85 protein-coding genes, 2 tRNA genes and 2 riboswitches are annotated in these 81,912 nt (G+C 74.7%); of the genes, 44 read left to right on the forward strand and 43 right to left on the reverse strand.

The window, feature by feature from the left end; genetic code table 11:
- Positions 1-159: 159 nt before the first annotated feature.
- From ACI793_RS16395 to ACI793_RS16405, 3 genes are read right to left on the reverse strand one after another with little or no spacing between them, the layout of a single operon-like run.
- Entirely contained in the window at positions 160-1,434 is a 1,275-nt protein-coding gene (locus tag ACI793_RS16395) for a cytochrome P450 (protein ID WP_456607438.1), read from the reverse strand.
- Positions 1,431-1,643 (reverse strand): ferredoxin, encoded by a 213-nt coding sequence (locus ACI793_RS16400; protein WP_456607439.1) that lies wholly within the window; start codon positions 1,641-1,643, stop codon positions 1,431-1,433. Before ACI793_RS16400 ends, ACI793_RS16395 begins: the two co-directional genes overlap by 4 nt.
- Positions 1,640-2,272: a TetR family transcriptional regulator gene (locus ACI793_RS16405; RefSeq protein WP_456607440.1), complete on the reverse strand. Its 633-nt coding sequence runs from the start codon at positions 2,270-2,272 to the stop codon at positions 1,640-1,642. Before ACI793_RS16405 ends, ACI793_RS16400 begins: the two co-directional genes overlap by 4 nt.
- Positions 2,273-2,461: 189 nt before the next feature.
- Between ACI793_RS16405 and ACI793_RS16410 the strand changes: the two genes are divergently transcribed.
- Positions 2,462-3,475: an alanine racemase gene (locus tag ACI793_RS16410; protein WP_456607441.1), complete on the forward strand. Its 1,014-nt coding sequence runs from the start codon at positions 2,462-2,464 to the stop codon at positions 3,473-3,475.
- 40 nt (positions 3,476-3,515) lie between these two features.
- On the opposite strand, the gene ACI793_RS16415 is transcribed toward ACI793_RS16410, so the two are convergent.
- A complete protein-coding gene (locus ACI793_RS16415) occupies positions 3,516-4,790 on the reverse strand; it encodes a cytochrome P450 (RefSeq protein ID WP_456607442.1) in 1,275 nt (424 codons plus the stop codon).
- A gap of 221 nt (positions 4,791-5,011) precedes the next feature.
- On the opposite strand from ACI793_RS16415, the gene ACI793_RS16420 reads away from it, so the two are divergent.
- Positions 5,012-6,178: an alpha-hydroxy-acid oxidizing protein gene (locus ACI793_RS16420; protein WP_456607443.1), complete on the forward strand. Its 1,167-nt coding sequence runs from the start codon at positions 5,012-5,014 to the stop codon at positions 6,176-6,178.
- Between the two features lie 58 nt (positions 6,179-6,236).
- Here the strand turns inward: ACI793_RS16420 and ACI793_RS16425 are convergent, their stop codons facing one another.
- Both ACI793_RS16425 and cobN read right to left on the reverse strand, forming a co-directional pair.
- Positions 6,237-8,309: an acyltransferase family protein gene (locus ACI793_RS16425; protein WP_456607444.1), complete on the reverse strand. Its 2,073-nt coding sequence runs from the start codon at positions 8,307-8,309 to the stop codon at positions 6,237-6,239.
- 252 nt (positions 8,310-8,561) lie between these two features.
- Entirely contained in the window at positions 8,562-12,188 is a 3,627-nt protein-coding gene (gene cobN / locus ACI793_RS16430; protein ID WP_456607445.1) for a cobaltochelatase subunit CobN, read from the reverse strand.
- Between the two features lie 52 nt (positions 12,189-12,240).
- Positions 12,241-12,310, reverse strand: a riboswitch (cobalamin riboswitch).
- A gap of 82 nt (positions 12,311-12,392) precedes the next feature.
- On the opposite strand from cobN, the gene cobG reads away from it, so the two are divergent.
- Positions 12,393-13,544: a precorrin-3B synthase gene (gene cobG / locus ACI793_RS16435; RefSeq protein WP_456607446.1), complete on the forward strand. Its 1,152-nt coding sequence runs from the start codon at positions 12,393-12,395 to the stop codon at positions 13,542-13,544.
- A 4-nt stretch (positions 13,545-13,548) separates the two neighbouring features.
- Here cobG and ACI793_RS16440 read toward each other — a convergent pair whose 3' ends face one another.
- Positions 13,549-14,193, reverse strand: a complete 645-nt coding sequence (locus tag ACI793_RS16440; RefSeq protein ID WP_456607447.1) for a dihydrofolate reductase family protein — start codon at positions 14,191-14,193, stop codon at positions 13,549-13,551.
- 186 nt (positions 14,194-14,379) lie between these two features.
- Between ACI793_RS16440 and ACI793_RS16445 the strand changes: the two genes are divergently transcribed.
- From ACI793_RS16445 to ACI793_RS16455, 3 genes are all read left to right on the forward strand, one after another.
- Entirely contained in the window at positions 14,380-15,621 is a 1,242-nt protein-coding gene (locus ACI793_RS16445) for a DUF222 domain-containing protein (RefSeq protein WP_456607448.1), read from the forward strand.
- Positions 15,622-15,782: 161 nt separating this feature from the next.
- Positions 15,783-16,421, forward strand: a complete 639-nt coding sequence (locus ACI793_RS16450) for a precorrin-8X methylmutase (protein ID WP_456607449.1) — start codon at positions 15,783-15,785, stop codon at positions 16,419-16,421.
- Positions 16,418-17,956: a precorrin-2 C(20)-methyltransferase gene (locus ACI793_RS16455; protein WP_456607450.1), complete on the forward strand. Its 1,539-nt coding sequence runs from the start codon at positions 16,418-16,420 to the stop codon at positions 17,954-17,956. Before ACI793_RS16450 ends, ACI793_RS16455 begins: the two co-directional genes overlap by 4 nt.
- 6 nt (positions 17,957-17,962) lie before the next feature.
- On the opposite strand, the gene ACI793_RS16460 is transcribed toward ACI793_RS16455, so the two are convergent.
- The gene (locus ACI793_RS16460) at positions 17,963-18,364 is read right to left on the reverse strand and encodes a hypothetical protein (protein ID WP_456607451.1); all 402 of its coding nucleotides are present in this window, start codon (positions 18,362-18,364) and stop codon (positions 17,963-17,965) included.
- A gap of 28 nt (positions 18,365-18,392) precedes the next feature.
- Positions 18,393-19,157 carry a cobalt-precorrin-6A reductase gene (locus tag ACI793_RS16465; RefSeq protein WP_456607452.1) on the reverse strand — a complete coding sequence of 255 codons (765 nt, stop codon included), beginning with the start codon at positions 19,155-19,157 and terminating at the stop codon, positions 18,393-18,395.
- Between the two features lie 17 nt (positions 19,158-19,174).
- Here ACI793_RS16465 and ACI793_RS16470 point away from each other — a divergent pair, with 17 nt between their 5' ends.
- Positions 19,175-20,266, forward strand: a complete 1,092-nt coding sequence (locus ACI793_RS16470) for a cobalt-precorrin-5B (C(1))-methyltransferase (RefSeq protein WP_456607453.1) — start codon at positions 19,175-19,177, stop codon at positions 20,264-20,266.
- Here the strand turns inward: ACI793_RS16470 and cobM are convergent.
- The 4 genes from cobM to ACI793_RS16490 all read right to left on the reverse strand — a co-directional run bounded on the left by cobM (position 20,263) and on the right by ACI793_RS16490 (position 23,765).
- On the reverse strand, positions 20,263-21,006 hold the full coding sequence (gene cobM, locus ACI793_RS16475) for a precorrin-4 C(11)-methyltransferase (RefSeq protein WP_456607454.1): 744 nt from the start codon (positions 21,004-21,006) through the stop codon (positions 20,263-20,265). The two genes, ACI793_RS16470 and cobM, sit on opposite strands and share 4 nt — an antisense overlap.
- Entirely contained in the window at positions 21,003-22,235 is a 1,233-nt protein-coding gene (gene cbiE, locus ACI793_RS16480; RefSeq protein ID WP_456607455.1) for a precorrin-6y C5,15-methyltransferase (decarboxylating) subunit CbiE, read from the reverse strand. The genes cobM and cbiE overlap by 4 nt, the downstream gene beginning before the upstream one ends.
- A gap of 113 nt (positions 22,236-22,348) precedes the next feature.
- Positions 22,349-23,104 (reverse strand): maleylpyruvate isomerase family mycothiol-dependent enzyme, encoded by a 756-nt coding sequence (locus ACI793_RS16485; RefSeq protein ID WP_456607456.1) that lies wholly within the window; start codon positions 23,102-23,104, stop codon positions 22,349-22,351.
- Positions 23,105-23,120: 16 nt separating this feature from the next.
- The gene (locus ACI793_RS16490; RefSeq protein WP_456607457.1) at positions 23,121-23,765 is read right to left on the reverse strand and encodes a TetR/AcrR family transcriptional regulator; all 645 of its coding nucleotides are present in this window, start codon (positions 23,763-23,765) and stop codon (positions 23,121-23,123) included.
- A gap of 131 nt (positions 23,766-23,896) precedes the next feature.
- A riboswitch (cobalamin riboswitch) is annotated at positions 23,897-23,969 on the forward strand.
- A gap of 76 nt (positions 23,970-24,045) precedes the next feature.
- On the opposite strand from ACI793_RS16490, the gene ACI793_RS16495 reads away from it, so the two are divergent.
- From ACI793_RS16495 to cobA, 10 genes are all read left to right on the forward strand, one after another.
- Positions 24,046-26,145 (forward strand): putative cobaltochelatase, encoded by a 2,100-nt coding sequence (locus tag ACI793_RS16495; protein ID WP_456607458.1) that lies wholly within the window; start codon positions 24,046-24,048, stop codon positions 26,143-26,145.
- A 16-nt stretch (positions 26,146-26,161) separates the two neighbouring features.
- Positions 26,162-26,761, forward strand: coding sequence for a cob(I)yrinic acid a,c-diamide adenosyltransferase (cobO, locus tag ACI793_RS16500; protein WP_456607459.1), 600 nt, complete (start codon positions 26,162-26,164; stop codon positions 26,759-26,761).
- A 100-nt stretch (positions 26,762-26,861) separates the two neighbouring features.
- Positions 26,862-28,250: a cobyrinate a,c-diamide synthase gene (locus ACI793_RS16505; protein ID WP_456607460.1), complete on the forward strand. Its 1,389-nt coding sequence runs from the start codon at positions 26,862-26,864 to the stop codon at positions 28,248-28,250.
- The gene (locus ACI793_RS16510) at positions 28,237-28,932 is read left to right on the forward strand and encodes an energy-coupling factor ABC transporter permease (protein ID WP_456607461.1); all 696 of its coding nucleotides are present in this window, start codon (positions 28,237-28,239) and stop codon (positions 28,930-28,932) included. Before ACI793_RS16505 ends, ACI793_RS16510 begins: the two co-directional genes overlap by 14 nt.
- Positions 28,929-29,237, forward strand: coding sequence for an energy-coupling factor ABC transporter substrate-binding protein (locus tag ACI793_RS16515; RefSeq protein ID WP_456607462.1), 309 nt, complete (start codon positions 28,929-28,931; stop codon positions 29,235-29,237). Before ACI793_RS16510 ends, ACI793_RS16515 begins: the two co-directional genes overlap by 4 nt.
- Complete coding sequence (gene cbiQ, locus ACI793_RS16520; protein ID WP_456607463.1) at positions 29,234-29,971, forward strand: cobalt ECF transporter T component CbiQ; 738 nt, start codon at positions 29,234-29,236, stop codon at positions 29,969-29,971. Before ACI793_RS16515 ends, cbiQ begins: the two co-directional genes overlap by 4 nt.
- Positions 29,968-30,813 carry an energy-coupling factor ABC transporter ATP-binding protein gene (locus ACI793_RS16525; RefSeq protein WP_456607464.1) on the forward strand — a complete coding sequence of 282 codons (846 nt, stop codon included), beginning with the start codon at positions 29,968-29,970 and terminating at the stop codon, positions 30,811-30,813. The genes cbiQ and ACI793_RS16525 overlap by 4 nt, the downstream gene beginning before the upstream one ends.
- A gap of 29 nt (positions 30,814-30,842) precedes the next feature.
- Complete coding sequence (locus ACI793_RS16530) at positions 30,843-31,169, forward strand: cobalamin biosynthesis protein (protein ID WP_456607465.1); 327 nt, start codon at positions 30,843-30,845, stop codon at positions 31,167-31,169.
- Positions 31,166-32,209 carry an Rv2231c family pyridoxal phosphate-dependent protein CobC gene (gene cobC / locus ACI793_RS16535; protein WP_456607466.1) on the forward strand — a complete coding sequence of 348 codons (1,044 nt, stop codon included), beginning with the start codon at positions 31,166-31,168 and terminating at the stop codon, positions 32,207-32,209. The genes ACI793_RS16530 and cobC overlap by 4 nt, the downstream gene beginning before the upstream one ends.
- Positions 32,206-33,441, forward strand: a complete 1,236-nt coding sequence (cobA, locus tag ACI793_RS16540; RefSeq protein WP_456607467.1) for a uroporphyrinogen-III C-methyltransferase — start codon at positions 32,206-32,208, stop codon at positions 33,439-33,441. The genes cobC and cobA overlap by 4 nt, the downstream gene beginning before the upstream one ends.
- On the opposite strand, the gene ACI793_RS16545 is transcribed toward cobA, so the two are convergent.
- Both ACI793_RS16545 and ACI793_RS16550 read right to left on the reverse strand, forming a co-directional pair.
- Positions 33,357-33,851: an FKBP-type peptidyl-prolyl cis-trans isomerase gene (locus ACI793_RS16545; protein ID WP_456607468.1), complete on the reverse strand. Its 495-nt coding sequence runs from the start codon at positions 33,849-33,851 to the stop codon at positions 33,357-33,359. The two genes, cobA and ACI793_RS16545, sit on opposite strands and share 85 nt — an antisense overlap.
- A gap of 218 nt (positions 33,852-34,069) precedes the next feature.
- Complete coding sequence (locus ACI793_RS16550; RefSeq protein ID WP_456607520.1) at positions 34,070-35,212, reverse strand: pectin acetylesterase-family hydrolase; 1,143 nt, start codon at positions 35,210-35,212, stop codon at positions 34,070-34,072.
- A 119-nt stretch (positions 35,213-35,331) separates the two neighbouring features.
- Here ACI793_RS16550 and ACI793_RS16555 point away from each other — a divergent pair, with 119 nt between their 5' ends.
- Complete coding sequence (locus tag ACI793_RS16555; RefSeq protein WP_456607469.1) at positions 35,332-35,553, forward strand: hypothetical protein; 222 nt, start codon at positions 35,332-35,334, stop codon at positions 35,551-35,553.
- Here the strand turns inward: ACI793_RS16555 and ACI793_RS16560 are convergent.
- The 9 genes from ACI793_RS16560 to ACI793_RS16600 all read right to left on the reverse strand — a co-directional run bounded on the left by ACI793_RS16560 (position 35,550) and on the right by ACI793_RS16600 (position 46,042).
- Positions 35,550-36,176 carry an ABC transporter ATP-binding protein gene (locus ACI793_RS16560; protein ID WP_456607470.1) on the reverse strand — a complete coding sequence of 209 codons (627 nt, stop codon included), beginning with the start codon at positions 36,174-36,176 and terminating at the stop codon, positions 35,550-35,552. The two genes, ACI793_RS16555 and ACI793_RS16560, sit on opposite strands and share 4 nt — an antisense overlap.
- Positions 36,176-36,979: an ATP-binding cassette domain-containing protein gene (locus tag ACI793_RS16565; protein WP_456607471.1), complete on the reverse strand. Its 804-nt coding sequence runs from the start codon at positions 36,977-36,979 to the stop codon at positions 36,176-36,178. The genes ACI793_RS16560 and ACI793_RS16565 overlap by 1 nt, the downstream gene beginning before the upstream one ends.
- Positions 36,976-37,827: an ABC transporter permease gene (locus tag ACI793_RS16570; protein WP_456607472.1), complete on the reverse strand. Its 852-nt coding sequence runs from the start codon at positions 37,825-37,827 to the stop codon at positions 36,976-36,978. The genes ACI793_RS16565 and ACI793_RS16570 overlap by 4 nt, the downstream gene beginning before the upstream one ends.
- Positions 37,824-38,927 (reverse strand): ABC transporter permease, encoded by a 1,104-nt coding sequence (locus ACI793_RS16575; protein ID WP_456607473.1) that lies wholly within the window; start codon positions 38,925-38,927, stop codon positions 37,824-37,826. Before ACI793_RS16575 ends, ACI793_RS16570 begins: the two co-directional genes overlap by 4 nt.
- Positions 38,909-40,519, reverse strand: a complete 1,611-nt coding sequence (locus ACI793_RS16580) for an ABC transporter substrate-binding protein (protein ID WP_456607474.1) — start codon at positions 40,517-40,519, stop codon at positions 38,909-38,911. The genes ACI793_RS16575 and ACI793_RS16580 overlap by 19 nt, the downstream gene beginning before the upstream one ends.
- Positions 40,520-40,641: 122 nt before the next feature.
- Complete coding sequence (locus ACI793_RS16585; RefSeq protein ID WP_456607475.1) at positions 40,642-42,231, reverse strand: GTPase; 1,590 nt, start codon at positions 42,229-42,231, stop codon at positions 40,642-40,644.
- On the reverse strand, positions 42,228-43,931 hold the full coding sequence (locus ACI793_RS16590) for an ABC transporter (RefSeq protein ID WP_456607476.1): 1,704 nt from the start codon (positions 43,929-43,931) through the stop codon (positions 42,228-42,230). The genes ACI793_RS16585 and ACI793_RS16590 overlap by 4 nt, the downstream gene beginning before the upstream one ends.
- A gap of 109 nt (positions 43,932-44,040) precedes the next feature.
- Positions 44,041-44,844: a crotonase/enoyl-CoA hydratase family protein gene (locus ACI793_RS16595; RefSeq protein ID WP_456607477.1), complete on the reverse strand. Its 804-nt coding sequence runs from the start codon at positions 44,842-44,844 to the stop codon at positions 44,041-44,043.
- Positions 44,845-44,899: 55 nt separating this feature from the next.
- Positions 44,900-46,042, reverse strand: a complete 1,143-nt coding sequence (locus ACI793_RS16600; protein WP_456607478.1) for an acyl-CoA dehydrogenase family protein — start codon at positions 46,040-46,042, stop codon at positions 44,900-44,902.
- Positions 46,043-46,211: 169 nt separating this feature from the next.
- On the opposite strand from ACI793_RS16600, the gene dapA reads away from it, so the two are divergent.
- A complete protein-coding gene (dapA, locus tag ACI793_RS16605) occupies positions 46,212-47,111 on the forward strand; it encodes a 4-hydroxy-tetrahydrodipicolinate synthase (protein ID WP_456607479.1) in 900 nt (299 codons plus the stop codon).
- Positions 47,112-47,239: 128 nt separating this feature from the next.
- Positions 47,240-47,482 carry a hypothetical protein gene (locus ACI793_RS16610; protein WP_311345206.1) on the forward strand — a complete coding sequence of 81 codons (243 nt, stop codon included), beginning with the start codon at positions 47,240-47,242 and terminating at the stop codon, positions 47,480-47,482.
- A gap of 7 nt (positions 47,483-47,489) precedes the next feature.
- Here the strand turns inward: ACI793_RS16610 and ACI793_RS16615 are convergent, their stop codons facing one another.
- From ACI793_RS16615 to ACI793_RS16630, 4 genes are all read right to left on the reverse strand, one after another.
- On the reverse strand, positions 47,490-47,771 hold the full coding sequence (locus tag ACI793_RS16615; protein ID WP_456607480.1) for a ubiquitin-like small modifier protein 1: 282 nt from the start codon (positions 47,769-47,771) through the stop codon (positions 47,490-47,492).
- 10 nt (positions 47,772-47,781) lie between these two features.
- On the reverse strand, positions 47,782-48,864 hold the full coding sequence (locus ACI793_RS16620; protein WP_456607481.1) for an exo-alpha-sialidase: 1,083 nt from the start codon (positions 48,862-48,864) through the stop codon (positions 47,782-47,784).
- A gap of 56 nt (positions 48,865-48,920) precedes the next feature.
- Positions 48,921-49,382, reverse strand: coding sequence for a hypothetical protein (locus ACI793_RS16625; protein WP_456607482.1), 462 nt, complete (start codon positions 49,380-49,382; stop codon positions 48,921-48,923).
- Positions 49,383-49,461: 79 nt separating this feature from the next.
- Complete coding sequence (locus tag ACI793_RS16630) at positions 49,462-50,643, reverse strand: L,D-transpeptidase (protein WP_456607483.1); 1,182 nt, start codon at positions 50,641-50,643, stop codon at positions 49,462-49,464.
- A gap of 208 nt (positions 50,644-50,851) precedes the next feature.
- Here ACI793_RS16630 and ACI793_RS16635 point away from each other — a divergent pair.
- A tRNA-Lys gene (locus ACI793_RS16635) sits at positions 50,852-50,924 on the forward strand.
- Between the two features lie 244 nt (positions 50,925-51,168).
- Positions 51,169-51,708 carry a GNAT family N-acetyltransferase gene (locus ACI793_RS16640; protein WP_456607484.1) on the forward strand — a complete coding sequence of 180 codons (540 nt, stop codon included), beginning with the start codon at positions 51,169-51,171 and terminating at the stop codon, positions 51,706-51,708.
- Between the two features lie 58 nt (positions 51,709-51,766).
- On the opposite strand, the gene ACI793_RS16645 is transcribed toward ACI793_RS16640, so the two are convergent.
- Complete coding sequence (locus ACI793_RS16645; protein ID WP_456607485.1) at positions 51,767-51,976, reverse strand: hypothetical protein; 210 nt, start codon at positions 51,974-51,976, stop codon at positions 51,767-51,769.
- A gap of 126 nt (positions 51,977-52,102) precedes the next feature.
- On the opposite strand from ACI793_RS16645, the gene ACI793_RS16650 reads away from it, so the two are divergent.
- The 5 genes from ACI793_RS16650 (at position 52,103) to ACI793_RS16670 (ending at position 57,229) form a co-directional block, all read left to right on the forward strand.
- Entirely contained in the window at positions 52,103-53,191 is a 1,089-nt protein-coding gene (locus ACI793_RS16650; RefSeq protein ID WP_456607486.1) for an NAD(P)-binding domain-containing protein, read from the forward strand.
- 138 nt (positions 53,192-53,329) lie between these two features.
- Positions 53,330-54,904 carry a polysaccharide deacetylase family protein gene (locus tag ACI793_RS16655; protein ID WP_456607487.1) on the forward strand — a complete coding sequence of 525 codons (1,575 nt, stop codon included), beginning with the start codon at positions 53,330-53,332 and terminating at the stop codon, positions 54,902-54,904.
- Between the two features lie 153 nt (positions 54,905-55,057).
- Positions 55,058-55,984 (forward strand): ABC transporter ATP-binding protein, encoded by a 927-nt coding sequence (locus ACI793_RS16660; RefSeq protein WP_456607488.1) that lies wholly within the window; start codon positions 55,058-55,060, stop codon positions 55,982-55,984.
- The gene (locus tag ACI793_RS16665; RefSeq protein ID WP_456607489.1) at positions 55,981-56,811 is read left to right on the forward strand and encodes an ABC transporter permease subunit; all 831 of its coding nucleotides are present in this window, start codon (positions 55,981-55,983) and stop codon (positions 56,809-56,811) included. The genes ACI793_RS16660 and ACI793_RS16665 overlap by 4 nt, the downstream gene beginning before the upstream one ends.
- 70 nt (positions 56,812-56,881) lie before the next feature.
- Positions 56,882-57,229, forward strand: coding sequence for a hypothetical protein (locus ACI793_RS16670; RefSeq protein WP_456607490.1), 348 nt, complete (start codon positions 56,882-56,884; stop codon positions 57,227-57,229).
- On the opposite strand, the gene ACI793_RS16675 is transcribed toward ACI793_RS16670, so the two are convergent.
- Entirely contained in the window at positions 57,217-58,398 is a 1,182-nt protein-coding gene (locus tag ACI793_RS16675; RefSeq protein WP_456607491.1) for an MFS transporter, read from the reverse strand. The two genes, ACI793_RS16670 and ACI793_RS16675, sit on opposite strands and share 13 nt — an antisense overlap.
- Positions 58,399-58,451: 53 nt before the next feature.
- Between ACI793_RS16675 and ACI793_RS16680 the strand changes: the two genes are divergently transcribed.
- From ACI793_RS16680 to ACI793_RS16690, 3 genes are all read left to right on the forward strand, one after another.
- Complete coding sequence (locus tag ACI793_RS16680) at positions 58,452-58,985, forward strand: DUF488 domain-containing protein (RefSeq protein ID WP_456607492.1); 534 nt, start codon at positions 58,452-58,454, stop codon at positions 58,983-58,985.
- 69 nt (positions 58,986-59,054) lie between these two features.
- Entirely contained in the window at positions 59,055-59,687 is a 633-nt protein-coding gene (locus tag ACI793_RS16685; protein ID WP_456607493.1) for a biliverdin-producing heme oxygenase, read from the forward strand.
- On the forward strand, positions 59,684-62,032 hold the full coding sequence (locus ACI793_RS16690; RefSeq protein ID WP_456607494.1) for a SpoIIE family protein phosphatase: 2,349 nt from the start codon (positions 59,684-59,686) through the stop codon (positions 62,030-62,032). The genes ACI793_RS16685 and ACI793_RS16690 overlap by 4 nt, the downstream gene beginning before the upstream one ends.
- 3 nt (positions 62,033-62,035) lie before the next feature.
- Here the strand turns inward: ACI793_RS16690 and ACI793_RS16695 are convergent, their stop codons facing one another.
- The 3 genes from ACI793_RS16695 to idi form a co-directional block, all read right to left on the reverse strand.
- Positions 62,036-62,296, reverse strand: coding sequence for a hypothetical protein (locus tag ACI793_RS16695; protein WP_456607521.1), 261 nt, complete (start codon positions 62,294-62,296; stop codon positions 62,036-62,038).
- Positions 62,297-62,322: 26 nt separating this feature from the next.
- On the reverse strand, positions 62,323-63,096 hold the full coding sequence (locus ACI793_RS16700; protein ID WP_456607495.1) for an SDR family NAD(P)-dependent oxidoreductase: 774 nt from the start codon (positions 63,094-63,096) through the stop codon (positions 62,323-62,325).
- Between the two features lie 157 nt (positions 63,097-63,253).
- Positions 63,254-63,796 (reverse strand): isopentenyl-diphosphate Delta-isomerase, encoded by a 543-nt coding sequence (gene idi, locus ACI793_RS16705; protein ID WP_456607496.1) that lies wholly within the window; start codon positions 63,794-63,796, stop codon positions 63,254-63,256.
- Between the two features lie 97 nt (positions 63,797-63,893).
- On the opposite strand from idi, the gene ACI793_RS16710 reads away from it, so the two are divergent.
- The 6 genes from ACI793_RS16710 to ACI793_RS16735 all read left to right on the forward strand — a co-directional run bounded on the left by ACI793_RS16710 (position 63,894) and on the right by ACI793_RS16735 (position 69,874).
- Positions 63,894-64,730 carry an alpha/beta fold hydrolase gene (locus tag ACI793_RS16710; RefSeq protein WP_456607497.1) on the forward strand — a complete coding sequence of 279 codons (837 nt, stop codon included), beginning with the start codon at positions 63,894-63,896 and terminating at the stop codon, positions 64,728-64,730.
- Between the two features lie 43 nt (positions 64,731-64,773).
- The gene (locus ACI793_RS16715; RefSeq protein ID WP_456607498.1) at positions 64,774-66,135 is read left to right on the forward strand and encodes an MFS transporter; all 1,362 of its coding nucleotides are present in this window, start codon (positions 64,774-64,776) and stop codon (positions 66,133-66,135) included.
- Positions 66,136-66,343: 208 nt separating this feature from the next.
- On the forward strand, positions 66,344-66,928 hold the full coding sequence (locus tag ACI793_RS16720) for a helix-turn-helix domain-containing protein (protein ID WP_456607499.1): 585 nt from the start codon (positions 66,344-66,346) through the stop codon (positions 66,926-66,928).
- Complete coding sequence (locus ACI793_RS16725; protein WP_456607500.1) at positions 66,925-68,217, forward strand: MFS transporter; 1,293 nt, start codon at positions 66,925-66,927, stop codon at positions 68,215-68,217. Before ACI793_RS16720 ends, ACI793_RS16725 begins: the two co-directional genes overlap by 4 nt.
- On the forward strand, positions 68,210-69,328 hold the full coding sequence (locus tag ACI793_RS16730; protein ID WP_456607501.1) for an NAD-dependent epimerase/dehydratase family protein: 1,119 nt from the start codon (positions 68,210-68,212) through the stop codon (positions 69,326-69,328). The genes ACI793_RS16725 and ACI793_RS16730 overlap by 8 nt, the downstream gene beginning before the upstream one ends.
- A gap of 87 nt (positions 69,329-69,415) precedes the next feature.
- Positions 69,416-69,874 (forward strand): hypothetical protein, encoded by a 459-nt coding sequence (locus tag ACI793_RS16735; RefSeq protein ID WP_456607502.1) that lies wholly within the window; start codon positions 69,416-69,418, stop codon positions 69,872-69,874.
- 7 nt (positions 69,875-69,881) lie between these two features.
- On the opposite strand, the gene ACI793_RS16740 is transcribed toward ACI793_RS16735, so the two are convergent.
- The 3 genes from ACI793_RS16740 to ACI793_RS16750 all read right to left on the reverse strand — a co-directional run bounded on the left by ACI793_RS16740 (position 69,882) and on the right by ACI793_RS16750 (position 72,815).
- A complete protein-coding gene (locus ACI793_RS16740) occupies positions 69,882-70,568 on the reverse strand; it encodes a PaaI family thioesterase (protein WP_456607503.1) in 687 nt (228 codons plus the stop codon).
- A complete protein-coding gene (locus tag ACI793_RS16745) occupies positions 70,561-71,715 on the reverse strand; it encodes an acyl-CoA dehydrogenase family protein (RefSeq protein WP_456607504.1) in 1,155 nt (384 codons plus the stop codon). Before ACI793_RS16745 ends, ACI793_RS16740 begins: the two co-directional genes overlap by 8 nt.
- Positions 71,716-71,960: 245 nt before the next feature.
- A complete protein-coding gene (locus tag ACI793_RS16750) occupies positions 71,961-72,815 on the reverse strand; it encodes an aldo/keto reductase (RefSeq protein WP_456607505.1) in 855 nt (284 codons plus the stop codon).
- A 61-nt stretch (positions 72,816-72,876) separates the two neighbouring features.
- Between ACI793_RS16750 and ACI793_RS16755 the strand changes: the two genes are divergently transcribed.
- On the forward strand, positions 72,877-73,476 hold the full coding sequence (locus ACI793_RS16755) for a histidine phosphatase family protein (RefSeq protein WP_456607506.1): 600 nt from the start codon (positions 72,877-72,879) through the stop codon (positions 73,474-73,476).
- Here the strand turns inward: ACI793_RS16755 and ACI793_RS16760 are convergent.
- Positions 73,454-74,602, reverse strand: coding sequence for an EAL domain-containing protein (locus ACI793_RS16760; RefSeq protein WP_456607507.1), 1,149 nt, complete (start codon positions 74,600-74,602; stop codon positions 73,454-73,456). The two genes, ACI793_RS16755 and ACI793_RS16760, sit on opposite strands and share 23 nt — an antisense overlap.
- 135 nt (positions 74,603-74,737) lie before the next feature.
- On the opposite strand from ACI793_RS16760, the gene ACI793_RS16765 reads away from it, so the two are divergent.
- Entirely contained in the window at positions 74,738-75,358 is a 621-nt protein-coding gene (locus ACI793_RS16765; protein ID WP_456607508.1) for a TetR/AcrR family transcriptional regulator, read from the forward strand.
- Between the two features lie 6 nt (positions 75,359-75,364).
- Here ACI793_RS16765 and ACI793_RS16770 read toward each other — a convergent pair whose 3' ends face one another.
- Together ACI793_RS16770 and ACI793_RS16775 are read right to left on the reverse strand one after the other, a co-directional pair.
- Positions 75,365-75,859 carry a DUF427 domain-containing protein gene (locus ACI793_RS16770; protein ID WP_456607509.1) on the reverse strand — a complete coding sequence of 165 codons (495 nt, stop codon included), beginning with the start codon at positions 75,857-75,859 and terminating at the stop codon, positions 75,365-75,367.
- A gap of 4 nt (positions 75,860-75,863) precedes the next feature.
- Complete coding sequence (locus tag ACI793_RS16775) at positions 75,864-76,148, reverse strand: DUF3618 domain-containing protein (protein WP_456607510.1); 285 nt, start codon at positions 76,146-76,148, stop codon at positions 75,864-75,866.
- Between the two features lie 87 nt (positions 76,149-76,235).
- On the opposite strand from ACI793_RS16775, the gene ACI793_RS16780 reads away from it, so the two are divergent.
- Together ACI793_RS16780 and ACI793_RS16785 are read left to right on the forward strand one after the other, a co-directional pair.
- Positions 76,236-76,316 (forward strand) — tRNA-Leu (locus tag ACI793_RS16780).
- A 94-nt stretch (positions 76,317-76,410) separates the two neighbouring features.
- Positions 76,411-76,932, forward strand: a complete 522-nt coding sequence (locus ACI793_RS16785) for a VanZ family protein (RefSeq protein WP_456607511.1) — start codon at positions 76,411-76,413, stop codon at positions 76,930-76,932.
- Here the strand turns inward: ACI793_RS16785 and ACI793_RS16790 are convergent.
- Entirely contained in the window at positions 76,915-77,832 is a 918-nt protein-coding gene (locus ACI793_RS16790) for a DUF6910 family protein (protein WP_456607512.1), read from the reverse strand. The genes ACI793_RS16785 and ACI793_RS16790 overlap by 18 nt on opposite strands.
- A 106-nt stretch (positions 77,833-77,938) precedes the next feature.
- Between ACI793_RS16790 and ACI793_RS16795 the strand changes: the two genes are divergently transcribed.
- Positions 77,939-78,127 carry a hypothetical protein gene (locus ACI793_RS16795; RefSeq protein WP_456607513.1) on the forward strand — a complete coding sequence of 63 codons (189 nt, stop codon included), beginning with the start codon at positions 77,939-77,941 and terminating at the stop codon, positions 78,125-78,127.
- A 3-nt stretch (positions 78,128-78,130) separates the two neighbouring features.
- On the opposite strand, the gene rdgB is transcribed toward ACI793_RS16795, so the two are convergent.
- Both rdgB and rph read right to left on the reverse strand, forming a co-directional pair.
- The gene (gene rdgB, locus ACI793_RS16800) at positions 78,131-78,742 is read right to left on the reverse strand and encodes an RdgB/HAM1 family non-canonical purine NTP pyrophosphatase (protein ID WP_456607514.1); all 612 of its coding nucleotides are present in this window, start codon (positions 78,740-78,742) and stop codon (positions 78,131-78,133) included.
- The gene (rph, locus tag ACI793_RS16805) at positions 78,739-79,479 is read right to left on the reverse strand and encodes a ribonuclease PH (RefSeq protein WP_456607515.1); all 741 of its coding nucleotides are present in this window, start codon (positions 79,477-79,479) and stop codon (positions 78,739-78,741) included. The genes rdgB and rph overlap by 4 nt, the downstream gene beginning before the upstream one ends.
- A gap of 99 nt (positions 79,480-79,578) precedes the next feature.
- Here rph and ACI793_RS16810 point away from each other — a divergent pair, with 99 nt between their 5' ends.
- From ACI793_RS16810 to ACI793_RS16820, 3 genes are read left to right on the forward strand one after another with little or no spacing between them, the layout of a single operon-like run.
- On the forward strand, positions 79,579-79,983 hold the full coding sequence (locus tag ACI793_RS16810) for a secondary thiamine-phosphate synthase enzyme YjbQ (RefSeq protein ID WP_456607516.1): 405 nt from the start codon (positions 79,579-79,581) through the stop codon (positions 79,981-79,983).
- 45 nt (positions 79,984-80,028) lie between these two features.
- Positions 80,029-80,523 (forward strand): thioredoxin-dependent thiol peroxidase, encoded by a 495-nt coding sequence (gene bcp, locus ACI793_RS16815; protein WP_456607517.1) that lies wholly within the window; start codon positions 80,029-80,031, stop codon positions 80,521-80,523.
- A gap of 22 nt (positions 80,524-80,545) precedes the next feature.
- Positions 80,546-81,094, forward strand: coding sequence for a GNAT family N-acetyltransferase (locus tag ACI793_RS16820; RefSeq protein WP_456607518.1), 549 nt, complete (start codon positions 80,546-80,548; stop codon positions 81,092-81,094).
- 108 nt (positions 81,095-81,202) lie between these two features.
- On the opposite strand, the gene ACI793_RS16825 is transcribed toward ACI793_RS16820, so the two are convergent.
- Positions 81,203-81,793 carry a QsdR family transcriptional regulator gene (locus ACI793_RS16825; RefSeq protein WP_456607519.1) on the reverse strand — a complete coding sequence of 197 codons (591 nt, stop codon included), beginning with the start codon at positions 81,791-81,793 and terminating at the stop codon, positions 81,203-81,205.
- Positions 81,794-81,912: the final 119 nt, after the last annotated feature.

The raw sequence follows: 81,912 nt of genomic DNA on the forward strand, positions 1-81,912 counted from the left end.
GGGTTGGTGTCTTTGATCTGGGCATTGGCCCAGCCCTGGCGTTTTGTATTAAGGTGCGAATAGGTGCCGCCGGGGGCCCCCCCCCCACGACCCGGAACACGGGGGCCCGAGGCGCGGTGGCGCGGTGACGCGGTGGCGCCACCGCGCCGGTGACCGGGGTCAGCCGATGCGCAGCGGCAGTGCCCGAGGCCCGCGGATCTGGCCGGCCGACCACCGGACGGCGTCCGGGTCCGCGAGCGAGAACTCGGGGATGCGGTCCAGCCAGACGTCGAGGGCCACGGTCAGCTCCATGCGCGCCAGGTGGGAGCCGACGCAGCGGTGGATGCCCAGCCCGAAGGCGGCGTGCCGGTTCACCTCGCGGTCGATGATCACCTTGTCGGCGTCCTCGAAGCGCTCCGGGTCGCGGTTGGCGGCCGGGAAGGGCAGCAGGACCCAGTCCTCCTTCTTCATCTCGACGCCGCCGAGCTCCACGTCCTCCTTGACCAGCCGGGCCATGGTGACCGGCGCATAGGCGCGCAGGAACTCCTCGACCGCCTTCGGGCGCAGGGAGGGGTCCTCCACCAGACGCTTGCGGTCCTCGGGGTGCTGCGCCAGGTGCCACAGCGAGGAGCCGATCGCGCTCCAGGTGGTGTCGATGCCGGCGATGAGCAGCAGCGTCATGGTGCCCACCACGTGCTGCGGGGACAGCTTCTGCCCGTACAGCTCGGCGTTGATGAGGTAGCTCGTGAGGTCGTCGCGTGGGTTGTCCAGGTGGTCGCGGACCTGCTCGAACAGGTAGTCCGACAGCGCCATCCCCCTCGCCTGGCGCTCCTCGATCGGCCCGTTGACCCCCTCGAGCGCGTTCTCCACGAAGTGCGCGAACTTCTCGCTGTCCTCCTGCGGGAAGCCAAGCATGTCGGCGATGACCCGCATGGGGATGTACATGCCGTAGTCGGTCGCGGCGTCCACGACGTCCCGGCCGGCGAAGCCGTCGATCAGCGAGTGGCAGAACGCCTCGGTCGTCACCGCCTGCTTGGCGACGTTGGTCTTGGTGAACGCCGGCAGCAGGAGCTTGCGGGCGTCGTGGTGGAACGGCGGGTCCGAGGAGATCGGCGGAGCCAGCCCCACCGGGGCCACGTCGAGCGGCGGCCGGACGTTGCTCACGATGATCGCCCGGGACGTGAAGTGCTCGGTGTCGTAGGCGATCGCCGCGACGTCCTCGTACCGCGTGGGCAGCCACGCGCCGCCGAAGCGCTCGGTGCGCGCGACGGGGCAGCGGCCCCGGAGGTCGTCCCAGACCTCGATGGCGTTCTCCGCGTACTCCGGCTCCATGTGCGAGAAGTCGGTGGTCCAGTCGGACACCGGCCCGGCCACGACCTCGTTGAACGTGCCGAGCTGGGCCTGCGCGATGCGCTGCTGCCTGGCCTCCTCGGTGAACCTGTCGTCGACGGTCATCGTTCCTCCTCCTGGACGAGCACGGCGGACTCGGGGCAGTTGGCTGCAGCGAGGCGGATGTCACCCTCGCGACCCTCCGGCACGGTGCCGTCGGCCGTGAGCGCGGTGAGGGTGGCGTAGCCCTCCTCGTCCTCGCCGAACAGATCGGGGGCGAGGTCGTAGCAGCGGCCGTGGCCCTGGCACGTCTCGGCGTTGATGGCGACTCTCATACGGATGTCCCGATCTGTTCGGCGGCAGGGTCTTCGGCGGCGGAGACGGGTTGGAGGCTGGCGACGACGCGGACCAGCAGGTCGGCCCACTCCGCGTCGTCGACGTCGTGGAGGTCCGGGCTGACGAGGGTGGTGCCGGCGGCCAGCGCCAGGCAGAAGTGCGCGACCGCCCGGGGCGGGAGCGCGGGGTCGAGGTCGCCACGCTCCTGGCCCTCGCGGACCAGGGCCGCGAGCCAGTCGGCCCGCTCACCGATGTAGTCGCGCAGCGCTCCGGCCACCTCGCCGTGGTGCCGGGCGGCGATCAGCGCCTCGACGGCCAGGAAACCCTCGGGGTCCGGCCGACGTCGCAGTGCCGTGCCCGTCTGCAGGAGCAGGTCTGCCACCGAACGGGTGGGGAACCGCGCCACCAGGTCGGCGAGCGGTCGCCGTCCGTGCGCACGGAGGGCGGCGACCAGCAGGTCGGCCCGCGAGGTGAAGTAGGCGTACAGCGCGCCGTTGCTGAGGCCCGCCGCGCTCGCGATGTCGGACACCCGGGTGCCGTCGTAGCCGCGCGCGGCGAACACGTCGGCCGCGGCGCGCACGAGGCGTCGACGCGTGGCCTCCGCGGTGGCTCCGACCGTTCGCCCCATGACCGGAAATGAAATGTGATTCAGTTCACTTCGTCAAGAGCTGGCGGCGTGGCGCCGCGCATTCGTCATGGGGCGGCCGCCGACCACGTCGCCGGAAGGCGGGAACGGTCCGGCGAGGACTGGCCGCGCCCCGCGCGCGTCGGCCACACTCGCGGCCATGGCCATGATCACGCCCGTGTCGAGCACGCCGTGACGCGGCTCGGCGAGCTGCCCACACCCGCCCTTGTCGTCGACCGGGGAGCCCTGGAGCGCAACCTGGACACCATGGCCGGCGCCTGGCCGGCGCGCCGGCTCCGGCCGCACGTGAAGGCGCACAAGACCAGCGGCCTGGCCCGTCTGCAGGCGGACCGGGGGCACGTCGGCTTCACCTGCGCCACGATCCGCGAGGTCGAGGTGATGGCGGCGGCGGGGCTCGGCGAGGACCTGCTGCTGGCCAACGAGGTCCTCGACATGCACCGGCTCGGGGCCGTCGTGTCCGCGGGCGCCCGGGTGACGGTCGCCGTCGACTCCGACGCCGTGCTGCACGCCGCCGTCGCCGGAGGCGTCCGGGAGGTGCTGATCGACGTCAACGTGGGGCTCCCCCGCTGCGGCTGCCCGCCGGAGGACGCCGGCCGGCTGGCCGACACCGCACGCACCGCCGGCCTGGAGGTCCGGGGCGTCATGGGCTACGAGGGCCACCTGATGCTCGTGGCCGACCCCGGCGAGCGCCTGCGGAAGACGGCGGAGGCCATGGACCTGCTGCTCCAGGCCGCCGCCGACGTCGGCGGCGACATCCTCTCCGGCGGCGGGACCGGTACCTGGCGGACGAACACCGCCGTGACCGAGCTGCAGGCCGGCTCCTACGCGCTCATGGACACCGCGTACGCCGGGCAGGACGACGTCCCGTTCGAGCAGGCGCTGACCGTCCTCGCGACCGTGGTCTCGGTCAGCAGCGGCCAGGGCTACGCCGTCGCGGACGCCGGGCTCAAGGCCTTCGGCATGGACCACGGCAACCCGACCCTGCCGGGCTCGTCGGTCTGGTACTGCTCGGACGAGCACACCGTCTTCTCGCCGAAGGACGGCGCACCGCTGCCCGCGGTCGGGGACCGCGTGCGGCTGGTCCCCGCCCACATCGACCCGACCTGCGCGCTGCACGAGCGCATGTGGGTGGTCGAGGGCGACGAGGTCGTCGACTGCTGGCCGGTCGACATGCGCGGCTGGTAGCTCCCGCACGACCGGCCCCCGGGGCCGGTGAGGGCCGGCCTCAGCCGATGCGCAGCGGCAGTGCCCGGGGCCCGCGGATCTGCCCGGTGGACCAGCGCACGCCCTCGGGATCGGCCAGCGAGAACTCCGGGACGCGGTCCAGCCAGACGTCGAGCGCCACGCGCAGCTCCATCCGCGCGAGGTGCGAGCCGACGCAGCGGTGGATGCCCAGCCCGAAGGCGGCGTGCCGGTTGACCTCGCGGTCGATGATCACCTTGTCGGCGTCCTCGAACCGCTCCGGGTCCCGGTTGGCGGCCGGGAAGGGCAGCAGCACCCAGTCCTCGGCCTTCATCTCCACGCCGCCGAAGCTGATGTCCTCCTTGACCAGCCGCGCCATGGTGACCGGCGCGTAGGCACGGAGGAACTCCTCGACCGCCGTCCCGCGCAGGGACGGGTCCTCGACCAGGCGACGACGGTCCTCCGGGTTCTTCGCCAGGTGCCACAGCGAGGCGCCGATCGCGCTCCAGGTGGTGTCGATGCCGGCGATGAGCAGCAGCGCCATCGTCCCGGCCACGTGCTGCGGCTCCAGCTTCTGGCCGTACAGCTCGGCGTTGATCAGGTGGGTGGTCAGGTCGTCCCGGGGGTTCGCCGCATGGTCGCGGATCTGCGCCAGGAGGTAGTCGAAGAGCTCGTTGCCGCGCTCCTCGCGCTCCTCCATCGGGTCGTTGATCCCCTCCAGCGCGTTCTCCACGAACACCTTGAACTGCGGGCCGTCCTCGGCGGGGAAGCCCAGCATGTCGGCGATCACGCGGATGGGGATGTGCATGCCGTACTCGGTCGCCGCGTCCACGACGTCCCGGCCGGCGAAGCCGTCGATCAGCGAGTGGCAGAACGCCTCGGTCGTCACCGCCTGCTTCGCGACGTTCGCCTTGGTGAACGCCGGCAGCAGCAGCTTGCGGGCGTCGTGGTGGAACGGCGGGTCCGACGAGATGGGCGGCTCACCGCCGACCGGCGCCAGGTCCAGCGGGGGGCGGTAGTTGTTCACGATGATCGCCCGCGAGCTGAAGTGCTCGGTGTCGTAGGCGATCGCCTGCACGTCCTCGTACCGGGTGGGCAGCCAGGCGCCGCCGAACCGCTCGGTGTGGGCGATCGGGCACCGCTCCCGCAGGTCCGCCCAGATCTCCGGGGCGTTCGCGGCGTACTGCTCGTCGATGTGGGAGAAGTCGGTGGCCCAGTCCGACACCGGCCCGGTCACCGGCTCGCTCCACGTCCCGAGCATCTCCTCGGCGGGCTCCCGCCGGTGGAAGTCCTCGGTGAACCTGTCGTCGACGGTCATCGTCGCTCCTTCTGCAGCGGATCCCGGATCTCGCGATGGGGGCGGCTCGGTGGCCTGGCCGAACCCGTCAATTGAAATGTGATTCAGTTCACCGGTCAAGGCCTTCGGTCCTGGGCGGACCCTCTCGGGGGCCGCACCCTCAGCGGGGGCCGGTGGGTGCCTACGATCCGCGCACGGTCGGCTCCCCCGGCCCGCGCCGACGAGAACGACGAGGAGTGCACGTGGCCAACCACGGCGAGTGGCAGTTCGGGATCTACTTCAACGGGCTGGTCGGCGAGAAGCCGACGCTGCCGATGGACTACGCCTCCCTCGAGCGGGCCGCCGAGGCCACCATGTCCGAGGAGGTCTGGTCCTACGTGGCCGGTGGCGCCGGGAACGAGCACACCCAGCGCGCCAACGTGACCGCCTTCGAGCGCTGGGGGCTCATGCCCCGCATGCTGGCCGGGGCCGCGCAGCGCGACCTCGGCGTCGAGATCTTCGGCCAGCAGCTGCCGACGCCGCTGATGATGGCGCCGGTCGGTGTCATCGGCATCTGCGAGCCCGAGGGCCACGGCGACCTCACCACCGCGCGCGCCGCGGCGGCGACCGGCGTCCCGATGATCGCCTCGACGCTCATGCAGGACCCGCTGGAGGACGTCGCCGCCGCCCTCGGGGACACCCCGGGCTGGTTCCAGCTCTACCCGCCGAACGACCGCGAGCTGACCGAGAGCCTGGTCCGGCGGGCCGAGGCAGCGGGGTACCGGGCGATCGTCATCACCCTGGACACGCTGACCCTGGGCTGGCGGCCCCGCGACCTGAGCATCGCCAGCTTCCCGCAGCTCACCGGCCTGTGCCTGGCCAACTACACCTCCGACCCGGTGTTCCGCTCCCGGCTGGACGCCCCGCCGGAGGAGGACCCGCAGGCCGCCACCGGCCTCTGGGCCAGGATCTTCGGCAACCAGAGCCTGAGCTGGGACGACCTCGGCTGGCTGCGCTCGCTCACCACGCTGCCGATCCTGCTCAAGGGCATCTGCTCGCCGGACGACGCACGGCGTGCCGTCGACGCCGGCATCGACGGCATCTACTGCTCCAACCACGGGGGGCGGCAGGCCAACGGCGGCCTGCCGGCCCTGGACTGCCTCGCCGACGTCGTCGACGCCGCCGGGGAGGCCCCGGTGATCTTCGACAGCGGCGTCCGCGGTGGGCCCGACGTCGTGAAGGCCCTCGCCATGGGCGCCCGGGCCGTCGCGGTCGGCCGGCCGTACGCCTACGGGCTCGCCGTCGGCGGCCAGGCCGGCATCGAGCACGTGCTGCGCTCGCTGCTCGCCGAGACCGACCTGACCATGGCCGTCGACGGCTATCCGACGATCGCGTCGCTGACGCGCGACGCGCTGCGCCCCGTCGGCTGAGACCGGCGGCGTCCCCGGGACACCCCGGGGATGCCGCCGTCGGGCGCGCCGATCGCCGTCAGCCGCCGAGGATCGCCGGCACCATGGCCGGCGCGATCCTTTGGGCGTACTTCGCCGTCAGATGGTTGTAGTGGGCGTAGACCGGGGTCGTGCCCACGACCGACGGGCAGAGGTCCTGCACGCAGAACCACGCCTCGCTGTCCACGAACCGCGCGCCCGCCGCCGCGGCGGCGCGCTGCTCGAGCGGCCGGAAGACGTCGTAGATCGGGTGCGGCGCGTTGTTGCAGCTGCTGGGGCTGCTGCCCGGGCCGAGGCACGTGTCGAAGGAGTGCGAAGCCGGCGGTGGCGCGACCACCACCAGCTCGGACCCGGAGGGCGCGAGGGTCCGGAGGAACTCGGTCGCGGCGGCCTCGTAGAACGGGCGCAGTTCCGACTTGCGGTAGCCGTTGCTCGCGATCACCAGGTCCGGCCGGTTGTCGAGGATCCACTGCGACGCCCACTCGCGGTGCGCCACGCACCCGCGCGACGAGTCGTCTTCGGGTGTCCCCGGGGCGAGGTTGGGGCACGCCTCGTAGGTCAGGACCTGGATGGACCAGCCGGCGGGCTCGAGTTCCTGCCGGAGGCCGGGCAGCCAGCTCATGGCGATGGAGTCGCCCAGCAGGACGGCCCGCCGGGGAGCGTCCCGGTCCCCGAACCGGCAGTCGTCGACGTTCTCCGCCGTGACGTTGAGGCAGCCGCCCTCGATCCACTCGGGGGCGACGGCGTCGGTGAGGTCGTCGAGCGCGGGATCGAGCTCCCCCCATGCGGGCGTGGTGAGGGACACCCGGATCTCCTCGGCCAGCACCTCCGCGGGGGTGGGCGGCGCAGCGACGTCGGCGGTCGACGGCCGAGGCGCCGCGGCGGCGGCCGCCTGCGCGGCGTCCTGTGCCGCCCGCTCCGCCTGCCCGGTGGGCGCCAGCACGGTGAAGGCCGGCACGGAGACCGCCACCGCGGCGACTGCCGTCACGGTGACCACCTTCGCCCGGCGGAAGACCTGACTCGCCTCGGCCGACCGTCGCCGGGTCGGCGCGCCGAGCAGCCATCGCGAGTGCAGCACCGGCTGCTCGACGGCGTAGAAGCTCACCGTGGCCAGGAGCAGGGACAACGCCGTTGCCGTGGCGTAGAAGACGACGGTGTCGCCGGCCATCACGGTGGCCAGCAGCACGATGACCGGCCAGTGCCAGAGGTACAGCGAGTACGAGATCCGACCGACGTAGCGAGCGGGGACGCTGCCGAGAGCCCAGGCGGCCCGCGGCCCGCCGGGTGCGGCGCCGAAGGCCACCAGCAGGACCGCGGAGAGGATCGGGAGCAGCGCCGCCGACCCCGGGAAGGGGGTCTGCGGCGAGATGACGAAGGCCGAGAGCAGTACGCCGGCCAGACCCGCCCAGGCGAGGACGGCGCGGAGCGGGCCGGGGATCCGGGCCAGCTGCGCCGCTGCCACGGCGACGAGCGCACCCGCCCCGAGCTCCCACGCACGCGCGAAGGTGGAGAAGTAGGCGGTGTCCGGGGAGACGGCCGTCGCGTGGACCGACCACGCCAGCGAGGCGGCGGACACCGCCAGGAGCACCGCGCCCGTCAGCGGTCCCCGGAGACGGCCACGCGCCAGGGGCACGGCGAAGATCGCCAGGATCAGGACCGGCCAGACCAGGTAGAACTGCTCCTCCACCGCCAGCGACCAGAAGTGCTGCACGGGCGAGGGCGGCAGGCCCTCCTGGAAGTAGTCCGTCGACTGCCGCGCGAAGGTGATGTTCGCGCCGAAGAACGCTGCCCAGAGGACGTCGCTCACGGTCTGCGTGAAGCGCCCGCCCAGGAACAGGAACCACGAGGCCAGCACCGTGACGGTCAGCGTGGCCGCCGCTGCCGGGAGGATCCGGCGGGCGCGGCGGACGTAGAAGCCGCGGAAGGAGATCCGCCCGGTCCGGGCGCGTTCGCGCAGGAGCAGCCCGGTGATGAGGAAGCCGGAGATCACGAAGAAGACGTCGACGCCGATGAAGCCGCCCGCGGGCCAGCCGGCGACGTGGGCCAGCAGCACGAGCCCGACCGCCACCGCGCGGAGACCCTCGATGTCCGCGCGGAAGTGGCCCTGGTCCACGGTCGCGGCAGGACCGCCGCGCGGCGCTCTGTGGCGGCCCCTCCTGCCCGTGGCTGGAGCGTGCGTCATCGTGCTGGCCCCCTCGGGCAACTCTCGCCTCACGAAGTGGCTAGCGTCACTCCAGAAAAGCACAGAAACCGCAGGCCACGCCACCGCCACCCCCCTCCGGGGGACGCCGCCCGCCGCGCGGCCACGTCGGGGCCGGGGGATCCGCGAACGCCCCCGCGCCGCCGTACCGCTCGACAGCTGGGATCAGCGGCCGACCTGGGCCGGGGACTCCCCGCCCTCCAGGTCACCCTCGGTGTCCAGGTAGGCCTGCTGCAGCTCGGCCAGCAGCGCCGGATCCGGCTCGGCCCACATCTTCCGGTCGACCGCCTCGAGCAGCCGCTCGGCGATGCCGTGCAGCGCCCACGGGTTCGACTGCTCCATGAACTCGCGGTTCTCCGGGTCGAGCACGTAGGTCTGCGCCAGACCCTCGTACATCCAGTCCGCGACGACGCCGGTGGTGGCGTCGTAGCCGAACAGGTAGTCGACGGTCGCGGCCATCTCGAAGGCGCCCTTGTAGCCGTGCCGCCGCATCGCAGCCAGCCACTTCGGGTTGACCACCCGGGCGCGGAACACCCGGGAGGTCTCCTCGACCAGCGACCGGGTGCGCACGTGCTCAGGCCGGGTGGAGTCGCCGATGTAGGCCTTGGGCGAGGAGCCGGTCAGCGCGCGCACCGTGGCGACCATCCCGCCGTGGTACTGGAAGTAGTCGTCGGAGTCGGCGATGTCGTGCTCGCGGGTGTCGATGTTCTTGGCCGCGACCGCGATCCGCCGGTACGAGGTCTCCATGTCCGACCGGGCCGCGACGCCGTCGAGGTCCCGGCCGTAGGCGTAACCGCCCCACACCGCGTAGACCTCGGCGAGGTCCGCGTCGGTGCGCCAGTTGCGGCTGTCGATCAGCGACAGCAGCCCGGCCCCGTAGGCGCCGGGCTTGGACCCGAACACCCGGGTGGTCGCCCGGCGGCGGTCCCCGTGCTCGGCGACGTCGGCGTCCACGTGGGCGCGCACGAAGTTCTGCTCCGGCGTCTCGTCCAGCCCCGCAGCGAGCGTGACGGCGTCGTCGAGCATGGTCACCACGTGCGGGAAGGCGTCCCGGAAGAACCCGGAGATCCGCACGGTGACGTCGATCCGCGGGCGCCCCAGCTCCGCCAGCGGGATCGGCTCCAGCGCGGTGACCCGGCGGGACGCCTCGTCCCACACCGGCCGGATGCCGAGCAACGCCAGCACCTGGGCGACGTCGTCACCGGAGGTCCGCATCGCCGAGGTACCCCACACCGACAGCCCGACCGAGCGCGGGTGCGCCCCGGTCTCGGCGACGTACCGCTCGACGAGCGACTCGGCCAGGCCCTGCCCGGTCTCCCAGGCCAGCCGGGACGGCACCGCGCGGGGGTCCACGGAGTAAAAGTTCCGGCCGGTCGGCAGCACGTTGACCAGCCCGCGCAGCGGCGAGCCCGACGGGCCGGCCGGCACGTACCCGCCGTCCAGCGCGTGCAGGGCCATGTCGATCTCGTCGGTGGTGCGCGCCAGTCGGGGCACGACCTCCGCGACGGCGAAGTGCAGCACCCGCTCGACCTCGGCGTGCGACTCCCCCAGTACGTCGGCGACGGTGGGGGCGACGGCCTCGGGCGTCCAGCCGGCGGCCTCCATGCCGGAGACCAGCGCCAGTGCGCGCGCCTCGACCTCGTCGGTCTCGTGCAGCCCGGCCGACCCGTCCTCGACCAGGCCCAGCGCCTCGCGCAGACCGGGCATCGCGACCGCGCCGCCCCAGATCTGCCGGGCGCGCAGCATCGCCAGCACCAGGCCGACGCGGTCGTCGCCCTCCGGCGGGGAGCCGAAGACGTGCAGCCCGTCGCGGATCTGGCTGTCCTTGATGGCGCACAGCCAGCCGTCGACGTGCAGGATCATCTCGTCGAACTCGGCGTCGTGCGGCCGGTCGTCCAGGCCCAGGTCGTGGTCGAGCTTGGCGGCCTGGATCAGCGTCCAGATCTGCTGCCGGACGGCGGGCAGCTTGGGCGGGTCCATCGCGGCGATGTTGGCGTGCTCGTCGAGCAGCTGCTCGAGCCGGGCGATGTCGCCGTAGGTGTCCGCGCGGGCCATCGGCGGCACCATGTGGTCGATCAGCACCGCGTGGGCGCGGCGCTTGGCCTGGCTGCCCTCGCCCGGGTCGTTGACCAGGAACGGGTAGACCATCGGCAGGTCACCGAGCGCGGCGTCGGGGGCGCACGCCGCCGACAGCCCGACGGTCTTGCCGGGCATCCACTCCAGGTTGCCGTGCTTGCCGACGTGCACGACCGCGTGCGCGCCGAACGACGAGCGCAGCCAGTGGTAGGCGGCCAGGTAGTGGTGGCTGGGCGGCAGGTCGGGGTCGTGGTAGATCGCGATCGGGTTCTCGCCGAAGCCGCGCGGCGGCTGCACCATCACCACGACGTTGCCGGCGCGCAGGGCGGCGAACACGATGCAGTCGTCGGCCGGGTCGACGAACAGCTCACCGGGCGGCGGGCCCCAGTGCTCGACCATCCGGTCGGTGAGCTCGGCGGGCAGCGTGTCGAAGAACCGGCGGTACTCCGCGGCCGGGATGCGGACGGGGTTGCCGGACAGCTGCTCGGCGGTGAGCCAGTCGGGGTCCTGGCCGCCGGCCTCGATCAGGGCGTGCACCAGCCGGTCGCCATCCAGGTCCGCGACGCCGGGCAGCGAGCCCTCGCCGTCGAACGGGCCGATGTCGTACCCCTGCCCGGCCATCGCGGCCAGCAGCCGGACCACCGAGGCGGGGGTGTCCAGGCCCACCGCGTTGCCGATCCGTGCGTGCTTGGTCGGGTAGGCCGACAGCATCACCACGATCTTCCGGTCGGCGGGGGGCGTGTGCCGGAGCCGGGCGTGCGCGACGGCGGTGCCGGCCACCCGCGCGGCCCGCTCGGGGTCCGGCACGTAGGAGGTCAGCCCCTCGTCGTCGACCTCCTTGAAGGAGAACGGGACGCTGATGATCCGGCCGTCGAACTCCGGGATGGCCACCTGGTTGCCGACGTCCAGCGGGGACAGCCCGTCGTCGTTGGCCGCCCACGTCTCCCGCGGGGTGCCCAGCACCAGGCCCTGGATCACCGGGACGTCCAGCCGGGCCAGCTCGCCGACGTCCCAGGCGCCGTCGTCCCCACCGGCCTGGGCGGTGGCCGGCTTGGAACCGCCGGCCGCCAGCACCGTGACGACCATGGCGTCGACCGTGCGCAGCACGTCGAGCATCGCCGGGTCGACCGACCGCAGCGACGCCGTGTAGATCGGCACCGGTACGCCGCCGGCGGTCTCGATCGCCTCGCACAGCGTGTGCACGAACGCGGTGTTCCCGGCCAGGTGGTGTGCCCGGTAGTAGAGGACGGCGACGCGCGGGCCGGTCGCGTCGCTCGGGCGGTCCAGCAGGCCCCAGTCCGGTGCGACGGCGGGTGCCTCGAAGCCCTCGCCGTCCAGCAGCACGGTGTCGGCGAGGAAGCGGTGCAGCTGCACCACGTTGTCCGGTCCGCCCTGGGCCAGGTAGGCGTGCGCCTCGGTGGCCACGCCCATCGGCACGGTGGACAGCTCCATGAGCTCGGCGTCGGGCAGCTGCTCCCCGCCGAGCACGACGACCGGCACGCCGAGGTCCAGCAGCGGCCGGAGCATGTCCTCGTACTTCCGCCGGACGCCGAGGATCCGGACGACGACGAGGTCGGTACCGGTCGCCAGCTCGACGATGCCGGCCGAGCCGAGCCGGACCGGGTTGCCCAGCCGCCACGAGGAGTCGCTGGATCGCGCCGACAGCAGGTCGGTGTCGGACGTGGACAGCAGCGTGAACGTGCGCCGTGAGGTCATGGGAGAGCCTTCCCTCGGGGTCCGCGCCCCGGGTCGTCGGGCACGGCAGCCGGAGTATCTGGCTCCCCTGGTCGCCCAGGGTCACAGTGGCGGGACCGCACCGGAGTCGCACCGGTTTCCTCACGCACTGCCGTGATGGAGGGACCGTACCCGGTGCCCGGTCCCGCTCCGCACCGCGGCGGCCGACGTAACCTCGCTCCCGCCATGACCGCTCCCCGCCCCCTCCGCGACCGGGCGGACGCCTGTCCCGGCGCGCTCCAGACGCACGCCGCCGCCGACGGCGCCCTGGCGCGGGTCCGTGTCCCGGGCGGCGCGCTGACCCCGGTGCAGCTCCTCGTCCTGAGCGCGGCCGCCCGCGAGCTCGGGGACGGGGCCCTGGAGCTGACCAGCCGCGGCAACGTTCAGCTCCGCGGCCTGCGATCCGGGGCCGAGACCGAGCTCGGTGACCGGCTGGCGGCGGCCGGGCTGCTGCCCAGCGCCACCCACGAGACGGCGCGGAACATCCTGGCCAGCGTGCTGAGCGGCCGGGCCGGTGGGCTGCTCGACGTGCGGGCCTGGGTGCCGGCCTTCGACGCGGCGCTCTGCGCCGATCCGGCGCTGGCGGAGCTGCCGGGCCGGTTCCTCGCCGCCTTCGACGACGGCCGTGGCGACGTCGCCGGGCTGGGCGCCGACATCGGGCTGCTCGCGCTGGGATCCGGCGACGTCGCCCTGCTCCTGGCCGGCACCGACACCGGGCTGCGCTGCTCGCCCGCCGACGCCGTTCCCGTGGCCCTGGCCGCGACCCGCGCCTTCGTCGACGAGCGCGCCGCCCAGGGCGGCACCGCGTGGCGGGTGAAGGAGCTCGCCGACGGCGCCGGACGGATCGCGGCCTCCCTCGGGGGGCCACGGGTGCGGCCGGTGACAGTGCCGCCGGCGTCCACGTCCGGGCCGGGCGGGGCCGTGGCTCAGGACGACGGCCGCACCGCGCTGGTCGCCGTCGTCCCCCTGGGCCGGCTGACGGCTGCCCAGGCGGAGCTGCTCGCGCAGGTCTCGGACGCCGACCTCCAGCTCACGCCGTGGCGTAGCGTCGTCGTCCCGGACCTGGCCGACGCGGGAGCGGCTGCCGTCCTCGCCGCGGCGGGGCTCGAGCTCGATCCCCGCAGCCCGTGGCTGCGGGTGACCGCCTGCGCCGGGCGGCCGGGATGCGCGAAGTCGCTGGCCGACGTCCGCGGTGACGTCGTCCGGGCGGTCGCCGCGGGCACCCTTCCGGCCGACGGCGCCCGGCAGCACTGGGTCGGGTGCGAGCGGCGCTGCGGCCGACCCTCCGGCGAGGTCCTGGACGTCGTGGCGACCGGCGAGGGCTACCGCGTCGGCTGAGCGGTCACCTGCGCCAGAACAGGTGGTGGGTCACGCCGCTCGGGCTCGGGACGACGTCGCAGTGGAAGCGGTCGCGCAGCTCGTCGGGTGACGTCCACAGCCGGGTCCCGGCACCGAGCTCGACCGGCGCCACCGCGACGTGCAGCGTGTCGACGAGGTCGGCGTCCAGGAACTCCCGGATCACGGTCGCGCCTCCCCCGAGCCGGACGTCCTTGCCGTCGGCCGCCTGCCGCGCCTGCTCCAGCACCTCGGCCGGTTCGCCGTCGACGAAGTGGAACGTGGTGTCCGACAGCGTGAACGAGGGCCGGAGGTGGTGGGTCAGCACGAACACCGGGGTGTGGAACGGGGGCTCGTCGCCCCACCAGCCCTGCCACGCGTGGTCCTCCCACGGACCGCGCTGGGGGCCGAACTTGTTGCGGCCCATGATCTCCGCGCCGACGTTGTTGCCGAAGTCGCGGGTGAAGTAGTCGTCGAGCCCGCGGCTGCCGCCGGGCCCGGTGCGGTTGGGGAAACCCGCCGTCGCGAGGGCCCAGGCCATCAGCTCACCGGGGTTCGCGTGCCCGAACGGCCGCTCCAGGCTCTGGCCCTCGCCGGCACCGAAGCCGTCGCTGGAGACGGTGAAGTTCTGGACCCTGAGCAGCTGTGCCACGGATTCCTCCTGAGTGGGCGACGACTGTTCGACCCCCGCCGTCGGCGGAACTAATCGGCTTCGCTCCCCCGTGCCGCCGCCCGGCACGCCGCCGCTTCGTCAAGGCTGCCCCGACATCTGTGCACGCGGTCCTGACCTGGGGATTCACGATGCGGTAGCAACCTTCGAGCGGTATGATTCGAACAGATGATCGAATCACTGGGAGGTGTCGTGGACGAGCTCACCGAGGCTCTGGACGGGCTCGCCGGTGAGCGGATCGACGGCCTGTTCGGGCCGGCGCTACTGGAGCGGCTCGGGCCGCTGCTGACCGCGGCGAACCGGCTGGCCGCGGAGATCGCGCGAACGGTGCGGCAGTGCGAGGTGGCCGGGGCGGCGGAGCACGACGGCAAGGCGTCGATGGCCTCCTGGCTGCGCGGGCACCACCGGCTCACGCAGGGCGAGGCAAGCCGGCTGGTGCGCAACGGTCGGGCTTTGGAGCAATTGCCCGCGCTAGCCTCCGCTGCCGCGGCGGGTGCGGTGACGGCAGAGGCGGTCAACGCGATCGCGCCGGTCGCCTCGGCCGAGAACCTGGCTGCCGCCGAGGCGCAGGACGTCGACGTCGCCGCAATCGACGCCGCACTGGCCGAGGTGGCGATGACCCGGCCGCACACCGAGCTGCGGCAGGTCGTGGGGCACTACCTGGCCCGGCTGGACCCCGACGGCACCGAACCCGACCCCACCGAGCAGCGCAGCTTCGTCACCGCCCGGGACAGCAAGGGCATGGTCACCGGCCGGTTCGTCCTCGACGCGATCGGCGGGGAGAAGGTGCTGGCCGCGGTCGAGTCGATCCTGCAGGCCTCCCGCCCGGCCGGCGACACCCGCACCCGCTCCCAGCAGCAGGCCGACGCCCTCGTGCAGCTCACCGACAACGCCCTGGCCTCCGGGGCCCTGCCGACCCTGCGCACCGTCAAGCCGCACGTCGCCGTCGTCATCGACCTCGACGACCTCGTCGACCCCCACCCCGGCGCCGGTGCGGGCCGGACCGGGTTCGGCGCCCTGATCTCGGCGGCCCGCGCCCGCTGGCTCGCGTGCGACAGCGTCGTCAGCCGCGTGGTGATGGGCCCCGACGGGCAGCTGCTGGACCTGGGCCGCACCCACCGTGTCGTGCCTCCACACCTCCGCCGCGCGGTGGAGATCCGCGACCGCACCTGCGTGTTCACCGGGTGTGACGCCCCCAGCCACTGGTGCGACGTCCACCACGTGCTCGAGTGGCTCGCCCACGACGGGGAGACCTCGCTGGAGAACTCAGCGCTGCTGTGCGAACGGCACCACACCAAGGTCCACCACGGGTTCCGGGTGGAACGACAACCCGACGGCCGATGGCGCACGTGGCGCCCCGACGGCACCGAGATCGTCGTCCTCCCCGAACCGTTCCTCGCCTCCGCCTGACATGCGCAACGTGTGTCCGTCGTGCGGCAGTGTCAGCACGCCGCGACGCCCGGACGCGCCGGCTGCCCGACCGCCGGCCGGGGCGACCGCGGCGGGCGCGGCGCGGTCGGGGACGTAGCCTCGCCCCCGCACGGCGCTCGCCCGCGCCGGCACCGAGTGCGATGGAGACCCCGCAGCGCATGTACGAGTACGAGAAGGACGGCGCCGAGATCTACCGGCAGTCGTTCGCGACCATCCGCGCCGAGGCCGATCTCGCCGGCATGCCCGAGGACGTCGCCCGGGTGGCGGTACGCATGATTCACGCCTGCGGGCAGGTGGACCTGGTCGAGGACGTGGCGTACTCCCCCGCCGTGGTCGAACGCGCCCAGGCGGCCCTCGACGCCGGGGCACCGGTGCTCTGCGACGTCCAGATGGTCGCCTCCGGCGTCACCCGGCGCCGGCTGCCGAAGGACAACGACGTCGTCTGCACGCTCAACGACCCACGCACGCCCGCGCTCGCCGCGGACCTGGGCACCACCCGCACCGCCGCCGCGCTCGAACTGTGGCGCGACCGGCTCGACGGTGCCGTGGTCGCCATCGGCAACGCGCCCACCGCGCTGTTCCACCTGCTCGAGATGGTCGCCGCCGGAGGACCACGGCCGGCCGCCGTCCTCGGCATCCCGGTCGGCTTCATCGGCGCGGCCGAGTCCAAGGACGCGCTCGCCGCCTCCGACCTGGACTTCCTCGTCGTCCGTGGCCGGCGCGGTGGCAGCGCGATCACCGCCGCCGCGGTCAACGCGATCGCGAGCGACGTCGAATGAGCCTCGAGCAGGGCCAGCATGGCCACGAGCAGACGCGCACGAGCGGCCGCCTGTACGGGGTCGGGCTCGGGCCCGGCGACCCGGAGCTGCTCACCGTCAAGGCCGCCCGGCTGATCGGCGCGGCCGACGTCGTCGCCTTCCACGCCGCACGGCACGGCCGGTCGGTGGCCCGCGGGATCGCCGCCCCCTACCTGCGGGACGGCCAGATCGAGGAGCTGCTCGTCTACCCGGTCACCACCGAGACCACCGACCACCCCGGCGGCTACCAGGGCGCGATCGACGAGTTCTACGAAGCCGCGGCCGCCCGGCTGGCCGCGCACCTGGAGGCCGGTCGCGACGTCGTCGTGCTCGCCGAGGGCGACCCGTTCTTCTACGGCTCGTACATGCACATGCACAAGCGGCTCGCGCACCGGTTCCCGACCGAGGTCGTCCCCGGCGTCACCAGCGTGAGCGGCGCGGCCGCGGCCGTCGGACGGCCCCTGGTCGAGCGGGACGAGGTGCTCACCGTCCTGCCCGGCACGCTGCCCGCCGAGGAGCTGGCCGAGTGGCTGTCGACCACCGACTCGGCCGCGGTGATGAAGCTCGGCCGCACCTTCCCGCAGGTCCGCGAGGCCTTCGACCGCGCCGGCGTCCTCGACCGCGCCCTCTACGTCGAGCGCGCCACGACCGACGGACAGCGCACGATGCCGCTGGCCGACGTCGACCCGGCCAGCGTCCCGTACTTCTCGCTCGCCCTGCTGCCCAGTCCGCTCACCGGTGAGCTGCCCGTGGAGGAGCGGACCGCGCACGAGGACGCCACCGCCGGCGAGGTCGTGGTGGTCGGGCTGGGCCCCGGCGCCCGATACTGGACGACGCCCGAGGCCGCCGACGCGCTCGCCGGCGCGGACGTGCTGATCGGCTACGGCCCGTACCTGGACCGGGTGCCGGCCAACCCCCGCCAGGAGAGGTACCCGAGCGACAACCGGGTGGAGGCCGAGCGCGCCGCGCACGCCCTCGAGCTGGCCCGCTCGGGACGACGGGTCGCGGTCGTCTCCAGCGGCGACCCGGGCGTCTTCGCCATGGCCGCCGCCGTGCTCGAGGTGGCCGGCCGCCCCGAGTTCGCCGACGTGCCGGTGCGCGTCGTCCCCGGGCTCACCGCGGCCCAGGCGGTCGCCTCGAAGGTCGGCGCCCCGCTCGGCCACGACTTCTGCGTGATGTCGCTGTCCGACGTCCTCAAGCCGTGGGACGTCGTCGTCGACCGGCTCCGGCACGCGGCCGCCGCCGACCTGGTGATCGCCCTCTACAACCCCCGCTCGAAGCACCGCCCGCACCAGCTCGGCGAAGCGCAGAAGGTACTGCTGGAGAACCGCTCGCCCGACACCGTGGTGGTCGTCGGCCGGGACGTCGGCGGGCCCGAGGAGCAGCTGACCGTGACCACGCTGGGCGAGCTGGACCCGGAGACCGTCGACATGCGGTGCCTGCTGATCATCGGCTCCTCGCAGACCCGGGTGGGGCCGTCCGGCCAGGTCTGGACGTCGCGGACCTACCCCGGCTGAGGACGGTCAGGGCAGGACGGTGAAGGACGCGCCGACCAGGCCGCCGACCGAGATCCTGGCGGGGCCCGGCTCGGCGTGCTCCGGCACGACGACGACCACGGTTCCGTCGTAGGTCGTCCCGCTCGCGGTGACGTCGTCGACCGCCTCGGGGAAGCCGTCCCCCTGGAAGAAGTGGACACCGACGTCGCCCAGCGGGCGCTCCGGCTCCGGACCGGTCGGGTCGCCGTCCCGGCACTCGAAGGGGCCGGTGACGGACAGCGTCAGCTCGTCGCCGGCCCGCACCTCGGCGGGCGCCCCCGGGGCGACTGGCTCCGCGCATCCGGCAGTGCTCCTGCCCTCGTCCGCACCACCGCAGCCGGCCACGACGGCGACGACGGCGACACCGAGCAGCGCCGTCCGGAGTCGCATGCGGCCGACCGTCCTCGTGGTGCGGAACTCAGTCAACGGATGTGGCCGGATCGAGACTGCCGCGCACCCAGGCCAGCGCCTCCTCGACCGTCGCGACCACCGGCACCCCCTCAGGCAGGGCCGGACGGCGCACCAGCACGACCGGCAGCCCGAGCTCGCGGGCGGCGGTCAGCTTGGCCGCCGTCATGGCGCCGCCGCTGTCCTTGGTGACGACGACCTCGACGGCGTGCTCGCGCAGCAGGGCCAGCTCGTCGTCGAGGCTGAACGGGCCGCGCTCGAGGATCACGGTGGTGCGCGCGGGCAGCGGCGGGTCGGGCGGGTCGACGGACCGCACCAGGCAGTGCGCCGCCAGCCCGGCGAAGGCGCCCAGCCCCTGCCGGCCGGTGGTGAGGAAGACGCGGTCGAACCCGGCGACGGCTGCCGCGGCCTCCTCCAGCGAGTCGACCCAGCGCCAGTCGTCGCCCGGCTGCGCGGTCCAGCCCGGCCGCTGCAGCCGCAGCAGGGGCACGCGCGCCACCTCGGCGGCGGCCGCGGCCGACGCGGTCATCGTGGTGGCGAAGGGATGCGTCGCGTCCACCACGGCGTCCACCGGGTTCGCCTGCAGCCAGGCGGCCAGGCCGGCGGCCCCGCCGAAGCCGCCGATGCGCACCTCTCCCGGCGGCAGCTGCGGATCGGCCACCCGCCCGGCCAGCGAGCTGAGCACGTCGACGCCCTCGGCGACCAGCGCCGTCGCCAGCCGGCGGGCCTCGCCCGTGCCGCCGAGCACGAGCACCCGGCCGGTGCCGCTCACCACCCGTGCATCCTGATCACGTGACCACCGCGGGCAGGGAGGGCAGCAGCGGGCTGCGCTACGGCTGGACGACAGGCGCCTGCGCGACCGCCGCGACCACCGCCGCCTACACCGCGCTGCTCACCGGCGAGTTCCCCGACCCGGTGACCATCGACCTCCCGAAGGACAACCACCCGTCCTTCGCGCTGGCCAGGGAGCTGCTCGGGGACGGCGTCGCCACGGTGGGCGTCGTCAAGGACGCCGGCGACGACCCCGACGTCACGCACGGAGCCCTGGTGAGCGCCCGGGTCACGCACGGCGAGCCCGGCAGCGGGGTGACGTTCCGGGCCGGGCCCGGAGTCGGCACGGTGACCAAGCCGGGGCTCCCGCTGCCGGTGGGCGAGCCGGCGATCAACCCGATGCCCCGGCAGTTCGTGCGGGAGCACGTCGCCGCGGTGGCCTCGCGTCACGGCGGCACCGGCGACGTCGTCGTCGAGATCTCGGTGGAGCACGGCGAGGAGCTCGCCCGGAAGACCTGGAACCCCCGTCTGGGCATCCTCGGCGGGCTGTCGATCCTCGGCACGACCGGCGTCGTCGTCCCCTACTCGTGCTCGGCGTGGATCGACTCGATCCGCCGCGGCATCGACGTCGCCCGGGCCGCCGGCCACCAGCACGTCGCCGGGTGCACCGGCTCCACCAGCGAGCGGGTGGCCGCCGAGCTGCACGGCCTGCCCGAGGATGCGCTGCTGGACATGGGCGACTTCGCCGGCGCCGTCCTGAAGTACCTGCGCCGCCATCCGGTGCCCCGGCTGACCGTCGCCGGTGGGATCGGGAAGCTGGCCAAGCTCGCCGACGGTCACCTCGACCTGCACTCCGGCCGCTCGCAGGTGTCGACGGAGTCGCTGGCCGCCCGGGTCCGCGAGGCCGGCGGTCCGCCGGAGCTGGTCGCCGGTGTGCGCGCCGCCAACACCGCGCTCGACGCGCTGCAGCAGTGCTCGGCCGCCGGCGTCCCGCTCGGCGACCTCGTCGCGGCCGGCGCCCGCGACACCGCGCTCGGGGTCCTGCACGGCGCGCCGGTCGAGGTGGACGTCGTCGTCATCGACCGCGGCGGCACGATCGTCGGCCGCGCCTAGGAGCGGCATCTCGTCGTCGAGTAGAGGTGGCTGTCGGGGAACTCCCCGGCGGTCAGCACCGCTCCGACGATGACCACCGCCGTGCGCTTCACCCCGGCGGTCCCGACCTGCTCCGCGATGTCGGCGAGCGTGCCGCGCAGGATCAGCTCGTCGTCCCGGCTGGCCCGGGCCACGACCGCCACCGGGCAGTCCGCGCCGTAGTGCGGGACCAGCTCGGGCACCAGCTCGGCGATCCGCTGCACGGCCAGGTGCAGCACCAGGGTCGCCCGCGAGGCGCCGAGCGTGGCGAGGTCCTCTCCCTCCGGCATCGCGGTGGAGCGGGCCGAGGTGCGGGTCAGGATCACCGTCTGGCCGACGCCGGGGACGGTCAGCTCCCGCTTGAGCGACGCGGCCGCGGCGGCGAACGCCGGCACGCCCGGGACGACGTCGTAGGGCACGCCGGCCGCGTCGAGGCGGCGCATCTGCTCGGCCATGGCGCTGTAGACCGACGGATCGCCGGAGTGCAGCCGGGCGACGTCGTGGCCCGCCTCGTGGGCGGCGACCAGCTCCCCGGTGATCTGGTCGAGGTCCAGGTCGGCGGTGTCGACCAGCCGGGCACCGGGCGGGGCGGTGTCGAGCAGCTCGCGCGGCACCAGGGCGCCCGCGTAGAGGCAGACCGGCGCCGCCGCGATGATCCGCGCCGCGCGCAGCGTGATCAGGTCGGCCGCGCCGGGGCCCGCTCCGATGAAGTGCACCGTCATGGCTTGACTCCCGACCAGATCGTCACGGGCATGGCCGGCTTCCAGCCGCTGAATCCGCCCACCGGCACCGCGTGCGCCACGGCGAGCCGCACCAGCTCGCCGCCCCAGCGGGCGTGCCGGTCGGCCAGCACGGCCTCGCTCTCCAGCGTGACCGCGTTGACGACCATGCGGCCACCGGCGGGCAGCGCGGCCCAGCAGGCGTCGAGGACTCCCGGCACGGTGGCCCCGCCTCCCACGAAGACGGCGTCCGGGATGGGCAACCCGGCCAGGGCCTCGGGCGCCCGGCCCTCCACCACCTGCAGGTCGGGCACGCCGAGCCGGCCGGCGTTGCGGACGATGCGCGCGGCACGGTCCCGGGAGCTCTCCACGGCGACCGCCCGGCAGGAGGGGTGGGTCCGCATCCACTCGATGCCGATCGACCCCGACCCCGCGCCGACGTCCCACAGCAGCTGACCGGGCAGCGGCGCCACCCGGGCCAGCGTCACGGCCCGGACGTCGCGCTTGGTCAGCTGGCCGTCGTGCTCGTACGCGTCGTCGGGCAGTCCCGGAGTGGTCGGCAGCGGCACGGTGCCCGGGTCGGCGACCACCTCGACGGCGGTGACGACCAGCGGGTCGGTCTCGGCGTGCGGCCAGTCCGCCGCGGTGCCGGTGAACCGCCGCTCGCGGGGGCCGCCCAGCTGGGCCAGCGCGGTCATCCGGCTGGCGCCGTAGCCCCACGCCGTGACGCGGTCCGCCACCGCCGCGGGTGACGCGGTGTCCGAGCCGAGCACCAGCAGCCTCCGGCCCGGCGTGACGTGCGGGGCCAGCAGCTCGACCGGCCGGCCGACCACCGCGACGACGGTGGTCTCCTCCACCGACCAGCCCATCCGCGCACAGGCCAGCGTCACCGACGAGGGGTGCGGGACGACCTCGACGGCCTCGGGCCCGAGCACGCGCACGAGCGAGGTGCCGATCCCGGAGAACATGGGGTCGCCGCTGGCCAGGACGACCACGCGTCGGCCGGGGTGGGCGTCGCGGAGGCCGGGGAGCGCCGGGCCCAGCGGGCGGGGCCACGGCACCCGTTCCGCGGCCACCGACGGAGGCACCAGGGCGAGCTGGCGGTCGCTGCCGCGCAGCACGTCGGCCCCCTCGATCGCGCGCCGGGCGGTCGGCGACAGGCCGGCCCACCCGTCGGCGCCGATGCCCACGACGGTGACCGGCGCTGCTCCGTCCCGCTCGTCAGCACGCACGACCGGCGATCCTAGGCACGGGCCCCCGAGCCCGGTCGACACGATGCGCGGCGACGGACACCCCGATCGCGAGCGGCCCGGCCCCACTCGGCCGGAGCCGGGAGCGGGCGAGGTCAGAAGGGCACCTGCTGTCCGAGCAGACCGGCCCCGCTCCCCCGTCCCGACAGCACCCGGCAGAACTCGACCGCGTCGAGCTCCAGCTCCTCACCGCCCGTTCCCGACGACCACTGGCCCCCGGCCGGGCCGGTCAGGACCAGCCGGTAGGGCCGGCCGTGCCGCTCGGCCCACTCGGCGACGACGTCGGCGACCAGGACCCCGTCGTGCCCGGGGGTGAGCTCCAGCTCGTGGCTGGTCGCGCGGCACACGTCGACGCGGTGCATCCAGACGTCGCGGGTCAGGACCACGTCGAGCAGGAAGCCGATCCGCCAGTACTCGCGGACGTCCCCCATGACCTGCTCCTCGGGCAGCTTCGCGCGGCCCACGATCCGGGACATCCGGCGCCGGCCCCGCAGGGCGCGGGGCGTGGTGGCCTCGAGGGCGGCCACGATCGCCGGGCCGTCCAGACCGGCGTGCGTGCGCACCTGCACGTCGGTCAGCGCGTCGATGCCGCCGCCGGCCTTGCCGGCCAGCCGCTGCTGGCGGGCCATCTCGCGCACCGAGGCGGCCATCTCCGCCATCCCGAGCACGTGCGCGGCCATGGCCTGCACGTCCCAGCCGGGGCAGTCGGTGGGCCGATTCCAGTCGTCGGCCGCCAGGTCCCGGAGGACGGCGTGGATGCGCGCGTACTCGGTGGCGGCGAGCCGGTAGGCGGTGTCCCGGTCCAGGGCGGCGGTCCGCGGGCGGGGACGGGCAGGAGCGGGAGCGGTCACGACGGACCTCCTCGGATCAGCAGGCGGGTGGGTTCTCTCGGTGATGGCGCAGCCACATGTCCATGACGTCGGGCAGGACGCTGGTGAAGGCGCCGGTCTCGAACGGTTCGCCCGGCGCGTTGGACAGCTGCTGGGAGATGACCCCGCCGACCAGCGCCGTCCAGGTGCGGTAGGCGCGGTCGATGTCCACGTCCGCGGCGAGGTGCCCGGCGTCGCGCAGCCGGACCAGTAGCGCGCGGGACTCGACGTCCAGTTCGACGGCCGGCGCGTAGGCGCGCGCCGAGGGCGCGAAGCCGGGCACCGGACGCCAGAACATGAGCGCCGAGTGGGCCGGGTGCTCGACGGCCCAGCGGACCAGGACGGTCGTGCCTGCACGCAGGGCGGCGAGCGGATCGGCGTCCTCCCCGGTCGCCCCGGCCTCGTGCATCGTCTCGCGCAGGGCACGCCACCCGCGTTCGAACAGGGCGTCGTAGAGAGCGTGCTTGCCGTCGAAGTACCCGTAGAGGGACGGCGGGCGGACGCCCATCCGGCGGGCCACCTCGCCGAGCGTCAGGCCGGCGGCGCCCTGCTCCGCCATCACCTCGACGGCGACGTCGAGCACCTGCTCGATCGTCTCCTGGCGACGCCGCTGCCGACGGTCCAGGGGTACCGCTCCGGTCACGACGCCGACTCTTCTCCTAATGTCATTAGGAAGTCAACAGGGTCTTAGGTAACTGTCGGGCGGACCGAGCCCGGTCGTTGCCGCCGCCGGCGCCTCGTGGTCTCATTGCGCCGCCACACGCGACGGCAGTGGAGGAAGCCCGGTGAGATTCCGGCGCGGTCCCGCCACTGTGAGCCGGCCTCCGGGCCGGTGAGTCAGGAACTCCCGCCGTCGCGCTCCTGCCACCTCCGGGCGTGGACACCCGGGGAGAGGACGCGTGTTCCGTGCGCCGTGTTCGCGCATGACCTACCCCTTCAGCGCCGTCGTCGGCATGGACGACATGCGGCTGGCCCTGCTGCTCAACGCCGTCTCCCCCGCCGTCGGCGGCGTGCTGGTGCGCGGCGAGAAGGGCACGGCGAAGTCGACGACGGTCCGTGCGCTGGCCGCGGTGCTGCCGCCGGTCGCCGTGGTGCCCGGCTGCCGCTTCGCCTGCGACCCCGCCGCTCCTGACCCGGCCTGCCCCGACGGGCCGCACGAACCGACCGCCGGTGGTCCGGTGCGTCCCGCGCGGCTGGTCGAGCTGCCCGTGGGTGCGTCCGAGGACCGGGTCGTCGGTTCGCTCGACCTCGAGCGCGCGCTCACCGAGGGCGTGAAGGCGTTCGAGCCCGGCCTGCTGGCCGCGGCGCACCGGGGCGTGCTCTACGTCGACGAGGTCAACCTGCTGCACGACCACCTCGTCGACCTGCTGCTGGACGCCGCGGCCATGGGCACCGCCTACGTCGAGCGCGAAGGCGTCTCCGTCCGGCACGCCGCCCGATTCCTGCTCGTCGGGACGATGAACCCGGAGGAGGGCGAGCTGCGGCCGCAGCTGCTCGACCGCTTCGGCCTCACCGTCGAGGTGGCCGCGCCCCGCGACCCCGCCGAGCGCGCCGAGGTGGTGCGCCGCCGGTTCGCCTCCGACGCCGACCCCGCCGGGTTCGCGGCCGCCTGGTCGACCGAGGAGTCGGGGCTGGCCGCCCGCATCGCCGACGCCCGCGCCCGCCTCCCGCGCGTCGTCCTCTCCGACGCCGCCCTGCAGCAGGTGACCGCGGTGTGCGCCGCCTTCGACGTCGACGGGTTGCGCGCCGACCTGGTCACCGCCCGCGCCGCGATCGCGCACGCCGCCTGGTGCGGCCGCGACGAGGTGACCGAGGACGACGTCCGGGTCGCCGCCCGCCTGGCGCTGCCGCACCGCCGCCGTCGCAACCCCTTCGACGCACCGGGGCTCGACGAGGAGACGCTGGAGCAGGCGCTGTCCGACAGCCGCCCCGACTCCCCGCCCGACTCCCCGCCCGACGACGACCCCACCCCGCCGGAGGGCACCGACCCCACCGACGGCGGCCCCGACGGCGACAGCCCGCCACCGGCCGACGGCTCCCCCGGCGACCACGCCGGCCGGCACGGCCGCGACGAGGGCCCGGGTGACGGCGCGGAGCCGGGCCAGGACGGCCGACCCGGCCCCGAGGGCGGCGAGCCGACGACGGCGCCGCGGGGCGAGGACGGTGGGCACACCGACGCCTCCCCCGCGCCCGACCGGGCCGCGGTCGCGCCGTCCGAACCGTTCCGCGCACGGCGGCTGGAGGTGCCCGGCATCGGCGCCGGCGCGCCCGGACGGCGGTCGCGTGCCCGCTCGGAGCGGGGCCGGGTCGTCGGGTCGAGCCACCCGAGCGGCAGCGTCACGAAGCTGCACCTGACCGCCACCGTGCTGGCCGCCGCACCGCACCAGCGGGCCCGTGGCCGCAGCGGCCCGGGGCTGCGGATCGCCCGCGAGGACCTCCGCCAGGCCACCGTCGAGGGCCGCGAGGGCAACCTCGTCCTCTTCGTGGTCGACGCCAGCGGGTCGATGGGCTCGCGGGCCCGGATGGCCGCGGTCAAGGGGGCGGTGCTGTCGCTCCTCCTGGACGCCTACCAGCGTCGCGACAAGGTCGGCATGGTCACCTTCCGCGGTGCCACGGCCGAGCTCGCGCTCCCGCCCACGTGGTCGGTCGAGGCGGCGGCCGCGCGACTGACCGACCTGCCCACCGGCGGCCGGACCCCGCTGGCCGCGGGGCTGCTGGAGGCGCACCGCGTCCTCCGGCTGGAGCGGATCCGCGATCCCCGGCGCCGCCCCCTGCTCGTCGTCGTCACCGACGGGCGGGCCACCGGTGCGCGGGGCAGTGGATCGCTGGCCGAGGCCCAGGCGGCCGCGACGCTGCTGGCGGCGGCCGGAACCGCGGCGGTCGTGGTCGACTGCGAGTCCGGTCCCGTCCGCCTGGGCCTGGCCGGCGCCCTGGGGACGGCGCTCGGCGCGGAGACCCTGCGGCTGGAGGAGCTGGGCGCCGACGCGCTCGCCGCCACGGTCCGCAGCGCCCGGGCGGCCTGACGTGCCGCAGGGACAGGTGCCGGTCGTCCCGCAGGACGGGCTGAGCACCCGGCAGCGACGCAACCGGCCGCTGCTCGTGGTGCACACCGGCGAGATGAAGGGCAAGTCCACCGCCGCGTTCGGCATGGCCATGCGCGCCTGGAACCAGGGCTGGTCGATCGCGGTCTACCAGTTCGTCAAGAGCGCGAAGTGGAAGGTGGGCGAGGAGAACGCGCTCACCGCCCTGGGCCGGCTGCACGAGCAGACCGGCGAGGGCGGCCCGGTCGTCTGGCACAAGATGGGCTCGGGCTGGAGCTGGTCGCGCCGCGCCGGCACCGAGACCGACCACGCCGCCGACGCCGCGGAGGGCTGGGCGCAGATCAAGCGCGACCTCGCCGCGGAGGCGCACCGCTTCTACGTGCTCGACGAGTTCACCTATCCCATGAAGTGGGGCTGGGTGGACGTCGACGACGTCGTCGCGACGCTGCGGGACCGGTCCGGCACGCAGCACGTGGTCATCACCGGGCGGGACGCCCACCCCGCACTCGTGGAGGCCGCGGACCTCGTCGTCGAGATGACCAAGGTCAAGCACCCGATGGACGCCGGGCAGAAGGGCCAGCGGGGGATCGAATGGTGAGCCTCCGCCCGCCTTCCCGCGAACATCGGGTTGTCGCCAGCCGATCCGGCGTGCCGTCGCGTGTCGGCGGGCACAAGTCGATGATCGCGGGCATCGAGTGGTGACCGTTCCGCGGCTGGTGGTCGCCGCGCCGTCGTCGAACGCCGGCAAGACGTCGGTGGCCACCGGGCTCATCGCCGCCCTCACCGCCCGTGGCCTCGCCGTCTCCCCGCACAAGGTCGGCCCGGACTACATCGACCCCGGCTACGCCGGCCTGGCCGCCGGCCGCCCGGGCCGCAACCTGGACCCCTGGATGGTCGGCGAGGAGCGGATCGCCCCGCTGTTCCTGCGCGGAGCGCTGCACCCGCGCCCGGCCGACCTCGCCGTCGTCGAGGGCGTGATGGGGCTGTTCGACGGCGCCAGCCACCCCTCGGTCGAGCCGGGCTTCGCGTCCACCGCGCACGTCGCGCGGTTGCTGGAGGCCCCCGTCGTGCTCGTCGTGGACGGGTCCTCGCAGGCGCGGTCGGTGGCGGCGCTCGTGCACGGGTTCGCCACCTTCGACCCCGGCGTCCGGCTCGGCGGCGTCGTCCTCAACCGGGTCGGCAGCGACCGGCACGAGGCGATCCTCCGCGAGGCCCTGGCCACCGCCGGGGTGCCGGTGCTCGGGGCGGTCCGCCGGATGGAGCAGCTGCACACGCCCTCCCGGCACCTCGGGCTGATCCCGGCGGCCGAGCGGTCCGACGCGGCGCTGGCGACGGTCCGCGGGCTCGGCGAGGTCGTGGCCGCGGCCGTGGACCTGGACGCGGTGCTGGCTCTCGCTCGGTCCGCTCCCCCGCTGGACGCCGCGCCCTGGGACCCGGCCGCGGAGGTCGCCCCCGCTCCGGGCCGCCCCCGGATCGCCGTCGCGGGCGGCCCCGCCTTCACCTTCGGGTACGCGGAGAACACCGAGCTGCTCGAGGCCGCCGGCGCCGAGGTCGTCGTCGTCGACCCGCTGCGCGACGAGACGCTGCCGCCGGGCACCGCCGGGCTGGTCGTCGGCGGCGGCTTCCCCGAGGTGCACGCCGCGGAGCTGTCGGCCAACGCGTCGCTGCGCGCCGACGTCGCGGCGCTCGCCGCCGGCGGCGCACCCGTGGCCGCCGAGTGCGCCGGGCTGCTCTACCTGGCCCGCGAGCTGGAGGGCCTGCCGATGTGCGGCGTCCTGGACGTGGCGACGGCGATGTCGCCCCGGCTCACGCTGGGCTACCGGGCCGCGGTCGCCGTCACCGACTCGGTGCTCGCGCCGGCCGGCACCCGCGTGCGCGGCCACGAGTTCCACCGCACGCACGCCGACCCACCGGCCGGTCCCGCCGGCGCGTGGGAGTGGTCGGAGACCGGCCCCGAGGGCTTCGTCTCCGGCAGCGTGCACGCCTCCTACCTGCACCTCCACTGGGCCGGCAGCCCGCAGCTGGCCGCCCGCTTCGTCACCTCGTGCGCCACCGCCCGATCGGAGAACGTCCGTGCACATCGCTGAAGGTTTCCTCCCCGCCGGGCACGCGGTCGGCTGGACGGTCGCCGCCGCCCCGTTCGTGGTGCACGGCGCGCGTGCCGTGGTGAAGGAGGTGCGGGAGAACCCGGAGTCGACGCTGCTGCTGGGCGCGGCCGGGGCGTTCACCTTCGTGCTCAGCGCCATCAAGCTGCCGAGCGTCACCGGCAGCTCCAGCCATCCGACCGGCACCGGCCCCGGCGCGATCCTGTTCCGGCCACCGGTGATGGCGCTGCTCGGCACCGTCGTCCTGCTGTTCCAGGCACTCCTGCTCGCCCACGGCGGGCTCACCACGCTGGGCGCCAACGCCTTCGCCTTCGCCGTCGTCGGGCCGTGGGCCGGCTACGCCGCCTACCGGCTGACCCGTGCCGCCGGGGGCGGCCTGCTGCCGGCCGTCTTCGTCGGCGTCGCGCTCGCCGACCTGGCCACCTACGTCACGACGTCGGTCCAGCTGGCGCTGGCCTTCCCCGATGCCGAGAGCGGGCTCGTCGGCGCCCTGCTCAAGTTCCTCGGCGTCTTCGCCGTCACCCAGATCCCGCTGGCCATCGGCGAGGGCCTGCTCGGCGTGCTGCTGTTCCGCGTGCTCACCGTCAACGCCCGGCCCGAGCTCGAGCGGCTCGGCGTGCTGAAGCCTGCCCCCGTCCTGGCGACCTCCGGAGGTGCCGCGTGAACCGCCGCCTGCTCGTCACCGTCCTGCTCGTCCTCGCCGTGGTGGCGCTGTTCGCCGTGCCGTTGCTGCTCGACGGCGGGACGTCGGAGTTCGGCGGCACGGACGCCGCCGTCACCGAGGAGCTCGAGGCCGACGGCTACACGCCGTGGTTCGACTCGCTGTTCAGCCCGGCCGGCGAGGTCGAGTCCGGACTGTTCGCCCTGCAGGCCGCACTCGGCGCCGGCGTGCTCGGCTACGTGCTCGGCCGGCTGCGCGGCCGCCGGACGGCGACCCCGGCGGCCGCCGCGGGAGCCGGCGAGCAGTGACCGGCCTGGCCGTCGACGACGCGGCGTGGGCCAGCGCCTGGCGCCGGCGCGCGCCCGGCGACAAGGTGCTGCTCTGCGGCGGCCTGGTCCTCACCGCCCTCGTGCTGCCGGCGTGGCCCGGCAGCGCGCTGGTCGCCGTCGTCGCCGTCGCGCTCGCCCTCGGGCCGGCCCGGGTGCCCGCCCGCACCTTCGGCCGGGCGGTGCGCTGGCCGCTGGCGTTCGTCGCGGTCGGTGCGGTCACCGCCGTGGTCGAGGTCGGCAGCGGCGGGCCCGGCTGGGCGCCGGACGCCGCGGCCCGTGCGGGGTCCCTGGTCGGGCACGCGCTGGCCGGCAGCGCCGCCGTGCTGCTGCTCGCCACCACGACGCCGATGTCGGACCTGCTGCCCGCGCTCCGGCGGGCCCGGGTGCCCGCCGCCGTCGTGGAGGTCGCCTCGGTCACGTACCGGATGCTGTTCGTGCTGCTCGACAGCCTCCGCACCATCCGCGAGGCGCAGGCAGCGCGGATGGGCCACTCGTCGCTGCGCCGCTCCTACCGCTCCTCGGGGCTGCTCGCCGCCGCGGTGCTCACCCGCTCCTGGGACCGCGCCCGCCGGATGCAGGAGGGGCTGACCGGTCGAGGCATGGAGGGCTCGCTGCGGGTGCTGCCCGAGGTGCTGCCCTCGTCCCGGCTCTTCCTGGCGGCGAGCGCCACCGGGCTGGCCGCCATCGTCACCACCTCGGTGCTGCTGGCATGAGCCACCGGACCCTGGTCGCCGCCGGCCTGGTCGCCGGCTACGAGCGCGGCCGCCCCGTGCTCGACGGCGCGTCGCTCACCGTGCCGGCCGGCCGCCGGCTGGCGGTGCTCGGCGCCAACGGCTCGGGCAAGACCACGCTGCTGCGCTGCCTCTCGGGCGCCCTGATGCCCGCGGCCGGGGAGGTGACGGTCGACGGCACCCGTCTCACCTACGGCCGCCGGGCGCTGCGGGCGCACCGCCAGGAGGTGCAGCTGGTGCTGCAGGACCCCGACGACCAGCTGTTCAGCGCGTCGGTGGCCCAGGACGTCTCCTTCGGGCCGCTCAACCTCGGCCTGCCCGAGGACGAGGTGCGCGCCCGGGTGGCCGAGGCGCTGCAGCTCCTGGCCGTCCACGGCCTGGCCGCCCGGCCGACCCACCAGCTCTCCTACGGGGAGCGGAAGCGGGTGGCGATCGCCGGAGCGGTGGCCATGCGCCCGTGCGTGCTGCTGCTCGACGAGCCGACCGCCGGCCTGGACCCGTCGGCCGTCGCGGAGACGCTGGCCGCGTTGCACCGGCTGCAGGAACACGACGCCACGGTGGTGATGAGCACCCACGACGTCGACCTGGCGCTGCGCTGGGCCGACGAGGTGGCGGTGGTGGTCGACCGCCGGGTGGTCCAGGGCTCCCCCGAGGACCTGCTGGGCGACGACGACCTGCTCGCCCGCGCCCGGCTCGACCGACCGTGGGCGCTGACCGTCGGCACCCGGCTCCGCGCCCTCGGCCTGCTGCCCGAGGGCCCGCTCCCCCGCGATGCCGCCGGGCTGCTCGCCGTGCTCCCCGACCGCCCCGGAGTGCCGACGTGATGACGGTCGGCATCGGGGCGAGGTCCGGCGTGAGCGCCGAGGAGGTGCTCGCCGCGGTCGACGCCGTGCTGCCCACGGGAGCGGGCGCCGTGCGGGTGGCCACGCTCGAGGCGCGCGCGCAGGAGCCGGGCCTGCGGGAGGCGGCCACCGCACGCGGCTGGTCGCTGGTCGGCCACCCGGCGACGGCGCTCGCCCGGGTCCGGACCCCGACGGCGTCGGCCCGCGTGACGGCCGCCGTCGGGACCGGGTCGGTGGCCGAGGCCGCGGCCCTGCTGCACGGCGGCTCCCTCGTGGTGCCGAGGACGGTCTGCGGCCGGGTGACCGTCGCGGTGGCCTCCGGGGAGCCGGCCCCGTGACCGACCTCTCCCACCACGGCGACGCCGAGCTCGCGGACGGGCTGGTCGACCTCGCCGTCAACGTCCGCGCCGACACACCGCCGCCCTGGCTGCGCGCCGTCCTGCACGCGTCGCTCGACGCCGCCGCGTCCTACCCGGACCCGGCTCCCGCCCGCGCCGCGGTCGCCACCGCGCACGGCCGACCCGAGGACGAAGTGCTGCTCGCCGCCGGTGCGGCCGAGGTCTTCGTCCTCCTCGCCCGGGCGCTGCGCCCCCGGCTCGCCGCGGTCGTCCACCCCTCGTTCACCGAGCCGGAGGTGGCGCTGCGGGCAGCCGGGCACCCGGTCACCCGGGTGCAGCTGTGCGGGGACGACGGCTGGCGGCTGGACCCGGCCGCCGTGCCGGAGGACGCCGACCTAGTGGTGCTCGGCAACCCGACGAACCCGACGTCGGTGCTGCACCCCGCCGACACCGTCGCCGCCCTGGCGCGGCCGGGCCGGGTGCTGGTCGTCGACGAGGCGTTCGCCGACACGGTGCCGGGCGAGCCGGAGTCCCTGGCCGGCCGGCGCGATATGCCCGGGTTGCTGGTGGTGCGCAGCCTGACCAAGACCTGGGGGCTCGCCGGGCTTCGCGTCGGCTACGCGCTGGGCCCCGCGCCCCTGATCGCGCGCCTGGCCGAGCAGCAGCCGCAGTGGCCGGTCTCCACCCCCGCGCTCGCCGCCCTGGCCGCCTGCAGCACGCCGGCTGCCCGCGCCGAGGCCGAGGCCGCCGCGCACGACCTGGCGACCTGGCGCGCGACGCTGCTGGCCGGCCTGCCGCCGTCGGTCGTGGTCGAGGGCAGTCCCCGTTCCTCGTTCGTGCTGCTGCGCGTCCCCGACGGGCTCCGGGTGCGCGAGGAGCTCCGGCGCCGCGGCTGGGCGGTGCGCCGCGGGGACACCTTCCCCGGGCTGACCGGCGACCACCTGCGGGTCGCGGTGCGCCGCCCGGAGGTCTCGCACCCCTTCGCCGCCGCTCTCGCCGACGTCCTCCGCACCGCTCCGACCCCCGAGGAGGTGCCGTGAGCACCCCGCCGCTCCCCCACCCGTCCGCGCCCCTGTACCCGGTGGGCCTGCACCTGCGCGGCCGGCGGGTGGTCGTCGTCGGGGGCGGCTCTACCGCGTACCGGGCCGCGGTCGGCCTGCTGGACGCCGGCGCGGAGGTGACCGTCGTCAGCCCCGCCGTCGTGCCCGCGCTGGAGTCGCTCGCCGGGTCCGGCACGCTGGCGTGGCTGCCCCGGCCCTACGCGCCCGGCGACCTGGATGCCGCCTGGTACGCCGTCGCCGCGACCGGGGACCCGGCGGTGGACGGGTCCGTGGCGGCCGAGGCCGACCGCCACCGCATCTTCTGCACCCGCACCGGCGCCCCGGAGGAGTCCTCCGCCTGTCCCGTGCCGGCGGACGTCGAGGAGGGGACGCCGGCCGGCGAGGCCGGGCGGGTCGTGCTCGTGGGCGGCGGTCCGGGCGATCCGGGGCTGATCACCGTCCGGGGCCGGCAGGCGCTGTCGGACGCCGACGTCGTCGTCGTCGACAACCTGGGCCCCCGCTCGCTGCTGGCAGGGCTGCGGCCCGACGTCGAGATCGTGGACGCGTCGAAGCTGCCCCGGGGCAGGGCCATGCCGCAGGAGGAGATCAACGCCGTGCTGGTCTCCCGCGCCCTGGCCGGCAGACGGGTGGTGCGACTCAAGGGCGGGGACCCGTTCGTCTTCGGCCGCGGCATGGAGGAGGTGCTGGCCTGCACGGCCGCCGGCGTCCCGGTCGACGTGGTGCCCGGCGTCACCAGCGCGGTCGGCGTCCCGGGCATCGCCGGCATCCCGGTGACCCACCGCGGGCTCACGCACGAGTTCGTCGTCGTCTCGGGGCATCTGCCCCCGGGACACCCGGAGTCGCTGGTCGACTGGTCGGCGATCGGACGGCTCCGGGGCACGGTCGTCGTGCTCATGGGCGTGGAGACCGCACCCGACATCGCCGCGGCACTCGTCGCCGCCGGCCGCGCCCCGGACACCCCGGTCGCCGTGGTGGTCGAGGGCACGACGGGCCGCGAGCGCACCCTCCGGACGACGCTGGCCGACCTCGGGACCACGCTCGTCGAGCACTCCGTGCGACCGCCCGCGGTGTGGGTCGTCGGCGCCGTCGTCGGACTGGCCGACGGCGCCGGCTCAGCCGCCCCGCGTCAGGGGGTGACCTCGACCAGGTCCATGACGAAGACGAGGGTGGCGCCGCCGGGGATGAGCGGCGCCCGCCCCTCCGGCCCGTAGCCGAGGTCGCTCGGGATGGTGATCATGCGGCGGCCCCCGACCTGCATGCCCTCGATGCCCTGCTCGAAGCCGGGGACGACCAGGCCTGCGCCGAGGGGGACCTCGATCGTCTCGTCCGGCCCGCCGCTCCAGGAGGAGTCGAACTCCTCGCCGGACTCGTAGAAGGCGCCCACGTACTTGACCGCGGCGGTCGAGCCCTCGACCGCCTCGGCACCGTCACCCTCCACGATGTCGTCGATGACGAGCTCGTCGGGCGCGGGCTCGTCCGACGCGGGCACCTCGGGCTTCTCGGACAGGTCCGTCGAGATCTCCGCCGCGGCGCCGGTGCTGTCGTCCGATCCGCCGCAGGCCGCCAGGGAAGCGGACAGGACGACGGCGAGCAGCGCTCGGGAGGCGGTACGGCGGAACATCGGTTCACTCCTGGCGAGCAGTGCTCGGATCGGGCTCGGAGGCGAGCCGGCGTGGTGCGGCCGAACGGGGGCCGTCCGCCCATCGTCCCAGAGCGCTCGGACCCCCGTCGGCACCCCGCCATGATCAGGGACCCTGATCATGGAGCGTCCTCCCTCACCGCCCACCGTGAGGGAGGACGCGCTGGGATCAGGTTCCCTGATCCCAGCGCAGAGAGCGATCAGGCGCAGTCCGGGCAGCGGACGTCGTCGACGTCCTCCCCGGCGAGGAAGTCGCCGATCCAGTCGACCAGCTCCGTCCCCTCGACCTCGCTGCCGTAGAGGACGTCGTTCCCGGCGGTGCTGACGTGCTGGTCGCCCGGGCCCACCCAGGAGCTGAGCTCGACGCCGTTGCCCTCGATGTACTCGTGGTTGCCCGTGATGAGCTCGAGCAGGGGCGTGTCGCCGAACCCGATCATCTCGGTGAAGTCGCGCTGCACCTCGTCCTCGGCGGTGTCGATCGTCGCCAGGCCGATGCCGGGCACGTGCCGGCCGGCCTGCACGAACAGGCCGGGCAGCGACCACGCCGACTGCGGCTCATCGGCGCTCTCGGGCCACTGGGGAAGGTTGCCGAAGATGCCCCAGAGGCCACCGATGGCCCCGGTGATGAGCTCGTCCCCCGGATAGGCGCTCGACCCGTCCGAGATCACCTTGATGTCGGCGTCCGGCAGCAGGTCGTGGGCCAGCCCGCCGTAGAGCGGAGCACCGGCCGAACCGGCGCTGAAGCCCAGGACGACGACCTCCTCCGCGTCGGGGAACGACGCGGCCATGCCCTCCAGGGCGGTCGTGGCGTTCACCCGGCCCTTGTGCTCGATGACGACGCCGTCGCCGTAGTCCTGGGTGTTGTCGCCGAGGTGTAGGTCGCCTGTGCAGTACGGCACGAACACGACGCTGTAGCCGAACAGCGGGTTGGCGGGGTCGCCGACGTCGACCAGGCCCCGGGTGGCCGGCGTCGGCGTCCCGTTGCTGTAGACGTAGCCGGGCTCGTCGGCCAGGTCGGTCGCGAGGTTGGGCTTCGACGTCCCGTCGGCGGAGCCGCAGGTCTCCGCGCTGAAGCACGCACCGCCGCCCTCGAGGACGAACAGGACCTTGGCCGGGTCTCCCTCGTGCTGCCAGTAGTGGAACTCCGATCCGTCGCTGCACCGGCACTCGTCGGGGGTGGCCACCTTCTCCCACGCGACTTCCTGGACCTCCCCGGCCGGCCGGTCCGCGGACGTGCCCGGGGCCGCGGCGGTGTCCGTGTCGGCGGGCGACGAGTCGTCGGAGCAGGCGGCGAGACCGGAGAAGGCCAGGACGGCGGCGAGCGGGGGCACGAGGCGGCGCATCACGGCGGGGAGCGTAGTCCGCAACACATCTCGCGTTCACCGCCGACCTACCCGGCGGTAACCAGAACTTTGCTGGTCAGCACTGCATCCGGAGAGGCGCTCCGCGGCGAACACCTGCCGTGGACCCGCGACAGTGGATCCTGCAGCCCCTCGTGGATGCCGGACTGCCTCCCCAGACGATCACCGATCTGTTGTTCCGCCTGAGCTTCGAGACCCTCGCGCAGGACGGCACCGCCGACGACGGCGCCCGTGCCGTCGTGGACGGGCAGCCGGCCGCGGTGCAGGCCGCGTGGGTCGAGACGCTCAGCCGCATGATCGCCGCCGGCGAGCTCACTTCCTAGCCGTCCTGGTCGGAGGCGGACGGGACGACCGTCCAGTCCAGGACCCGGTGGGCCACGGTCTCCAGCAGCGGCCGGTCGTGGGAGACGGCCAGGACACCGATGCCGGACTCCCGGCAGTGCTCGAGCAGCAGGGTCCAGATGCGCGCCTGCGTCACGGCGTCGAGGCTGGCGCTGATCTCGTCGGCGACCAGGTAGCGCGGCCGGGTCAGGAGCGCCCGGGCCACGTTCACCCGCTGCAGCTCACCGCCGCTGATCTCGTGCGGATAGCGGTCCAGCCACCTCGGATGGACGAGCCGCTCGTCCACGTCGGCCGGCTGCGCTCCGGTGGCGGCCAGCGCCTGCCGCACCGTCCAGCGCGGGTCGACGGCACGCTCGGGCTGCTGCAGCACCAGCTGCACGGGATGCGGCGCCCGGCGGCCGCGCGGTGCCGCGCCGTCGACCGTGACCAGCCCACGGTCGGGCCGCAGGTGACCGGCGAGCACCCGGCCCAGCGTGCTCTTCCCGCCCCCGCTCGGTCCGCAGAGCCCGACCACCTCACCCGGGGCGATCCGGAGGTCCACCCCGTCGAGCACCCACGGGCGGTCGCGCGCGTAGCGGAACCAGATCCCCTCGCCCCGCAGCATCAGACGCCCTCCGCCACGCGGAACCCGTTCCCCGGCAGCGCCTGCCACAGCGCCCGGGTGTACGGGTGGGCGAGCGCGTCGCCGTCGCCGGTGAAGGCGGCCGGGTCGGCGACGTCGACCGTGCGCCCGTCACGGCAGATGACGACGCGGTCGGCCACCTCCACCGCAGCCCGGAGCTCGTGGGTGATGAGCACGATCGCGCAGCCGTCGTCGGCCATGGTGCGCAGCTCACCCAGCGTCCGCCGGACGTCGGCGGGGGGCAGACCCGTCGTCGGCTCGTCGGCGAGCAGCACGCGCGGATCGCTCAGCGTGGCCATGGCGACCAGCACCCGCCGGGCCATGCCCCCCGACAGCTCGTGCGGGTACCGGCCCAGCACCTCCGGGCCCAGTCCACGGCGCTCGAGTGCGTCGGCCGCCGCACGCCGGGGGTCGTCGGAGCCGGCCAGCCGCGCCGAGCGGCGCACCTGGCGGCCCACCGGGCTGAGCGGATCGAGGAAGCTCGCGGCCTGCGGGAGCAGGGTCATGCCCCTGCCCGCGTGCCGACGGCGGGCAGCCGCGTCCAGCCGCTCGCCGTCGAGGACGACGTCCCCGCGCTCGACGGCGTTGGGCGGCAGCAGGCCGAGCGCCGCGTGCGCCAGCAGGCTCTTGCCCGCGCCGCTGGCACCGACCAGGGCGACGACCTCCCCGGCGACCGCGGTGAGGTCCATGCCGGTCAGGGCGCGCACCGTCCGCCGCCGCAGGCCCCGCTCGTACTGGACGAAGTCGATCTCCAGCCCGCGCACCTCGAGCACGGCCCCGCTCACAGGTGGTGGCTCCGGGGGTCGAGCAGCGCGCGGGCGTTGCTGCCGATCGTGTCGACGAGCTTGACCACCACCAGCAGGCACAGCCCGGGGAGGACGGCGAGCCACCACGCGCCGGCGGTCAGGTAGCGCATCGACTCGGCCAGCAGGATGCCGATCGAGGGCTCCCCCGGGTCGACGCCCAGGCCCAGGAAGGACAGCGCCGCCTCGTGCAGGATCGCGTGCGGGAACAGCAGCACGGTGCCCACGAGGAAGTGCCCGCCGAGATGGCCGGTCAGGTGCCGGCGGGCGAGCCAGCCGTGGCCGTGCCCCTGCTGCCGGGAGATCGCGACGTAGTCCGACGACATGACCTCGCGCGCCCGCCCCCGCAGCACCCGGGTCAGGGTCGGCCAGTGGGTGAGCGCGACGGCGGCGACCACCGCGCCGGTGCCCCCGCCCAGGGCGAAGGCCAGCAGGATCAGCAGCACCAGGTGGGGCAGGGCCAGGAAGAGGTCGACCAGCCAGCCCACCGCGCGGTCGACGACGCCGCCGAACACGGCGGCCAGGCAGGCGAGCAGCAGGGCGATGCCGGCCGACACCATCGCCGCGGTCACCCCGATGACCAGGCTCAACCGCAGGCCGGCCAGCGTCCGCGCCAGCATGTCGCGGCCGAGCCGGTCGGTGCCGAACCAGTGCGCGGCCGAGGGCCCGAGGTTCCGGTCGGCCAGGTCGGTGGTCTGCGCGGCGTCGGCGGCCAGCCCTCCGGCGACGACCACCCCGAGGACGACGAGCACCGACAGCCCGACGTAGGCCAGCGTGCGGCTCCGCCGGTCGGCGAACCGCCGGCCGGACCGCTCCAGGGTGGCGGTCACCGCGCACCCCGGCCGGCCGGCTCGGGCACCGCGGGCGGCATCGGGTCAGGGTCGAGCAGCGGCTCCCACGGCTCGCCCCGGCCCCAGCGCGGACGGCGGGTGCGCGCCGGGTCATGGGCAACACGGGGATCGAGCCGGCGGTGCACCAGGTCGCCGAGCTGGTTGCCGACGAAGACGAAGACCGTGGTGAACAGGGCGATGCCCAGCAGCAGCGGGACGTCCTGCCCGAGCGCGGCGGTGGTCGTCGCCGCGCCCAGCCCCGGGTAGGAGAAGACCTGCTCGGCCAGCACCGAGCCGCCGAACAGCTCGCCGAACGAGGCGAACTGCAGCAGGACCGCGGGCGCGGCGGCGTTGCGCAGCACGTGGTGCACCACCACCCCCCGGGTCGACTCGCCCTGCGCCCGGGCGAACGCGACGTGGTCGCTGGCCATCGCCTCGATCACCGCGTGCCGGGTGTGCAGGACCACCGGCGCGACGCCGACCACCGACAGCGTCAGCGCGGGCAGCAGCAGGTGGTGCAGCCGGTCGAGCAGGGTGACGTCGTCGGCCAGGACGCCGACCGGGACGGCGCAGCAGACCGGTGTCCAGCCCAGCGACACCGAGAAGACGTAGAGCAGCAGCAGGCCGACCCAGAACGTCGGTGCCGACGCCAGCGTGTAGGCCCACCAGCAGACCGCGCGGTCGGCGAACCGGCCCGGCCGGACGCCGGCGAGCACCCCGAGGGCGAAGCCGACGACGCCCGACAGCACCCACGCGGTCGCCATGAGGGCCAGGCTGGGCAGGAAGCGCTCGGCGATCACCTCGGTGACCGGGGCGTTGAACGACAGCGCCCGGCCCAGGTCGCCCTGCGCCACGTTGCCGAGCCAGGTGGCGAACCGCTCCAGCGGCGGGTCGTCCAGGCCCCACCGCTCGGCGATCTGCGCCCGCTGCTCCGGGCCGATGGCCGCGATGTCCCCGCCGACGTAGGCGTCGACCGGGTCCACCGGCGAGTGGACCATCAGCGCGAAGGACGCCGTCGCCACCGCGGTCAGGAGCAGCACCAGCCGGACCAGCCGGCCGGCCAGCCCCCGTGCCACCCGGGTCAGCAGGTCCACTGCCACCCGGTGATCCCCGCGGTGACCGGCCAGCCGTGGCCGTGCGGCTCGATCCGCGGTGCGCCGAGGTCGAGGCACTCGTCGACGAGGTAGGTGTGGTCGAGGTTGACCAGCCAGGCCCACGCGGCGTCACCGGAGGGTCCGAAGCCGGTGCCCTCGCCGTCGTACTGGGCGGCCCGCCACTCCGCCTCCGCCACGGCCGGGTCGGTGGCGGTCATCGCCGCGTCGAGATGCGCGTCGACCTCGGGGTTGTCGTAGAAGCCGGGATTCCAGTACTCCACGCCGGCCTGGCTGGAGGAGTACAGGTTGTACATCTCCGTCGGGTCGAGCTGCCCCCAGCCGAAGAGCACCGCGTCGGCGTGCAGGCGCTGGTCGATGACGTCCCAGCTCTCCCCCTGGGCGCTGATGTCGACGCCGATGGGAGCGACCATGTCGGCCACCGAGAGCGCGAGCCCCTGGCGCAGCGAGTCCGACGCCGGGTAGAGGAGCGTGAACTCCGCGCGGACGCCATCCTTCTCGCGGACGCCGTCGCCGTCGGAGTCGACCCAGCCGGCCTCCTCCAGCAGCTCCTCGGCCCCCGCCGGATCGGCGTCCTCGATGGCGGAGTCGGGCTCGTACCAGGGCAGGCCGTCGACCGGCCCGGTCGCCGGCGACCCGTAGCCCTCGAGGACGCCGTCGACGAGCGCCTGCCGGTCGATCGCGAGGTTGATCGCCCGCCGGACGGCGACGTCGGAGGTGACGTCGTTGCCGATCGGGGCCCCGTCGTCGGTGGTGCGCCCGGTGTCGGGGACGTACGGGAAGGTGATGCCGCGGTTGTCGACCGACTGCACCTCGAGCAGGCGCATCCCCGGCACCGCGGTGGGCGCCAGCTGGGCGGGCACCGCCGCCATGTCGACCTGGCCCGCCGACGCCGCGGCGATGGAGGCGTCCTCACCGGTGAACTGGAAGACGATCCGCTCGAAGGCCGACTGCTCGCCGTAGTAGTCGTCGTTGCGCTGAACGATGAGCTGCTGGCCCTCGTCCCACTGGACCAGCTCGAACGGCCCGGAGCCGACGGGGTTGCGGGCGTAGTCGGGGCCGTGCGCGTGCTCCGGCACGATGCCCAGCGAGATCAGCCGGTTGACGAAGGTGCTCTGCGGGCGCTGGAGCCGGAGTTCGACGGTGTCGTCGTCCACGGCCACGGCCTCGCGCAGCGCGGTGACGTCGGTCAGCCCGCCGCTGCTGCCGGCGGTGGTGAAGGTGTAGGCCACGTCGGCGGCGGTCACCGGCTCGCCGTCGGTGAACCGGGCGTCGGCGCGCAGGTCGACCGTCCAGACCAGGCCGTCCTCGCTCACCGACCAGTCGGTGGCCAGGTCCGGGACGACGTCGAGTTTCTCGTCGCGGGCGAGCAGCGTCGACTGGAACAGCGGGGAGCCGTACCGCCCCCAGCCCAGGGTCGGGTCGTAGCCGTCCTCGGACTCCCCGCCGATGGCCAGCACCAGCTCGGTGGGCGCCTCTTGCGAGGCCGTCGAGGGGCTGGAGTTCGCGCAGGCGGTGAGCGCGGTCGCGAGCACGACCGCACCCGCGACGGGACGGCCGTAGGTCCTGGTTGCGCGCATGCCGGAACTCTATTGCAAACAGCTTGCAACAAGCCCACCCGGCCGCCCGCCCGTTCGCCGAGCGCGGGGTTCAGCGGCTGTCACGGCCGGTCGAGAGCCGTGGTTCCCCGCGCTCGGTGCGGTCAGCTGCCGGCGCGGTGCACGGCGGCGCAGAAGACGCGCGCGTCCTCGACCGTCTCCTCCAGCGGCGCCAGCACCTCGGTCCGCGCCACCTCCCCCACCCGTGCGTGGAGCCGCTGCTCCGCCCGGCGCCGTCTCCTGCGTGCCCCGGCCCGGACGAAGGGTCTGGCCAGGGCCGCGAGCAGCGCGCCGCCGAGCAGTCCGGCCACCAGCAGCAGGGTGGGCAGCGGGATCCCCTCGACCCGCGGCAGTGGCAGCACGTCGCCGAGCTGCAGCCAGCCGAGGACGCCGAGCCCGATGAGCCACAGCGCGCCTCCGAGGGCGCAGGCCAGGAGCAGCCACTGCAGCCCGCCGACCGCGCGCTGCCACAGCGGCACCCGGACCGGCCCCAGGTCGGCGCCGGTCACGGCCCGGTCGAGTCGGTCGGCCAGCCCCGACCCCGCCTGGTCGGCGGTCCGGCGCAGCTCGTCGCGCCAGGCCTGCGGGAGCCCGTCGCCGGCCGTGGTGCGCACCTGCCGGAGCGCGGCGGTCATCGCCGCCTGCTGCACCGCACCGGCCGCGGGCAGCGAGGACCGGGCGCGCTCGTCACCCAGGTGCAGGCGGGCCAGCGGGTCGGGGCGCAGCTTGCGCACCCACCGCACGACCGGCCAGCCGGTGCGCGCCGCGCCGTCCCGGACCGCGGAGCGCTCGACCGCCGACGCGACCACCGGCACGCCCGCGGCGTCGGCGAGGGCACCGGTCAGCTCCGCCTCGCCCGCGCGCCCCGATCCCGCACCGAGGTCGCCGTCCGGGCAGTGCACGACCAGCGCCTCGGCTGCCGCCCGGACGTCGGCGGTCAGCCGCTCGGTCGCGGCCCGGCGGGCGCTGACCCGGCGCCCCAGCTCGGTGCGCAGCTCGGCCAGGCCGGTGCCGGTGCGCGCCGAAGTGGCCACGATGGGCGTGTCCGCGAGTCCTTCGGCGTCGAGCAACCGGCGCAGGTCGGCCAGGCAGGCGGCGGCCGCCTGCTCGTCGAGCCGGTCGATCTGGTTGAGCACCACCACCAGCACCCCGGCGTGGCCCGCCATGGGCGCGAGGTAGCGGCCGTGCACGGCCGCGTCGGCGTACTTCTGCGGATCGAGCACCCAGACCAGCACGTCGACCAGCTCCACCAGCCGGTCCACCTCCAGCCGGTGCTCCAGGCGAACGCTGTCGTGGTCGGGCAGGTCGAGCAGCACGAGACCGTCCAGCCCCGGCTCCACGTCGGCCACCCGGTGCCGCCGCGGCACCTCCAGCCAGTCGAGCAGCCGGTCGGCGCCGGCCTCGCCCCAGACCGAGGCGTGCGCCACCCCGGTCGTCGGCCGCCGCACCCCGGGGGTGCTCACCTCGGCCCCGGACAGGGCGTTGAACAACGTCGACTTGCCGCTGCCGGTCGCACCGGCCAGCGCGACGACGGTCGCGTCCCCCAGCGCCTCGCGGGCACCGGCCTTGGCCAGCAGCGTGCGGGCGCGCGCGACGTCCGGGACGTCCAGCCGCCCGTCGGCCACCTCGACCGCCTCGCGCAGCGCGGCCAGCCGCTCGCCGAGCGGCAGCGCGCCCCGGTCCCGCCGTCTCATCGCTCCGCCCGCCGGGCCGCGGCCAGCTCGGCCGCCGCGGCGCGCAGCTCCTCGACGCTGCCCGGTGGGGGCGCGGCCGCCTCGACCAGCGCGTCGAAGCGAGCGCGCTCGTCGGTGAGCAGCCGGTTCGCCCGCTGCTCCAGGTCCGCCCGTGCCCGTGCGGCGAGGGCCCGCACCGCGGAGTCGCCGAAGACCGCCTCGAGCACGCGCTGCCCCACCGCCGTCGTCCCGCCCGCCACGGCGACCTCCCCGCCGGTCAGCCCACCGGTCGAGGCGAAGACGGCGACCATCACCACGGCCCCCGCCCCGTTGACCCCCCACGAGTAGGCCCGGGCCCGGGTTCGCTTGCCGGCGCCCTCATTGCGCACCAGGTCCAGGACGGTGCCCTGCCAGTCGCGCACCTCGGCCGAGGCCGCCTCCGCGAACTCCGGCGACGCCGTCTCCAGCTCGCGACCCCGGCCGGCCAGCAGCCCCTGCCCACCCGCGGTTCCGCGCCAGGCGGTGACCGTGTGCTCCGCCGCGTCCTCGGCGGCGTCCCGCAGCAGCACCTCGACGCCCGACTCGAGTGCCTGCTGCAGCCCGACGCCGGCCGAGGGCCGGCCGGTGAGCGTCGCGGTCAGCCGGTCGCGCAGCTTGCCGACCTGGCCCTGGAGGGTGCGCATCCACTCCCCCGTGCCGACGAACTCCTGCCAGCGCGCGAGCACCTCGCCGCGCAGCAGCGCACCGCTGGCCACGCCCTCGGACACGTCGGCGCACGCCCGCGCGTACGCCCGCTCGGCGGCCTCGTGCAGCGCCTCGGCCGCGGCCGCCTGCCGGGCCACCCCCTCGGCGACCAGGTCGACCCGCCCGCCCAGGCTGTCCAGTGCCCCGGCCAGGGTCTGCCGGACGACGGCGGCGCGCTGCTCCTGGTCGGCCGCCAGTCCGTGCAGCCAGGAGCGCAGCGGTGCGACCTGGTCCTCGGGGAGGAAGCCGTCGGTCAGCGGACGCTCCTCGATCACGAACAGCCGCGCCGCGGACAGCCCGGCGGTGTGCAGCATCCCGCCCAGGTCCGCGGCGATCTCGCCGGCGGCCTCGGGTGGGACCCGGTCGAGCACCACGGCCAGGGCGGTGCCCCGCTCCTGGGCGGTGCGCAGCAGCTCCCACGGGACGGCGTCGGCGTAGCGGGCGGCCGTGGTGACGAACAGCCAGAGGTCGGCCGCCGCCAGCAGCTGGCCGGCCAGCTCGCGGTTGGTCTCCACGACCGAGTCGACGTCCGGCGCGTCCAGCACCGCCAGCCCGGGGGGCAGCGCGTCGCTGACCACCAGCCGCAGGCCACCGGTGATCTCGCCCTCGCCGGTGCTGCGGGCCAGGCCCGGGAGCACGCGGTCGCCGGCGAACGCGGCCTGGTCGGCCGGGGAGCACACCAGCACCGGGGCGCGGGTGGTGGGGCGCAGCACGCCGGCGGTGGTGACCGGCGCGCCCAGCAGGCTGTTGACCAGGGTGGACTTCCCGGCACCCGTGGAGCCGCCGACGACGGCGAGCAGCGGGGCGTCGAGGTCGCGCAGCCGCGGCAGCAGGTAGTCGTCGATCTGGTCGACGACGGCCCGGGCCGACCGGCTCGCCTCGTCGCGGCCGGGGACGTCGAGGTGCAGGGGCGCGTCGGCCAGGAGGTCGCGCAGCGCCTGCAGGGCGTCGGGGAGGCGCGGCGCGGAGGTGCTCATGACCGGCATACCTGCCCCCCGGAGCGGGTGCTCACCCGCGACCTGCGAAGACGGCACCGCCGCCGTCTCCGAACGGGGGACGACGGCGGCGTGCGTGCAGCTCAGGGCGTCAGCCGGCGGTCCACCGCGGCGGCCGCTTCTCCGCGAACGCCTTCATGCCCTCGGCCGCGTCGGCGGAGGCGAACAGCCGGCTCATCTCCTCGGCGGAGCGGTCCCAGGTGGCCGACTCCGCCGGCCGGTCGCCGTCGACGATGCCCAGGGCGAGCCGCTTGCTGGCCTGCACGGCGAGCGGCGCGTTGGCGGCGACGACCTCGGCCAGCCGCAGCGCCGTCGGCACCACGTCCGCGGCGGGCACGACCTCGTTCACCAGCCCCCAGCGCAGCGCCTCCGCGGCGCTCATCGGCTCGCCGGTGAGGACCAGCCGCATCGCCACCTTGCGCGGCAGCTGCTCGGGCAGCCGGAAGACGCCGCCGGCGGCGGCGAGCAGGCCGCGCTTGACCTCGGGCACCCCGAACGTGGCGTGCTCGGCGGCGACCACCAGGTCCGCGGCGAGCGCCAGCTCGGTGCCGCCGCCCAGCGCCGCGCCGTTGACCGCGGCGATCACCGGCGTGCTCATCGGGTGCCGCACGAAGCCGGCCATGCCGTAGTGCTCGCGGCCCGGCACGATCGGCCGCTCGCCGCGGGCCATGGCCTTGAGGTCGGCGCCCGCGGAGAACGCCTGGTCGCCGGCGCCGGTGAGCACGACGCAGCGGATGTCCGGGTCGGCCTCGGCGGCGTCGAAGGCGTCGGCCAGCCGGGTGGCGACGTCGCGGTCCAGGGCGTTGCGGGCCTCCGGCCGGTTGATCGTGATCAGCAGGACGTTGCCGCGGTTCTCGATGAGGACGGTCGGGGCGGGCTGGTCGGGGTCGGTCACGAGCGGCCTCCTGGGCGGTGCGACGACGGGGCGGGGTGGGAGCGGGGCACGGGCCTCAGAGCCCCAGCGACCGGCCGATGATCTCCTTCATGATCTCGGTCGTCCCGCCGTAGATCGTCTGCACGCGCGAGTTCAGGAAGGCCTTCGCGACGGGGTACTCGAGCATGTAGCCGTAGCCGCCGTGCAGCTGCAGGCACCGGTCGACCACGCGCTTCTGCAGCTCCGTCGTCCACCACTTGCTCATGGCGGCGTCCTCGACGGTGAAGCGCCCCGCGTTGTGCTCGAGGATCGCCTTCTCCAGATAGGTCTCGGCGATGGAGACCTCGGTGTGCATCTCGGCGAGCTCGAAGCGGGTGTTCTGGAACTTCCCGATCGGCTTGCCGAACGCGGTGCGGTCCTTGCAGTACTGGATCGTGAGGTCCAGGACGATCCGGCTGGCCGAGACCGCACCGGCGGCGATCGACAGCCGCTCCTGGGGCAGGTTGTTCATGAGGTGGAAGAAGCCGTGCCCCTCCGTCCCGACGAGGTTGGCCGCCGGTACCCGCACGTCCTCGAAGAACAGCTCCGCGGTGTCCTGCGCGCGCAGTCCGATCTTGTCGAGCTTGCGGCCGCGCTCGAAGCCGGGCATGCCCCGCTCGACGGCGAGCAGCGAGAAGCCGCGGGCGCCGGCCTCCGGGTCGGTGCGGGCCACGACCAGCACGAGGTCGGAGAGGATGCCGTTGGTGATGAAGGTCTTCTGGCCGTTGAGGACCCAGTCGTCGCCGTCCCGCACCGCCGTCGTCCGGAGGCCCTGCAGGTCCGAGCCGGCCCCCGGCTCGCTCATCGCGATGGCGGTGATCAGCTCGCCGCGCACGAAGCCGGGCAGCCAGCGCGCCTTCTGCTCGTCGGTGCACAGGTCGGTCAGGTACGGGGCGACGACGTCGTTGTGCAGGGTGAACCCGAGCCCGCTGGCGCCGGCCCGGCCGACCTCCGCGGTCAGGATGGCGTTGTAGCGGAAGTCCTTGACCCCGCCGCCGCCGAACTCCTCGGGCACGTCCATGCCCAGCAGACCTTGCGCCCCCGCGGCCAGCCAGACGTCGCGGTCGACCTGCCCCGCCTCCTCCCACGCCGCAATGTGCGGCACGGCCTCCTTCTCGAGGAACTCGCGCACCGACGCGCGGAACGCCTCGTGCTCGGCTTCGTAGAGCGAGGACTGCACGGCCACTCCCGGGTGGGGTCGACGCCCCCGGACGGGGGCTGCCCCGGAACATAACCGACCCCGGATGCGCCGCTGAGTCCCAGGTCACACCGGTGCCGCCGCCACTCCGGGCTCGCGGGACGAGCCGGGCCCGACGGGCGGCTGCCCGCGGCAAGTAGATTCCCGGGCCATGCCCGCCCCCACCGCAGCACGACCGTTCGGCGCGCTGCTGACGGCCATGGTCACGCCGATGACCGACGACGGCGCCGTCGACTTCGACGCGGCCGTGCGCCTCGCGGTCCACCTGGTCGACTCCGGGCACGACGGCCTCGTGCTCAACGGCACCACGGGCGAGGCGCCGACGACGTCCGACCGCGAGAAGTTCGAACTGGTCCGCGAGGTGACCCAGGCGCTCGGCGGCCGGGCGTTCGTCGTCGCGGGGGCCGGCTCCTACGACACCCGGCACGCCGCCGAGATGGCGCGGCAGGCGGCCGAGGCCGGCGCCGACGGCCTGCTGGCGGTCACCCCCTACTACTCCCGTCCGTCGCAGGACGGCGTGGTGGCGCACCTGACCGCCGTCGCCGACGCCGGTGACCTGCCGGTGATGCTCTACGACGTCCCGGCCCGCACGGGCCTGCGGCTGAGCGCCGACTCGCTGCGCCGGCTGGGCGAGCACCCGCGGATCACCGCCGTGAAGGACGCCACCGAGGACCCGGCCGCCGCCTTCCGGCTGATGCCGGAGACGGGCCTGGCCTGGTACTGCGGCGACGACAGCCTGCTGCTGCCGTTCCTGTCGGTCGGCGCCGTGGGCCTGGTGAGCATGGCCGGGCACCTGGTCGGCGAGCGGCTCGCGCAGGTCATCGCGCTGGCCGAGGACGGCGAGCCGGAGCGGGCCCGCGAGGTGTTCCGGTCGGTGCTCCCGGTGATCGACCTGATCTCCGGCACCGGCAACGGCGCGCTCCGCTCGAAGCTCGCGCTGGCTCTCTGCGGCCTCATCCCGGGGCCGGCGATGCGGCTGCCGCAGCTGCCGGCGGACGAGGACGAGACCGCCGCGGTCCGCGCGGCGCTGACCGCGGCGCTCGGCTCCTAGCGCGAACCGGACCTCGTCCGGGGGCCGTCGGGCCGCTGGGCGAGGCGGGCGGGGTGGATGTGACGGGTGCGGCGAACACGCGCCCGGCGGTGCTGGCCCCGGGTGGCCCGGGCTCGGACCCTGGCAGCATGACCAGCGTCTACGCGTACGGCACAGCACACGCGGTCGTGATGGTCGGCTCCTTCGGCGTCGGTGGGCTCCAGCCGCGCCAGATCGGCCCGGCCCACGCCACCATCGGACGGGTCAGCGGGCAGAGCCGGAAGGCGCTGTGCGGCGCCTACGTCTCCCTCGACGAGCAACAGCCGTGGCCGCCCGAGGGGTACGACGACCAGCAGCTGTGCGGATCCTGCGCCGAGCTCGCCGCCCTCTGAGCCGCACTCAGCCGCCGGCGACCGACGGCAGCACCTGCACGACCGCGCCGTCCGGGACTTCCGCATCCGGACCGCCCTGCCAGCGCACGTCCTGGCCGTCGATGTAGACGTTGACGAACCGGCGCACGCGCCCCGTCTCGTCGCGGATCCGCCGGCCGAGCGTCGGGTGCCGCTCGGCCAGCGCGTCGAGCAGGTCGGCGAGCGTGCTCCCCGCCGGGTCGACGTCGAGGTGCCGGGCGCCGCCGGCCAGGTCCGAGAGCGCCCCGGGCAGCACCACCTGGACGCTCATGCGACACCCCTCACGGCAGCCGGACCGCCCGGACGGCGAGCACGTCGGGCAGGTGCTCGGCCACGAGGGTGAAGGTCTCCCCCTCGTCGGCACTGGCGTACACGCAGCCGTCGCGGGTGCCCAGGTAGACGCCGGTCGGGTCGGCATCGTCCACGCAGAGGGCGTCCCGCAGCACGGCGGTCCACGCGCCGTCGGGCAGGCCGTCGCCCACCTCGGTCCACGTGTCGCCGGCGTCGCGGGTGCGGTGCACGCGCAGCCGCCCGGCCGGGGGCATCCGCTGCATATCGGCCACGAGCGGCACCACCCACGCGGTGCCGGGGGTGGACGGCGAGGCCGCGATGGGGAACCCGAAGTCGGCCGGCAGCCCCTCGGCGATCGAGGTCCAGGAGCCGCCGCCGTCGTCGGTGCGGAAGACGCCGAAGTGGTTCTGCGCGTACATCCGGGCCGGATCCCCTGCGTCGACGGCGACCTTGTGCACGCACTGTCCGTACTCCGGGGCCGGTTCGGGCAGGAACACGGCGCTGATGCCGCGGTTGCGCGGCGCCCAGCCGGTGACGCCGTCCTCGCTGACGTAGACGCCGCCGGTGCTCATCGCGACCGTGACCCGGTCGGTGCGCGGGTCCGGCAGGACGGTGTGGACGGCGCCACCGCCGGCGCCGGGCTCCCAGGTGGGCCGGTGCGAGTGGTCCCACAGTTCGCGCACCAGGGAGAAGCTGCAGCCGCCGTCGGTGCTGCGCCACAGGGAGTGCGGCTCGCAGCCGGCCCACACCACGTCGGGGCGGTCGACGGTGTCGGGGCGGAGCTGCCACACCCGGGCGAGCGCCGCGCCGGTGTCCGCCGGGAAGCGGACGGCGCCGGAGTCGGTCTCCTGCCAGCCGGCGCCCAGGTCGTCGGACCACACCACCGACGGGCCCCAGTGGCCGTACTGGATACCGGCGAGGATCCGCGGCCGGGGCCGGCGGACGTCGATGCACACCGCCGCGACCTCCTGGGCGAGCAGGTGCGGCTCCCCGACGGTCCAGGTGCGCCGGTCGTCGTCGCTGCGGGCCAGCCACAGCCCCTTGCGCGTGCCGATCGCGAGCAGATGGGTCATGGTGCCCCTCCCGGATGGATGGTCTCGGGAGGGGAGACCGCCGGTCGGGACGGAACTCAGCGGCGGGTGGCACCGCCGGGGCCGCGGGGATCGGCCTGGTCGGGGGTCCCGTCCGGCTCGGCGGCGTGCCGGCCGGCGGTCGTGCCACCGTGGCCGGCGGTCGCACCGTCGCCGGAGACCAGGTCGGGGGCTGCCTTCCGGGCTCGGGCCCGGAGCTCCTCGGCGGCCGTGCGGTCCTCGTCGGCCCGGGCGGCGAGCTCCCGCGCCTCCTTCTCCGCCAGCGCGGCGCGCTCCTGCACCTCGGCCAGCTCGCGGCGGGCGCGGGCCGCCTGCTCCTCCGCCAGCGCCTGTTCCCTGTCCGCACGGGCGGAACGGACCTGCGCCTCCTGCAGCTGCTCGCGTGCCTGCTCGCGCTGGCGGGCGGTGGAGATGCGGGAGCGCTTGCTCAGGTAGAGGGCCAGCACCGCGATCACCGCCAGGACGACGACGACGAGCACGACGACGAGCCAGGTGTCCACGGTGCGCCTCCCTCGGTCGGGCCGAGGATGCCCGCAGGTCAGCGGCGGGAAACGCGTCCCACGGTCAGTCGCGCGGGGCTCACTTCAGGGCGCTGCCGGCCTGCCACTGTCCCCACGGGATGGCCCAGTCGTAGATGTCGCCGTCCGTCCGCGACAGCATCGGGCCCTCGGAGTTCTTGATCTCGACGATGTCGCCGGGCTGGGAGAAGTCGAAGAACCAGGCCGCCCGCTCCGTGGACAGGTTGATGCAGCCGTGCGAGACGTTCCGGTGCCCTTGGTCGGCCACCGACCACGGGGCGGCGTGCACGAACTCGCCGTTGTTGGACAGCCGGACCGCGTACTCGACCGGCGTCCGGTAGCCGTTCGGGCTGTCGACCGGGACGCCGTAGGTGCTGGAGTCCATGACCCGGTTGCGGTTGAGCTCGGTGACCACGTGCGGGCCGTTGCGGCTGGGGAACTCCGGGCCGCCGGCGCTCATCGGGAAGGTCTGGACCAGCTCGTCGCCGTCGTAGACCTCCATGGTGTGCGTGGCGGCGTCCGCGACCGAGACGTGCCGGTCGCCGATGGAGAAATCGATGGTGCGGTTCTTCTCGCCCCAGACGCCGTCACCGAAGTCGACGCCGTAGAGCTGGGCGTCCAGGGTGACCTCGATGTTCGCCGGCCAGTACTGCGACGGGCGGAAGTGCACCTCGCTGTCGCTGAGCCAGTTCCAGACGCCGTCGGTGGGGGTGGAGCTCGTGACCACGAGGTTGCTCTCGACGGCGGCCTTGTCGGCGACCGGGTCGTCGAAGTAGACCCGGATGGGCATGCCCACGCCGACCGTCGTGCCGTCCAGCGGACCGATCCCCGGCGTGGAGAGGGTCTCCGGGGTGACGGTCGTGAACGTCGTGGAGACCTCGGTCTCGTTGTCGGCCTCGTTGGTCGCCGTCGCGGTGAGCGTGTAGCTGGTGCCGTAGGCCAGCGGGGTCTCCGGCGCCCATACCTCGGGGCCGGTGTCGTCCTGCGCCTCGGCGAGAGCGCCTTCGACGGGAGCGCCCGCGCCATCCACCACGGTCACGTCGGCGAGCTCGCCGTCGATGACGGAGATCTCCAGCGGGGTCAGCGGCGCGACGTCGACCGCGCCGTCGGACGGCGCGACGGTGACCTTCGCCGGAGGGACCCCGGCGGCCGAGCCGCTCGATCCGCTCGATCCCTCGTCCCCACTGCACCCGGCCAGGAACACCAGCGTTCCTGCGGCCAGGACGGCCGCTGCTCGTCGCACCTCGCGACTCCTCTCCCCTACCGGCGCCGCTCGACGGACGCCGGACCCACCAGTGTCCACGTCGGGACGACACCTGGGCCGCGACGTGCGGGAACGCACGTGCGATCGGGCGGGGCCGGAGTGTGGCGAGGCCCTCCCCGCCACCCGCACCAGGCGGCGGACGGCGCTGGTATCGTTCTCCCTCGTTGCCCGGCCAGCCGGGCGACACGCGCCATTAGCTCAATTGGCAGAGCAGCTGACTCTTAATCAGCGGGTTCGGGGTTCGAGTCCCTGATGGCGCACTCTGCAAGATCCTGACCAGCGGCGATGTCTACGGACGTCGCCGCTTCGTCGTTCCCAGGGGAGTCGATCCCCCACGCGCTCCCCACGTCGGCCGCTGGGGCACCTCGGCTCCCCGCGACATGTCGCCCTTCCGGCCAGGTGGGACCGAGCCCTCATCACCGGGTGGCTTGACCCACGTGATCAGCAGTGAGCGCGAGCGGAAGCCCTGCCTCGGCCGACCTGCAGCCCGGCCATCATCTGGGCATGCAGACTCCGCCCGTCGCTGTGACCGCGGGCACCGACCTCGAGCTTCGGCTGCTCGATGAGGACGACGCCGAGGCACTCCAACGCGCAATCGACGAGAGCCGGGACCACCTCGCACCGTTCATGCCGTTCGCCACGACCGACCCCGCGGACCTTGCATTCCGGCGGTCGTGGATCGGACAGTGCCGGGAGGCGTTCTTCACGGGGCAACGGTTCCAGTACGGGATCATTCGCGCCGGCGAGGTGATCGGCGGGTGCAGCATCGATCCTGTCGATGACCGCACGGCATCCATCGGTTTCTGGGTACACGCAGAGCACGTCCGTCAGGGAATTGCTTCGGCGGTGGCAGCTGCTCTCACGCAGGCTGCCCTCGAGGCCGGATGCGAGATCGTCCGCATCCGCCACGACCGAGCGAACGCGGCCAGCGGGTCGATCGCCGCACGCCTGGGTTACGAGCGCATCGGCGAAGAGCCGCACTCGATCGACGCACCGGGCCACACGGGCACCAGCGTCGTGTGGACCCTCGCCCGCACTGTCTGACGCCGGGCGAAGCGGACGGACCACAACGCCGCAGCCCCTCCGGGTCGGCTGCGGTGACTCACGCGCTGGACTTCCCGGCCCGGAGCCGGCGTCCCATGCGGCCGATCCGGTAACCGGTCACCGCGATGTTCACGGTGAGCAGCACAAGCCAGGCCACCCGCCAGTGCTGGCTCTCTTCATTCGCGGAGATGACGATGAAGAGGGTCGTCGAGACGAGCAGCCAGCCGATCTCGCCCGCCAACCGCCATGTCGCTGCCCGTCCGGTCATGGGCGAAGGATGGCCCAGCTCCGCTCGGAGGACCAGCAGGCGCACCCGATCAGCCACTCGTGGACAGGACAGTCCCTCCGACAGGTGGCCCGGGAAGGTCGGCACCGGGGTCAGGGTTGTCCGGGCATGAGCAGCACGCCGGGCCCGCGCGACGTCGACGTCGTCGTCATCGGGGCCGGTCAGGCCGGGCTGTCCACGGCGTACGGGCTGCTCCGCCAGGGGTTCGAGCCGCACACCGGCTTCGTCGTCCTGGACGCCGACGACGCGCCGGGCGGCGCGTGGCAGCACCGCTGGCCCTCGCTCACCCTCACCACCACGCACCGGGTGCACGACCTGCCCGGCCTGCCGTTCACCCCGGACGACGACACGGCGCCGGCCGTCGAGTCGGTGCCCGCCTACTTCGCCGAGTACGAGCGCTCCTTCGACCTGCCGGTGATCCGGCCGGTGCGGGTCACCGCCGTCCGCCGCACCGACGACGACCGCTTCCGCGTCGAGACCGACGCCGGCACGTGGACCGCCCGGGCCGTGGTCAACGCCACCGGCACCTGGACCCGGCCGTTCGTCCCGCGCTACCCCGGCCAGGAGACCTTCCGCGGCCGGCAGCTGCACACCGTCGACTACCGCACGCCCGAGGAGTTCCGCGGGCGGCACGTCGTCGTCGTGGGCGGCGGCGCCTCGGCCACCCAGCTGCTCGGTGAGATCAGCCGGGTCACCTCCACGACCTGGGTCACCCGGCGCGAGCCGGTGTGGCGCGACGGCGTCTTCGACGAGGACGCCGGCCGCGCGGTGGTGGCCCAGGTCGAGCAGGCGGTGCGCGAGGGCCGCCGCCCCGGCAGCGTCGTCGGCCTCACCGGGCTGCTCACCTCCACGCCCTACATCCGCGACGGCCTCGACCGCGGCGTGCTGCAGCGCCGGCCGATGTTCGACCGCATCACCCCGGACGGCGTCGAGTGGGCGGACGGGACGTCGATCCACGCCGACGTAATCCTGTGGGCCACCGGATTTCGCGCCGCCGTCGGGCACCTCGCCCCCCTGCAGCTGCGGGCACCGGGCGGCGGCATCCGGATGGACGGGACCCAGGTCGCCGGTGAGCCGCGCATCCACCTGGTCGGCTACGGCCCGTCGGCCAGCACGATCGGGGCGAACCGCGCCGGGCAGTCGGCCGCCCGGCAGCTGCGCCGACTGCTCCGCCCCGGCCTGGCCCGCATCGCCTAGGCGCTCCGGAGGACGGCCGGCGTCAACGTGCCGGAACGACACGACGATCTCATGACGAACGCCGAAGGCCCTGGAGCGACGGTCCGTCCCGCTGCAAGGCTGTCGCCCGGACGATGACGTCGATCCCAGGAGGCCGTGGTGCACACCTGGTCCACCCGATACGTCCCGCGAGCCGCGGCCTTCGCCGTGCTGCTCGTGGCGGCCCTGCTCTCCGGTGTGCTGACCGCACCTTCCGTGCGGGCGACCAACGACTGCCCACCGCCCATCAGGCAGGTCCTCGACCAGACCCCGGCGACCCACACCCGCAACGTCGCACTCACCTTCGACGACGGGCCCTCCCCGCGCTGGACGCCCCAGGTGCTCGACATCCTGGCGGCGCGGGGCATCCACGCGACGTTCTTCGTGCTGGGCCGGCACGTGGACGACCACCCGGAGCTGGTGCGGCGGATCGTCGCCGAGGGTCACACCATCGGCAACCACACCGACACCCACGCGGACCTCGACACGCTCTCGCGCGAGGCGCAGGCCGCCCAGATGGACCGCGCCTCGGCGGCGATCTACGCGGCGGCGGGGGTCCGGCCCTGCTTCTTCCGCGGACCCGGGGGCTCGCACCACAGCAACTCGGTGAAGGACCTCGCGTGGGCCCGCGGGATGACCATCGCCGACTGGTCCAACGACACCCGCGACTGGGCCGCCCCCTCGAGCCCCAGCCCCTCGTACCAGGACACGATCGTGCAGCGGGCGACCAACCCGGTGTACGCGCACCCGATCGTGCTGCTGCACGACGGGCCGCCCACCAACTACCGGCAGAACACCGTCGACGCCCTGAACCGGATCATCGACTCCTACGCCTCCCGCGGCTACGCCTTCACCGACCCGGCCGGCCGGGCCTTCACCAACAGCCGGATCCAGATGCACTACAACGCGCTGGGCGGTCCGGCGAGCATCCTGGGCAGCCCCGTCACCGAGGAGCGCACGACGCCGGACGGCCGGGGCGCCTTCACCTACTACGAGAACGGCTCCATCTACTGGTCGCCCCAGACCGGCGCACACGTGGTGCGGGGCGCGATCCTCGGCACCTGGTCCGCCCTGGGCTGGGAGCGGTCCGAGGTCGGCTACCCGACCACCGACGAGCTGCCCACCCCGCGCAAGCCGGGCGCCTTCAACCACTTCGAGACGGGGTCGGTCTACTGGTCTCCCGCGACCGGTGCGCACGAGGTCCGCGGAGCCGTCCGGGAGGTGTGGAGCCGACTCGGCTGGGAGAACTCCCGGCTGGGCTTCCCCACCACGAACGAGCGGCCCACCCCGACCAAGACGGGCGCCTTCAACCACTTCCAGAACGGGTCGATCTACTGGTCGCCGTCGACCGGTGCGCACGAGGTGCGCGGCGCCATCCACGGCCGGTGGGCGGAGCTGGGCTGGGAGAACGGCTTCCTCGGCTTCCCGACCACGGACGAGCTGCCCACCCCGACCAAGCCCGGCGCTTACAACCACTTCCAGGGCGGGTCGATCTACTGGTCGCCGTCGACCGGCGCGCACGAGGTCCACGGCGCCATCCGCGCCCGATGGGCGGAGCTGGGCTGGGAGAACTCCGCGCTCGGCTTCCCGACCAGCGACGAGTACAGCATCGACGGCGGCCGGCGGTCGGACTTCCAGGACGGCTCCATCACCTGGACGCCGGCCGGCGGAACGGTGGTGCAGACGGGCGGGTGAGCACCGCCTGAGCGCACCCCCCGGGGGTTGCCCTGGTCGGCCGGTCGGGGCCGGTTCAGGGTCCGATCAGGGCGCTCCCCGATGTGCCGAGGAGCCTCGCGCCGCGAGGCTCCTCGGCATGACTCCACGGATCCAGACCAGCGGGGCGCGGCCATGATCAGCGTCTCGGGCCTCACCAAGAAGTACGGCGACAAGACCGCCGTCGACAGCGTCACCTTCACCGTCGCCCCGGGCCGGGTGACCGGCTTCCTCGGCCCCAACGGCGCCGGCAAGTCGACGACGATGCGCATGGTGCTCGGCCTGGACCGGCCGACCGCAGGCAGCGTGACCGTCAACGGCCGCCGCTACCGCGACTCCCCCGCGCCGCTGCGCGAGGTCGGTGCCCTGCTCGAGGCCCGGGCCCTGCACCCCGGCCGCTCCGCCCGCGACCACCTGCGCTGGCTGGCCGCCAGCAACCGCATCCCGGTCGCCCGGGTGGACGAGGTCATCGGCCTGGTGGGCCTGGAGGCGGTGGCCGGCACCCGCGTCGGCAAGTTCTCCCTCGGCATGGGTCAGCGGCTGGGCATCGCGGTGGCCCTCCTCGGCGACCCGCCCGTCGTCGTCCTCGACGAGCCGGTCAACGGCCTGGACCCGGAGGGCATCCGCTGGGTGCGCACCCTGGCCCGGCAGCTGGCGGCCGAGGGGCGCACGGTCTTCGTCTCCAGCCACCTGATGTCGGAGATGGCGCTGACCGCCGACCACCTGGTCGTCATCGGCCGCGGCCGGATCCTCGCCGACTGCTCGATGCCCGACTTCATCGCCGAGCACGCCACTTCCTACGTCCGCATCCGCACGCCCCAGCAGGGCCAGGTCACCGACCTGCTGCGCGGTGCCGGCGCCGAGGTCGCGCCCGTCGGCGACGAACTGCACGTCCAGGGGCTCGGCGCCGCGGCCGTCGGCGAGCTGGTCGGCGACAAGGGGCTGTACCTGCACGAACTGACCCTGGTGCGCTCCTCGCTCGAGGACGCCTTCATGACCCTGACCGCCGCGAGCGTCGAGTACTCGGCCGCCGTGCAGACCCCGGCTGGAGCCTCCCGATGACCGTCACCGCCACCAGCAGCACCGTCGTGCTGGACCCGCGCCGCAACGTGCCCGGCACCCGCCCGGGCTTCGGCTCCACGCTGCGCGCGGAGTGGATCAAGTTCTGGTCGGTGCGCTCGACCGCGTGGTCGGTCGTGATGCTCTTCGTGCTGGGAGTCGGGCTGACCGCGCTGATCTGCGCGGCCAATGCCGAGTGGCTGGCCAGCGCCGAGGCCGACGAGTCCCCCGGCTCGTTCATCACCTTCGGCATGACGTTCGCGCAGGTCACCGCCATCGTGCTGGGGACGCTGACGGTCACCAGCGAGTACGGCACCGGGATGATCCGGGCGACGCTGGCCGCGACGCCCCGGCGCGGAGCGGTGCTGGCCGCCAAGGCCGTCGTCCTCTGCGGAACGCTGTTCGTCGCCGGCACGGTCACCGCCTTCGCCGGCTACTTCGCCGGCAACTGGTTCTTCACCAACGAGGGCATCGGCATCACGCTCGGCGAGGAGAACGTGCTGCGGGCCATGTTCGGCAGCGGCCTGTACATGGCCGGGCTCGGACTGCTGGCCGCGGCCGTCGGGCTGCTCGTCCGGCACACCGCGGCGGCGCTCTCGATCGTGCTGGGCGTCGTCTTCGTCGTGGGCAACATGGTGATGCTGCTGCCCGGTGCGTGGGGCGAGTGGACCACCAAGCTCATGCCCGGCAACGCCGGGTCCTCCGTGGCGGTGCCGCGCCCGTTCAACCCGGACCTGCTCGACGCCTGGACGGGCTTCGCGGTGTTCAGCGCCGAGGTCGCCGTGCTGCTCCTGCTCGGCTACCTGGTCTTCCAGCGCCGCGACGCCTGACCCGCCCGGCCTTCCACCCGTCTCCGACCCACCTGTCCCCCGGCCGCCCCGGCCGGGGGACAGTGGTGTCGTGACGTCTCCTGATCCGGCCGCCGAGGGCCGCCGCCGCGCCGACGAGTTCCTGCTCCTGCTGGCCGCGGAGGACCCGGCGGCCGCCGATGCCCTGCTCGGAGAGCTCACCGACGTGCGTGAGCTGGCCTACCTCGGCGCCGGCCTGACCGCGATCGCCCGCACCGAGGGCCGCGCGCTCCCCACCGCGCAGCGGGCACAGGCCAGCACCCGGCAGGTGGCCATCGCCCAGCAGCGCGACCGCGCCCGCGGCGACGTCGAGGGGCTGCGCGCCTGGCTGCGCCGGTCGGGCGAGGAGATCCTCTTCATCCGCTCCCTGCACGCCGCCGCGGCGCGCTACCGGAGCTGAGCCCGCCCGCGGATGGGACGCGCCGCCGCGGCCGCCACGGGCAGCAGCGTGACGAGGGCCGCGGCCACCACGACGTAGGTCCAGTCCAGGCCGATGCCGGCGGCCAGCACACCGAGGGCCAGGGCACCGGTCGCCGTCCCGGCGTCGAAGGACGCGTTCCACATCGCGCTCGCCGCGGTCGTCCCGGACTCGCCGGCGCGGATGAAGGACGACAGCAGCGTCAGGTTCTGCACGGCGCCGAAGCCCATGCCGAACACCGCGGCGCCGATCAGCACCCACGCATCCCCGGCGACCAGTCCTGCGGCCACGGCGACCAGTCCGACCGCCGCCAGCACGACGGCGAGCGGCAGCAGCAGCCGGACACCCACCCGGTCGGCGAGCATGCCCGCCCGCCAGCGGGTCACCGCGCCGGTCGCGCCGAAGAGCAGCAGGGCCACCGTGACCAGCACGCCGTCGGGACGCTCGATGGGCAGGAAGGTCACCACCCCGCCACCGGCCATCGTCACCGCGAACAGCACCAGCGAGGGGGCCAGGGCCGCCAGCACCGCAGCCCGGTTGGTCCCGGCCGCTCCCGGCAGGGCCTGGGGGCCCACCGAGCGCATCAGCAGGGGCACCAGGGGGATGCCCAGCAGCGGCGAGGCCCCGAGCCAGGACAGCCAGGCCACGGAGTCGCCCAGCACGAGCGCCACCCCGCCGGGCACCGCGACCATGTTGGGGATCGCGATCGCCAGGCCGTACAGGCCGATGGACTCCCCGCGCCGGTCCGGTGGGGCGACCTGCGCGGACAACGTCGCACCCAGCACGGTGAGGACGGCGAAGCCCGCGCCCCGGACCGCCGAGAGCGCGCTGATCCAGCCCACGCCGTCGTCGAGCACGTAGAGCGGCGACGGAACCCCCATGGCCACCAGCCCGACGACGAGCACCGGCCCCACACCGAACCGGGCGGTGAGCGCCGGGATCGTCGCCTGCACGGCGATGGTGACGACCAGGAAGACGGCGGTGACGACCCCCGCGGTGCTCTCCGCGGCGCCACCCTGCACCGCGTACACCGGCAGCGAGGCCAGCGTCAGGCAGTAGCTCGCGAAACCGAGGAACGTCACCCCGATCAGGGCCTGCATCCCGCGCGACCGCCACAGCGACGTCCGCTCCCGCACTCCTGCCTCGCTCACCTGTAGAGCATGACCGGCGCGCTGCCCCCGCCGCGCACGGGTAGGCATGAGCCGTGCCACTGCTGACGGTGGGCCACGGCCCACGCGACCGCGCCGAGCTCGGTGCCGCCCTCGCCGACGCGGGGATCGCCGTGCTGGTCGACGTGCGCCGCTTCCCCGGCAGCCGGGTCAACCCGGACGTGCGCCGCGAGGCGCTCGAGCAGTGGCTGCCCGCGCAGGGCATTGACTACCGGTGGGACGCGCGGCTCGGCGGCCGCCGGAGCCTGCCCAAGGACGCTCCCGTCGAGGACGGCTGGTGGACCGTCGCCCAGTTCGCCGCGTACGCCGCGCACACCCGGACGCCGGAGTTCGCCGCCGGGCTGGACGACGTGCTCGCCGTCGCCCGGACCGCGACGGTCGCGGTGATGTGCAGCGAGAGCGTGTGGTGGCGGTGCCACCGGCGACTGATCGCCGACGTCGCCGTGCTCGGGCGGGGCGAAGCGGTCACCCACCTGATGCCCGACGGCCGGCTCGCCCCGCACCGCCCGTCCGCGGGGGCCGTCGTGGGGAGCGGCGGAGCGGTGACCTGGCCGGCCACTGCGGGCTGAGGGGCTCCTCACGCCGGGAGTCCCGCCCCAGCGCGCCGATACCGCCGGTGGGCACCTACCCTCGACCCGATGGCTGCGGGGAACCACGATGCGCTCCGGGACGACCGCGGCACGGACGACGTGCTGCGCCTGCTCCGGACGGGCACCGCCGCCGAGCACGAGGACGTCGAGCGCACCCTCGACCTGCTCGACCCGTCGCTGAGCCGGCACCGCCTCGCCCAGGTGCTGGACGCGATGCACGGCTTCTGGTGCGCGGCCGAGGCCGGTCTCGACGAGTGGGCGGTCCGCTGTCCGGACGACGCGGAGCGGGTCGAGTGGGCACGCCGGCGTCGCGCGTCCCTCTTCGCGGCCGACCTGCGCGGCCTGGGAGCGCGGGCGTCGGACCGGTTCCCGCTGCTCCCGCCGGTCCTGGGCACGGACGAGGCCCTGGGCCGGATGTACGTGCTCGAGGGGTCGACGCTCGGCGGGGTCTTCATCGACCGGCACCTGGCCGCGCTGCCCGAACTGGCCGGCGTCACGATCCGCGCCTTCTCCCCCTACGGCAGCGAGACCGGCGCGATGTGGGCGGCGTTCCGCCGGACCACCCGCCTCCGGATCACCGAGGGCGGCGACGCACGCGCGATGCTCGAGTCGGCGCGCACGACGTTCGCGGCGCTGGCCGGCTGGTGCCGGCCCACCGCGATGACCGGCCTCCCGGCATGACCCGGGACCCGGAGATCGACTTCCTGGCACCAGGGACCCCGGTCGATCTCGACAACTGCGAGCGCGAGCCCATCCACGTGCCGGGCAGCATCCAGCCGCGCGGGGTGCTCCTCGCCGTCAGCGACCCCCACCACGTGGTCGAGCAGGCGTCGGAGAACCTCGAGCAGCTGACCGGCGTGCCCTGGCAGGAGGCGCTGGGTCGCCCGCTGGCCGACGTCCTCGGCGCAGCCGCCGCGGGCGCCGTGATCCGTTCCGCGAGCGCCTTCGGCGACCTGCGCGAGCGCAACCCGGTCGAGGTCACCCTGGAGGTCCGCGGCCAGCAGGTGCCCGTCGACGCCCTGCTGCACCGGGCGATCGTCGAGGGCGAGCGGCCCCGCGGCCGGGGCGCGGCGACCGGCGGCACGCCGAGCACCAGCCTCGTGGTGGAGCTGGAGCCGGCGCGCGGACCGCGGCCGTTCTCCTTCCCGAACACCTACCAGGCGGTGCGCGGGACGATCGCCGACCTCAACCGGGCTTCGTCGCTCCAGGAGCTGTACGACATCACCGCCCAGGCGGTGCGCGGCCTCACCGGCTTCGACCGGGTGATGGTCTACCGCTACGACGCCGACTACAACGGCGAGGTGGTGGCCGAGGCCAGAGCGGAATCCCTCAACTCCTTCGTCGGACTGCACTACCCGGCGTCCGACATCCCCGCCCAGGCCCGGGCCCTGTACGAGAAGAACTGGATCCGGCTGATCTCCGACGTGGACTACGTGCCCTCGCCGGTCCGGCCGACCGACCACCCGGCCAGCGGGCGGCCGCTGGACATGACCTTCTCCACCCTGCGCAGCGTCTCCCCGATCCACGTCGAGTACCTCCACAACATGGGCGTCCGCGCCTCGATGTCCATCTCGCTGCTGCGCGACGACAAGCTCTGGGGCCTCATCGCCTGCCACCACTACAGCGGCCCGCACGCCCCGCCGTACGCCACCCGCGCCGCGGCGGAGTTCCTCGGTTCGACGCTCTCGCTGCGCCTGGTGGACCGCGCCCAGGAGGACGAGGTGCGCCGCGGCCTCCGGGTGCGCTCGACGCTGACCTCCTTGACCGCGGCCTCGCTGGACGAGGACCGCACCCTCACCGACACCCTGCTCGGCTCCCCCAGCCTGCTCGATCTGCTGCCCGCTGACGGCGTCGTCGTCCGCCTCCAGGGGCAGACGCGCGGGGCCGGGAGCGAGATCCCCCTCGAGATCGCCGAGGCGGTCGCCGCCTGGGCCGCGGCCCGGGAGGACGACGTCGTCGCCACCGAGTCGCTGCACCGGGACGCGCCGCAGCTGGGCGCACCCCAGGAGCTGGCCTGCGGCGCGCTCGTGCTGCCGCTGCCGGAGGGGCAGTTCGTGCTGTGGCTCCGCGGCGAGTCGGTGCGGCACATCGACTGGGGCGGCGATCCGCACAACAAGGCCATCGCGGAGCGTGAGGGCGACGGGATCCGGCTCAGCCCGCGCAAGTCCTTCGAGCGCTGGCGCGAGTCGGTGCGCGGGCGGTCGGAGCCGTGGACGCCGGAGGAGGTGGCCGAGGCCACCGAGCTGCGCACCCATCTGCTGGAGGCGCTCTACGCCCGGTCGCGCAGCGTCGTGCGCGCCGCGGAGACGCTGCAGCGGAGCCTGCTCACCGATCCGGTGCAGCCGGCCGGTCTCGAGCTCGCCGTCCGCTACGTGCCGGCCGCCCGCGAGGCGCAGGTGGGCGGCGACTGGTACGACGTCTTCGACCAGCCCGACGGCTCGACGATCCTGGTCATCGGCGACGTGGCCGGCCACGACACCCACGCGGCGGCCACCATGGGCCAGCTGCGCGGCCTGCTCCGCGGAATCGCCTACTCCGGCGGCGCCGGTCCGGCCGGGGTGCTCGGCCAGCTCGACGCAGCGATCGAGGGGCTCGACCTCGGCGCCCTGGCCACCGTGCTGGTCGGCCGGCTCGAGCGACCCGAGGGGGCCGCCGGCGCCACCCTGCTGCGCTGGGCGAGCGCCGGGCACCTGCCCCCGCTGCTCCGCGGTCCCGACGGTCGCGTGCAGGTGCTCGACCCGCCCCGGCCCGGCCTGCTCCTCGGCGTCGACGCCTCGCGGCCGCGCACCGAGCAGCAGGTGCTGCTCGAGCCCGGCAGCACGCTGCTGCTCTACACCGACGGGCTCGTCGAGCGCCGCGACCAGGTCTTCGACGACGGCGTGGATCTGCTCGCCGAGGCGCTGGCCGAGCTGGGGAACCGCCCGGTCGCCGAGTTGTGCGACGCCCTGCTCGGACGGCTGCTGCCCGACGGCGCCGAGGACGACGTCGCGCTCGTCGCGGCCTGCGTCCGCCCGTGCCGGCCCTAGCGCTCAGTCCTCCAGCTCGGGCGCGGCGAACAACGGGGCCAGCCCGTTGTCCGGCGCCGGAGCCACCCGCCCGCTGTCCTTGACCTCCGGGATCGTGTCCCGCACGGGGATCTCGGGCAGCCCACGGGCATCCCGCTCCAGGGCGGCCAGCAGGCGCTCCTCGTCCGGTGCGAGGTCGCCCGGCCCCAACCGCGGGCCGGACCCGAGTGCGTCGGCGGCGGCCGTCGTCCTGTCCTCGGGGTCGCTCCCGTCCGGTCCGGCCATGCTCACGGCGCTCACCCCCGCCGGGCTCAGCGGGGGAAGTTGGGCTCGAGACGCGGCACGATCTGCATCTCGGGCACGAACGCCGAGGGGTGCAGCAGCACGAGGGTGCGCACCATCTCGGCCACCGCCGACGGCGGCATCATGAGGTGACCGGGGATCCCCCACTGCTCCATCATCGGCGTGTCCATGGCCGCCGGGATGACCGACTGCACCCGGCACGGGAAGGGCCGCTCGCTCCCGTCGGGCTGGGTCACCGCCTTCTCCCGCAGCTCCCGCTGGATGCACCGCGTCGCGTTGAGGAAGCCGGCCTTCGAGCCGTTGTAGGCGATGGCGCCGCTGCCGGAGGTGATCGCCGAGAGCGACACGATGTGCACGACGTCGGCGGTGCGCCCCTCGGGGAGGTGCTGCACCCGCTTGGTGAACTCGCTGGTGAGGAAGACGGGGCCCTCGAAGTTCACCGCCTGCACCCGCCGGTAGTCGGCGAGGTCGATGTCGGTGATGTAGCCGGGCCGGTCGATGCCCGCGACGTTGACCAGGATGTCGAAGCTGTCCCCGTGGGCGTCGAAGAGACCGCCGACCACGGTGCGCCGGCTCTCGTCGTCGGTGACGTCCAGGGCCACCACCTCGGCGCTGCCGCCGGCGTCGGTCACCAGACGGCCGGTCTCCTCGCTGCCGGTCGCGTCGATGTCCGCGATCGCGACGTGCGCCCCGGCCTCGGCCAGCGCCACGGCCGTGGCCCGGCCCAGCCCGCTCGCGGCTCCCGTTACGAGCGCGACGCGCCCCTTCAGCGACTCCTGCATCCGGTCCTCCAGGTCATGCTCCGATCGACTCCCCCCAGCCTCGCCGACAACCGCACCGGTCGCAGGTCGGAGCCGGCCGGCTCAGCTCCCGACGCGGCCGGTGGCGACCGCACCCCGGAACGAGGGCGACGGCTCCCAGACGTCGGCCAGGGGGCCGTCAGGCAGCAGGAACCAGTCCGGCGTCCTCGATCATCCGGGCCTGCTCCCGGCACCACGGCGACCACGCGTCGCCCTCGGTCTCCTGCCGCCGGCGGAACGCCGCCCAGTCCAGCAGCTCCCACGCGCCGACCTCGGTCGGGTCGGGTGCCGGCGAGCCGGTGTACCGCCCCAGGTAGACGGGGCAGATCTCGTTTTCGACGACCCCGCGGAACTCGGCCCGGTAGCGATAGCCGGGCAGCGCCGGGCGGAGCTCGGCGACCTGTAGGCCCAGCTCGAAGGCGGCCCGACGGGCGATCGCCTCGTGGTCGCCCTCGTCCGGTCCGGGGTGGCCGCAGACGGTGTTGGTCCACATGCCCGGGAACGTCTGCTTCCCGTCCGCGCGCCGGGTGACCAGCAACCGGCCGGCGTCGTCGAACAGGTACGCGGAGAAGGCGCGGTGCAGCGGCGTCTCCCCGTGGTGCACCAGCGGCTTCGGCATGGTGCCGACGGCGCGACCGTCGTCGTCGACGAGCACGATCAGCTCGGTGGTGGGGGCGGTCACCGCCCCATCGTCCCTGACCGCGTCCGCCCGCGCCCGGGATCCCCGCACCGCGTCCGCAGGCGGTGCGCGCCGGCCGGGAAGGGGGCACAGTCATCGGGTGGACAGCTTCCGCCGCGACGGCCTGACCTTCGACGTCCGTGACGCCGGCCCCGGGGACGGCGAGCCCGTCGTCCTGCTGCACGGCTTCCCGCAGGACTCCGCCGCCTGGGACCGCGTCGCCCCGGCGCTGCACCAGCACGGGCTGCGCACCCTGGCGCCGGACCAGCGGGGCTACTCCCCCATGGCCCGGCCCCGCGGGCGGGCGCACTACCGGCTCCGCGAGACGGTGGGCGACGTGCTGGCGCTGCTCGACGCGGCGGGGCTGGAGAGCGCGCACGTGGTCGGCCACGACTGGGGCGGCATCGTGGCGTGGGGCCTCGGGGCGTGGCATCCGGACCGGGTCCGCAGCCTCACCGCCCTGTCCGTGCCGCACCCGGCCGCCATGGCCAAGGCCATGGTCACCAGCGACCAGGGACTGCGCTCCTACTACGTGGGCGTGTTCCAGCTGCCGCTGCTGCCCGAGCGGCTGCTGCTGGCCGGGAACGGCGCCGTGCTGCGCCGGATGCTCCGCTCCGGCGGGCTGGACGACGCCGTCGTCGACCACTACGTCGGCCGGATGCAGGAGCCGGGAGCGCTGTCCGCGGCGCTGGGCTGGTACCGCGCGCTGCCGTGGGCCGGCCGGGACCCGGTCGGGAAGGTGCGCGTGCCCACGCTGCACGTGTGGAGCACCGGCGACGCCTTCCTCGGCCGGGCCGCGACCGAGGCCACCGAGCGGTTCGTCGACGCCCCCTACCGGCTGGAGGTGCTCGAGGGCGTGCCGCACTGGATCCCCGAGCTGGCCGCGGACCGCGTCGCCGAGCTCGTCACCGCGCACGTGCGCACCGCGGCGTCCTGACCAGCGCGAGCCGACGGGCGGGGTCCTCGGCAGACTGACTCCCATGACGGCGACGACGTCCCCCGCGACCCGGGCCGAGCGGCTCGACCGGCTGCCCTTCACCCGCGAGCACGGCCGGCTGGTCTTCGGCTCCGGTCTGGGCTGGGCGCTGGACGCCATGGACGTCGGGCTGATCTCCTTCGTCCTCGCGGCGCTGGCCACCCAGCAGCAGTGGGGCATCACGGACACCGAGCTGTCCTGGATCGCCTCCATCGGCTTCGTCGGCATGGCCCTGGGCGCCACCCTGGGCGGGCTGCTCGCCGACCGGATCGGCCGGCGCCAGGTCTTCGCGCTGACCCTGCTGGTGTTCGGCCTGGCCACCGGCGCCGCCGCGCTCTCCTGGTCGGTGGGCGCACTCCTGGTCTTCCGCTTCCTCATCGGGCTCGGCCTCGGCGCCGAGCTGCCCGTGGCCTCGACGCTGGTGAGCGAGTTCGCCCCGGCGCGCGTCCGCGGCCGGGTGGTCGTCTGGCTGGAGGCGTTCTGGGCGGTCGGCTGGACCTTGGCCGCGCTGATCGGCTTCTTCGTCGTGCCGCGCAGCGACGAGGGCTGGCGCTGGGCGCTCGCCATCGGCGCCCTCCCGGCGCTCTACGCCGCGGTCGTCCGCTGGGGGCTGCCCGAGTCGGTGCGCTTCCTGGAGACCCGCGGGCGGGTCGAGGAGGCCGAGGCCGCGGTACGGCGGTTCGAGGAGTCCGCGGGCGTGCCGGCCGTCGCCTCGCCCGTGGCGACGCCGGTCGCAGCACCCGGACCGCGCGCCCTCTGGGCGATCGGGACCCGGGCGCGCACCGCGGCGCTGTGGACCGTCTGGTTCAGCATCAACTTCGCCTACTACGGCGCCTTCATCTGGCTGCCCTCGCTGCTGGTCGCCAACGGCTTCGACCTGACCAGGTCCTTCGAGTACACGCTGTACATCACCCTCGCCCAGTTGCCGGGGTACGCCGTGGCCGCGTTCCTGATCGAGAAGTGGGGACGGCGGGCCACCTTGACGACCTTCCTCCTCGGCTCGGCCCTGGGGGCCGGGATGTTCGCCGCGGCCGACAGCGACACCGCCATCCTCCTCACCGGCATGGTGCTGTCGTTCTTCAACCTGGGGGCGTGGGGCGCGCTCTACGCGGTGACGCCGGAGGTCTACCCGACGGTGCTGCGGGCGACGGGCGCCGGCGCCGCGGCGGGCTTCGGCCGGCTGGCGTCCATCGCCGCGCCGCTGGCCGTGCCGTACCTCGTCGACGGCGGGGGCACCGGTCTGGTGTTCGGCACCTTCGCCGCTTTCTTCGTCCTCGGCGCGCTGGCCACGTGGGGCCTGCCCGAACGCCGCGGCCAGGCGCTGGACGACGACGTCCCGACCCCCGTGGACGCGCGCACCGCCTGACCCCTGCGCCGGGATCAGGGAACCTGATCGTGGCGCGTCCTCCCTCACCGCCCACCGTGAGGGAGGACGCGCTCCGGTGAGGGAGGACGCGCCCCGGTGAGAGCAGACACCGGCCCGCCGCGCGCCGTCATCAGCGTGTCCCCTCACCGACGGCCCGGCGTGCAAAGATGTCTTTGCAAAGGTTTCTTTGCGGTCTACCGTGAGCGACATGCCGTCCGTGCCGCCCTCCGACGACGCCATCGACGTCCACGACGTCCGCGCCCTGCGCGCCCTCGCCCATCCGCTGCGGATGAGCCTGCTGGGAGCGCTGCGCAACGACGGGCCGTCCACCGCCAGCCGGCTCGCCGACCGGCTCGGCGAGAGCAGCGGGGCGACCAGCTACCACCTGCGGCAACTCGCCGCCTTCGGCTTCGTGGCGGAGGTCCCCGGCGAGGGGACGGCGCGCGAGCGCTGGTGGCAGGCCCTGCACCGCAGCACCCGCTGGAACAGCGACGAGTTCGTCGGCCGGCCCGGGGGCCGAGAGCTGGTCGACGAGCTGAACGACCGCATCGTGGCCCAGCAGCGCCGGCTGCTCGCCGCCTACGGGGCACAGCGCGAGCAGCTCGACGACGACTGGAGCTCCGCCGCCTCGCTCAACGACTGGGCGCTGCGCCTCTCCCCCGCCCGCGCCCGCGAGCTGATCGGCGAGCTGAACGGCGTCGTCCAGCGGTGGCGTGACGAGAACGAGGAGCCCGACCAGGCCCGGGTGCACGTCCTGCTCGATCTCATCCCGCTCAAGGACTACCCCCTGTGACCGGCGTCCTGGGCCCGGACCAGGCCCGCCGGCGCTTCGTCGGGCTGACCGCGCTGCGGTGGCTCCCGGTGGGGGTGGCCGTTCCGGTGTCGGTGCTGCTCGCCACGGAGCGCGGCCTCTCGCCGTCCGAGATCGGCGTGACGATCGCCGTCTACGGCGCCGTGACGCTCCTGCTGGAGCTGCCCACCGGCGGCCTGGCCGACGCCGTCGGGCACCGGCCGGTCCTCGCTCTCTCCGGCCTGTTCACCGTGGCCGCGCTGCTCACCATGGCGGTCGCGGACAGCATGCAGCTGTTCGTCGTGGCCTGGGCGCTCAAGGGCGTGGCCCGGGCGCTGGACTCCGGCCCGCTCGAGTCCTGGTACGTGGACACCGTCCACCTGACCGAGCCCGGCGCGGACGTGACACCCGGCCTCTCCCGCGCAGCGGCCGCCGATGCCGCCGGGCTGGCTGTGGGGGCGGTGCTCGGCGGAGTGCTCCCGTTGCTGGTCGACCGCAGCGGCGCTGCGGCCCTGACCCTGCCACTGCTGCTCGCCGCGGCCTTCGGCGTCGTCCACGTCCTCGCCGTGCTGCTGCTCGTTGTGCCCGTCCGGCGCCTGGAGGCGTCCGGTCTCGCGGCGGTGCGGTCCGGGATCCGCGAGGTACCGCTGGTCATCACGGCGACCGTGCGGCTCGTGCTGCGCGACCGTCTCCTGCGCCTGCTGCTGACCTGCTCCTTCCTCGTCGGCCTGGTGCTCACCTCGCTCGAACTGCTCGGCCCGCTGCACATCGCCGACCTGGCCGGGTCCCCGGAAGCGGGGGCGGCCGTGTTCGGGACCGTCACCGCGATCTCCTTCGCCGCGGCAGCGGTGGGCTCGCTGCTCGCACCGGCGCTCGGGCGGGCCGCGCGCGGCTCGGTGGCCGCGGCCAGCGTGGTCACCTCGATACTCGGCGCGCTCGCCGTCGCGGCGTTCGCGCTGTCCCCCGCCGTCGTCCTCGCTGCCGCCGCCTACTCGCTGTTCTACCTGGTCAACGCCGCCTCCTCGCCGCTGCGCCAGCAGCTGCTGCACCACCAGACGACGGCCGGGCAGCGCTCGACCACCATCTCCGCGAAGTCGCTGGCGCTCATGCTCGGCGGGATCCTCGGCAACCTGCTCCTCCCCCGGCTGGCCGAGGGTGCCGGATTGCCCGCCGGGCTGGTCGCCGGAGCCGGCGCGATGCTGCTCCTGGCCGCGGTCTCCCTCGGCCTGCGGGCTCGCCCGGCCGATGCCGGTTCGCTCCCCCCCGACCGGGTAGCGGCAGGTCATGGCTGAGTTCTCACCGGGTCACCTGAAGGGCGCCACGGTCGCGATCACCGGCGCGAGCGGCAACGTCGGGACGGCGTTGCTGCGGCGGCTGACCGCACCGGGCAGCGGCGTCGCGGAGGTGCGCGGGCTGGCGCGCCGGGTGCCGCCCGAGGTGGCGCCCTACGACGGCGTCCGCTGGTTCTCCGCCGACATCGGGGAGCCGGACAGCGACACCGTCCTGGCGGAGTTCATGGACGGCGCGGACGTCGTGATCCATCTCGCCTGGGCACTGCAGCCCGGCCGCGAGCCCGAGCGGCTGCACCGGGTGAACGTCGACGGCTCATGGCGGGTCGCCCGTGCCGCGAGCGCCGCCGGAGTACAGCAGTTCCTGCACATGTCCTCCATCGGCGCCTACGCCGCCGGTGCCGTCGGGCACAGGGTCACCGAGGACTGGCCGACCACCGGCGTCCCCAGCGCGCAGTACAGCCGGGACAAGAGCGAGGCCGAGCGAGTGGTCCGCCAGGTCCTCGCGCACCGGACGCCCACGGTGCTGTCGGTCGCCCGCCCGACCCTCGTCCTGCAGCCGGCGGCCGGCAGCGAGATCGGGCGCTACTTCCTCGGCCCGCTGTTCTTCGGTGCCGCGCGCCTGCTCCCCGGCTCGGTGGCACGGCTGCTGCCCCTGCCGCTGCCCCGGGTGGCGGTCTCCTTCGTGCACGCCGACGACGTCGCCGATGCTCTCGAGCAGATCGTCGACCGCCGGGTGCCCGGACCCTTCAACATCGCGGCCGAGCCGGTCCTGGACGCCGGCGGCATCGCCAAGGCACTCGGCACCCGCCGGATCCCGGTGCCCGCGATCGCCGTGCGTGTGCCGCTGCAGGCTGCCTTCGCCGCGCACCTGGTGCCCACCGAGCCCGGCTGGCTGGACATGGGCACGTCGCTGCCGGCGTTGGACACCACCCGCGCCCGCACGCTGCTGGACTGGGCGCCGGTCCACCGCAGCGACGACGTGCTGCGCCAGTTCGTCGCCGCGCTGGGCGCCGGCACCGGCGGGCCCGGCGCGCTGCTGCGGCCTGCGTCCGGCCCGGAGCTCGACCCCGCCGGCGACCCGGCGAACGTGCCCGGCCCCCGGGCCGACTGAAACCCGGGGGTCCCGGGCGCCGACTCAGGACCGGCTGGGCACGGCGCACTCCTGCCGACGAGCGGGCATCCCCGCTACGGTCGGCCCATGGGACCAGCATCGAGGACCGCGGTCGCCCTTGCCGTCGGCACCGTGCTGACGAGCGCCGGCTGCAGCTCGTCCGCCGATCCCGGCCTCGCCGCGTTCGACCGCCCCACCAGCAGCGAGGACGCGATCCCCGCGGGGGTCGAGCTCGAGCAGGAGTACGACGAGATCCGCTACATCGGCGAGGCAGCAGACGCCCGCGTCTACGCCGCCCGAGGACGGGCCGACCGCCCGTGGTGCGTGGTCGTCGTGCTCGCCCCCTCCGCGGAGGGCGACGCGTGGGCTGCCAGTTCGTCGTGCGCCGACGACGCCCGCTTCGCCGAGGCGGGGGTCTTCTCCACCGTGCGCGGTCCCGCCGGCCGGCAGGGCGGCGCTGTGCTGCTGCCGGACGACTTCGCCGGTGAGGTGCGGTCCGGCTGGGAGGTCGTCGAGCCGAACCTCGCCGTCCCCGGCGACTCGTAGCCGCGGCTCAGGACCGGCTGGTCCACGCCCCCACGTCGCGGCCGGTCCGGGCGAAGACCTCCGACGCGCGGTCGGCGCGGAGGGCGACCAGCGTCGCCTCGCCCTCGGCCAGCGTGATCTCCGGGGCGTCCTCGGCCACCAGGCGCGCGGTGGCCGTGGCCCGGCGGCCCTCGACCGAGACCAGCTCGCCGGTGACCACGAGCGGCACGCCCAGGTGCACCGGGCGGCGGTAGGAGACGGTCAGCGTGGCGGTCAGCCCGCCGTGACCGGCAGCGCGCGCCGACCGGGCGAGCACGTGGTCCAGCAGGGTGGCGACGACGCCGCCGTGCACCAGGCCGGGCGGGCCCTCGTGCTGCTTGCCGACCGTCACCCTGCCCACGCAGCGGCGCTCCTCGGGCAGGTCCTCCACGACCATGGGCGGCGCCACCGGGCTCCCCGGGCCGTAGACCGGGCTGTACCAGCGCTCGCCGGTCGCCGGGTCGTCCACCGTCGCGATCTCGTGCACCTCGCGGAGCTCCTCGGACAGCAGTCCGGTGAGCTCCCGCGCCGCCCGCGTGGCCGCGGCGAGCCGGTCCGGCGACACCTCGGTACGGACCGCGGCGTCGACCAGTTCCCGCAGCGCCTGGCCGAGCTCCGCGACGGCGTCCCGGCGGACTCCGCGCTCCTCGGCGGTCAGCTCGGGGCGCTCAGCCACGAGGCATGCCGGCCTCGCGCAGCAGCCCGCCGCCGATGATGACCCGCTGCACCTCGCTGGTGCCCTCGTAGAGCCGGAACAGCCGGGCGTCGCGGTAGAAGCGCTCGACCGGCGTGGTGCGCAGGTAGCCCATGCCACCGTGGATCTGCACGGCGCTGTCGGTCGCGCGGGCGACCATCTCGGTGCAGTAGAGCTTGGCCGACGACGGGCCGATGGACATGTCCTCGCCGCTGTCGTAGCGCTCGGCCACCTCGCGCACCATGCTGCGGCCGGCCAGCAGCTCGGCGTGCATGTCCGCGAGCATCGCCTGCACCAGCTGGAAGCGACCGATGGGCGCACCGCCCTGCTTCGCCGTCGCCGCGTAGGCCACCGACTCGTCGAGCACCCGCTGGGCCATGCCGACGCACAGCGCGGCGATGTGCAGCCGCCCCCGGGAGAGCACGGTGAGCGCCTTGGCGTAGCCGCGGCCCTCCTCGCCGATCAGGGCCTCGGCGGGCACCCGGACGTCGTCGAAGAAGACCTCGGCGGTCCAGGCACCGGACTGCCCCATCTTCTTGTCCTTCGGCCCCACCGTGACCCCGGGCGTGGAGGTCTCGACCGCGAAGCTGGAGATCCCGCGACCACCCTTCTCCTCCGGGTTGGTGCGCGCGAAGACCATGAAGAGGTCGGCCAGCGGGGCGTTGGTGATGTAGCGCTTGCTGCCGTTGATGACCCACGAGTCGCCGTCGCGGCGGGCGGAGGTGCGCAGCCCGGCGGGGTCGGAGCCGGCCTCGGCCTCGGTGAGGGCGAAGGAGCCGATCAGCTCTCCGGCGGCCAGGCCGGGCAGGTACTTCTTCTTCTGCTCCTCGCTGCCGAACTTGGCGATCACCTGCCCGGCGATGCCGTTGTTCGTGCCGAACAGCGAGCGGAACGCCGGCGTCGTGTAGCCGAACTCCATGGCCAGCTGCACGTCCTCGACCATGCCGACGCCGAGCCCGCCGTACTCCTCGGGCAGCGCGTACCCGAACAGCCCCATCTCGGCGATCTGCGCACGCAGCTCGTCGGGGATGCGGTCCTCGTCCTCGATGCGTTCCTCGAGCGGGATGACCTCGTCGCGCACGAGCTGACGAACGGCGGCCTTGATCTGACGGAAGTCCTCGGCGTCCACGAGCACATTGTCGCCCTACCGGGCGACACCGCGACCAACTACCCGCTCCAGGGTCGCTGAGCGCGTCCGTCGTTCCTCGCGGGACCCTCCGGGCCCCACTCGTCACGACCCTGCGGGGCGACACCGCGACCAGGTGCCCGCTGCGCGCCGTCGAGTCCCGCTCCACCGCGGGTCCGGGAGTGCGAATCATGCGAACTCGTGGCCATCGAGGGGTGATGGCCACGAGTTCGCATGGTTCGAGGGGATCAGGCCAGCGCGTCCAGGCGGGTCATGTCCTCGTCGGAGAGGGTCACGCGCGCCGCACCCAGGTTCTCGGTCAGGTGGTCGACGGACTTCGTGCCGGGGATCGGGAGGATCACGGGCGACTTCTGCAGCAGCCAGGCCAGCGCCACCTGCGACGGCGTGGCGTCGAGCTCGCGGGCGATGTCGGCGACCGGACTGTCGGGCGAGGCCAGGTCACCGGTCGCGATCGGGAACCACGGGATGAAGGCGATGCCCTCGGCGGTGGCGTAGTCCAGGACGTCCTGGCTCTGCCGGTTGGTGAGGTTGTAGAGGTTCTGCACGCTGACGATCTCGGTGATCTCGCGCGCGGCCTTCAGCTCCTCCACCGACACCTCGGAGACACCGATGTGCCGCACCTTGCCCTGCTCCTTGAGCTCGGCGAAGGCGCCGAGCTGGTCGGCCAGCGGAACCTCGGCGTCGATGCGGTGCAGCTGGATCAGGTCGATCCGCTCGAGCTTCAGGTGGCGCAGCGAGAGCTCCACCTGCTGCTTGAGGTACGCCGGCCGGCCGACCGGCGTCCAGATGCCGGGGCCCTGTCGGGTCAGCCCGGCCTTGGTGGCGATGACCAGACCCTCGCCGTAGGGGTGCAGCGCCTCGGCGATGATCTGCTCGCTGACCTCGGGGCCGTAGGAGTCGGCGGTGTCGATGAAGTCGACGCCCTGCTCGACCGCGGCCCGTACGACGCGGACGGCGGCGGCGCGGTCGGCCGGCTCGCCCCAGACGCCGGGGCCGGGGAGCTGCATCGCGCCGTAGCCGAGCCGGTGCACGGGGAGGTCCCCGCCGATGGTGAACGTGTCGCTGAGCTGTGCGGTGGTCATGCCTCCAGCCAGCGCGGCAGGCACCGCGCGTGTTCCCGGCCGGGCGTGTTCGATGGGTGGCGTGAGCGAGGGGAACCGGGACGGGCAGATCGTCGTGCTGCGGCACGGGCAGACCGAGTGGAGCCGCAGCGGCCAGCACACCGGGACGACGGACCTCCCGCTGCTGCCCGAGGGCGAGGAGCAGGCGCGGTCGCTGCGCGGGGGACTGGCCGGCCGCGCGTTCGTCCAGGTGCGGGTCAGCCCGCTGCAACGAGCCCGGCGCACGGCGGAGCTCGCCGGGCTGGTGGCCACCGACGTCGATCCGGACCTCGCGGAGCTCGACTACGGCGGCTTCGAGGGCCGGACCACCGCCGAGATCAGCCGGGACCTCGGGCGCACCTGGTCGATCTGGCGGGACGGGACCGTCGACGCCGAGGTCCCGGGCGAATCACTGGCCGACGTGGGCGCCCGCGTGGACCGGGTGCTGGACCGGGCCCGCGCCCGGCTGACCGACGGCGACGTCGCCCTGGTGGCGCACGGGCACGTGCTGCGGGTGCTCACCGCCCGCTGGCTCGGCCTGGAACCGGCCGCCGGGGCACTGTTCGCGCTGCCCGCCGGGCGCTACGGCGTGCTCGGCCACGAGCACGGGCGGCCGGTGCTCACCGGCTGGGCGCTGGGCTGACGCCGGCGGGCCGGCTCAGCGGGACCGGATGGACCGGCTGGAAGCGGCTGTCCTCGTCCTCGGCCGGCTGCTCGGGCCGCACGGGACGGCCGAACAGCCAGCCCTGGCCGAGGTCGGCACCCAGCTCGGCGACCTGCTCGGCCAGCGCCTCGGTCTCGATCCCCTCGGCGACGACGACGGCGCCCAGTTCGTGGGCGAGATCGGTGACGGCCTTCAGCACCGTGCGGGCGCCCTCGTCGGGCAGCCCCTGCACCAGACCCTTGTCCAGCTTGACCACCTCGGGCCGGACGGCGGCGAGCAGCGAGAGGCTCGAGTAACCGGCGCCGACGTCGTCGAGCGCGACCCGCCACCCCAGCGACCGGTAGTGCTCGAGCACCGACACGAGGTGCCCGCGGTCGGCGACCGCGTGGGACTCCACGACCTCGAAGACGAACTGCTCGGGCGCCAGCCCGGAGGCGTGCGCCACCTGCTCGGTACTGGCCAGGCAGACCTGGGCCCGGTAGATCGACGTCGGGTTGAAGTTGATGAACAGGTCCTGGCCGCCGATCCAGGGCGCCGCCCCGGTGATGGCCGACTCCCGGCCGATGCGGTCGAGCCGGCCCAGCCAGCCGGCGGACTCGGCGACGAAGAACAGGTCGCCCCCACCCACCTCGCGACCGTCGACGAAGCCACGCAGCAGCGCCTCGTGCGCGACGACGGAACGATCGGCGAGCCTGACGATCGGCTGGTACGCCGACCAGAACTCGGCCTCGGCCAGGACGCCGACCTCGACGGTCACGCCGCGCCGCGCGAGCTCGACGGCGAGACTGGGCGCCGTCAGCAGGGCGGCGGTGCGCGCCGCGCCGTCCTCGGGCGGGTCGGTGGCCACGCGGACCGCCTCGAGCTCCGCAGCGGTGAGGTCGCGGGCGAGCCGCTGGAAGAGCCGGTCGACGCCGCGGCCCCCCTTGGGGTCGACGACGTCGACCAGGTGCGGCGCGGTGCTGACGTTCAGCCCCAGCGACTTCGCGGTGCGCGAGACGGTCGGCAGGACGTGGCCGATGGCGGTGGCCAGCAGCACCCGAGCGGCGGCGCCGGGCACGTCCCAGTGCGAGCGGCAGCTGCAGACGCCCCCGCAGATGGTTCCCACGCCAGCAGGATGACCCACCCGGCGCCGGAGCGCAGGAGGCGCGCGGCGCGGCCGGCCACCTCCACCGGGTGACTCACCGCTGATTCACAGCTGACCCTCAAGAGTTTCGAGACTTGAGTCCCTTAAGCTTCGGGCATGGCCGTTCTCTCTGCCCCCGACGTCCGTCCCAGTCGTGGCGGCCGGCCGCGCGATCCCAGCCGGGACGGCGTCATCCGCGCCGCCATCCTCCGGCTGCTGGCCGACGTCGGCTACGGCGCGCTGACCATGGACGCCGTCGCGGCGGAGGCCGGTGTCGGCAAGGCCACCATCTACCGGCGCTGGCGCACCAAGGAGCAGCTGGTCGTCGACACGGTGTCCGACATGAACGCCGTCGAGGCCAGCCCCCCGGACACGGGCTCGCTGGAGGGCGACCTGCGCCAGCTGATGCGCTCGATGGTGTCGCTCATCAACGGACCGGCCGGTGCGGCCACGCAGGCACTGCTCTCCTCCATGCCGCACCAGCCGGCGCTCGCCGACGCGTTCCGCGCGGGCCCTCTGGCCCTGTGGCAGACGGCCTTCCACCAGATGTGGGCGCGGGCCGAGGAGCGCGGGGAGCTCCCGTCCGGCCTGGTCGACACTCCCGTCACCGACGCCATCGGCGCCCCGCTGGCGCAGCGCTGGCTGGCCACCGGTCAGCCGGTGACCGACGAGTACGCCGACTCGGTCGTCGACATGGTCGCGCTCCCGCTGCTGCGGGCCCACGGCGCGACGGTCTGAGCCCGGCTACCAGCCGAGCGTTCCCGGCGCGCCCTTGAAGGGGCCGACCACCTCGTCGGTGATCCAGCCTCCGTAGAAGTCGCCCGGCTGCGGTCGGACGACCTCGCCGTCGACGGTGACCCGGTCCAGCCGGCCCGGGTAGAAAGCCACCGCACCGGCCAGGTGCTCGTAACCGGGGGTCGGCCGCTCGTAGGACCACCCGGCCGACGGCACCCGCCGGCCGCCGACGACGACGTCCCAGTAGGTGGCCTGGCCCTTCCACTCGCACCACGACCCGCCGTCGGCGCGCTCCAGCAGCTCGGCGGCGAGGTCTGCGCGCGGCACGTAGTAGGTGGGCGGGTGGCTGGTCTCGCACACCCGGATCGCCCGCCGGGTGTCGCCCAGCACCTGCCCGCCGACCTCCAGCACGACGTGCCGTGGTGTCACCAGGGCCGAGGGCGGCCGCGGGTAGTCCCAGACGGACTCCTGACCCGGCCCGACGGGATCGCGACGGACCGGCACCTGCTCAGCGCCTCCGGGGACGGATCTCCCGGACCACGACGTCGCGGCGGACCTTCCGCTCCTGGCCCCGGTGCCGGACCTTCTGCACCACGACGACCGTCGCCAGCAGGCCGACGGCGCCGGCAGCTGCCATGCCCACGGGCGTCTGCAGCCAGCGCACGACGGCGTCCTGGCCCTTGGCGCGCAGGCGCGTGGGGCTCGTCCGGTAGGTCAGCTGGTCCAGCGTGGCGGCCAGCGACTCGCGGGCGGCGTCGATCTCCAGCTGGATCTGTCGGGGGTCGCGAGGCACCCCGACAGCCTGCCAGACGTCGCCGGACTCAGCTCATCCACCAGCCGACGTTCATCCTGCGGAGGTGCTCCTAGACTCCGGGACCACGCGGGAGTGGTGTAACGGCAGCCACGCCAGACTTAGGATCTGGTGCCTTCGGGCGTAGGGGTTCGACTCCCCTCTCCCGCACGACAGCGGGACGGCCGGACCGCAGGCGCTCCCGCCGGCCACGCCGAACTGATCGCTGCGCCGGCAGCCGTATCTCGCCTAAGGTCCGGGGCCGATGATCACCGACTTCCTGCTGGACCACTCGGCACTCGTGCCGGGAGTGCTGGCCCTCGTCGGTCTCCTCTGCGCCGTCATCGGTCACGCGACACTCCGCCGCTACGGATCCGGCTCCCGGGTCCTGTGGGCGCTCGCCGGGTCGTCGCTGCTCGTCGTCGTCGCGCTGACGCTGGCCCCGACGGGCCGCGGTGCCTCCGGCCGCGACTGCACGGTCCAGTTCGCGCTCCCCACGCTGGGCAGCGTGGAGCTCCTGGCCAACGTGGCTCTACTGCTCCCGGCAGCGCTCTTCGCCGCACTCGCGACGCGTCGTCCGGCGGCCGTGGCGGTGGCCGGCTCGCTGCTGTCCGCGGCGATCGAGGCGGCGCAGGCGCTCGCGCCCGCCGTCGGTCGCGCGTGCGACACCAACGACTGGCTGATGAACAGCCTCGGCGTCGTCACCGGCGTGCTGCTGGCCGGGGCGACGATCGCCCTGACCGACCGCACCGCGCCCGGACGGTCCGGATCAGAGCTCGACGCGTAGCTCCAGCTCGGCCGAGGGCGCCTCGGGGTCGTCGTCGTCCACCACGGCCAGCAGGTGCACCGCGCCGCCGTCGACGGAGCGCAACCCCAGCCCCTCCACCTTGTGCACCTGGCCGTCGACCTCGGGCACCGGGGTGACCGCCACCACCGTCTCCCCGTCCACCAGCGCCAGCGCGGTGGCGACCACCGGGCCGTCGTCGATGGCGTTCGGGGTGTCCTCCGCCGCGGCGCTCAGCAGCATCCGGCCGTCCGGCAGCGCGACGGCGTCGGTCACCGCCAGGCCCACTCCCTCGACCTCACCCAGCTCGTAGCGCCACGGCTGCCCGACCGGCACCGCCGCGGGGTCCACCCGGCCCAGCACCGCCGCCACCAGTGCCTCCAGCGGAAGCTCCACGCTGGCCGACGGCACGCCCGCGGCCAGGTTGCCCCGGTTGAACCAGCGCACCCGGTCCTCGTGCTGCCCGGCGCCCTCCAGGTTCAGCTCGTCCATCGTCACGCCCAGCCGGCCGGCGGCGCGCTCGTACAGCGGCGCCAGGTCCCCGGCGGTGGCCACGGGCTCCCCGTCCACCAGCCGCACCAGCACACCGCGCATGCGCCGGGGCGAGGAACCGGAGCCGAGCAGCAGCACCGCGGGCTCGCCGTCGACCTCTGCCGGGCACGCCACCTCGAGGTCCGGCTTGAGGCCCTTGGTCCCCGCAGCCTCGGAGAACCGGTCCAGCCCCTCCACCGGAGGGAACACCCGCACCGGCGTCACCGAGCCGGCCCGGCGCCAGGCGGCCACGGTGGCGTCGTCCTGCGCGATCAGCCATCCGTCGCCCAGCGGCGCGATCGCCGAGGCCGCGGTCACCGGCGTGCCGTCGTCGAAGCGCAGCCGACGGATCCCGTCCACGACCAGCCGCATGCCGTCACTGTGCCGGGCCGGCGACCTCCCTGCACCGTCACCCTTGGGGGTGAGGAGCTCCTGCCTCCACTCGAAGGCGGGCACCGGCGCGCCGACCGCTACGGGTATGAGCAACTGCGCCATCGCCGTCGGACGCCGTCGCGCCCCGGAAGGGCCGGACGTCCTGGAGCGGATCGCCTCGTTGGCCGACGTGGACCGCCGCGGTCGCCACGCGGAGGCCGACGACGACCTGCCGATCTACGAGTCCCTGCGCGACGAGCTGGCCGCGGTGGACTGGTTCAGCCTCGGCCGCTGATCCTCAGTGCCCGCCGAGCAGCTCGGCGATGACCGGGACCAGCGCGGCGAACGCCTGGCCGCGGTGGCTGCGGGCGTCCTTCTCCCCCGGTGACAGCTGCGCCGAGGTGACCTCCAGGCCGTCCGGCACGAAGACGGGGTCGTAGCCGAACCCGCCAGTGCCACGGCCCTCGCGGATCACCGTGCCCCGCCACTCCCGCTCCAGAACCCGCTCGGTGCCGTCGGGCAGGACCAGGGCGGCGGCGCACACGAACGCCGCACCCCGCCGGCCGTCGGGCACGTCGGTCAGCTGCGCCAGGAGCAGCGCGGTGTTCGCCGCGTCGTCCCCGTGCCGGCCCGCCCAGCGCGCCGACAGGATCCCCGGCATGCCGTTGAGCGCGTCCACGGTCAGCCCGGAGTCGTCCGCCACCGCCGGCAGCCCGGTGTGGCGCACCGCCTCGCGCGCCTTGAGCAGCGCGTTCTCCGGAAAGGTCGCGCCGGTCTCCGGCGCCTCCGGGTACTCCTCGACGTCGGCCAGCCCGACGACCTCCACACCGGGGACGGCGGACTGCAGCAGCCGCCGCAGCTCGGCGAGCTTGCCCGCGTTGCGGGTCGCCAGGAGCAGCCGGGTGCTCATCGCGCGAGTGCGGCGGCCTGCAGGCGGGTCAGCTCGGCGCACCCGGCCACGGCGAGGTCGAGCAGCGCGTCGAGGGTCGGCCGGTCGAAGACCGCACCCTCCGCGGTGCCCTGCACCTCGACGAACCCGCCGTCGCCGGTGCACACCACGTTCATGTCGGTGCCGGCGCGCACGTCCTCCTCGTAGGCGAGGTCCAGCCGGGGCTCGCCGTCGATGACACCGACGCTCACCGCGGCCACCGACTGCACGAGCGGCTGCTTCGTGGCCAGCTTCCCGCGCTCGCCCAGCCAGGAGACGGCGTCGGCGATGGCGACGTAGGCGCCGGTGATGGCCGCGGTGCGCGTCCCGCCGTCGGCCTGGAGGACGTCGCAGTCGATCGCGATGCTGTTCTCGCCGAGCGCGCCCAGGTCGATCGAGGCGCGCAGCGAGCGGCCGATGAGCCGGCTGATCTCGTGCGTCCGGCCGCCGATCTTGCCCCGGACCGACTCGCGGTCGCTGCGGGTGTGGGTGGCGCGGGGCAGCATCGAGTACTCCGCGGTCACCCACCCCAGGCCCGAGCCCTTGCGCCAGCGCGGCACGCCCTCGGTCACGCTCGCCGCGCACAGCACCCGGGTGCGGCCGAACTCCACCAGCACCGAGCCCTCGGCGTGGTCGAGCCAGTTGCGGGTGATGGTGACCGGTCGGAGCTGGTCGGCGGAACGGCCGTCGGCGCGGGGTGTGGATCGGGGCTCAGTCACGGGAGCCGACAGTAGTGCGCCCCCCTCGTGCCGCCACGACGAGCGGCTGCCGCGACGGTCACGCGGCACCGATCGTGGCGAACGGCGAGGATCGACCCCATGAGATCGGAGCTGCGTGCCGTCCGGACCGGAGGCGTCCCCGTGGTGGTGGACCTGACCGACGAGTGCGCCGAGTTCGTCCGCGGCGAGACCGACGGGCTGCTGCACGTCTTCGTCCCGCACGCCACCGCCGGCATCGCGCTCATCGAGACCGGATCCGGCAGCGACGACGACCTGCTCGCCCAGCTCGACCAGCTGCTGCCCCGCGACGACCGCTGGCGGCACCGGCACGGCAGCGCCGGGCACGGCCGCGACCACGTGCTGCCGGCCTTCGTGCCCCCGTCCACCGTCGTCCCCGTGCTCGAGGGCCTGATGCAGCTGGGCACCTGGCAGCGCATCTGCCTGGTCGACACCAACACCGACAACCACCAGCGGCAGGTGCGCTTCTCGTTCCTCCCCGGCTGACCACCCGGTGCACTCCGTACACGTCCACACGGCAGGATGCGCGACATGACCGACAGCAGCACCGACACGGCACCCGTCCGCCTCACCCCCGGCGAGCACGCCCCGGAGTTCACGCTGCCCGACGCCGACGGCAAGCCGGTGTCGCTGTCGTCCTACCGGGGGCGGCGCGTGATCGTGTACTGCTACCCGGCGGCGCTGACCCCGGGCTGCACCACGCAGGCCGTCGACTTCACCGCCTCGGCCGGCGACCTGGCCGAGGCCGGCCTGGACATCATCGGCATCTCCCCCGACCCCGCCGAGAAGTTGATCCGGTTCCGGGAGAAGGAGGAGCTGGGCATCACGCTGGTCTCCGACACGGACAAGCAGGTGCTCACCTCCTACGGCGCCTACGGGCCGAAGAAGCTGTACGGCAAGCAGGTCGTCGGGGTCATCCGCTCGACGTTCGTCATCGACGCCGAGGGCCGGATCGAGAAGGCCTCCTACAACGTCAAGGCCACCGGGCACGTCGCCAAGCTGCGCCGCGACCTCGGCCTCGACTGAGCCGCGGCCCGGCGTGCCCGAGGTGACCCTCCCGCCGTGGCCCGAGGTGGCACCGGCGCACGGCGACGTCGTCCTCCGCCCGTTCGCCGAGGACGACGCCGAGCTGGTCCGGGAGCTCTCCTCGGACCCGTACGTGCCGCTGATCAGCACGGTGCCGGCGAGGGCCACGCAGTCGCAGGCCCTGGACTGGATCCACCGCAACCGGGGTCGCCGAGCCGAGGGCGTCGGCTTCTCCTTCGCCGTCGCCGAGGCGTCCACCGGGCGGGCCGTCGGCCAGGTCGGCCTGTGGCTGGCCGAGCTGCCCTCGGGCCGGGCCTCGGCCGGGTACCTCGTGGCGCCGGATTCCCGGGGACGCGGGTTCGCCGGTTCCGCGCTGGCCGCCGTCACGGCGTTCGCGTGGACCGTGCCCCGCCTGCACCGCGTGCAGCTGTTCGTGGAGCCGTCCAACGAGGCCTCCGTCCGCACGGCCCGGAGCGCGGGCTACGAGCCGGAGGGGCTGCTGCGCAGCTACCAGGAGATCGGTGGACGGCGCCGCGACATGCTCGTGTTCGCGGCCCTGCGCCCGAACTGACCGGGCGGCCGGCGGGCTCATCCGCACGGTGTGGTCGCGGTCCTCGCCGTCGACCGCGCGCCCGGCTGCCACACCGCGAGGTCGAGGTCGCCAGGCGTGACCGGTCCGTCAGCGGCCGTCCAGCCCCAGGACGCTGCCGACCAGCGCATCGATGACGGTGGTGGCCGCCTTGAGGTCGGGCGCCCGCGCGGCGAGCACGTCGGAGTAGAGGAACGACTCGCCGAGCCGGACGACGGCGAGCGCCAGCAGCGGGACGGGGACCTGCGGGACCAGCTCGCGCTCCTCGACGTCGCGCTGGAAGAGCGAGGTGTAGGCCTCGACCATCCGCGGGTGGACCAGGCCCTGCGGATCGGTCAGCACCCGGATGGCCATCGCCGGCTCCTCGTCCAGCAGCCGCTGCAGCGCGGGAGCGGTGCCGAGGGCGAAGCGGAAGTCCTCGCTCACCGCCAGGCAGCGCAGCCGGCCCGCCGGTTCCGCGCCCGCGGGCCGCGCGTCGTGCTCCCGCTGGATCCGGATCAGCGTGCGGGCGCCGAGGTGGGCCAGGGCGTTCCCGAGGATCGCATCCCGGTTGCCGGCGCGGCGGAACAGCGTCGCCCGCGAGATGCCGAGCTCGGCGGCCAGGGTGCCGGTGTCCAGCCGCCGGCCGTGGAGCAGCATCCCCGCCGCCGCGCGGACGATCTCGTCGTGAGGCCCCGTCACGCTGGCAGCGTAGGACAGCGGGGGGGGGGGGGGGGGGGGGGGGGGGGGGGGGGGGGGGGGGGGGGCGGGGGGGGGGGGGGGGGGGGGGGGGGGGGGGGGTTCTGGTGCCCGCTTGATTT

The organism is Blastococcus sp. SYSU DS0617 (genome assembly GCF_054051075.1).

Bases quoted from the DNA above. Each gene is read 5' to 3' on its own strand.
- ACI793_RS16455 (WP_456607450.1), top strand. From the start codon at position 16,418: ATGAGCCTCGAGCAGGGCCAGCATGGCCACGAGCAGACGCGCACGAGC.
- ACI793_RS16665 (WP_456607489.1), top strand. From the start codon at position 55,981: ATGACCGTCACCGCCACCAGCAGCACCGTCGTGCTGGACCCGCGCCGC.
- ACI793_RS16615 (WP_456607480.1), bottom strand. From the start codon at position 47,771: ATGAGCGTCCAGGTGGTGCTGCCCGGGGCGCTCTCGGACCTGGCCGGC.
- ACI793_RS16690 (WP_456607494.1), top strand. From the start codon at position 59,684: ATGACCCGGGACCCGGAGATCGACTTCCTGGCACCAGGGACCCCGGTC.
- ACI793_RS16585 (WP_456607475.1), bottom strand. From the start codon at position 42,231: ATGAGACGGCGGGACCGGGGCGCGCTGCCGCTCGGCGAGCGGCTGGCC.
- ACI793_RS16810 (WP_456607516.1), top strand. From the start codon at position 79,579: ATGAGATCGGAGCTGCGTGCCGTCCGGACCGGAGGCGTCCCCGTGGTG.
- ACI793_RS16695 (WP_456607521.1), bottom strand. From the start codon at position 62,296: ATGGCCGGACCGGACGGGAGCGACCCCGAGGACAGGACGACGGCCGCC.
- ACI793_RS16415 (WP_456607442.1), bottom strand. From the start codon at position 4,790: ATGACCGTCGACGACAGGTTCACCGAGGACTTCCACCGGCGGGAGCCC.
- ACI793_RS16720 (WP_456607499.1), top strand. From the start codon at position 66,344: ATGCCGTCCGTGCCGCCCTCCGACGACGCCATCGACGTCCACGACGTC.
- ACI793_RS16790 (WP_456607512.1), bottom strand. From the start codon at position 77,832: ATGCGGCTGGTCGTGGACGGGATCCGTCGGCTGCGCTTCGACGACGGC.
- ACI793_RS16685 (WP_456607493.1), top strand. From the start codon at position 59,055: ATGGCTGCGGGGAACCACGATGCGCTCCGGGACGACCGCGGCACGGAC.
- ACI793_RS16560 (WP_456607470.1), bottom strand. From the start codon at position 36,176: ATGCTGCGGGGCGAGGGGATCTGGTTCCGCTACGCGCGCGACCGCCCG.
- bcp (WP_456607517.1), top strand. From the start codon at position 80,029: ATGACCGACAGCAGCACCGACACGGCACCCGTCCGCCTCACCCCCGGC.
- ACI793_RS16650 (WP_456607486.1), top strand. From the start codon at position 52,103: ATGAGCAGCACGCCGGGCCCGCGCGACGTCGACGTCGTCGTCATCGGG.
- ACI793_RS16660 (WP_456607488.1), top strand. From the start codon at position 55,058: ATGATCAGCGTCTCGGGCCTCACCAAGAAGTACGGCGACAAGACCGCC.
- ACI793_RS16785 (WP_456607511.1), top strand. From the start codon at position 76,411: ATGATCACCGACTTCCTGCTGGACCACTCGGCACTCGTGCCGGGAGTG.
- ACI793_RS16460 (WP_456607451.1), bottom strand. From the start codon at position 18,364: ATGCGACTCCGGACGGCGCTGCTCGGTGTCGCCGTCGTCGCCGTCGTG.
- cobG (WP_456607446.1), top strand. From the start codon at position 12,393: ATGACCGCTCCCCGCCCCCTCCGCGACCGGGCGGACGCCTGTCCCGGC.
- ACI793_RS16620 (WP_456607481.1), bottom strand. From the start codon at position 48,864: ATGACCCATCTGCTCGCGATCGGCACGCGCAAGGGGCTGTGGCTGGCC.
- ACI793_RS16525 (WP_456607464.1), top strand. From the start codon at position 29,968: ATGAGCCACCGGACCCTGGTCGCCGCCGGCCTGGTCGCCGGCTACGAG.
- ACI793_RS16445 (WP_456607448.1), top strand. From the start codon at position 14,380: ATGATCGAATCACTGGGAGGTGTCGTGGACGAGCTCACCGAGGCTCTG.
- ACI793_RS16645 (WP_456607485.1), bottom strand. From the start codon at position 51,976: ATGACCGGACGGGCAGCGACATGGCGGTTGGCGGGCGAGATCGGCTGG.
- ACI793_RS16700 (WP_456607495.1), bottom strand. From the start codon at position 63,096: ATGCAGGAGTCGCTGAAGGGGCGCGTCGCGCTCGTAACGGGAGCCGCG.
- ACI793_RS16405 (WP_456607440.1), bottom strand. From the start codon at position 2,272: ATGGGGCGAACGGTCGGAGCCACCGCGGAGGCCACGCGTCGACGCCTC.
- ACI793_RS16400 (WP_456607439.1), bottom strand. From the start codon at position 1,643: ATGAGAGTCGCCATCAACGCCGAGACGTGCCAGGGCCACGGCCGCTGC.
- ACI793_RS16550 (WP_456607520.1), bottom strand. From the start codon at position 35,212: ATGCGCCGCCTCGTGCCCCCGCTCGCCGCCGTCCTGGCCTTCTCCGGT.
- dapA (WP_456607479.1), top strand. From the start codon at position 46,212: ATGCCCGCCCCCACCGCAGCACGACCGTTCGGCGCGCTGCTGACGGCC.
- ACI793_RS16580 (WP_456607474.1), bottom strand. From the start codon at position 40,519: ATGCGCGCAACCAGGACCTACGGCCGTCCCGTCGCGGGTGCGGTCGTG.
- ACI793_RS16545 (WP_456607468.1), bottom strand. From the start codon at position 33,851: ATGTTCCGCCGTACCGCCTCCCGAGCGCTGCTCGCCGTCGTCCTGTCC.
- ACI793_RS16715 (WP_456607498.1), top strand. From the start codon at position 64,774: ATGACGGCGACGACGTCCCCCGCGACCCGGGCCGAGCGGCTCGACCGG.
- ACI793_RS16610 (WP_311345206.1), top strand. From the start codon at position 47,240: ATGACCAGCGTCTACGCGTACGGCACAGCACACGCGGTCGTGATGGTC.
- cobM (WP_456607454.1), bottom strand. From the start codon at position 21,006: ATGACGGTGCACTTCATCGGAGCGGGCCCCGGCGCGGCCGACCTGATC.
- cobN (WP_456607445.1), bottom strand. From the start codon at position 12,188: ATGACCTCACGGCGCACGTTCACGCTGCTGTCCACGTCCGACACCGAC.
- ACI793_RS16395 (WP_456607438.1), bottom strand. From the start codon at position 1,434: ATGACCGTCGACGACAGGTTCACCGAGGAGGCCAGGCAGCAGCGCATC.
- ACI793_RS16730 (WP_456607501.1), top strand. From the start codon at position 68,210: ATGGCTGAGTTCTCACCGGGTCACCTGAAGGGCGCCACGGTCGCGATC.
- ACI793_RS16450 (WP_456607449.1), top strand. From the start codon at position 15,783: ATGGAGACCCCGCAGCGCATGTACGAGTACGAGAAGGACGGCGCCGAG.
- ACI793_RS16590 (WP_456607476.1), bottom strand. From the start codon at position 43,931: ATGAGCACCTCCGCGCCGCGCCTCCCCGACGCCCTGCAGGCGCTGCGC.
- rdgB (WP_456607514.1), bottom strand. From the start codon at position 78,742: ATGAGCACCCGGCTGCTCCTGGCGACCCGCAACGCGGGCAAGCTCGCC.
- ACI793_RS16765 (WP_456607508.1), top strand. From the start codon at position 74,738: ATGGCCGTTCTCTCTGCCCCCGACGTCCGTCCCAGTCGTGGCGGCCGG.
- ACI793_RS16640 (WP_456607484.1), top strand. From the start codon at position 51,169: ATGCAGACTCCGCCCGTCGCTGTGACCGCGGGCACCGACCTCGAGCTT.
- ACI793_RS16735 (WP_456607502.1), top strand. From the start codon at position 69,416: ATGGGACCAGCATCGAGGACCGCGGTCGCCCTTGCCGTCGGCACCGTG.
- ACI793_RS16750 (WP_456607505.1), bottom strand. From the start codon at position 72,815: ATGACCACCGCACAGCTCAGCGACACGTTCACCATCGGCGGGGACCTC.
- ACI793_RS16795 (WP_456607513.1), top strand. From the start codon at position 77,939: ATGAGCAACTGCGCCATCGCCGTCGGACGCCGTCGCGCCCCGGAAGGG.
- ACI793_RS16495 (WP_456607458.1), top strand. From the start codon at position 24,046: ATGACCTACCCCTTCAGCGCCGTCGTCGGCATGGACGACATGCGGCTG.